At 62.1% G+C, this 83,466-nt stretch carries 71 protein-coding genes, 1 other RNA gene and 1 riboswitch; of the genes, 35 read left to right on the top strand and 37 right to left on the bottom strand.

Annotation, left to right across the window (positions count from 1 at the left end):
* The 9 genes from AC07O2_RS15370 to AC07O2_RS15330 all read right to left on the bottom strand — a co-directional run.
* The coding region (locus tag AC07O2_RS15370; RefSeq protein ID WP_495076616.1) for a beta strand repeat-containing protein at positions 1-3,635 on the bottom strand (3,635 nt) is incomplete at its 3' end.
* A 252-nt stretch (positions 3,636-3,887) separates the two neighbouring features.
* Positions 3,888-4,199: a winged helix-turn-helix transcriptional regulator gene (locus tag AC07O2_RS15365; RefSeq protein ID WP_490590074.1), complete on the bottom strand. Its 312-nt coding sequence runs from the start codon at positions 4,197-4,199 to the stop codon at positions 3,888-3,890.
* Positions 4,200-4,363: 164 nt separating this feature from the next.
* Positions 4,364-4,831, bottom strand: coding sequence for a MarR family winged helix-turn-helix transcriptional regulator (locus AC07O2_RS15360; RefSeq protein ID WP_495076615.1), 468 nt, complete (start codon positions 4,829-4,831; stop codon positions 4,364-4,366).
* A gap of 49 nt (positions 4,832-4,880) precedes the next feature.
* The gene (locus AC07O2_RS15355; protein ID WP_495076614.1) at positions 4,881-6,578 is read right to left on the bottom strand and encodes a tannase/feruloyl esterase family alpha/beta hydrolase; all 1,698 of its coding nucleotides are present in this window, start codon (positions 6,576-6,578) and stop codon (positions 4,881-4,883) included.
* Between the two features lie 203 nt (positions 6,579-6,781).
* The gene (locus AC07O2_RS15350) at positions 6,782-7,897 is read right to left on the bottom strand and encodes a porin (protein WP_495076613.1); all 1,116 of its coding nucleotides are present in this window, start codon (positions 7,895-7,897) and stop codon (positions 6,782-6,784) included.
* Positions 7,898-7,994: 97 nt separating this feature from the next.
* Entirely contained in the window at positions 7,995-8,732 is a 738-nt protein-coding gene (locus tag AC07O2_RS15345; RefSeq protein WP_495076612.1) for an ABC transporter ATP-binding protein, read from the bottom strand.
* Positions 8,729-10,546 (bottom strand): branched-chain amino acid ABC transporter ATP-binding protein/permease, encoded by a 1,818-nt coding sequence (locus AC07O2_RS15340; protein WP_495076611.1) that lies wholly within the window; start codon positions 10,544-10,546, stop codon positions 8,729-8,731. Before AC07O2_RS15340 ends, AC07O2_RS15345 begins: the two co-directional genes overlap by 4 nt.
* Before the next feature lie 17 nt (positions 10,547-10,563).
* Positions 10,564-11,610 carry a branched-chain amino acid ABC transporter permease gene (locus AC07O2_RS15335; protein ID WP_495076610.1) on the bottom strand — a complete coding sequence of 349 codons (1,047 nt, stop codon included), beginning with the start codon at positions 11,608-11,610 and terminating at the stop codon, positions 10,564-10,566.
* Between the two features lie 39 nt (positions 11,611-11,649).
* A complete protein-coding gene (locus tag AC07O2_RS15330) occupies positions 11,650-12,792 on the bottom strand; it encodes an ABC transporter substrate-binding protein (RefSeq protein ID WP_495076609.1) in 1,143 nt (380 codons plus the stop codon).
* A gap of 202 nt (positions 12,793-12,994) precedes the next feature.
* Between AC07O2_RS15330 and AC07O2_RS15325 the strand changes: the two genes are divergently transcribed.
* From AC07O2_RS15325 to AC07O2_RS15305, 5 genes are all read left to right on the top strand, one after another.
* Complete coding sequence (locus AC07O2_RS15325) at positions 12,995-13,318, top strand: nucleotide pyrophosphohydrolase (RefSeq protein WP_495076608.1); 324 nt, start codon at positions 12,995-12,997, stop codon at positions 13,316-13,318.
* Between the two features lie 123 nt (positions 13,319-13,441).
* Positions 13,442-14,563, top strand: a complete 1,122-nt coding sequence (locus tag AC07O2_RS15320) for a saccharopine dehydrogenase family protein (RefSeq protein ID WP_495076607.1) — start codon at positions 13,442-13,444, stop codon at positions 14,561-14,563.
* On the top strand, positions 14,553-15,080 hold the full coding sequence (locus AC07O2_RS15315; RefSeq protein WP_495076606.1) for an SRPBCC family protein: 528 nt from the start codon (positions 14,553-14,555) through the stop codon (positions 15,078-15,080). The genes AC07O2_RS15320 and AC07O2_RS15315 overlap by 11 nt, the downstream gene beginning before the upstream one ends.
* Entirely contained in the window at positions 15,077-15,448 is a 372-nt protein-coding gene (locus AC07O2_RS15310) for a DoxX-like family protein (RefSeq protein WP_495076605.1), read from the top strand. Before AC07O2_RS15315 ends, AC07O2_RS15310 begins: the two co-directional genes overlap by 4 nt.
* Positions 15,445-15,918, top strand: a complete 474-nt coding sequence (locus AC07O2_RS15305; RefSeq protein WP_495076604.1) for a DUF2269 family protein — start codon at positions 15,445-15,447, stop codon at positions 15,916-15,918. Before AC07O2_RS15310 ends, AC07O2_RS15305 begins: the two co-directional genes overlap by 4 nt.
* 133 nt (positions 15,919-16,051) lie before the next feature.
* Here the strand turns inward: AC07O2_RS15305 and AC07O2_RS15300 are convergent, their stop codons facing one another.
* The 5 genes from AC07O2_RS15300 to AC07O2_RS15280 all read right to left on the bottom strand — a co-directional run bounded on the left by AC07O2_RS15300 (position 16,052) and on the right by AC07O2_RS15280 (position 21,554).
* On the bottom strand, positions 16,052-17,689 hold the full coding sequence (locus tag AC07O2_RS15300; RefSeq protein ID WP_495076603.1) for a methyl-accepting chemotaxis protein: 1,638 nt from the start codon (positions 17,687-17,689) through the stop codon (positions 16,052-16,054).
* 102 nt (positions 17,690-17,791) lie between these two features.
* Entirely contained in the window at positions 17,792-19,144 is a 1,353-nt protein-coding gene (locus AC07O2_RS15295; RefSeq protein WP_495076602.1) for a TRAP transporter large permease, read from the bottom strand.
* A 2-nt stretch (positions 19,145-19,146) separates the two neighbouring features.
* Positions 19,147-19,629: a TRAP transporter small permease gene (locus AC07O2_RS15290; protein WP_495076601.1), complete on the bottom strand. Its 483-nt coding sequence runs from the start codon at positions 19,627-19,629 to the stop codon at positions 19,147-19,149.
* A 57-nt stretch (positions 19,630-19,686) separates the two neighbouring features.
* Positions 19,687-20,673: a TRAP transporter substrate-binding protein gene (locus AC07O2_RS15285; protein WP_495076600.1), complete on the bottom strand. Its 987-nt coding sequence runs from the start codon at positions 20,671-20,673 to the stop codon at positions 19,687-19,689.
* A gap of 98 nt (positions 20,674-20,771) precedes the next feature.
* On the bottom strand, positions 20,772-21,554 hold the full coding sequence (locus tag AC07O2_RS15280) for a FadR/GntR family transcriptional regulator (protein WP_495076599.1): 783 nt from the start codon (positions 21,552-21,554) through the stop codon (positions 20,772-20,774).
* Between the two features lie 169 nt (positions 21,555-21,723).
* Here AC07O2_RS15280 and AC07O2_RS15275 point away from each other — a divergent pair, with 169 nt between their 5' ends.
* The 5 genes from AC07O2_RS15275 to AC07O2_RS15255 all read left to right on the top strand — a co-directional run bounded on the left by AC07O2_RS15275 (position 21,724) and on the right by AC07O2_RS15255 (position 26,835).
* On the top strand, positions 21,724-22,533 hold the full coding sequence (locus tag AC07O2_RS15275; RefSeq protein ID WP_495076598.1) for an NAD-dependent epimerase/dehydratase family protein: 810 nt from the start codon (positions 21,724-21,726) through the stop codon (positions 22,531-22,533).
* Positions 22,530-23,408 carry an SMP-30/gluconolactonase/LRE family protein gene (locus tag AC07O2_RS15270; protein ID WP_495076597.1) on the top strand — a complete coding sequence of 293 codons (879 nt, stop codon included), beginning with the start codon at positions 22,530-22,532 and terminating at the stop codon, positions 23,406-23,408. Before AC07O2_RS15275 ends, AC07O2_RS15270 begins: the two co-directional genes overlap by 4 nt.
* 108 nt (positions 23,409-23,516) lie before the next feature.
* A complete protein-coding gene (gene kdgD / locus AC07O2_RS15265) occupies positions 23,517-24,428 on the top strand; it encodes a 5-dehydro-4-deoxyglucarate dehydratase (RefSeq protein ID WP_495076596.1) in 912 nt (303 codons plus the stop codon).
* Between the two features lie 6 nt (positions 24,429-24,434).
* Positions 24,435-25,874, top strand: a complete 1,440-nt coding sequence (locus tag AC07O2_RS15260; RefSeq protein ID WP_495076595.1) for an aldehyde dehydrogenase family protein — start codon at positions 24,435-24,437, stop codon at positions 25,872-25,874.
* A 40-nt stretch (positions 25,875-25,914) separates the two neighbouring features.
* Positions 25,915-26,835 (top strand): sugar kinase, encoded by a 921-nt coding sequence (locus tag AC07O2_RS15255; RefSeq protein ID WP_495076594.1) that lies wholly within the window; start codon positions 25,915-25,917, stop codon positions 26,833-26,835.
* A gap of 41 nt (positions 26,836-26,876) precedes the next feature.
* Here the strand turns inward: AC07O2_RS15255 and AC07O2_RS15250 are convergent, their stop codons facing one another.
* From AC07O2_RS15250 to AC07O2_RS15230, 5 genes are all read right to left on the bottom strand, one after another.
* Positions 26,877-27,260, bottom strand: a complete 384-nt coding sequence (locus AC07O2_RS15250; RefSeq protein WP_495076593.1) for a RidA family protein — start codon at positions 27,258-27,260, stop codon at positions 26,877-26,879.
* A 15-nt stretch (positions 27,261-27,275) separates the two neighbouring features.
* Positions 27,276-28,379, bottom strand: a complete 1,104-nt coding sequence (locus AC07O2_RS15245) for an NAD(P)/FAD-dependent oxidoreductase (protein ID WP_495076592.1) — start codon at positions 28,377-28,379, stop codon at positions 27,276-27,278.
* 405 nt (positions 28,380-28,784) lie between these two features.
* Positions 28,785-29,327, bottom strand: a complete 543-nt coding sequence (locus tag AC07O2_RS15240; RefSeq protein ID WP_495076591.1) for a PEP-CTERM sorting domain-containing protein — start codon at positions 29,325-29,327, stop codon at positions 28,785-28,787.
* Positions 29,328-29,636: 309 nt separating this feature from the next.
* Entirely contained in the window at positions 29,637-30,836 is a 1,200-nt protein-coding gene (locus AC07O2_RS15235; RefSeq protein WP_495076590.1) for an MFS transporter, read from the bottom strand.
* Between the two features lie 93 nt (positions 30,837-30,929).
* Complete coding sequence (locus tag AC07O2_RS15230) at positions 30,930-31,454, bottom strand: FKBP-type peptidyl-prolyl cis-trans isomerase (protein ID WP_495076589.1); 525 nt, start codon at positions 31,452-31,454, stop codon at positions 30,930-30,932.
* Positions 31,455-31,508: 54 nt separating this feature from the next.
* Here AC07O2_RS15230 and AC07O2_RS15225 point away from each other — a divergent pair, with 54 nt between their 5' ends.
* Entirely contained in the window at positions 31,509-32,627 is a 1,119-nt protein-coding gene (locus AC07O2_RS15225; protein WP_495076588.1) for a JmjC domain-containing protein, read from the top strand.
* A gap of 6 nt (positions 32,628-32,633) precedes the next feature.
* Complete coding sequence (locus AC07O2_RS15220) at positions 32,634-33,143, top strand: hypothetical protein (RefSeq protein ID WP_495076587.1); 510 nt, start codon at positions 32,634-32,636, stop codon at positions 33,141-33,143.
* 92 nt (positions 33,144-33,235) lie between these two features.
* Here AC07O2_RS15220 and AC07O2_RS15215 read toward each other — a convergent pair whose 3' ends face one another.
* The 8 genes from AC07O2_RS15215 to AC07O2_RS15180 form a co-directional block, all read right to left on the bottom strand.
* Complete coding sequence (locus AC07O2_RS15215) at positions 33,236-33,481, bottom strand: hypothetical protein (RefSeq protein ID WP_495076586.1); 246 nt, start codon at positions 33,479-33,481, stop codon at positions 33,236-33,238.
* A 133-nt stretch (positions 33,482-33,614) separates the two neighbouring features.
* Complete coding sequence (locus AC07O2_RS15210) at positions 33,615-34,562, bottom strand: cation diffusion facilitator family transporter (protein WP_495076585.1); 948 nt, start codon at positions 34,560-34,562, stop codon at positions 33,615-33,617.
* A 24-nt stretch (positions 34,563-34,586) separates the two neighbouring features.
* Positions 34,587-35,162: a TMEM165/GDT1 family protein gene (locus AC07O2_RS15205; RefSeq protein WP_495076584.1), complete on the bottom strand. Its 576-nt coding sequence runs from the start codon at positions 35,160-35,162 to the stop codon at positions 34,587-34,589.
* Between the two features lie 5 nt (positions 35,163-35,167).
* A riboswitch (yybP-ykoY riboswitch) is annotated at positions 35,168-35,342 on the bottom strand.
* A gap of 29 nt (positions 35,343-35,371) precedes the next feature.
* On the bottom strand, positions 35,372-36,148 hold the full coding sequence (locus AC07O2_RS15200) for an MBL fold metallo-hydrolase (protein ID WP_495076583.1): 777 nt from the start codon (positions 36,146-36,148) through the stop codon (positions 35,372-35,374).
* Positions 36,149-36,168: 20 nt separating this feature from the next.
* A complete protein-coding gene (bamC, locus tag AC07O2_RS15195) occupies positions 36,169-37,248 on the bottom strand; it encodes an NlpB/DapX family lipoprotein (protein ID WP_495076582.1) in 1,080 nt (359 codons plus the stop codon).
* A gap of 91 nt (positions 37,249-37,339) precedes the next feature.
* Positions 37,340-38,221 (bottom strand): 4-hydroxy-tetrahydrodipicolinate synthase, encoded by an 882-nt coding sequence (gene dapA, locus AC07O2_RS15190; RefSeq protein ID WP_495076581.1) that lies wholly within the window; start codon positions 38,219-38,221, stop codon positions 37,340-37,342.
* A gap of 145 nt (positions 38,222-38,366) precedes the next feature.
* Positions 38,367-38,492, bottom strand: coding sequence for a hypothetical protein (locus tag AC07O2_RS15185; protein WP_495076580.1), 126 nt, complete (start codon positions 38,490-38,492; stop codon positions 38,367-38,369).
* Positions 38,493-38,495: 3 nt separating this feature from the next.
* Complete coding sequence (locus AC07O2_RS15180; protein ID WP_495076579.1) at positions 38,496-39,719, bottom strand: MFS transporter; 1,224 nt, start codon at positions 39,717-39,719, stop codon at positions 38,496-38,498.
* 89 nt (positions 39,720-39,808) lie between these two features.
* On the opposite strand from AC07O2_RS15180, the gene AC07O2_RS15175 reads away from it, so the two are divergent.
* The 4 genes from AC07O2_RS15175 (at position 39,809) to AC07O2_RS15160 (ending at position 46,988) form a co-directional block, all read left to right on the top strand.
* Complete coding sequence (locus AC07O2_RS15175) at positions 39,809-41,785, top strand: DNA topoisomerase IV subunit B (RefSeq protein WP_495076578.1); 1,977 nt, start codon at positions 39,809-39,811, stop codon at positions 41,783-41,785.
* A gap of 49 nt (positions 41,786-41,834) precedes the next feature.
* A complete protein-coding gene (locus AC07O2_RS15170; RefSeq protein WP_495076577.1) occupies positions 41,835-42,599 on the top strand; it encodes a lytic transglycosylase domain-containing protein in 765 nt (254 codons plus the stop codon).
* Between the two features lie 173 nt (positions 42,600-42,772).
* Positions 42,773-45,115: a DNA topoisomerase IV subunit A gene (parC, locus tag AC07O2_RS15165; RefSeq protein WP_495076725.1), complete on the top strand. Its 2,343-nt coding sequence runs from the start codon at positions 42,773-42,775 to the stop codon at positions 45,113-45,115.
* 94 nt (positions 45,116-45,209) lie between these two features.
* Entirely contained in the window at positions 45,210-46,988 is a 1,779-nt protein-coding gene (locus AC07O2_RS15160) for a methyl-accepting chemotaxis protein (protein WP_495076576.1), read from the top strand.
* Positions 46,989-47,000: 12 nt separating this feature from the next.
* Here AC07O2_RS15160 and AC07O2_RS15155 read toward each other — a convergent pair whose 3' ends face one another.
* From AC07O2_RS15155 to AC07O2_RS15140, 4 genes are all read right to left on the bottom strand, one after another.
* Positions 47,001-47,459 (bottom strand): RidA family protein, encoded by a 459-nt coding sequence (locus AC07O2_RS15155; protein WP_495076575.1) that lies wholly within the window; start codon positions 47,457-47,459, stop codon positions 47,001-47,003.
* 90 nt (positions 47,460-47,549) lie between these two features.
* Complete coding sequence (locus tag AC07O2_RS15150) at positions 47,550-48,563, bottom strand: transglutaminase family protein (protein ID WP_495076724.1); 1,014 nt, start codon at positions 48,561-48,563, stop codon at positions 47,550-47,552.
* A gap of 59 nt (positions 48,564-48,622) precedes the next feature.
* Entirely contained in the window at positions 48,623-51,208 is a 2,586-nt protein-coding gene (locus AC07O2_RS15145; RefSeq protein WP_495076574.1) for a circularly permuted type 2 ATP-grasp protein, read from the bottom strand.
* A gap of 132 nt (positions 51,209-51,340) precedes the next feature.
* Complete coding sequence (locus AC07O2_RS15140; RefSeq protein WP_495076573.1) at positions 51,341-54,916, bottom strand: transglutaminase family protein; 3,576 nt, start codon at positions 54,914-54,916, stop codon at positions 51,341-51,343.
* A gap of 117 nt (positions 54,917-55,033) precedes the next feature.
* Between AC07O2_RS15140 and AC07O2_RS15135 the strand changes: the two genes are divergently transcribed.
* The 4 genes from AC07O2_RS15135 (at position 55,034) to AC07O2_RS15120 (ending at position 63,436) form a co-directional block, all read left to right on the top strand.
* Positions 55,034-57,508 (top strand): DNA internalization-related competence protein ComEC/Rec2, encoded by a 2,475-nt coding sequence (locus AC07O2_RS15135; RefSeq protein ID WP_495076572.1) that lies wholly within the window; start codon positions 55,034-55,036, stop codon positions 57,506-57,508.
* Positions 57,509-57,635: 127 nt separating this feature from the next.
* Positions 57,636-59,141 carry a circularly permuted type 2 ATP-grasp protein gene (locus AC07O2_RS15130; RefSeq protein ID WP_495076571.1) on the top strand — a complete coding sequence of 502 codons (1,506 nt, stop codon included), beginning with the start codon at positions 57,636-57,638 and terminating at the stop codon, positions 59,139-59,141.
* A 32-nt stretch (positions 59,142-59,173) separates the two neighbouring features.
* Entirely contained in the window at positions 59,174-60,133 is a 960-nt protein-coding gene (locus AC07O2_RS15125; RefSeq protein ID WP_495076570.1) for an alpha-E domain-containing protein, read from the top strand.
* 96 nt (positions 60,134-60,229) lie between these two features.
* Entirely contained in the window at positions 60,230-63,436 is a 3,207-nt protein-coding gene (locus AC07O2_RS15120; protein ID WP_495076569.1) for a bifunctional diguanylate cyclase/phosphodiesterase, read from the top strand.
* A gap of 33 nt (positions 63,437-63,469) precedes the next feature.
* Here the strand turns inward: AC07O2_RS15120 and AC07O2_RS15115 are convergent, their stop codons facing one another.
* Positions 63,470-64,072 (bottom strand): TIGR00645 family protein, encoded by a 603-nt coding sequence (locus tag AC07O2_RS15115; RefSeq protein WP_495076568.1) that lies wholly within the window; start codon positions 64,070-64,072, stop codon positions 63,470-63,472.
* A 150-nt stretch (positions 64,073-64,222) separates the two neighbouring features.
* Between AC07O2_RS15115 and acs the strand changes: the two genes are divergently transcribed.
* Complete coding sequence (gene acs / locus AC07O2_RS15110; protein ID WP_495076567.1) at positions 64,223-66,220, top strand: acetate--CoA ligase; 1,998 nt, start codon at positions 64,223-64,225, stop codon at positions 66,218-66,220.
* A gap of 116 nt (positions 66,221-66,336) precedes the next feature.
* Here the strand turns inward: acs and AC07O2_RS15105 are convergent, their stop codons facing one another.
* Positions 66,337-66,657, bottom strand: a complete 321-nt coding sequence (locus tag AC07O2_RS15105) for a c-type cytochrome (RefSeq protein WP_495076566.1) — start codon at positions 66,655-66,657, stop codon at positions 66,337-66,339.
* A gap of 85 nt (positions 66,658-66,742) precedes the next feature.
* On the opposite strand from AC07O2_RS15105, the gene AC07O2_RS15100 reads away from it, so the two are divergent.
* Positions 66,743-66,985, top strand: a complete 243-nt coding sequence (locus tag AC07O2_RS15100; RefSeq protein ID WP_495076565.1) for a TIGR04438 family Trp-rich protein — start codon at positions 66,743-66,745, stop codon at positions 66,983-66,985.
* Between the two features lie 66 nt (positions 66,986-67,051).
* Here AC07O2_RS15100 and ilvD read toward each other — a convergent pair whose 3' ends face one another.
* A complete protein-coding gene (ilvD, locus tag AC07O2_RS15095; protein WP_495076564.1) occupies positions 67,052-68,746 on the bottom strand; it encodes a dihydroxy-acid dehydratase in 1,695 nt (564 codons plus the stop codon).
* 106 nt (positions 68,747-68,852) lie between these two features.
* On the opposite strand from ilvD, the gene AC07O2_RS15090 reads away from it, so the two are divergent.
* The 4 genes from AC07O2_RS15090 (at position 68,853) to AC07O2_RS15075 (ending at position 74,676) form a co-directional block, all read left to right on the top strand.
* Positions 68,853-69,755, top strand: coding sequence for a LysR family transcriptional regulator (locus AC07O2_RS15090; RefSeq protein WP_495076563.1), 903 nt, complete (start codon positions 68,853-68,855; stop codon positions 69,753-69,755).
* Positions 69,756-69,882: 127 nt separating this feature from the next.
* Positions 69,883-70,695 carry a prolipoprotein diacylglyceryl transferase gene (lgt, locus tag AC07O2_RS15085; protein WP_495076562.1) on the top strand — a complete coding sequence of 271 codons (813 nt, stop codon included), beginning with the start codon at positions 69,883-69,885 and terminating at the stop codon, positions 70,693-70,695.
* 247 nt (positions 70,696-70,942) lie between these two features.
* Positions 70,943-72,256, top strand: a complete 1,314-nt coding sequence (locus AC07O2_RS15080; protein ID WP_495076561.1) for a cyclic di-GMP phosphodiesterase — start codon at positions 70,943-70,945, stop codon at positions 72,254-72,256.
* Positions 72,253-74,676, top strand: coding sequence for a sensor domain-containing protein (locus tag AC07O2_RS15075; protein ID WP_495076560.1), 2,424 nt, complete (start codon positions 72,253-72,255; stop codon positions 74,674-74,676). Before AC07O2_RS15080 ends, AC07O2_RS15075 begins: the two co-directional genes overlap by 4 nt.
* Before the next feature lie 19 nt (positions 74,677-74,695).
* Here AC07O2_RS15075 and ssrS read toward each other — a convergent pair.
* The 3 genes from ssrS to AC07O2_RS15060 form a co-directional block, all read right to left on the bottom strand.
* Positions 74,696-74,875: non-coding RNA, 6S RNA (gene ssrS / locus AC07O2_RS15070), on the bottom strand.
* 47 nt (positions 74,876-74,922) lie between these two features.
* Positions 74,923-75,243 (bottom strand): cell division protein ZapA, encoded by a 321-nt coding sequence (locus AC07O2_RS15065; protein ID WP_490593883.1) that lies wholly within the window; start codon positions 75,241-75,243, stop codon positions 74,923-74,925.
* Positions 75,240-75,485, bottom strand: a complete 246-nt coding sequence (locus AC07O2_RS15060) for a DUF904 domain-containing protein (protein WP_495076559.1) — start codon at positions 75,483-75,485, stop codon at positions 75,240-75,242. The genes AC07O2_RS15065 and AC07O2_RS15060 overlap by 4 nt, the downstream gene beginning before the upstream one ends.
* Before the next feature lie 171 nt (positions 75,486-75,656).
* Here AC07O2_RS15060 and cobU point away from each other — a divergent pair, with 171 nt between their 5' ends.
* From cobU to AC07O2_RS15015, 9 genes are all read left to right on the top strand, one after another.
* On the top strand, positions 75,657-76,238 hold the full coding sequence (gene cobU, locus AC07O2_RS15055; protein WP_495076558.1) for a bifunctional adenosylcobinamide kinase/adenosylcobinamide-phosphate guanylyltransferase: 582 nt from the start codon (positions 75,657-75,659) through the stop codon (positions 76,236-76,238).
* Positions 76,235-77,092: an ABC transporter substrate-binding protein gene (locus AC07O2_RS15050; protein ID WP_495076557.1), complete on the top strand. Its 858-nt coding sequence runs from the start codon at positions 76,235-76,237 to the stop codon at positions 77,090-77,092. Before cobU ends, AC07O2_RS15050 begins: the two co-directional genes overlap by 4 nt.
* Positions 77,089-78,084, top strand: coding sequence for a FecCD family ABC transporter permease (locus AC07O2_RS15045; protein WP_495076556.1), 996 nt, complete (start codon positions 77,089-77,091; stop codon positions 78,082-78,084). The genes AC07O2_RS15050 and AC07O2_RS15045 overlap by 4 nt, the downstream gene beginning before the upstream one ends.
* The gene (locus tag AC07O2_RS15040; RefSeq protein ID WP_495076555.1) at positions 78,081-78,860 is read left to right on the top strand and encodes an ABC transporter ATP-binding protein; all 780 of its coding nucleotides are present in this window, start codon (positions 78,081-78,083) and stop codon (positions 78,858-78,860) included. Before AC07O2_RS15045 ends, AC07O2_RS15040 begins: the two co-directional genes overlap by 4 nt.
* Before the next feature lie 5 nt (positions 78,861-78,865).
* Positions 78,866-79,537, top strand: a complete 672-nt coding sequence (bluB, locus tag AC07O2_RS15035; RefSeq protein ID WP_495076554.1) for a 5,6-dimethylbenzimidazole synthase — start codon at positions 78,866-78,868, stop codon at positions 79,535-79,537.
* 5 nt (positions 79,538-79,542) lie between these two features.
* Positions 79,543-79,971, top strand: a complete 429-nt coding sequence (locus tag AC07O2_RS15030; RefSeq protein WP_495076553.1) for a GNAT family acetyltransferase — start codon at positions 79,543-79,545, stop codon at positions 79,969-79,971.
* Positions 79,972-79,997: 26 nt separating this feature from the next.
* Entirely contained in the window at positions 79,998-80,378 is a 381-nt protein-coding gene (locus tag AC07O2_RS15025) for a cupin domain-containing protein (protein WP_495076552.1), read from the top strand.
* 4 nt (positions 80,379-80,382) lie between these two features.
* On the top strand, positions 80,383-81,351 hold the full coding sequence (cbiB, locus tag AC07O2_RS15020; RefSeq protein ID WP_495076551.1) for an adenosylcobinamide-phosphate synthase CbiB: 969 nt from the start codon (positions 80,383-80,385) through the stop codon (positions 81,349-81,351).
* 123 nt (positions 81,352-81,474) lie between these two features.
* The gene (locus tag AC07O2_RS15015) at positions 81,475-82,434 is read left to right on the top strand and encodes an aminotransferase class I/II-fold pyridoxal phosphate-dependent enzyme (protein WP_495076550.1); all 960 of its coding nucleotides are present in this window, start codon (positions 81,475-81,477) and stop codon (positions 82,432-82,434) included.
* Positions 82,435-83,466: the final 1,032 nt, after the last annotated feature.

The following is an 83,466-nucleotide window of genomic DNA, read 5'->3' as shown; positions in this document are numbered from 1 at the left end:
CCACTGATGACACCGCTGAGCGTGCCGCCGCTGACGCTGGCGGTGGTGGTGCCGTCATAGGTCTTGGAGGCGGCGCCGGCGCCACTGACGCTGACGGTGGCCGGGGTGATGGACACGCTATGTCCTGTGGCGAAACTGGTTTGGTAGCCCAGTTGATCTGCCAGGGTGCCCTGACTAATGCTGTAGCTGCCGACGTTTTGCCCCGTGCTGCGTGCCAGGCTTCCTGTCAGGATTTGGCTGGCTGTGTCACCGTTGGCCTGGCCGGATATGGCATATCCCAGGCTGGGGTCTGTCGCAGCATTCTTGTCATAAACCTTGCTGGGATCGGTGGGTGTGATCGTGATCGTGGGTTGTTCACGGTACAGCACATAGGTTGTGCCATCGCCTACGGTGCTAGCACCCGGAGCATCGCCTGCCTGCTTGTTGTAGCGAAAGTTACCGCTACCCGCCGCGGCTTGTGTGGCCAGTGACCCGCCGAGACTTGTGGAGGCAAGCGAACCGCTGTAGACATAGATTTTTCTGCCGGAATCCACGGTGAGCGTGGCGTTGTTAATGACATCGCCACCTGTACTTGTACCACGTGCGGTACTGGAGCCCGCTGTCAGCGTCAGATTTCCATTGCTGACGGCGATGTTGCCGCTGGTGGTTAAATTTTGCGTGAGTGTGGTCAGTTGTGCTGCACCGGTGGAAGCAATGCCTGTTACGCCCAGTGCATTGCTGTCTACTACGGTCACTCCTGCGGCGTTGCTGGCCGAGAGCGTGTTGAAGTTATTGCCCGTGTTTGCCAAGTTGATGGCCGCGCCACCGCCATTCAGGGTGGTTGCTCCACTGACGGAGAGGGCGCCGGTTTGCGTGATGCCTGGTGCCGTCAGCGACAGTGCGCCAGCAATGCTGCTGGTTCCTAGCGTCAAGGCGGTACTGTTGACCAAGCTGGTGGCGCCAGCGCTCAACGAAACAGCGCCTGTGAATTTGTTGCTGGCATTGGTCAGGCTGATAGTGTTGCCGCCACCGGTGCTGGTGATGCTGGTGGTGCCTCCGACATTGGAGAAAACACCGGCACTAGAAGCCGCATCATCTGAAATGGCGCCGGCGGTGGACGTGATGGCTAGGTTGCCAGGAGTGCTGATGAAGCCCTTGTTCCAGACGGAATTGTGGGTGGAAGTTTCTGCAGTCTGGGAAACCAGGTTGACAGGCGCCGCGGTCAAAAAAGCCAGGGTTGCATTGCCCCCCACATAGAAGCCGGTATATCCATTGACGGAATCTAGCGCGGCTGCATTGATGTTGACTGAGCTGGTCACCGGTGCGGAGATAGAGACGGTGCTATTGGCCGTACCGGAGCCCCACAAGCCGTCGCCACCGGCGTTGGAGCCGGTGAGGTTGATGGCGCCCGTGGTAGATGTGATGTTGATTTTTCCGGCCAACTTCAGGGCTGCATTGCTGTTGCTGGTAGTGCCAACTTGGCCCACGGTGGTGTTGATACCCGAGATAGCCACCGTGCCCCCGGTGATATTGATCGCCGTGCTGGTGTTGCCCGCAAAATTAACGGTAGACAACTGGTTTCTATAAGTGGTCGATACCGGGTTAGAGGCATTACCCGTGATGGTTACGGCACCCGTGGTGGAAATGGAGTCTCCGGCACTAATTTCCACGCCGCCGCCGGCCCAGGTGCTTACAGCACCGGTCGCAGTGCCCGTCAGTGTGATGCTCCCGCCTGAGGTGCTCTGCAAGGTATTGCTGCCCGTCAGCTTGACTGCAGTATTGTTTGTGCTCATAAGCGAGGCGCCATTGCCATTGACGCCCGTAATGGTGCCGGTGCCGCCACTGGTGCCCTGGATCAAAATAGCTCCGCTGGCAGTAGTCAGGGTGGCGGAGTTCATGACCACTCCCTGTGAATTACCGTTGCTGGGCATGGTGCCCACGATGCTGATGGTGCCACTGCCACTGGTGGTCAAGGCGCCGTTTAAATATTGCAGGGCCGAGGCAGTGCCGTTTTGTGCGCCACTGGCAGTCAGGCTGATGTTGCCGCCATTGGCTGTTACATCGAGGTACTGTAGTTTTAGCCCATTGTTGGCGGCGGCCGTGCTCGTGGCGTTCGCCGTCATGGATACATTCAGTGTGCCACTGGTGCTGCTGATGCTGCGGTGTGCCCCCGAGGTGCCATTGCTGGTAATGCGGCCATCGGCAATCAGTGTCAAGGTGGAGGCTGAGCCAGCACTTTTTACAATGTTTCCGTTGATGGCGATATTGCCTTCTTGGGCTCCTCCTGCGGCGGTAGTCGTGATGGTCACGTTGCCGCCGCTGTTGAGTATGGTCTGGATATTGGTGGTGTTGACTGTCGAACCCGATGCTGAGGGAGCCCAGACATTGCTGCTGAAGGCACCACCCGTTTGCGCGGCACTGGATATGGTGACGTTGTAGGGGTCCAGCAACCACAATCCGCCTTGGCCTTGCGCGGCAGAAACATCGACTGCAATGCCGTTGGTATCCAGTGCGTGCCCGGAGGTTTCGATGGCACCTCCGTTGCCGCTTTGCGTGCCACCCATAGCCCGGATGTTGCCATAGACGTTGGCCACATCGGTGCCCCATACGACCACTTTGCCGCCATCGCCAGCCAGTGTCGCGCTGGCGTCGATACTGGCTGTGGGGGCCATATAGGTTGCGTTGGTGTTGGGTTCGGGGCCTCGTCCTTGCTGATTGCCACCAACCAGCACCGTACCACCGCCCGCCGGGCCGCTGGCGTTAATGTGCGCGTCATCAAACAGGCCAACTTTTTGCCCCAGCACCTTCACCGTACCGCCACTATCGCCGGAGTTCTGGCCGCTTGCGTCCAAGGTGCCACTGACGTGCGTGGTGGTTCCCTCGTCGCCCAGAAGCTCGATGCTGCCGTTGCGATGTGATACGGTCCTGGCCTGGATGATGCCGCTGTGGTTGATGACGGCGTTGTTCAATCCTTCAAGCCCCTTGGCCGTCAGTACTACCCGGCCTCCGTCGGCCAAAACCATGCCGCCGTTGTCTACCAGGGCTTGAGCGGCACCCTGGGTGAGAACATAGCCAAGAGGGCTGCCGTCAACCAGTTTCAGATTGACGCCGTTGGCGGCCGCCAGCAGCACGTCGCCTTGTGGTGCGTTGATCTGCCCCGTGTTCGTGACACTTGGAGCAATCAGCGCAACCTTGCCACCTGCAGGCACGGTGATGGCTCCGCGGTTCACCACGCCTGCCGTACTGTTGCCAGCCAGGTTGTACAAACCGGCTTCAAAGTCGGCATTACTGATATTCAAGGTGCTGGCGACCAGTCCCCCGACGTTGACTTGCGCACCAGCCCCGATAAGTACGCCATTCGGGTTCAGAATGAACACGTTCCCATTGGCTATCAGGCTACCCAGAATACTGGTTGATTCCTTGCCGGTAACGCGGTTTAGTGCAATGGCCTGGGCATTGGGTTGTATGAAACGTACGGTTTCATTGGCCCGAATGCCAAAGCTGGACCAGTCGATTGCCAGGCGTTGGCTGCCTTGGCTGATCGTAGTGTTGAGGCCAGCTTGGCTGATGCTGCCAGTGCCGGAGGTTATATTGCCGCCCGCCGGTTCGGCCTGGCCAGGGTCATGGAAGAGCAGGGTTGTGAGCAGAGCCGCCAACCCTTGGCAATGCGTCTTGCCAAAGAGCCTACCCGACTTTACTGGCTGTGCTCGGGCTTCCGTTGATGGAAAACGGTTCGGAGCATCGGGGGCTAAAGGATGATCTACGAGTGCCCAAAACTGAGAAAACGGTTGCTGTTGCATGATGGTGTCATCCTTGCCTCTACTCCCTGTTTATCTTGCCAATATTTGGGCTATCAATTTTTGACATGGGTCACTTGCCTACTCACAAGTGACTAAAAAGCGCTCGTTCTATTTGACTTTTTTCGCCTGGGCGACAGACCATTTGCCGGCAAAGGCTTGCAGGTCGCTGAGGCGTTTGAGCAGGTCGGCACCGGTGGGGGTGACGCTGTAGCCATCGGAGCCATGGGTCAGCAGGTCGGCTTCGCGCAGCTCTTTCAGGCGGGTGTTCAGGGTGTTGGGGGTGACGCCGCCGACGCTGTCCTGCAGCAGGCGGAATGTCTGGGCGTGGCCGTCGCGCAGAGCCCACAGCACGCGAATGGCGTAGCGGGACTCCAGCAGGGCCAGCAGTTGGTGGACGGCGACGTTTTCTTTGGAACTCATATGGTGTTCTCCTCGGGACAATGTGCGGTGGGAAGTCTGGCGGGCCTGGGGGCGCACGCCCAGGCGGCGCCACGACTATAACGCAAAAAACCTATTTTGCTACTAGTTTAATAGCATTGTAAGCAGGAAGTGTCTGCACTGTTCCCCAAAATGGGGCGAGGGAATTAGCGGCGGTAGATTTTCTGCAACAGGCGTATTAGCGTTTTGCGCTCGGTTGCTGTCAGGTGGGAGGTGGCTTCGATTTCCAGCTGGCCCACCTCGGATTCGACTTGTGTGGCCAGTTCAGCGCCGCTGTCGGTGACATGCAAACCCATAGCGCGGCCGTCCATGGGGTGGGGTTTGCGCTCGATCAAACCGCGCTTTTCTATGGTGTTGAGCATGCCCACAAGGTTGGGTGGCAGGATGTCCAGCACGCTGGAGAGCTGGCGCGAGGTGATGCCGGGGTTGTGCGCCACCAGCAGCAGTATGGACAGGTCCACGATTCGCAGATCATGGCTGGCGATGTGCTCGCGGATGATGTCCACGATGAAGAGCGAAGCCCGCCGGGCGTTGTAGCCCACCAAACCCTCCAGCGAGCTGGTGTCTATGCTGTGGACGGCCTGTGGGGGAGTGCGCTGGCTGGTTACGGTCATGGCACTATTTTGCCACCCGCTCCGGGCATGCCCGGAGCGGGTGCGGTCCTTATTTGCAGCTGAAGCTGGCGGCGTTTTCTATGTCTCCGGTGCCGTTGTAGGTGGCAACTTTGGGATAGACGCACAGCGGCCGGCTGCGGCTGGCGGACCAACTGCTGGGCACGTCGGCATTGACTGCGACGGCATTGCCGGCGCCGCGCGCATTGGCGACCACGCTGTCGGGCGCCTGGCCTTTTTCCACCCAGTTGACCAGCGGGGTAAGCATGTCAAACTGGTCGGTGGCGGGGCCGCCCGAGCAGTGGTTCATGCCGGGCACGCGGTAGAAGCGTGCGAAGCTGGCAGCGTTACCGCCGTTGGCGGCGCGCAGCGATTCATACCAGGTGGTGGTGTCGTCGCTGGAGAAGATGGGGTCGCTGGTACCGTGGTAGACCATCATCTTGGCGCCGCGGTCGCGCAGCTTGGACAGATTGCTGGGGTTCACCGGCTGCATAAACGAGAGTGCGCTTTCGGTATAGGTGGCATTGGTCGCGCCGACACGGGACAGCATCGTGTCCACATTGCCGGTGAGTGCGAATGCGGGCCCATTGAAGGTGGCCGCGTCTTCCGGCGGTGTGGGCCATATCAGGCCTGCACCGCCGGAGTCCAGCACCAGGGGGGCGGTGAATTTCCAGAACGCATATCCGCTGGTGCCCAAGCCTGCATCAAACGGAAAGCTGGAATAGATGCGTGCGCCGCTGCTGGTGGTGGCGCCCGAAAACAGTTTGGACACCACGGTCTTTTGTGCGGCCGACAGGCAGGTCCCGTCGCGGCTGCCGCTGCAGGTGGGCACATCGGTGTTCAGATTGAAGGCGGCCTGGCAGGCTGTGGTGTTTTGGACCAGGCCGTCAGTCACACCATCCAGGGCATCGCATTTCGCCAGCACAGCGTTGGAGACCACGGCCCGCTCAGCAGTGGTGAAGGCGGTAGACAGGTCAGAGCTGCTGGTCGCCACCGTGGCATAGGCTTGTGCGCCGGCGATGTTGGCGATGGCCGCCAGCGGCAGGCGGAAGCCTGGGTCGCCAACCAGGTAGCCGTCGTATTCCTCGGGTTCGCGCGTGGCGGCCACCATGGTGTGGCGCCCGCCGTTGGAGCAGCCGCCGAAGTAGGAGCGGTCCGGCCCCTTGCCGTAGGCGGTCTTGATGGCGCTCTTGGCCATGGGCGTGAGCGTGGCGGCGGCCTGATAGCCGTAGTCCAGCCGGGCCTGCGGGTCGATACCGAAATTCGCTCCGAGTGCGGCGGCATGGCCGGCGTCAGAGCTGATCACCGCAAAGCCCATGGCCAGTGCGTTGGTCATGCCTGAACCACCGTTGACGCCGCCGGTGGCCGTCAGCACATTGCCGTCGATGCCGCCATTGGCCTGGTAGAAGAAGCGGCCGTTCCAGGCGTTGGGCAGGCGCATCTCGAAGCCGATGGCGTAGCTGTTGCCGTCCACGGCGCTGACGCGCTGGTTCATCTTGCCGGTGATCTGGCAGTGCGCGGGTACGGGTGTGCCGGCCACCGTCAATGTGCCGGCGGCGATGGCGTTGGCAGCGGTGATGGTGGTGTTGGCAAAACTGATCTTGCTGGCCAGGTCGGTGCAGGACAGCAGCGAGGCCGGCGTGGCGGCGGAGAGCTGCGGCAAGCCGCCGTCCGAGCCGCCGCAGGCCCCTAGCAGCGCGGCGGGCAGGGCCGACATCGCCAGCAAGCGGATGTGCATTCGTGTTCTCATGGCTTCGTCTCCAGGGTTGAGGTACACAGGCGCCCGCAGCATGCCCTCAACCATGGTGTTGCGTGCTGCAGGTTTGGGTAAGTTTGCTATCTAAGTGATAGCTGCTGGCGCAGGTTTCGTATGCGCTGGATGCTTGTTTTTCTAAATTTCTACGGCAGGCGCTGGCACCCTGGAAAGATGCTCAGCGCTGCAGGGCAGGGATGTTAGAAAGCGTGCCGAACGCCGAAGCTGACACCGTTTTGCGAGCCGCTAGCGGCGGGGTTGCTGCCCGGTGCACCACCGCTGACCGACACCGCAGCCAGCGTGTCGTTGCTGATATGCCCCACCTGGGTATAGACCGCCGTGCGCTTGGACAAGGCGTACACCAGCCGTGCGGACAACAGGGTGGAGTTGCCGTTGTCAAAGTTCTTGTAGCGCAGGCTGGCCCACTGGCCGTCCAGCGTCAGCGCAGGGGTCAGAGGGTAAGAGGCGCCGATGTACCACAGGTCGCTCTTGGGCTTGGTGGTGCTGCCTTCGTTGTTGCGGCGCATCACTCCGCCGCCGATCTTGGCACCCATGACTTTGACGTAAGCGGCAGCCAGTGTGCGGCTGTCGCTGGTGCTGCTGCTGTTCAGGCCACCAAACACCACGTCCGTGCTGCTGGCTGGAGTGCGGCCGTTCAGAGTGTCGTAGGTCAGCGTGGCGCCCCAGTCGGCGGTGTCGTACTTGGCGGTGGCTGACCACTGGCGGCAGGCCTGGGCGTCGGTGCCGCTTTCACCGGCGCAGTTGGTGCCGGCCGGGCTGGGGCCGGCGTTCACGGTGTCGCGGCCCAGGCTGTACTCAGCGCCCAGGGTCAGGCCGCTGAAGGTGCCGCGGTAGGCGATGGAGTTGTCGGCGCGGGAGTTGGGGATGTAGCTGTCCAGCGAACCCAGTGCATACAGCGCAGGTCCGATCACGTCGGAGTCCTGGATGGACCAGAACAGGGTGGAGTATTGGCGGCCCAATGTCACGCTACCCCAAGACCCGGCCAGCCCCAGGTTGGCCTGGCGGCCAAACAAGCGACCGCCCTGGCCGGATGCGCCGGTGTCGGGGGCAAAGCCCATTTCCAGTGTGAACTGGGCCTTCAGACCATCCCCCAGGTCTTCGGTGCCGCGAAAGCCCAAACGGGAGGGCAGCGAACTGGTGTTGCTGGGCATGCGGGTGATGCCGCCCACGGCGTTGACGTTGCTGACATGTTCCACGCCCACATCGATCAGGCCGTAAAGGTTGACGCTTTGCGCGTGGACGGAGCCGGCTGCTGCCAGCGCGGCGAGGGTGATGATGTGCGATGTCTTTTTCATGGTTTGTCTCCTTGAGGTGGGGGTGAGGGGGAAGCGGTGTACTTGCTATATTTTTAATAGCTTTTTGCGCAGTATTTATCTGCGATGTAAGCCTTTTTTATGGTGGTTGTTTGCGGGCGGCGCCCAGGTAGGTGTCAATCACCCTTGGGTCCCGGGCCAGGTCGGCGGCGCGGCCTTGCAGGCTGACGTCGCCCATCTCCAGCACGTAGCCGTGGTCGGCAGCTTCCAGGGCGGCGCGGGCGTTTTGCTCGACCAGCAGAATCGTCACGCCGGTCTGGCGCAGGGTGTGGATGATCTTGAAGATCTCGCGCACCACCAGCGGTGCCAGGCCCAGGCTGGGCTCGTCCAGCATCAGTAGGGTGGGGCGCGACATCATGGCGCGGCCCACGGCCAGCATCTGGCGTTCACCACCAGACAAGGTGCCGGCCAGCTGCAGGCGCCGGTCCTTCAGGCGCGGAAACAGGGCGTAGACCACATCCAACTGGTCGCGCCAGGCCTTGTTGCGCAGGCGCAGCTGGCGGAAGGCGCCCAGCACCAGGTTGTCTTCCACGGGCATGCTGCTGAACAGCTCGCGCTTTTCCGGCACCAGGGCCATGCCCAGCATGACGCGGTCTTCCAGCGACAGCTTGTGCAGCGGCTGGCCCTGGAATTCCATTGCGCCCTGGGACGGCAGGATGCCCATCACCGCATTCAGCAGCGTGGACTTGCCGGCGCCGTTGGGGCCGATGACGGTGATGACGCTGCCGGCGGCCGCCTGCAGCGACACGCCGTGCAGTACTTCGGCCTTGCCGTAGCCGGCGCGCAGGCCGGAGATGGAGAGCAGGGGTTGGCTCATGCTGAGACCTCCTCGGGTTGCGGTGCGGGGACTGCGGTGTCTTCGTCGGTGCCCAGGTAGGCGGCACGCACAGCGGGGCTGGCCTGCACCTGGGCGGGTGTGCCTTCCATCAGGTGGGTGCCGAACTCCATCACCACGATGTGGTCGCAGACGTCCATCACCAGGTCCATGTCGTGCTCGACCAGCAAGATGGCCATGCCCTCGGCACGCAACTGGCGCAGCACCGCACCCAGGGCCAGCTTTTCCTTGTGGCGCAGGCCGGCGGCGGGCTCGTCCAGCAGCAGCAGGGCCGGGTCGCTGCACAGGGCGCGGGCAATTTCCAGCAGGCGCTGCGGGCCCATGGCCAGGTTGCCGGCCAGCTCGTGCAGTTGGGCACCCATGCCCACGCGCTGCAACTGGTGTGCGGCCTCGCGCAACAGGCGTTGCTCTTCATGGCGGTCCAGGCGCAGCATGGAAGACAGCGCGCCTTTACCGCCGCGCAGATGGGCGCCCAGGGCCACGTTTTCCAGCACCGTCATTTCCGGGATCATCTTCACGTGCTGGAAGGTGCGCGAGATGCCGCGCTGGGCGATCTGGCGTGAGGGCAGGCCGCTGACCACCTGGCCGCGGAAGCGCACTTCGCCGGATGTCAGGCCCAGCACGCCGGTGATCAGGTTGAATGTGGTGGACTTGCCCGCGCCGTTGGGGCCGATCAGCCCGCTGATCTGCCCGGCCCGGATGCTGAAGCTGATGTCGTTCACCGCCGTCAGGCCGCCGAACTGTTTGCGGATGGCGCGTACGTCCAGCACCAGACTATTCGCTTCGGGCTTGCTGCGTGCGGGCAGCGGGGTGGCCTGGGTCCAGTCTTCGGTCCGGGGTGGGTTGGGCAGCCAGCGCGCCACCAGCGACCACAGGCCATCGGGCAGATACTTCAGCACCAGCACCAGCACGATGCCGAACACGATGGTTTCAAAGTTGCCGCTGGCGCCGATCAGCTTGGGCAGCAGCACCTGCAGCTGGTCTTCCAGCAGCTTGGTCAGCAGGGCCCCGGTGAGTGCGCCCCAGATCTGGCCCACGCCGCCCAGCACGGCCATGAACAGGTATTCAATGCCCATCTTCAGGCCGAAGGGCGAGGGGTTCACCGTGCGCTGGAAGTGCGCGAACAGCCAGCCCGATACGCTGGCAAACAGCGCGGCAATGGTGAAGATGCCGATCTTGAAGCGCAGGGTATTGATGCCCATGGCCTCGGCCATCAGTGCGCCGGTGCGCAGCGAGCGTATGGCCCGGCCGGTACGCGAGTCCAGCAGGTTGATGAGTGCAAAAGCGCCCAGCAAGACCAGCACCCAGGTCAGCACAAAGAAGGGTTTGCCGCCGCCCAGGTCCCAGCCGAACAGGGTGATGCCGGGCACGCCCAGCAGGCCGTCGTACTTGCCCAGCGCGTCCAGGTTGCCCATCAGGTAGTAGAGCGACAGGCCCCAGGCAATGGTGGCCAGCGGCAGGTAGTGGCCCGACATGCGCAGCGTCAGCACACCCAACAGCATGGCGCTGGTGCCGGTGATGGTCAGGCCGATGAAGACGGTGAGCCAGGGCGACAGGCCGTATTGGGTGCACAGGTAGGCGCTGGTGTAGGCGCCTACGCCCACAAATGCCGCCTGGCCGAAGGAGGTCAGGCCGCCAATGCCGGTCAGCAGCACCAGGCCCAGCACCACCAGGCTGTAGAGCCCAATGTAGTTCAGTTGGGTGACCCAGAAGTCGGGCAGGGGCAGGCAGGCGAGCAGGCCCACGGCGGCCAGCAGCACCAGGCGCAGTACGGTATTGTTCAATGGGGTTTTCATCGTATGCAGCCTGCGTATCAGTGGTCGTGGTCGTGGTCGGCGTGGCCGTTGGCGAGCGAGCGCCACAGCAGCACCGGCAAGATGAGGGTGAACACGATTACTTCCTTGAAGGCGCTGGCCCAGAACGAGGAGAAGGCCTCGACGATGCCGACAAACAGCGCGCCGATGGCCGCTGCCGGGTAGCTGGCCAGCCCGCCGATCACCGCGGCCACAAAGCCCTTGAGGCCGATCAGAAAACCGGAGTCATAAAAGATGGTGGTGGTCGGGCCAATCAGCAAGCCGGACAGCGCGCCTATCAGCGCGGCCATGGCTAGCGTGAGGCTGCCCGCGGTGTGGGTGGAGATGCCCACCAGGCGCGCGCCCAGCCGGTTGATGGCGGTGGCGCGCAGGGCCTTGCCATACAGCGTGCGCTCAAAGAATAGCCACAGCAGCACGATCAGCGCCAAGGAGGCCGTGCAGATGATGATGGCCTGGCCGTTTAGGTTGACGGCGCCCAGCTGGAAGCGCTGGTCCCAGAACGTGGGGTTGCGAAAGCCCTCGGCACCGAAGAACAGCAGGCCCAGGCCGGTCATCGCAAAGTGCACGCCTACCGAGACGATCAGCAGCACCAGGGTACTGGCATCGGCCAGCGACTGGTAGACCACGCGGTACATCAGCGGGCCAAAGGCTGTCACGATGCAGACGCTCAGTGCGGCCTGTACCAGCAGCGGAAACTGGCGTGGCGCGGCCCAGGCGGTGACGGCGGCAATCGCTACCGGAATGGCCAGGGTGCGCAGCAGGGCCAGGACCGCGGCACCGGGCTGGCGCAGGCGCTGCCAGGCGCCCCAGGCGTTCATCAGCGCGGCCACGCTGGCCAGAATCACCAGCAGCCAGACGGTGCCGGGAATGGCGCCGGTCTGCAATATGGCCAGGGTGAGTGCGCCATAGGCGACGAATTCACCCTGCGGGATGAAGATGACGCGCGTGACGGCGAACACCAGCACGATGGCCAGGCCGAGCAGGGCGTAGATCGCACCGTTGGTGATGCCGTCCAACAGCAGGACGCTGGCAATCGAAAAATCCATGGAAAGTCCTAGAGAAATAGAGTGCGACAGGCGTCAGCCTTACTCGACCTTCCAGTCGCCGTTGACCACTTTCACGATCACACCGGTTTCATTGGTGTAGCCCCAGTGGTCGTCCTTGGTCCAGTTCATTACGCCTTGCGACAGCGGCGTGCGGCCCATGGTCTCCAGCGCGTCGCGCAGCGCAGAGCGGAATTCCTTGGTGCCGGGCTTGGCCTTCTTCAGCGCCATGGGGATGATTTTTTCCAGGATGATCTCGGCATCAAAGGAGTGCGCGGCAAACTGGTTGCGGCTGCCCGGGCCGTAGCTCTTCTCGTACTTCTGCACGTAGTCCAGCGCCAGCTTTTTGGAGGGGTTGCTGTCGGGCAGTTGTTCGGGTGCGATCACCGGGCCGGAGACCACGTAGGCGCCGTCGATGTCCTTGCCGCCCACGCGCATCAGGTCGCGGGTGGCGGCTGCGTGGGTTTGGTAGATCTTGCCCTTGTAGCCGCGCTCGACTACCGCCTTTTGCGGCATGGCGGCGCCGCTGCCGGAAGCGGCGATCAGGATCGCATCGGGCTGGGTGGACACCAGCTTCAGCGCCTGTGCGGTGGCGCCCGTGTCGGTGCGCGCAAAGCGCTCGGATGCAATCACCTTGATGCCGGCCTTCTCGGCCACGGCGGTGAACTCCTTGAGCCAGCTCTCGCCGTAGGAGTCGGTGTAGCCCAGGAAGCCCACGGTTTTCACGCCCTGCTTCTTCATGTGCTCGACCACGGCATAGGACATCACGGCCGTGGACTGCGGCAGGCGGAAGCTCCAGAAGTCTTTGCCGGGCTGCAGCGGGGTGGGGGAGGCCACCAGCTGCGGCGTTTCCGTCTCAAATGCCACGCCCGCGACCGCGATGCCCACCGGGGTGGCGGCCGAGCCGATCAGCAGGTCTACCTTGTCGTCCGACACCAGGCGGCGGGCGTTCTTCACACCGTTGGTGGGGTCGGTCGCGTCGTCGAGCACGATGACGTTCAGCTTCTCGCCGGCGATGGTTTGTGGCCACAGCTTCATTTCGTTGGCCATGGGAATGCCCAGGCCCGAGGCGGGGCCAGTCAGAGGCAACACCACGCCAATGGTGACGTCGGCCAGCGCCAGGCCGGATGCCATGGATGCCGCCAATGCAATGGCTGTGAGGGTGGATGTCTTGGTGCGCTGCATGGTTTGTCTCCTGTTGTGGATGGGGGATGCCGGCCGTCTTGCAAGACGTGGCTCTCCTTGATTTGTCTTAACTATAGTTATTAAAAATAACTATAACAAGGAGAAAAATGGGTTTGTATTAGGGGCTTTCCCTGATTGCCGGCATGGGCGTGGCGCAGCGTATGGGCTCCAGCTGCAGTCCTGCTACACGCCACAATCGGGCATGCCCAATGACATTTCATCCCTCACACAGGCTCTGCGCGACTTTGCTGCCGCGCGCAATTGGGAGCCATTCCATTCACCCAAAAACCTGGCTGCCGCCCTCAGCGTGGAGGCTGCCGAGCTGCTGGAGCATTTCCAGTGGCTGACCGAGGCGCAAAGCCGCGAGTTGGCTGGCGACAAGAAAGCCGAAGTGGCGGCCGAAGCGGCCGATGTGCTGCTGTACCTGCTGCAGCTGTGCGACAAGCTGGACATCGACCTGCTGGACGCCGCCCGGCGCAAGATGCTGGTCAACGCGGTGAAGTACCCCGTGCCAGCGGCGCGCTGAGGTCTGCTATTGAATGCATAGCTGCTCGCGCTTACTCAATTTGCGCTACGGCCTGATTCAATGCTTGTCTCGGGGATCTGATAATGGTCGCCGGGTGGGTACTTTTCTACAAGGATTGCGGCGTTGAAAACACTGGTGCTGGGTGGTTATGGGAATTTTGGCGCGCGTATTTGCCGGGCTTTAGCGGGTGACGCCGCGATACAGCTGTGCATAGGCGGCCGTGACCTGCAGCGGGCCCAGGCTTTGGCGCAGACATTGGGCCATGGCGTGCAGGCGGTTGCCGTGGACCATTCGGCACCGGATTTTTCCCAGACCCTACGCCGTATGGGGGTGGAGTTGCTGATCCATACCGCTGGGCCGTTTCAACAACAGGATTACGCCGTAGCCCAGGCTGCCGCTGAGGCGGGAGCGCATTACCTGGACCTGGCCGATGGCCGTCGTTTCGTGTGTGATTTTCCGGCTGCGTTGCAGGCCCGTTTTGTGGCTGCCGAGCGCGTGGCGGTGTCGGGCGCCAGCACGGTGCCGGCTTTGTCGTCTGCCGTCGTGGAGCACCTGTGCCAGGGTTGGCAGCGCATAGATACAGTGGATATATGTATTGCCCCGGCGCAAACGGCCCCCCGGGGCAAGGCCACCTTGGCCGGGGTGTTGAGTTACTGCGGGGCACCCATTTCTGTCTGGATGGAGGGGCGGTGGACGTCTTTGCTCGGCTGGGCGCAGCCTGCACTGGTGCAGTTTGCCCGCTTGCGCCCCCGTCTGGGCGCCCTGTGCGACATTCCCGATCTGGAGCTGTTTCCCGCCCGGTACCAGGTGACCCAGCGCGTCATGTTCCGCGCTGCATTGGAGCTGCGGTGGACCCAGCAGTTTTTCGCGCTGCTGGCGGCGTTGCGGGCACGTGGACTGCTGCCTGCGCCGGACCGCCTGGCGGGCGTGCTGAACCGGACTGCCAGATGGTTTGATTTTTTGGGAACCGCCCTGGGCGGCATGGTGGTGCGGGTGCAGGGCCTGGATGCTGCCGGTCAGCCCGCCCATCGGGCCTGGCATATTGCGGCCGACCATGACCATGGACCGGAAATTCCCTGCATGGCTGCCATCTTGCTGGCCCGCCGATGGGCCCGAGGCGGGCTGCCGGCTGCGGGTGCATTGCCTTGCATGGGCTTGCTGGATCTGGCGGAGTTTTCGCCCGAGTTCGCGCGCTGGGGCATGGTGACCGACGTGCTGGATGAGGGCAGCGCACATGGCGCATGAAAAGTTGGAGTTTCCTATGCCTGCCTGCGCAGAGGTGGTGTTTGATGCGTTCCACTATTACCAATGGCGTGCCCGCTGGGACTCCTTGGTCAGTGACACCCGGGTCGTCGGTGGAGCACCATGCCCTAGCCAGGGTGCTGTGACGGAGAACACCGGTGCGGGCATGTTGCGTAGCCTGTCCATGCGCACCCAGTTTGTTTCCTATGACAGGCCGAGGCTCGCCGCTGCGAAGATGTTGGGGCATGCATTTCCGTTTACGCAGTGGGCGGCTTCCATGCGACACCGCTCCACTGGGCTGAATACGTCCGTGCTGGTCTATACCTACACATTCGAGGTGGGCCCAGCGGTTTTGCGGCCATTTTTGAGCCCTGTCGTTGCTTGGGTATTCGCCCGGCAAACGCAGCGACGCTTTGCCAGGTTGCACGCATTTCTGGTGCGGCACGCTGATGAGGTGCTGCGCTGGCAGGAGGAGGCGGGCAGGGCGAGCAGCCTATCTATGAAGGGCCAGGCCAGATGACACTTTCCCGGAGTGATCTTGTCTTGCTGCGTTACAGCCTGGTGTTTGTCTGGCTCGCCACGGCGCTGGTGAGTGTGTGGGAGCTGCGGGGGCAAAGTCTGGGTTTGCTGGCCGTGGCGGGCATATACAACCCGCTTGTGGCCCAGGGGCTGGTCTGGGCCGGGGCGGGTGCGGACCTGGTACTGGCGGTGGCCATGTGCTGTAAGCCTGGTCGTGTCACGTACGGGGCGGCACTCCTACTTATGGCCGTCATGACCCTGGTGGCCACGGTGCTGGATGCATCGCTGTGGCTACATCCGCTAGGGCCTCTGACGAAGAACGTACCGATTGCGGCTGTGTTGTGGGTATTGGCGAAGGCGCGGATATGAGTTGGTATTTGACGATCAAGTGGCTGCACATCCTGTCCAGCGTGGTGCTGGTGGGTACCGGCTTTGGCTCGGCTTTCTATTTCTTTTGCGTCAACCGTACGCGCAACCTGGCGGCGCAGGCCGAGGTGGCGAAGCTGGTCGTGCGGGCCGACTGGTGGTTCACAACGCCCACGGTCGTGGTCCAGCCTGCCACCGGTTTGTGGATGGCCCACTTGGCTGGGTGGCCATTGACCACGCCCTGGCTTGCCTTGTCCTTGGCTTTGTTTGTGTTGGCGGGCCTGTGCTGGCTGCCCGTTGTGTGGCTGCAGATTCGGATGGCTAGCCTTGCGGACCAAGCCGTACGTGAAGGGAGCAGCCTGCCGGTGATCTACTGGCGTTACGCCCGCTGGTGGGAGGCCTTGGGCTACCCGGCATTTCTGGCGATGCTGGGTGTTTTTTATTTGATGGTGGCCAAGCCCGCATGGGAGTAGTAGGAACAACGCGGTGCCAGCAGCACGTCGAGACTTGCTATTGAAAAAATAGCTGCTAGCGCAGGTGTTAATTGCGCTAGAGCCTATTTTCTATAGAAATCTGCAGCGGGGCCAGGCTGCACCGTAGGGCCGCTCAGGACAGGCGCAGTGGGGCCTTGCCTGCCAGGGCTTGCGGGGCGGTGTGGGCTGCCGACGTTGCCAGCTTGAAGGTATCCACTACCTGTGTCAGCTGGGTGGCCTGGGTTGTCAGGCTCTGGGCGGCTGCAGCGGACTGTTCTACCAGCGCAGCATTTTGCTGGGTCATCTGGTCGAGCTCGACTACCGCCGCGCTGACCAGGTCGATGCGCTCGGACTGCTCGGACGAGGTGGACGTGATTTCCCCGATGATGTGCGACACCCGCTGCACCGAACCGACGATTTCGGTCATGGTTTTGCCGGCGTTATCGACCAGACGCGAGCCTGCGTCCACGCGGTCCACGCTGGCCGCGATCAGGCCCTTGATCTCCTTGGCGGCGTCGGCGCTGCGTCCGGCCAGGTTGCGTACTTCGCTGGCCACCACGGCAAAGCCGCGGCCTTGCTCGCCTGCGCGGGCGGCTTCCACGGCGGCGTTCAGGGCCAGGATGTTGGTCTGGAAGGCGATGCCGTCAATCACGCCGATGATGTCGGCAATCTTTTTGGAGCTGCTGTTGATCTCGTCCATGGTGCTGACGACCTGGGCCACGACCTGCCCACCGCGTGCCGCGACTTCGGCGGCCGATGTCGCCAACTGGTTGGCCTGGCGGGCGGAGTCGGCGGACTGCCGGACGATGCCGGTCAGCTCCTCCATGGAGGCGGCGGTCTGCTGCAGATTGCTGGCAGTGTGCTCGGTGCGCTGGCTCAGGTCCTGGTTGCCGTGGGCGATTTCCACCGCCGCGGTACTGATGTTCTGCGTGGTGTCGCGCAGATGGGCCACGGTGCTGGCCCAGCGGCTGCGCATGCTCTCCAGACGGCGTAGCAGCTGGCCGGTTTCGTCCTGGCTGCTGGATTCGATAGCGTGCGACAGGTCGCCCTCGGCCATGCGGTCGGCCTCTTCCACGGCGTGGCGCAGTGGCAGCTTGACGGAGCGGGTTATGAACCAGGCGGCACCGATGCCAAAGCTGATGGCCAGGCAGGCCACTATCAGCAGCACCTGGATGCCGCTTGTGGCTTGCTGCACCACGTCCGCCTGGTTGTCTGAGATTTGCTGCGCGGCGTTCTGCTGGAGTGCGTCTATGGAGTGCAGCCAGGTGTCCTGCGATGCGCTCCAGGCCTCCAGATTGGTACGCAGCTCCAGGCGGATGAGTACCGCAATGTCTTGCACGGCGCTGGCCGAGCCGGCTTTCTCAATTGCCGACAGGAAGATGGTGGATGCATCCTTGCGCGCCGCCTCCAGGCTGGTGAGCTGCTTCTTCTCTTCGTCGGTATCGGCCCGCTGGGCCAATTGCTTGGACTGCTTGTCATAGCTGTCGTAGGCGCCGGCCAGGCGTTTGTATTCTTTTTCCAGGTCTTCTGGTGTGGTCAGGATCGCCAGATTGCGCATGGACATGGCGGTCTGGTTGACTTGCTGACGCATCTGGTCCACCAGCGCCACCTTGGGGCTGAGCACTTCGCTGATGGTGGCTACGCGGTGTCGCGTGTTCTGCATGCTGACCAGCGAGACAGCGGTAATGATGGCCAGCAAGCCCACCATGACGCCAAAGCCGATGGACAGTCTGCGGGAAATGGTGGCGTTGCCGATGAAGGAGAGTTGCATAGTCGTTTAAAAAGGAGATGCAAGCCGGTGTTCGCCCGGCTTGCAAGGCGAGGTGGCACTGCCCGGCACAAAAAAAAGGGGCTGCGCTGCAGCCCCAAGAATCTAGAACACCGGGTGGCCGGTAATGATCGACGGTAGCCAGGTGGAGAACGATGGCACATAGGTCACCAGGTTGATGGCTATCCATATCGCCAGGTAGTAGGGCCAGGCGGTTTTGGTTGCCTCACCAATCGATATATTGCCTATGGCACACCCCACGAATTGAACCGTACCTACCGGCGGGTGGACCAGGCCGAGCGCGCAATTCAGCAACAGCATCATGCCGAACTGCACCGGGCCCACACCCATCTGGATCGCCAGCGGTAGGAACAGCGGCGTGGTGATCAGGATGTGCGCCGCCATGTCCAGGAAGATGCCCAGAAAGATCTGGATGATGTTGATGTACAGCAGCATCAGCCAAGGCGTGGTGGTGGCGTGCAGCAGGGCCGCCTCGATCGCATCTGGAATTTCCAGGTAGGCCATTTGCCAGCGCAACATGTTGGACACACCGATCAGCAGCAGGATCACACCCGTGGTTTTGGACGCCTTCTTCAGCGACTTGATCAGCTTTTCCTTGCTCATGGTGCGGTAGATCGCCGACGTCAGCAGCAGCGAATAGGCCACGGCAATCGCCGCTGCCTCGGTGGCGGTGGTGACGCCGCCCATCACGCAGCCCAGAATCACCACGATCACCATCAGGCCCGGGATGGCCGCGATGAAGGTGGTCAGCACCGCATACCAGCCAGGGAATTTCTCCAGCATGGACGAGCCGTCAGCCCGCTTGGGGAAGCCGTTCTTGTTGGCCTGCCAGTAGGCGGCGATCAGCATGCAGACCATGATCCAGAACACCGGAATCAGCCCGGCAAACATCAGGTCGCCAATGGACACGCCGCGGATGGGGTGGCCGTCGATCATGCCGCTGGCAGCCTGGGCCGCAAACGCATAGATGATCATGTTGTGCGAGGTAGGCATCAGCGCACCGGTCAGCGATGCGTGGGTGGTCACGTTCACCGCGTAGTCGGCGCTATAGCCTTCACGCTTCATGATCGGGATCATCACGCCGCCCATGGCCGAGGTGTCGGCGATGGGAGAGCCCGAGACACCGCCAAACAGCGTGCTGGCCATCACGTTGGCCAGGCCCAGCCCGCCCTTCATGTGGCCGACCAGGCTGCGTGCGAAGTTCAGGATCTTGTCGGCAATGCCGCCGTGCAGCATCAGCTCGCCAGAGAAGATGAAGAACGGAATCGCCAGGAACGAGAACACGTTCATGCCAGAGACCATCATCTGCATGGCGGTAGCCAGGGGCAGGCCCTCTACCGCAAAGGTGGCCAAGCAGCTCAGACCGATCGCAAAAGCGACAGGCACGCCCAGCACGAGGAAGAGCACGAAGCTCAGGGAGAGTACAGCGAGTTCCATATTCAGACGGTGGTTTTCTTCAGGAACAGCGCCAGCAGGTGCTTGACTGAAAACAGGACGATGAGGACACCAGCAATCACCGGGGGCAAATAGCGGAAGGCTTCGGAAATGCCCAACGTGGGAATGGTGTCGTGCCGGGTGGATGTAGCCATGTGTTCGCAACCCCACAGCAGTACTAAGGCAAATGTGATGGTTAGCAGCTCGACCAGCACGTGGCATACGAACTGCCCCTTGGCGGGCAGCAACTTGACGGCTGAGTCCAGGCCGATATGGCCGACATCATGCACGCCCGCAGCGGCGCCGAACATGGCGACGGAGATGACCAGCAGCAGGGCGACCTGTTCCACATACGGAGGCGCGTCGTTGAATGCGTAGCGCATCACGACGCCGTAGATGACCACCAGGCCCAGTGCGGCCAGGCAGACACTGGCCAGGCGCAGCACCCAGTTGGACAGGTGCGCGTTGATTGAGTTGAATAATTCCATGGTGCGGCTTTGGCACGGCTTTGCCGCCGCGCCCAGGAGCGCGGCGGCAGAAGCGATTTACTTGACGTTGACGATCTCTTGCACCAGAGCCTTCAGCTCAGGCGTGCCGGCGAACTTGTCCCAGATGGGCTTTTCCACGTCCACAAAGCTCTTCTTGTCGATCTCGGTGGCGGGCACGATCTTGGCGCCGCTCTTCAGCACGGCTGCACGGGCTTCTTTTTCCTTGGCATCCCACAGGCCTACATAGTAAGGAACGGAGGCCTTGGCGGCTTTGCGCAGCGCGGCTTGTTCGGCGGGAGTCAAGGTGTCCCATATCTTCTTGGAGAACACCACGATTTCAGGCGTCATGACGTGCATGGTTTCAGAGAAAATCGGCGCCGATTCGAAATGCTTGGTCTCTTCGTACGAAGGCAGGTTGTTTTCTGCTGCGTCCACCAGGCCGGTTTTCAGGCCGGTGTAGACCTCGGCAAAAGGCATGGGGGTGGGGGAGGCACCCATGGCGTTCACCATGGCCACCATCAGGTCCGAGGGTTGCACGCGGATCTTGATACCCTTCATGTCGGCCACGCTCTTGATGGGCTTCTTGGCGTAGATGGAGCGCTGGCCGCTTTCATACATGGCCAGGCCGATAAAGCCGGCTTTTTCAAACGAGGCCAGGATTTTGTCGCCCTGGGCGCCGTAGATGGCCTTGCGGAAATGCTCCACGTCACGGAACAGGAAGGGCAGGGATGGCACCATGGATTCGGGCACGATGCCGTTGAAGGTGGTCAGGCTAACGCGCACCATGTCGATGGCGCCGATCTTGACCTGTTCCACGGTGTCTTTCTCAGAGCCCAGCGCGCTGTCGCTGAATACCTTGATGTTGTCCTTGCCGCCGGTGTCCTTGCTCAGCTCTTCGCCCATGAACTTCACCGCCATATTGGTGGGGAATTCCTTGGCGTGCACATCGGCCGAGCGGAAGTTGCGGGCCGAAGCCTGGCCGCTGACGACGCAGAAAGCGGCTGCGGCGATCAGGCTGAGAATTTTGCGATGGTTTGTCTTCATGGATTTTCCTGGTTGAGGCTTTGGATGGCTAATTGATCAGTCATCCTACAACTCAAACCGTAAAAGTAACAAAGGGTAAACCCGAATTGTGCCCTACCTTAGTCCTTGGGGGCGTCCTGCGGCTGGCTTTTGCGCAACCTTTCACGGCTGTTCGACAAGTGGGTGCGCATGGCCGCGCGGGCGGAGTCGCTGTCCTGATCGCGTATGGCGTGGTAGATGCTCTCGTGCTCGCCATGGACCTTTTGCAGGTAGGCCAGGCGGCCCTCGGGCACGTTTTGCAGTGTATTGATACGGGTGCGCGGGATGATCATGGTGCCCAAGTAGGTCATCAGATCGGCAAAATGCTGGTTGCCCGTGGCACGGGCCACCTCCATATGGAACTGGAAGTCGGCCGGCACGGCGTCCGAGTCCTGCGGAATGGCGTTCTTGAAGTTCTGCAGCGCGGTTTCCAGCTGGGTCAGATTGGTTTGCGTGCGGCGCTGGGCTGCCAGGCCGGCGGCCTCGGTTTCCAGGCTGATGCGCAGCTCCAGCAGGGCGATCACGTCGGCCACGGTGGCAAAGTCTTCGGGCGCAATCTTGAAGTTGCGTGTGTCGGGCGGCTCGATCACGAAGGTGCCTATGCCGTGCCGTGTTTCCACCAGGCCCGAGGCTTGCAGCTTGGACAGGGCCTCGCGCACCACGGTGCGGCTGACATCAAAGCGGGCCATCAGCTCGACCTCGGTGGGCAGCTTTTCGCCCGGAGGCAGCTGGCCTTGGCGGATGGTGGCGGCCAGCGTGTCTACGATTTCAGTGACCAGGCCCCGTGGACGTCGAGCGCGGGGAATGGAGGCTGCCGGTGTTTCGCTGTTGTTGTAAGTGCCGGTGTGGGTGGCGGAGGCCATAAAAAAATCCTTGACACGGAGAGAGTAGGTTATGAGAATCTATGTTGTCAGACAACGTACGACTGATGTGTGGAGCTGCTGGCCCACTGTATAGCAAAGCCTTTGGCAAAGTCCAGCAATAGACGCCAAAGAACACCAAACTGGTGTTTACACGGAGATCGGGACAAACATGGTCATCAAAGTGCACGAAAAAATCCTGCTCACAGGCGCCGCTGGCGGCCTGGGCAAGGTACTGCGCGAAAGCCTGAAACAAAACTGCACCACTCTGCGTCTATCCGACGTGGTGGACTTCGGCCCCGCGGCCGCGGGCGAGGAAATCATGCTCGCCGACCTGGCCGACGCCGCCGCGGTAGACGCCATGGTGCAGGGCGTGGAAGCGATTGTGCACATGGGTGGCAAGTCGCTGGACGGCCCGTTCGGCCCCATCATGCAGGCCAACATCCTGGGCGCCTACAACCTATACGAGGCGGCTCGTAAATTCGGCGTGAAGCGGGTGGTGTTTGCCAGCTCCAACCACGTCACCGGCTTTTACCGCCAGGACGAAACCATTACCGCCGATGCACCCGCCCGACCGGACGGCAACTACGGCCTGAGCAAAGCCTTTGGTGAAGACCTGGCGCGCTACTACTTTGACCGCTACGGCATCGAGACCGCTTGCGTGCGCATAGGCTCGTCGTTTGCCGAACCCAAGGACCGCCGCATGCTGGCGACCTGGCTGAGCTTCAACGACCTGCACCGCCTGGTCACCGCCTGCCTTACCACGCCAGCGCTGGGCTTCACCATCATCTTCGGTATGTCCAACAACCCGGTCACCTGGTGGGACAACTCCCGCGCCCGCCATGTCGGCTATATGCCGCAGGACAGCTCGGAGGTGTTCCGCGAGGCCGTATATGCGCGGACCCCGCCGCCGGATTTCAACGACCCTGCAGCCTTGCACCAGGGCGGCGCCTTTGTGCGCATGGGCCCGTACGAAAAATGAGTACGGCACACGCCATCGCCAGCACCCGCGACCGCGTGGGCGAATGCCCGGTGTGGTCGGTGGCCGAGCAGGCCCTGTACTGGGTGGACATCGAAGGCCGCCAGATCCGCCGCTGGACTGCCGCTACCGAGCAGGTTCAGAGCTGGACCCTGCCAGAGCGCGTGGGCTGCATCGCCCTGGCCGCCGCCGGTGGCGTGGTGGCCGCGATGGAAACCGGCATTTACGTCGTGCAGCTGGATAAGGCAGAGCCCAGCTTGCGCTGCCTGGCCAGCATCAGCCACCCCGCACCCGGCATGCGCTTCAACGACGGGCGCTGCGATACCCAGGGCCGCTTCTGGGTCAGCACCATGGTGATGGACATGGGCCTGGCTTCGCCGCGGGGTGCCATCTACTGCCTGGACGGCAAGGGCCTGAGCACTGCGCGGATGGACGGCTTCATCACTCCGAACGGCATGGCTTTCAGTGCGGATGGCCGCACCGGCTATGTGTCCGATTCGCACCCCAGCGTGCAGAAGATCTGGCGCTTTGCGCTGGACGCCGACGGCATGCCCGGCCCGCGCGAGTTGTTTGTCGACATGCAGCCCCTGCCGGGTCGCCCCGACGGCGCTGCGCTGGACGTGGAAGGCCACTACTGGATCTGCGCCAACGACGCCGGCCTGGTGCACCGTTTCGACCCGCAAGGCCGCTTGGTGGCATCGCTGGAGGTGCCGGTGGCCAAGCCCTCGATGTGCGCCTTTGGCGGGCCAGACCTGGATGTGCTGTATGTGGCCTCCATCCAGCCCGGCAATGTAGACCCCGCGAATCCAGGTTTGAACGGCGCCGTGTTCGCGCTCAAACCCGGTGTGCGCGGCCTGCCAGAGCCGCTTTTTGTATAGCAAAAACTGCTGGATAAAACATGCCTCCGCCGCAGATGAATCCAGCGCCAGGTGCTATCTAAAAAATAGCAATTTTTTTGTAAACCCTTTTTCCACTGAGACATAACCATGACACCCCAAGACCTCAAAACCATCATGGGCTCCGGCCTGCTGTCCTTCCCCATCACCGACTTCGACGAGCAGGGCGAATTCCGCCCCAAGACCTATATCGAGCGTCTGGAATGGTTGGCACCCTACGGCGCCAGCGCGCTGTTCGCAGCGGGTGGCACGGGTGAATACTTCTCGCTGGCCGGTGCCGAGTACAGCCAGGTCATCAAGACTGCGGTGGACACCTGCCGTGGCAAGGTGCCGATCATTGCCGGCGCCGGTGGCCCAACCCGCATGGCTATCGCCCATGCACAAGAAGCCGAGCGCCTGGGCGCCCACGGCATTCTGCTGCTGCCGCACTACCTGACCGAAGCCGGCCAGGAAGGCCTGATCGAGCATGTGGCGCAGGTCTGCAACAGCGTGAAGTTCGGCGTCATCGTCTACAACCGCGACCGTACCAAGCTGACCCCCGCATCGCTGCGCATCCTGGCTGACCGTTGCCCGAACCTGATTGGCTTCAAGGATGGTGTGGGCAACATCGAAACCATGTCCTCCATCTTCATGGCCATGGGCGACCGCTTTGCCTACCTGGGTGGCTTGCCGACCGCTGAGGTTTATGCAGCGGCCTACAAGGCGCTGGGCACGCCGGTGTACTCGTCGGCCGTGTTCAACTTCATCCCCAAGACCGCGATGGAGTTCTACCACGCGGTGGCCGCTGACGACATGGCCACGCAGCACCGCCTGTTGAAGGAGTTCTTCATGCCTTACCTGGGCATTCGCAACCGTGTCGAAGGTTACGGCGTAAGCATCATCAAGGCCGGCGCCAAGATCGTCGGCCACGACGGCGGCCCCGTGCGCGCTCCATTGAGTGACTTGAAGCCTTCCGAGGTGGAAGAGCTGGCCGCGTTGATCAAGAAGCTGGGCCCACAGTAAACCGCCATGACCCAAAAACACGACAACTACATCAATGGCGCCTGGGTCGCAGGTGCGACCTATGCCGCCAACGTCAACCCGTCCAACCTGGGCGATGTGATTGGCGAATACACCCAGGCCGACGCGGCCCAGCTGGACGCAGCCGTGCAGGCGGCCCAGGCCGCTTTCCCCGCCTGGTCCACCGGCAACATCCAGGCCCGTGCCGATGCGCTGGACAAGATCGGCACCGAAATCCTGGCCCGCCGCGAAGAGTTGGGCACGCTGCTGGCCCGTGAAGAAGGCAAGACCAAGGTTGAAGGCATTGGCGAAGCCACCCGCGCCGGCAATATCTTCAAGTTCTTTGCGGGCGAATGCCTGCGCCTGACCGGTGAGACCGTGCCCTCGGTGCGCAGCGGCGTGGGCGTGGAAATCACCCGCGAACCGCTGGGCGTGATCGGCCTGATCACCCCCTGGAACTTCCCCATCGCCATTCCCGCCTGGAAGATTGCCCCGGCCCTGGCCTACGGCAACTGCGTGGTGCTCAAGCCTGCCGACCTGGTGCCCGGTTGCGCCTGGGCGCTGGCCGAGATCATCAGCCGCAGCGGCATTCCTGCCGGCGTGTTCAACCTGGTGATGGGCCGTGGCTCCGTCATTGGCGACCCGCTGGTGAACCACCCCGGTGTGTCGGCCATCAGCTTCACCGGCTCGCAAGGCGTGGGCGCCCGCATCGCCCAGCAGTGCGCGCTGAACCTGAAGAAGGTGCAGTTGGAAATGGGCGGCAAGAACCCGCAGGTCATTCTGGACGACGCCGACCTGGCCCAGGCCGTGGAGCTGAGCGTGCAAAGCGCGTTCTTCAGCACCGGCCAGCGCTGCACGGCCTCCAGCCGCCTGATCGTGACCGAAGGCATTTATCCGCAGTTTGTAGCCGCCATGCAGGCCCGTATGGCCAAGCTGAAGATTGGCGACGCCCTGGCTGCCGGTATCGACATTGGCCCGGTGTCTTCGCTGTCGCAGTTGCAGCAAGACCTGGACTATGTGTCCATCGGCCAGGCAGAAGGTGCGCGGCTGCTGGCCGGTGGTGAACGTCTGCAGCGCGATACCGAAGGCTTTTTCATGGCCCCGGCGCTACTGACCGACACCACGGCGGCGATGCGCATCAACCGCGAAGAAGTGTTCGGCCCGGTGGCCAGCATCATCCGCGTGAAGGGCTATGAAGAGGCATTGGCCGAGGCGAACAACACGCCATTCGGCCTGGCCGCTGGCATCGCCACCACCAGCCTGAAATACGCCACGCACTTCAAGCGTCACAGCCAGGCTGGCATGGTGATGGTGAACCTGCCGACCGCGGGTGTGGACTACCACGTGCCGTTTGGGGGGCGCAAGGGTTCCAGCTTCGGCTCACGCGAGCAGGGCCGTTATGCGCAGGAATTCTTCACCACGGTAAAGACCGCCTACACTTTCGCCTAAGATTTCGCCTGAGAAAAAGGGCGACAACAAGGGCGACACAATGCACAAGGTAGTACTGTTTGGTGAATGCATGCTGGAACTGCAAGGCGAGGCCTTTGGCAGCATGCACCAGGGTTTTGGCGGCGACACGCTGAATACCGCCGTCTACCTTGCGCGTTGTGCGACGGGATTGCAGGTCTGCTACGCCACCGCGCTGGGGGATGACGGCCTGAGCGCCGGCATGCTGCAGCGCTGGCAGGCCGAGCGGCTGGATGTGTCGCTGGTGCAGCGCCTACCGGGCCGAATGCCCGGGCTCTACCTGATCCAGGTGGATGCCCAGGGCGAGCGCAGCTTCAGCTACTGGCGCGATAACAGTGCGGCCAAGGCCTATTTCGACGCCGCCATCACGCCGCTGGAGGCCGAGGCGGACAGCCTGGATGCCTTCTACATCAGCGGCATCAGCCTGGCCATCCTGCCGCCTGCTGGGCGGGAGCGCCTGTTTGCGCTGATGGGCCGCCTGCGCGCACGCGGCGCCACGGTGGTATTCGACAACAACTACCGGCCGCGCCTATGGGCCAGCCGTGAAGAAGCCTTGGCAAACTTTGACCGGGCCTATGCTCTGGCCAGCATCGCCCTGATCACTGCCGACGATGAGCAGGCCTTGCGTAATCTGCCCACGCTGCAGGCGGCGGTAGACACTGCCCAGGCACTGTCTTGTGCCGAGGTGGTGGTCAAGCGAGGTCGCGATGCAACCCTGGTACGCAGCGCATCAGGCGTGCTGGAGGTGCCAACCGAGCGGGTCGATAAGGTGGTGGACACCACGGCTGCAGGGGATTCATTTGCTGCCGGCTACTTGGCCGTGCGCCTGCAGGGCGGTAGTATGGCTGACGCGGCACGCCACGGTAACCGCCTCGCGGGCCGGGTCATACAGCACCGCGGCGCGCTGATTCCGCAGGACGTGATGACCGACCTGGTGCTATAGAAATAGTAGCTGCTTGCGCAGGTATTACCTGCGCTCGCGGCCTATTTCGCTTTTAAAGCGGTGACTTCGATTTCTATCTTCATGCGTGGGTCCAGCAGGCCCGCCGCAATCACCATGGCCGCCGGCTTGGCCCGGCCCAGGTAGCGCCGCAGCACCGGCCAGCAGGGCTCGAAGTTGGCCCCGTTGGGCAGCACGTAGTTCACCCGTACGACATCGTCCAGGCTGGCGCCGGCCTGTTCCAGCGCTGCCTGGATGTTTTTTAGGCACTGCTCGGCCTGCGCCACCACGTCGTCCGAGATGGTCATGCTGGCGTAGTCAAAGCCGGTGGTACCGGAGACAAACACCCAGTCGCCATGCACCACGGCGCGTGAATAACCGATCTGTTCTTCAAAAGGTGAGCCGGAGCTGATGAGTTTGCGTTGCATGGTGAGAGAGTTCGTTTAGTGGATCAGAATGTTAGACACGGTCAGACCAATCGCCAGGCAGCTGGTCAAGCCTGGAGACTCTATACCGAACAGGTTGACCAGGCCCGGCACGCCATGTGTCGCCGGTCCTTGGATCAAAAAGTCCCGGACCGCTTCAAACGGCGCGTGGATCTTCGGACGTATGCCTGCGTAGCCGGGCTGCAGCGCGCCATCGGCCAGGCCGGGCCAGTACTTGCGTACCTCGGCGTAAAAGGCCGCGCCGCGCGCCGGGTCTACCAGCAGGTCGTTTGGGTCGTCCACCCACTGCACATCGGGGCCGAACCTGGCCTGGCCGCCCAGGTCCAGCGTCAGGTGCACGCCCAGACCTGCAGCCTGCGGGGCGGGGTAGACCAGGTGCCGGAACGGCGCGCGCGCATTCAGCGTGAAGTAGTTGCCCTTGGCGTAATAGCTGGGCGGCACGTGCCGCGCATCCAGTCCTGTGCAGTGCCGGGCCAGCGACTGGGCTTGCAGGCCGGCGGCGTTGACCACGCTGCGGGCCTGTAAGCGCGTGCCGTCTTTTGCTTCCAAAATAAGAGCGCCTTGCGTAGATTCCATCTGCGCCAGCGGCGTATTCAATGCCACAAGCCCGCCCGCGTGCTCCAGGTCGGCCTGCAGCGCCAGCATCAGCCCATGGCTGTCCACAATGCCGGTGCTGGGCGAGAGCAGGGCGCCCGCGCATTCCAGCTGCGGCTCCAGCGCCAGGGCGGCGGCGCGGTCCAGCAGCACTAGGTCGTCCACGCCATTGGCCAGGCCTTGGGTACGAATGCTGTGCAGGAGTGCCATTTGCGTGGTGTCTGTGGCGACGATGAGTTTGCCGCAGCGCCGGTGGTCAATGCCTCGCTCGGCGCAGTAGGCGTACAGCAGTTGTTTGCCTTGCACGCAAAGCTGCGCTTTGAGTGAACCGGTAGCGTAGTAAATGCCGGCGTGGACGACTTCGCTGTTGCGTGAACTGGTGCCGGTGCCAATGGCGGATTCTGCCTCCAGTATCAAGACCTCACGCCTCTGTAAGGCCAGGGCCCGCGCTACCGCCAGGCCGACCACGCCGGCTCCGATGACGACCACATCGACTTGTTCTAGCATCCTGAAACTCTATCAGGCATACGCTTTGATGGCTGTTCAGCTGAATGCAAACAGCGAAAGAGATCTCGTCACCATAGCCGAACTTTGGCGTATGGCTTGGTCAAATAGGCGTTTGAAGCTCAATCAGAACTGGATTTTATTTCCGAGAAGACTCGGTTTGCATTTGCTGCTGGGCGCAGTTTGTCATTGCATTCCTGTGTCCAGTGATGCCGACAACGACTTTCGTGCCGTTAGTAGCGTGTTGTACTCAGCGCCGTGCGTTGTGTGGCATTGCGCGTATTTTTCTTCACGGCCAGCTGACGAACCTGATAATCCAAAGATGGATTTTCTGTGCAAAAAATTATGGAAAGGCATGTACTCAAGAAAATAGAACCCGCCAGGGTGGGCTCTATTTCTTCAGTGGGATCAGTTCTGTTTGCGTTTGCTGGCGGCGATAAGGCCAACGAGGCCCAGTCCGAATAGAGCCAGCGAATTTGGCTCAGGGACGGTATTTGCAACAACGCCATTAATTTGGGTTTGGACACCCTGGGCATCGGTAAAAGTCGCGTATGGAGAGGCTTCAATTCCTCCCTCTGTGGCCGCGAAGAGCAGTGAAAACTGACCATCCTCCGCGTAGAGGAAACTGCTTATTGGGCCACTCACGCTAACAAGAAAGCCATTGTCACTCCAGGAGCCGAAGAGGTAACTCGCTCCCATTCCGCCTAGCTTGTCAAACAGAGTGATAGTTCCATCATCCGCTGAAAATTGTGAATTGCAAAAGCTAATCTCTTCAACCACCGAACATATTTCGATGCCTGTTTGAATGCTCAAGGACACCGCGTTGGATGGTTCCGAAAAGTTGAACACTACCGGTGTGCCGGTATTGACGGGGATTGACCATGCTGGGGTTGCCAAAGCTGTGGCCGCCGTTGCAACAACTGAGATGAGTGCGCGCTTCAAATTGACCATTTAACAGTTTCAAAAATTAAACGGCATGTAAAGCAAACTACAGGCCAGTGTATGAATTCAAGGACTTACATCACAAGCAAATCCTTCTTGTAAAGAATTTCGACAAATTGGAAAGGGGTTTTGGTGTCCGCTATCTGACTAAAAAAATGTTCGACGATGACATTGCAGATGCGAACAGGTGTTTAGAGAGCAGCATGAAAGGTGTGCGGGCAAAGAGGGAGAAGCGGTATCCGGCCTTGTCGGATCTACCGATTCTTCTTGTTCGACTCTGCGTGGGGAAGCCACGCACAGCATGCAAGCTTCTTGGTGTTACTGAAGCGTGTCGCGCTGGGCCAGGCCCGGGAACAGGCGCAGCCACAGGGCCGCCACCACCAGCGTGCCTATGCCGCCCAGCACCACCGAGCCCACCGGGCCTAGCAGCGCGGCTGTGGCGCCGGACTCGAACTCGCCCAGCTGGTTGGACGCACCGATGAACACCGAATTCACAGCGCTGACCCGGCCCCGCATTTCGTTGGGCGTTTCCAGCTGCACCAGGGTTTGGCGCACCACCACGCTGACCATGTCGGCACTGCCGGAAATGCCCAGTACCACCAGCGACAGCAGCAGGCTGGTAGACGCACCGAACACCACCATGCACAGCCCGTACACGCCCACGGCCAGCAGCAGGGTGCGGCCCACACGGCGCTGCAGCGGCCAGCGGGTGAGGGCGATGGACATGGTCAAGGCACCCACGGCCGGAGCGGCGCGCAGCAGGCCCAGGCCCCAGGGCCCGGTGTGCAGAATATCCTTGGCAAACATGGGCAGCAGCGCGGTGGCACCGCCCAGCAGCACGGCAAACAGGTCCAGTGACACGGCGCCTAGAATCGGCTTGTGTTCCCAGATGAAGTGCACACCGGCCAGCACACTTTTCAGCGTCATGGGCTCGCGCGGCGGCGGTACATGGTCGTAGCGCAGGCCGTTGAGCAGCAGCACGCTGATACCGAACAGCAGCACACCCGCTGCATAGACCGCACTGGCCCCGGCCAGAAAGATGGCCCCACCCAGTGCTGGGCCGCCTATGGTGGCCGCCTGGTTACCAGCTGAGCTGAGTGCCATGGCACGCGGCAGCAGGGCTGGCGGCACCAACAAGGGTGTCAAGGCCTGCTGTGCCGGCATCTGGAAGGCCCGCGCCGCACCCAGCAGTAGTGACACGAACAACAGCCAGCTGCGGCTGACCCATTCTTCATGCGTGACCAACAGCAGTGACAAGGCCACCAGGGCCTGCACAGCTACGCAGCAGGCCACGATGCGACCCCGGTGCACCCGGTCGGCCACATGGCCGGCCAGCAGTGACAGCAGCAGGGCGGGCAGAAACTGCAGCAGCCCCACCAGGCCCAGGTCCCAGGCGCTGCCGGTTAGGTCGTACATCTGCCAGCCCACGGCCAACATCAGGATCTGGCTGCCCAAGGTGCCGAAGATGCGGGCAATCCAGAGCCGGACGAAGGCGCGGTGTTGGAACAAGTCGGGCAATGGGGGCCTTCGTGCGGGCAAGAATAGGTGCTATTGAATTGAGAGCTGCTGGCGCAGCTATTACCTGCGCTGGCAGTCGATTTTCTTTAAACCCTAGTGCAGGGTCTCGCCGTCGGGTGCGCCGGGCGTGATATTGAAAAAGCTGGCGCCTGTGCTGCCACGGCCGATTTCTTCCTCGGTCGCTTCGCGCACGTCTTCCACCCGCAGTTTCAGGCGCAGGGCAATGCCGGACAGCGGATGGTTGCCGTCCAGCACCACATGCTCGGGGTAGATTTCGGACACGGTGTACAGCACGTCCTGCGGGATGTCGGGGCTGGTGCCTTTGGGCAGTGCCGTGCCTTCGAAGACCATGCCTTCTTCCAGTTCGCTGGGGAACAGATTGCGTGCTTCCAGGAAGAGCAACTGGTCGTTGAAGTCGCCAAAAGCGTCTTCAGGCTCCAGCTGCAGCTCGACCACGGAGCCCGGCGCCAGGCCGATCAGCGCTTCCTCGATCTTCTTCAGCAGGTCGGAGCCACCGACCAAAAATTCGACGGGTTCGTCCAGGACGTCCAGCTCTTCGCCCAGGGTGTCTTTCAGCGTCCAGGTCAGGGCTGCGACGCATTGTTGTGTGATTTCCATAGGAGAATTGTCGCAGTTTAGGCACCCGTCCTGACCACGCACACAAGGAAAACCATGGACGTTACCCAGATTCTGCCCCTGCTCGGTGGCATCAGCCCGCAGCAGTTTATGCAGCGCTACTGGCAGAAAAAACCTTTGTTGATCCGCCAGGCCATCCCCGGCTTTCAGGCTTTGCTGGACCGCAGTGCGCTGTTTGCGCTGGCCGAGCAGGAGGAAGTCGAGTCGCGCCTGGTAACCCAGGACAAGGGCCAATGGAAGATGAAAACCGGTCCGTTCCAGCGCCGCGCCTTGCCAGCCCTGAAGACCCCGGGCTGGAGCCTGCTGGTGCAGGGCGTGGACACCCATGCCGCCACCGTGCATGCGCTGCTGCAGCAGTTCCGCTTTGTGCCTGATGTGCGCCTGGATGACCTGATGATCAGCTACGCCACCGACGGCGGCGGTGTCGGCCCGCACTTTGACAGCTACGATGTGTTTTTGCTGCAAGCCCACGGCCAACGCCGCTGGCGCATCGGCCGGCAAAAGGATTTGACGCTGGTGGAGGGCGCGCCGCTGAAGATACTGGCCGAATTCACGCACGAGCAGGAGTTTGTGCTCGAGCCGGGCGACATGCTCTACCTGCCGCCGCGTTATGCGCATGACGGCGTTGCCGTGGGCGAGTGCATGACCTATTCCATCGGTTTCCGGGCTCCCAGTCGCGGTGAGCTGGCGCGCGAGCTGCTGCAGCGTATGGCCGAGGAGGCCGATGACGTTGTGGGCGAGGCCTTGTACGGCGATGCCGGCCAGCCTGCGACCGAGAATCCGGGTGCCATTCCGGCATCTTTACAAGACTTTGCACAGTCCGCTTTGACGGCTTTGCTGGACGATCCGCAGGCCTTGCAATGCGCTTTGGGCGAGGTTTTGACCGAGCCCAAAGCCAACGTCTGGTTCGATCCGCAAGAGCTTTCCGGGCCGCTGGAAAACGTTGTGTTGGACCCGCGCACCCGCATGGTCTACGACGCCCACCACATCTTCATCAACGGTGAAAGCTACCGCGCCTCGGGCAAGGATGCGACCCTGATGCGCCGCCTGTCCGACCAGCGTCGGCTGGATGCCAAAACCCTGGCCAAAGCCAGCACCGACGCGTACTCGCTGCTGGTGTCGTGGTGCGAATCGGGCTGGGTGCACACGGACTGAGGTCGTATGGACACGCTGCCTGAACCTGTTTTACCGCAGCGCCCCCAGGGGCGTTTTCTGGGGCGCGTGGCCTTCCAGCAACTGGTGCGTGACGCCTTTGCCTGTGCTGCGCACGAGGGCTGGCGCGAGATTTTCATCTCCGACAGCAACTTTGAGGACTGGCCTCTGGGCGAGCGCGCTGTCTGCACGGCATTGCAGTCCTGGGCCCGCTCGGGGCGGCGTTTCACCATGCTGGCCCAGAATTTTGACGAAGTGGTGCGCCGCCATGCGCGCTTTGTGGAGTGGCGCGTGACCTGGTCGCACTTGGTGGAGTGCAGGGCCTGGCGCAGTGCCGATTCGTTGGAGTTGCCCAGCGCGCTGTACAGCCCGGAATGGATGATGCGCCGCCTGGACCCGCTGCATTGCAGTGGTTTGAGCACGGAGGATGCCGCGAGCCGCATCCAGTTGCATCAGACCCTGGATGCGAGTTGGCATAAAGGCAGCCCGGCGTTTGCGTCGTCGGTGCTGGGTTTGTGATCTGGACTGTTGGTTTTTCCGCTAAGGGTATTTAGGCATTGCGAAAGAAAAAGCTTATAATTTAAGGCTGAGTTGAAAGAGCTCGAGTGCTTTCACTCGGTCGCACCGACATACTGTATGTGCTGACGATTTCCGGAAATTGTTTTCCCATCTAAGGAATTTTCTAATGAACAAGTCTTATGTACTCGCAGCTCTGATGGCTGCTGCTGCTCTGGCCGCTTGCGGTAAAAAAGAAGAGCCAGCTCCTGCTCCCGCACCTGCTGTTGAAGCACCTGCTCCTGCTCCTGCTCCCGCACCTGCTGCTGACGCATCTGCTCCTGCACCTGCTGCTGACGCATCTGCACCTGCTGCTGACGCTGCTGCTGCAGCCGCTGCTGCTGCTGCCAGCGCTGCTTCGAAGTAATTCATTACTCGAAACATTAAAAGCCACCGCAAGGTGGCTTTTTTTTGCCTGTTTGATGCCCGGTGGGCTTAGGTCTTGGCAGCCAGGTGGTCCAGGTCGGGTTTGTCTGCCGGGTCCACATGGGTCATCAGGTTCAGCACCCGGTGGCGTAGCATCACGCGGCGCCGGGCCTCTACCGCAATGTCATGCCCCTGTTCGACCGTGATGTCGGCATGCACCACGATATGGGCGTCGGCCACGATCATGTCGCCCATACGCCGAGTCTTGATGTCATGCACGCCCACCACGCCCGGGGTTTGCTCAATGGTTTCGCGGATGGCGACCACCTCCTGCTCATCTGCGGCCCGGTCCATCAGGTCGTGCAGTGCGGCCCAGCCAAAGGTCCAGCCCATACGGCCCACCATGAAGCCCACAATCAGGGCTGCAATTGGGTCCAGCAAAGGGTAGCCCAATAGATTGCCCACAATGCCCAGGCCCACTACCAGGGAGGACGCCGCGTCCGACCGCGCATGCCAGGCATTGGCTACCAGCATGCTGGATTTGACCGACTTAGCAATCCGCAGCATGTAGCGAAACAGAAGTTCTTTGGCCACCAGTGCGCCCAAAGCGACCCACAGGGCCACCATGTGTACGCTGGCGATGCTGCTGGGTTGCTCCAGCTTCACTGCAGCATTCCACACCATGCCTACACCCACGACCAGCAGCAACAGGCCCAACGCCAAGGAGGCGCCGGTTTCAAAACGCTGGTGGCCATATGGGTGCTCCTTGTCCGGGCCTTTGTGGCTATGTCGGTTGGCCAGCAGCACAGCAAAGTCCGCGACCAGATCGGACAGCGAATGCACACCATCGGCAATCAAACCCTGAGACTTCGAGAACACGCCGATGACAATTTGTGTGCCGCTCAAAACCAGGTTGACGACGACGCTGACCCAGGTGCTTCTGGAAGCCACCGCAGCCTTGATTGCCAGGTCGGCCGGTGTTTCTTCGGTGTTGTCGGTCAGCAGGGATGTATCCATCAAGGCTCCATTTTTATGGCTTTACTAGAAGCCGAGTCCAGCGCCGGCGCCCATCAATGTGGCGATGCCGATGAGGGCGAAAAGGACTGCAGCAATGCGGTGTACCAGCTTGCTTGGAATGCGCTGCGCCAATTTGTCGCCCAGCAAGACTGCGGGCACGTCTGCGAGCATCATGCCCAGTGTTGTTCCTGCGACCACGCTGAAAAAGCTATGGTACTTGGCCGCCAAGGCAATTGTGGCGAACTGGGTTTTGTCACCCATTTCTGCCAGAAAAAAAGTTACCAGGGTGGTGCCAAAAATACCGAAACGCAGCAGCTTGGCGTCATCATCGTCGAGTTTGTCGGGTATCAGCGTCCAGGCTGCCATGCCGATAAAGCTTACGCCCAGTATCCAGCGCAGGATTTCCGGGCTGACGATGGAGGTAAGCCATGAGCCCACTGCTCCCGCAAATGCGTGGTTGGCGATGGTGGCGGCCAAAATGCCACCAATGATGGGCCAGGGCTTGCGAAACTTTGCGGCCAGCAAAAAGGCCAGGAGCTGGGTTTTGTCGCCGATTTCGGATAGTGCGACGATGCCTGTGGATACGAGAAATGCTTCCATGGGTGGGTTTTCCTTGGCCAGATGCGAGACGAATGACCACTCCACCCCCTGGCCGAACCGGGACGGTATGGTCAAAGGTCTTGCCAAGATTGAACCGCTTACGCCATGGTTGATGGGCAACCAAGTATGTTGACGTAAGCCCCATGCGCTGATGAGAGGCTACTCCCCAATGAAGCTGTGATGATAGCCGATGAATGTGGCAGTTCTGCCTACACCGCTACCCAATCCGCGCCCTGTGTTGCATCGGCCACACCGATCTGCAGGGTGTCGCAGCCGCAGGCTTGCGTCAGCGCGGCCAGAGCCAGGCTTGGATGGTTGTTCTTCTCGCTCAGGTGGGCGGCCACCACCTGGCGCAGGCCGCCCGAGATGAGGCATTGTGCAATCGCCGCTGCTGCATGGTTGGCCAGGTGGCCATACAGACCTCCCACGCGCCGTTTGAGGAAGGTGGGGTAGCGCGATGCTTCCAGCAGATCCGGGTCGTGGTTGCATTCCAGCAGCATGGCCTGGCAGCCCATCAGCTGCTCCAGCACATGGGGTGTGGCGTGGCCCAGGTCGGTCAAGATGCCCAGCTGTTTGTCGCCATGCACGCAGCGCAGCTGCAGCGGTTCGCGCGCATCGTGCGGGACCGTGAAGGGGTGTAGTTGCAAGCTGCCCAGATCGATCGGGCTCAGGTCGCGTGCGATATGCAGCAGGCCATCAAAGTCGGGCGTGCCTATGGCGGCCAGAGTGCCTTGGCTCATCCAGATGGGAATGCGGTGCTGCACGGCCCATTGCCGTGCACAGCCGACGTGATCACCGTGCTCGTGGGTGATGAAGATGGCATCGATGTGCCCGGGCTGTACACCAGCCAGGGCCAGCCGCTGGTCGAGCTGGCGGGTGCCAAAACCGCAATCGACCAGCACGCGCGTGGTGTGCGTGCCGGTCTTGGCTTCTACCAGGGTTCCATTGCCTGTGCTGCCACTGCCCAGGCTTTTGAAGCGCAGCAAGCGGAGCTAGCCGGTTGGGCTTATTTCAGATCGTCCGCAATGATCTTGATGATGCGCTGGGCATTGGCCGAGGTTTCCGGTGCGCCTTCGGCATTGAGTACCGCTACGGTGGTGGACTCGCCCGCGCTGCGCACGGAGATGCGGTATTTCAGCGGCTGTGCCGTGGTGTCCTTGCTGAACAGCTTGCTGAAGAAACCGGGCTCCTTCTTGCTTGCGTTCGGCTCGACATAGCGAACGAAATACACGCCCTGGCTGCGGTCGCGGTCTTCTACGGTGAAGCCGGTGCGGTCCAGTGTCAGGCCGACACGGCGCCAGGCGCGGTCAAAACCATCGTCCAGTTGCACTACGGGCTGGCTGCCCTGTGTGGACACGCGGGCGCCGGCTTTGCTGGCTTCGGCCTGCATCACGGCCTTGACCTGCTCAGACGGAGCGCCCAGGCGCAGCATCAGGCGGCGCAGAAACTCGACTTCCAGCTCGGGATCGGTTGGGCGGGGCTCCCAGATGGTCTGGTCTTTGGACTGGCTGGTATAGACCTCCACCATGCCGCGGTGGCTGATGTAGATCTCGGTACCGCCGGTGGCTGTGCGTTCCAGGCGGGTGCGGAACTTGTCGCGTTCGCCGGTGGAGTACAGCGAGTCAAATACCTTGCCAATGGTGCTGCGGATGATGTCCTGCGGCAGCTTGGCGCGGTTTTCGGCCCAGTCGGTTTCCATGATGCCCAGGCTGGCCTGGTCTTCGGTCAATACAAAGCCGTTTTGCTGCCAGAAGTCACGCACGGGGCCCCACAGCTGGTCGGCCGGGCGGTTGATCACCAGCCAACGCTGTGTGCCCGAGCGCTCGATGCGAATGTCGCCCAGCGAAGAGGCGGCAGTAGGTGCGGCAGAAGCGACCTGGCCGACCTTGTAGTTGCTGGCGGTCACGGCACTGCCCGGTACCACATATTTGGAGTCGCGGGTAAGTTGCGACAGGTCGGGCGGGACTTCGAGCGAAGGGCCTGCCTTGGAGGCGCTCTTGTAGTCGATCTTGTCGCTTTCCAGTACGCTGCAGGCTCCCAGGGCCAGTGTCAGTCCCAGCAATCCAACTTTTGCAATATGGTTCACGTGTCGTTCCTAAAAGGGTGAGGGCTTATGCCGCAATGGGTGGCCGGGCGGGATGCCCAGGGCTTTGTTACGGCAGGTGTCGCGGAATGGTTTAGATCAGGCCGCCGTTGCGCAGTGCGTCCTGCACTGTGGCGTGCAGATGGGGCGATAGCGGAGTCATGGGCAGGCGCATGGTGGCGCCGCACAAGCCCATATGGGCCATGGCCCATTTCACGGGGATTGGGTTGGCTTCCACAAACAGGTTTTTATGCACAGGCATGAGCTTGCGCTGGATTTCCATGGCGCCGCGTGCATCGCCCGCCATGGCAGCTACGCACAGCTGGTGCATCAGGCGTGGGGCCACATTGGCTGTGACGCTGACGTTGCCCTGGCCACCGCACAGCATCAGGGCCACAGCGGTAGGGTCGTCTCCCGAGTAGATGGCAAAGCCGGCTGGCACGTCGCGGATCAGCCATTGGGCACGTTCGATGTTGCCGGTGGCCTCCTTGATGCCGACGATGCCGGGCACCTGCGCCAGACGCAGCACGGTATCGTGCAGCATGTCGGCAACACTGCGGCCGGGTACGTTGTACAGCACCATGGGCAGGTCCACCGCTTCGGCGATGGCCTTGAAGTGCTGGTACTGGCCTTCTTGCGTAGGCTTGTTGTAGTAGGGCACGACCTGCAACTGGCAGTCAGCGCCCACGCCCTTGGCGAAGCGGGCCAGTTCAATGGCTTCGGCGGTGGAGTTGGCACCGCAGCCGGCCATGATGGGGACGCGGCCCTTGGACTGCTCCACCGAGACGCGGATGATCTCGCAGTGCTCTTCGACGTTGACTGTAGGCGATTCGCCCGTGGTACCAACCACGCCTATGCAGTCGGTGCCTTCGGCGATGTGCCAGTCGATCAGCTTGCGCAGGGTGGGGTAGTCCACGCTGCCGTCCTCATGCATCGGGGTCACGAGTGCCACGATGCTGCCAGTAATGGGTGTCATGTCCGCAGTCTCAAACGGGAAAATGGCCATTCTAACTAGAGCGTGTAACGGGTTTGTGCTCGGTGGCGGGGGTGAAAAATACTGCTTTGCTACGAAATATATAGCTTCTCGCGCAGGTATTGCCTGCGCTAAAGGCCAATTTCATTCAAAAGCAGGCCCATAGCTGATTGGCCATGTCTACCAGGAACTCAGGCCGGGTGTACAGCATGAACACGCCGGCCAGCACGGCCAGCGCAGCGCACCAGGCCAGTGGTTTGGTGCTGCGGCGCATCCGTCAGGCCCCTTGTACTGCGCCTGCGGCACGGCGTATGGGCGCCTCCTTTACAGGCAGATTCACCAGCCCGGCAAATACGCCCAGCGCAATCGCGATGTACCAGACCAGGTCATAGTTGCCATTGCGGTCGTAGATATAGCCACCCAGCCAGACGCCCATGAAGGAGCCGATCTGGTGGCTTAGAAACACAAAACCGCTGAGCATGGACATGTGCTGGATGCCGAAAATCTGCGCCAGCGCTGCATTCGTGGGTGGCACGGTGGACAGCCACAGAACGCCCATGGTGGCTGCAAACAGGTACACGCTCATGGGCGTCAGCGGCGCCAGCAGGAACAGGCTGATGACCACCGCACGCGCAAAGTAGATGAAGGCCAGGATGTTCTTTTTCTGCATGCGCTGGCCCAGCGTTCCCGCCAAGTAGGTGCCAAACACATTGAATAAGCCGATCAAGGCCAATGCGTAGCTGGCCACCTGGGGTGACAAACCTTTGTCGCGCAGATAGCTGGGCATGTGCACGCCAATGAACACCACCTGGAAGCCGCAGACAAAATAGCCGGCCATCAGCAGCTGGAAGCTGGGGTACTTGAAGGCTTCTTTCAGGGCCTGGGCAATTGTCTGCTCCCGGTGCGCCGGCTGGCCTGTACCAAAACCGGGTTCCCGCAGGCCCCAGGCCAGCGGCATGATCAGCAGCGCCGCGCAGCCCAGTATCACCAAGGCCTGTTGCCAGCCAAACTGGCTGATCAGCAGGCCTTCGGTGGGCACCATCAGGAATTGGCCGAACGAGCCGGCGGCGGCGGCGATGCCCATGGCCCAGGAGCGCTTGTCGGCCGGAACATTGCGGCCAATGATGCCGTAAACCACGGCGTAGGTTGTGCCAGCCTGCGCCATGCCGATCAGTACGCCAGTACTGACCATGAACTGCAGCGGCGTTGCCGCGTAGGCCATGCCGAGCAGACCCAGTGCGTACAGCAGCGCGCCGACCAACATCACCCGGAAGGCACCAAACTTGTCCGCCAGCATGCCGGCGAAGACGCCGCTGATGCCCCAGGCCAGATTCTGGATGGCGATGGCGAAGGCAAACGTTTCGCGGGTCCAGCCCTGGGCCTGGGTAATGGGCTGCAGCCACAGGCCAAAACCGTGGCGTATGCCCATGGACAGGGTGACGATGGTGCCGCCGTACAGCAGCAATTGGGTGATGGATAAAGAAGGGGGCGTGCGGTTCATTCCAGTACTGTAGCCAATTTGCCGGAGTGTGAAGCCTGGGCTGTTGTTACATCCAGTATTTGTGGCGATGAACCACTACAATCCGCCGCATGGCAACCCAAACTTCTGCAACCCCTGCATATTCTGAAAGCTCGATCCGCGTACTCAAGGGCCTGGAGCCCGTTAAGCAGCGGCCGGGCATGTATACCCGTACCGACAACCCCTTGCACGTAATCCAGGAAGTACTGGACAACGCGGCCGATGAGGCGTTGGCAGGCCACGGCAAGCGTATCCGCGTCACTCTTTTTATTGATGGCTCTGTGGGCATCGAAGATGACGGACGTGGTATTCCGTTCGGTATGCACCCGGAAGAAAAAGCGCCGGTCATCGAGCTGGTGTTCACCCGCCTGCATGCGGGCGGCAAGTTCGACAAGGGCAAAGGAGGCGCTTACAGCTTCTCCGGTGGCCTGCACGGCGTGGGCGTGAGTGTGACCAACGCCCTGGCGCTGCGGCTGGAGGCTACCTCCCACCGCGACGGCTCGGTGGCCAAGCTTGTCTTCGCAGATGGCGACGTGGTCGAGCCGCTACAGGTGCGCAAGGCCGAGTCCGGCGACCGCAAGTCCGGCACCAGCGTACGCGTCTGGCCGGATGCCAAATACTTCGAGTCCGTGGCCCTGCCCATGGCCGAATTGACCCACTTGTTGCGCAGCAAGGCGGTGTTGATGCCCGGCGTCACCGTGACCCTGACGGTCGAGAAAACCAAGGACGTGCAAACCTGGTCCTACAAGGGTGGCCTGCGCGACTACCTAACCCAGACGCTGAATGGCGAGCTGGTGATTCCCATGTTTGAAGGCGAGGGCTTTGCTGACAACGGCCATGAAATTTTCGCCGAAGGCGAAGGCGCCCAGTGGTGCGTGGCCTTTACCGAAGACGGCGCGCCGGTGCGTGAAAGCTACGTCAACCTGATCCCCACCACCGTGGGTGGCACGCATGAGCTGGGCTTGCGTGATGGCCTGTTCAATGCGGTGAAGAGCTTTATCGAGCTGCATTCCCTGTTGCCCAAGGGTGTGAAGCTGCTGCCCGAAGACGTGTTCGCCCGCGCCAGCTTTGTGCTCAGCGCCAAGGTGCTGGACCCGCAGTTTCAGGGCCAGATCAAGGAACGCCTGAACTCGCGCGACGCAGTGCGCCTGGTGTCCAGCTTTGTGCGTCCGGCGCTGGAGTTGTGGCTGAACCAGCATGTGGAATACGGCAAGAAATTGGCGGAGCTGGCCATCAAGGCCGCCCAGTACCGGCAAAAAGCCAGCCAGAAGGTTGAGAAGCGCAAGGGCTCCGGCGTGGCCGTGCTGCCCGGCAAGCTGACCGACTGTGAAAGCCGCGACCTGGCGCAGAACGAGGTCTTCCTGGTCGAGGGCGACTCCGCTGGCGGCAGCGCCAAGATGGGCCGCAACAAGGAAAGCCAGGCGATTTTGCCGCTGCGTGGCAAGGTGCTGAACACCTGGGAGGTGGAGCGCGACCGGCTGTTTGCCAACACTGAAATCCACGACATCTCGGTTGCTATCGGCGTCGATCCGCATGGCCCGAACGATACACCCGACCTGAGTGGCCTGCGTTACGGCAAGATCTGCATCCTGAGCGATGCGGACGTGGACGGCTCGCATATCCAGGTGCTGCTGTTGACCCTGTTCTTCCGCCATTTCCCCAAGCTGATCGAGTCTGGCAACGTGTATGTGGCGCGTCCGCCGCTGTTCCGTGTGGATGCGCCGGCGCGCGGCAAAAAGCCGGCGTCCAAGGCCTATGCGCTGGACGAGGGCGAGCTGACGGCGATTCTGGACAAGCTGCGCAAGGAAGGCGTACGCGAAGGTGCCTGGAGCATCAGCCGCTTCAAAGGCCTGGGCGAGATGAATGCCGAGCAGCTGTGGGACACCACGCTGAACCCGGATACCCGGCGCCTGTTGCCGGTGCAGCTGGGGAGTGTTAACTTCGAGCAGACTGAAAACCTGATCACCAAGCTCATGGGTAAAGGCGAGGCCGGTTCACGGCGCGAACTCATGGAGCTGCACGGTGATGCGGTTGAAATCGACGTCTGATGAAACCATGAATACTTTTGGCATCTACCGCAGATTCTGCTTAGGTCTAATGCTACTCTTTTTGCAGCAGATGGCGCATGCGGATGTGTGGGGCTATATCGACCCCCAGGGTGTGGCGCATTTCTCGACCCAGCGGGAGGATGAGCGTTACGAGCTGTTCTTCCAGGGCGATGAAAGTTTTGACACCACCCAGGGTTTGCAGCCGCTCACCAGCGCGGCCCAGCCGGCACCCGGCGTTCCATCCAAGTTGTTGGCGTTTTTTGATATTTCTCCCAGCTACAAGCTGGTGAAACACCATTTGCAAGAGGCCGCCAACAAGCTCAGCATCGACTACGAGTTGCTGCAGGCGTTGATCGTCACCGAATCCGGTTTCAGCAGCACGGCCGTGTCGCCCAAGGGCGCCGTGGGCCTGATGCAGATCATGCCGGCCACGGCCGAGCGCTATGGCCTGGTGGGTGACCCCAAAAACAGCATTGAGCAAAAGCTGACCGACCCGAAGACGAATATCCGTATCGGTGCCCGCTACTTGAGCGATCTGATCCGAATGTTTCCCGGCCAGCTGGATTTGGCCGTGGCCTCGTACAACGCCGGTGAGGGCGCGGTACAGAAGGCTGGCAACCGGATTCCCAATTTCAAGGAAACCCAGGCCTACGTCAAAAACGTGCTGCAGCTCTACACCAGCCTGAAGCCCGCGGCCGCGACGGCCCAGCGCCGCCAACCGACGCGCGTGCGCATGGAGCTGGCCGGCGGGGCGTCTGGCCGCGGCAATATGCCGCCCAGTGCAGACGCCCCATTGCTGCGCGTGGCTCCCTGAATTCCCGCTAGGCCTGCTTGTGCCGCCCGGTGGCGGGCGGCCCTGTCTTTTTATTTCTTTTCTGCTTTGAAGTTTGTGCTTTGACCATGACCGACCAACCTGAATTGGACCTGCCGCAAGACCCGCCTCAACAGCCACCCCAGCAACCGCCAGAAGAGCCCGCGCTGATCGTGATGGACGATGGCGGCCAAAGCCTGGCTGGCTACGCCCAGCGTGCCTATCTGGAATACGCGCTCAGCGTGGTCAAGGGCCGGGCCATACCCGATGTGACCGACGGCCAGAAGCCGGTGCAGCGTCGTATTTTGTACGCGATGTCGCGCATGGGCCTGGGCTTTGGCGGGCCGAACGGTGCCACTGGTGCCAAGCCCGTCAAGAGTGCGCGAGTCGTGGGCGATGTGCTGGGTAAGTACCACCCGCACGGAGACCAGGCTGCCTATGACGCCATGGTGCGCATGGCGCAAGACTTCAGCCAGCGCTATCCGCTGATCGACGGCCAGGGTAACTTCGGTTCGCGCGATGGCGATGGCGCAGCGGCCATGCGCTACACCGAGGCCCGTTTGTCCCGCATCACGACGCTGTTGCTGGACGAGCTCGATGAAGGTACGGTTGACTTCGTGCCCAATTACGACGGCTCCTTTGAAGAGCCCAAGCAATTGCCAGCCCGTCTGCCGTTCAACTTGCTGAATGGTGCCAGCGGCATTGCCGTGGGCCTGGCGACCGAAATCCCCAGCCACAACCTGCGCGAAGTAGCCGATGCCTGCGTGGCCCTGATCAAGACGCCGCAGCTCAGCGAAGAGGAGCTGTTTGCCCTCGTGCCTGGCCCCGACTATCCCGGTGGCGGCCAGATCATCAGCAGCAGCGCCGATATTGCGGACGCTTACCGCACCGGCCGTGGCTCGCTCAAGGTGCGCGCCCGGTGGAAGATCGAAGAGCTGGCGCGCGGCCAGTGGCAGCTGGTGGTGCATGAGCTGCCACCCGGCGTCAGCACCCAGCGCGTGCTGGAAGAAATTGAAGAACTCACCAACCCGCGTATCAAGGCTGGCAAAAAGGCCCTGAGCCTGGAGCAGACCCAGCTGAAGGCCTCGGTGCTGTCGGTGCTGGACGTGGTGCGCGACGAGTCGAACAAGGAAGCTGCCGTACGCCTGGTGTTTGAGCCCAAGACCAGCCGTATCGAGCAGCAGGAGCTGATCACTGCGCTGCTGGCGCATACCAGCCTGGAAACCTCTGCGCCGGTTAACCTGACCATGATTGGCCTGGATGGGCGGCCCATGCAGAAGTCGTTGCGCCAGATGCTGCAGGAGTGGATCACATTCCGCCAGACCACGCTGCAGCGCCGTTCGCGCTTCCGTTTGGACAAGGTGCTGGCTCGCATCCACATCCTCGAAGGCCGGCACATGGTGCTGCTGAATATCGATGAAGTGATTGCCATCATCCGCACGGCAGACGAGCCCAAGGCGGCCTTGATCGCGCGTTTCAATCTCAGCGACATCCAGGCCGAAGACATTCTGGAAATCCGCCTGCGCCAACTGGCCCGGCTGGAAGCCATCAAGATCGAGCAGGAGCTGAAGAACCTGCGCGAAGAACAGGCCAAGCTGGAGGAGTTGCTGGCCAACCCCACCGTGCTGCGCCGCCTGATGGTCAAGGAGATCGAGGCCGATGCCAAACTGTTCGCCGATGCACGCCGTACCCTGATCCAAACCGAAAAGCGTGCCGTGGTCGAGGTCAAGGTGGTGGACGAACCCGTCACCGTGGTGGTCTCGCAAAAAGGTTGGGTCCGTGCCCAAAAGGGCTGGGCCAAGGACCGGGCCGCTGGAGCGGCGGCCGAGTACAGCTTCAAGTCGGGCGATGCGCTGTACGGCACTTTCGAGTGCCGTAGTGTCGATACTTTGCTGGTGTTCGGCACGGCCAAGGACAAGGTCGGTCGGGTCTACACCGTGCCGGTCGCCTCGCTGCCGGGTGCACGGGGTGATGGCCAGCCCGTGACCACGCTGATCGAGCTGGAGCCTGGTACCCAGGTGGCGCATTATTTTGCCGGCCCGGCTGCTGCTTGCCTGCTGCTGTCCAGCTCTGGCGGCTACGGCTTTCTGGCTACGGTGGAGGACATGCTGTCGCGCCAAAAAGGTGGCAAGGCCTTCATCACCGTGGGTGAGGGCGAGACGGTGTGTGCACCGTCGCACGCCAGCGGTGGTGGCGGTGGCCAGCCAGTGCTGCCGGCAACCCATGTGGCCTGCGCATCGGTGGGTGGGCGTATTCTGACCTTCGAGATCACAGAGTTGAAGAATCAACCCAAGGGCGGACGTGGTCTGATGATGATCGATCTGGAAGACAAGGACAGCCTGGCCGGCGCCGTGGCTTACACGCGCAGCATCCGCATCGATGGTGTGGGGCGTGGGGCCAAACCGCGTTCTGAAACCCTGGAAATCCGTAGCCTGAACAATGCCCGTGCGGTGCGTGGGCGCAAGGGCAAATTAGCGGATCTGGGGTTCAAGCCGAGTGCTGTATTAAGGTTGGAATAGAGTATGTAACCGGGGCAATACCGGCTTCATGTTTTCGGGGGATGTCTGTCACAATTCGCGAAAGATGGAATGCACTCATTACAAGGAGCACAGCATGAAATTCAGCAATTTGCGAGTGGCGGCCAAACTCTGGTTGGCGGTGGGGGTTGTCGTAGTTCTCGTGCTGATGTTGGTTGGGCTGCTTGGGTTTCGTTCCGCGAAATTGGCGATTGAAGGGGCAACGGCGCAGCGGGGTATGGAGCTGCGTGTGGTGCGTTCTACCCAGTGGGCCGGTTTGACGGCGCTGAATGCGGTGCGGGCCGAGGCCGGCTTGATGAGTTCGGATGCTTCGGTCAGCGAGGCGTTTAAGGAGCCGACTGCGGCGACCAGTAGCCAAATTACCGAGATCCAAAAAGAGATCACGGCCATGGAGTTGTCGCCTGAGGACAAGGCTCAGCTGGACAAAATTGCGGCCAACCGCAAACTTGTGCTGGATTCGCGGGCGCGGGCATTGCAGCTCAAAAAAGATGGCAAAACCGACGAGGCCCAAGCTTTGCTGAAAGGCGAGGTGAAGACCGCAGTTGTCAATTATTTGAGCGAACAGCGCAAATTCGTGGAAATGCAGGAGCAAGCCCAGGCCCGATTGGAGGTGGAAACCAATGCGCAGCGGGCAATGCTGTTCCAGGTTGTCTGTGTGGGGCTGGCGCTGTTGGTGCTGGGATTGTTGGGCGGTGCATACTGGTTGATCAATAGCATCCGGCAGTTGCTGGAGCAGGCTAATTTTGTGGCGGCTCGTATTGCCGAAGGTGATCTCAGTACAGAGATTGATTCGACCCGCCAGGATGAGTTTGGCGATCTGCTGCGGTCTTTGCGCGCAATGAGCCAGTCACTGGGACTAATGGTGCACCAGGTTCGTCAGAGCACGGACAACATTGCGACCGTCAGCGCTGAAATCGCCAGTGGCAACAATGATCTGGCTGCCCGCACCGAGCAGACAGCCAGCAATCTGCAGCAGACAGCTGCGTCCATGGACCACTTGACCAATACTGTGCGTCAGAGTGCCGACAGCGCACACCAAGCCAGTACCTTGGCTGCGAATGCTTCCAGCGTGGCGCAAAAGGGGGGTGAAGTTGTCAAGCAGGTGGTGGTGACGATGGAGGACATCAATGCCAGTAGCAAGAAGATTGCGGACATCATCGGCGTCATTGATGGCATTGCCTTTCAAACCAATATTCTGGCGTTGAATGCGGCTGTGGAAGCGGCCCGTGCGGGCGAGCAGGGCCGTGGTTTTGCGGTCGTGGCCAGTGAAGTGCGCGGCCTAGCGCAACGCAGCGCCCAAGCCGCCAAAGAGATCAAGAACTTGATTGATAGTTCTGTGGAGAAGGTGGAGTCGGGCGCACGACTGGTGGCGCAGGCTGGCAGTACCATGACTGACATCGTGCAGTCGGTCAAGCGTGTGACCGATATCGTGGGCGAGATCACCTCGGCGGCCAACGAGCAAAGTTCGGGCATCGGTGAAATCAACCAAGCCGTGGTGACGTTGGATCAAATGACCCAGCAAAATTCAGCCTTGGTGGAAGAAAGCGCGGCTGCGGCCAGCAGTATGCGGGAACAGGCGGCGCAGTTGGCATCCGCCGTGGCGGTGTTCAAAGTGCCCCCATCTATCCAGGGTCAGTCCACGCTGTCCCGGCATGCTGCACCGGCCAAAGCCGCTGTTGCCACTGGCCACAGTACCAAGCCCGCAGCCAAATTGGCCACCCAAAAACCTGTTGCAACTGCGGCAGCGAAGAAGGTGGCCAGCCCTCCAGCACGGACCTTGGCTGCGCCCAAGGCAGCTGCCGCAAGTCGGCCCAGCGCCTCAGCGGGTGGCGAAGGCGACTGGGAGACTTTTTAAGCCGAGTTTGGGTTACGCGACTTCCGCAACCAGTTCGATCTCTACGCAAGCACCCAAGGGGATTTGCGCCACGCCAAAAGCGCTGCGTGCATGCGCGCCTTTCACCGGGCCGAACACTGTGCCCAGCAATTCACTGGCACCGTTGGTCACCAGGTGCTGCTCCGTGAAGTCAGCGGTGGAGTTCACCAGGGACATGACTTTGACGATGCGGGTGATCTTGTTCAGATCGCCGACTGCAGCGTGCAGCGTGCCCAGCAGGTCAACCGCCGCAGCGCGGGCGGCCGCTTGGCCTTCGGCAGTGCTGATGTTCTTGCCGAGTTGTCCCACCCAGACCTTGCCATCCTGCTTGGCCAGATGGCCGCTCAGGAACACCAGATTGCCGGTTTGTACAAAGGGTACATAGGCTGCTGCCGGCGTAGAAACGGGGGGCAGGGTGATGTTGAGTTCTTTGAGCTTGGCGTAAATGTCCATGGTGCTTCCTTATGATGAAAAATGGTTGTAGCGCAGGTTTTATCTGCGCAGGCAGCTATCTATTTGATAGTAAGTGGGCGCAGATTCGGTTCAGGATTGCCATTGCGTGGGCGAGGGCAACCAGCTGCTGCTTTGGGATTGGCTTTGCGATGCGCCGCCGTCTGTTTGGCCTGAACCGGTCTGCCCCTGGCGTTGGGTCAGGTGGGCATAGGATACCGGTGCGGCTTCCAGTGGCATCACGGTGACGGCGACGCGCAAGGTGTGGCTGGCGCCGCCATGGATGACGCCGCGCATCGGTGACACGTCGGAATAGTCACGGCCTGTGGCCAGGGTCACATAGTCTTCACCCGGCATGCGGTTGTTGGTGGGGTCGAAGTCACACCAGCCCTGGTCACCCACAATGTCGGGCACATAGACGGATGCCCAGGCGTGGGAGGCGTCACTGCCAATCAGCCGGGGTTGGCCTGGTGCCGGGTGCGTCAGTAGGTAGCCGCTCACATAGCGCGCCGGTAAGCCCATGGCACGGCAGCAGGCCACCATGATGTGGGCAAAGTCCTGGCATACGCCTTGGCGTAGCGCTAGTGCCTCTACTGCGGGTGTATTGACCTCGGTGCTTTCGGATGAATACGTGAAGTCGGTATAGATGCGCTCCATCAGGTCCTGTGCCGCTACCAGCAGGGGTACTCCAGGAGCGAAGCTGGGGCGTGCATAGGCCGCGAAATCGTCATGGCGCGGCACATAGGGGGACGCAAACACGAATTCTGCTGCCGGATTGAAGCGGCTGCCGGCTTGGTAGCGAAAGCGCTCGCGCACCTGTTCCCAGGGCACGCCGCTCTGAGCCCAGGCGGGCTCGCGGGTGTTGACCACGCTGCGGGCGATCACGCACAGTTTTTCATGGGCGGCCTGCAGCGAGAAGAACGAGCACAGATTGCCGTACACATCCAAAGACTGGGTCAGCTGGCTGGGCGTGGGGCTGATTTCCAACGTATGGCTCAGTAGCTGCTGGTGGGCACTGCTGGGCGGGCGCAAATGCGCTACATGCTGGGCCGTTTCAACTGCCGGATGGTAGGTGTAGCTGGTTTCGTGGGTGATTTCCAAGCGCATCTTGGTGGCCTTTTCAATGGGTTGCGCCGTGCGCGGCCTGGCGGGCATGCGGGTGCAACTCAGGCTCCCAGGCTTCGCTTGGCGTCCCGCGAGTGGGTGAAGTAGGTGGCGCTGATTTCATCCGAGGTGTCATAGGCACATTGTGCACATTGCGTCAGCAGCCGTATCAGGTGGCTGTAGTGCCCCTGGGCGTCCACGCTGCACAGCTTGGCCAGATCCCAGTCGGCCGGTGCCACCACCTTTTGGGCCATGGGGCTGAGCTCATTCGGCGCGCTGCCAGCCAGCTTGGCCAGGCGACCACGCAGGGTCTGGGCGACCCAGGCCAGCGAGCGGGGGTTATCGCGGTCCAGCACCAGCAGGTCCAGCAGGGCCACGACTTCGCGGCTTTGCTGGTACTGCGAATGGAAGGTGATGCTGCTGTCAAACAGTGACACCATGGCTTCAAAGCCGCCGGTGTTGGCCACGGATCCGGTTTTGAAGCCACGTGCCAAAGCGCTGGACAAAAAGCCCAGACGTTCGATATGGCGGCCAATGCTTAGCAGGCGCCAGCCATCATCGCGCGTCATGCGATCGGTTTGGGCGCCGGTCATGGCGGCCAGATGGGTGCTGGTGGCTTCAAGTACCTGCAAGGCTTCGATTGGAGAAAAGTCGCCGCCACGGCCATTGCGGGCGCAGCGGCTGAAGAACTTCTCCTCGGCGCGCAGGATGACGTTCCAGTGCTCTTGCGACAGTCGTTCACGCAGCGTGGCGGCCGTGTTCTTGATGGCCCGCAGGTTGTAGCCCACGCTGTGCGCGGCATTGGGGTCGGCCAGTGCGGCGATCAGTGAGCGTTCAAACACCCGCCGAGCCTGCAGCGGAGAGGGTACAGCGGCCAGCACCAGGCCATGCTGTACCGACATCTCATGCAGCCAGGACAGGAAGGGTGTGGCCGTTTGGTCCTCGCCCCCCAGGCCTTCCAACGTGACGCGTGCCAGGCGTAAGGTGTTTTCGGTACGCTCGGCATAGCGTCCCAGCCAGAACAGGTTTTCAGCGGCGCGGCTGGTGACGCGGTGGCTGCGCCGGGTCACGGCCTCGGGTGACAGGCTGGTATGCAGCAGCGTGGTACGGTCCACTTCGCCCTGGGCCTTGACCCATACGTCGGCGCTGCTGCCACCGCGCTGCATGGAGGCCACACTGTCGCCAGCATTCACCATGCGCGCCAGGCCGCCAGGCAGTACGCGCCAGGACTGCGGACCATCCGACACAGCAAATACGCGCAGCATCGTGGAGCGCGGCGCAATGCGTGCCGGTTGGCCGGGCTGGGTACTCCAGGTGGGCATTTGCGACAGCGGCATATAGCCTTGCACTGTGTATTCGTCACCCTGGCGCAGGATGCGGCCGGCCCATTCGTCCAGTTCGCGGCGCGACAGGGATTTGCCCAGCACGGCGTCAAACGAGCGGCGGCTGGCAGCACCCTGGTAGGTTGGCTTGATCACGCAGTTGCCGAGTTCGGGCAGGGCGGCTTCCATGGCGGCGCGCTCGCCACACCACCAGGTCGGCAGGGCCGGCAGTTGCAGGTCTTCGCCCAGCAAGTGGCGCGACAGGGCCGGCAGAAAACCCAGCAAAGCGGGGGATTCAAGGAAGGCCGAACCGGGCGGGTTGGCCATCAGCACATTGCCCGCGCGTATGACTTGCAGCAGCCCGGGGACGCCCAGGCGGGAGTCAGGCCGCAGCTCCAGCGGGTCCAGAAACTGGTCGTCCAGGCGTTTTAGCAGTCCGTGCACGGGCTCCAGGCCCTTGAGGGTCTTGAGGTACAGGCGCTGGTCGCGCACCGTGAGGTCGCTGCCTTCTACCAACGTCAGACCCAGGTAGCGTGCCAGGTAGGCGTGCTCGAAATAGGTTTCGTTGTAGGGGCCGGGGGTGAGGAGGGCGATATGGGCGTCCTTGCCTGCCGGGCTCATGCGCTTGAGACCATCCACCAAGGCCTGGTAGGTAGCGGCCAGCCGCTGGATGTGCATGGACTCGAAGGCTTGCGGGAACAGGCGCGAGATGGACAGCCGGTTTTCCAGTAGATAGCCCAGTCCCGAAGGGGCTTGCGTGCGCTGCGATACCACCCACCAGTTGCCGTCGGGGCCGCGCGCCAGGTCAAAGGCTGCCACGTGCAGATGGGTGCTGCCCAGGGGCTGCACGCCATGCATGGAGCGTAGATAGCCAGGGTGGCCTTGCACCAGGTCGGGCGGCAACAAGCCTTGCGCCAGCAGTTGCTGGGGGCCGTAGATATCGGCCAACACACGGTCCAGTACGCGCACACGTTGCAGCACGCCGGTTTCGATTTGCTGCCAGCTTTCCGGGGTGACGATCAGCGGGAACAGGTCCAGCGACCAGGGCCGCTGTGGGTTCTCCGGGTCGGCATAAACGTTGTAGGTGACGCCGTTGTCGTGGATCTGGCGCCGCAACTGTTCGGTGCGCCGGTTCAGGTCGGCAAAGCCGCTGGAGCCCAGGTGTTCAAAGAAATGGTTCCACTCGGGTACCAGGGGCGCGCGCTCGGCGGCGGACTTGTGCGGACTGGCGTCGGATGCCCTGGCTTGGCCGCGTAACTCATCAAAATGCCCTAGGGCTGCGCTGCGCGCAAGCACAGACGCCAGGGCTCGTGGGTCCTGCGACATGGGCATTTGAAATAGGGGGGTGTTCTGATTTTCCACAATTCACCCAATTGTCACACCAGATGAGGGGGCAAACGCCGCAGGCGGATGCCCCCGTGCATAAACATATGCCACCCGTTACGGGCGGCGGGTGGATCAGCGACGCAGATCCAGGGTGAATGGGAACTCGCGGCTGCCGGGCACGTTGATGGTGGCCGGGGGGACGCGCATTTCGCCAGGGGTATGGCCCATGCGTGTGAAGCGCGATAAACGGCGGCTTTCTGCGGTATTCGCATTGACCGGGAAGTTCTCGTAGTTCACACCGCCTGGATGGGTCACGAAGTACTGGCAGCCACCTACCGAGTGCTTCATCCAGGTGTCCACGATGTCGAAGGTCAGCGGCGCATGGATGCCGATGGTCGGATGCAGGGCCGATGGCGGGTTCCAGGCGCGGTAGCGCACGCCCGATACATATTCGCCCACGGTGCCCGTGGGTTGCAGCGGCACGGCATGGCCATTGCAGGTGACCACGTAGCGGCTTTGGTTGAAGCCGGTCACGCGCACTTCCATGCGCTCCAGGGACGAATCCACATAGCGGGCGGTGCCGCTGGACGTGCTTTCTTCGCCCAGCACATGCCAGGGCTCCAGCGCATTGCGAAGCGTTAGCGTCATGCCATGGGTCTGGATGTCGCCCACCAGCGGGAAGCGGAATTCGAGGTGCGGCGCGAACCAGCTTTTGTCGAACGCGTAGCCGGCCATGTTCATCTCGTCGATGACGTCGTTGAAGTCCATCTCGATGAAGGTTGGCAGCATGAAGCGGTCGTGCAGCTCGGTACCCCAGCGCGTGGCGGGCGCCTTGTACGGTTCGTTCCAGAACCGGGCCACCAGAGCGCGCAGCAGCAACTGTTGGGCAATGCTCATGCGGGCATGGGGTGGCATCTCGAACGCGCGGAACTCCAGCAGGCCCAGGCGGCCCGTGGCGCTGTCGGGCGAGTACATCTTGTCGATGGAGAACTCGCTGCGGTGGGTGTTGCCGGTGGCGTCGATCAGGATGTTGCGCAGTGTGCGGTCCACGATCCATGGCGGCATGTCTTGGCCATATTTTTCACGGTTCTTGGCGACTTGCTCGACCGCGATCTCCAGCTCGTAGAGCTGGTCGTTGCGGGCCTCGTCCACGCGTGGCGACTGGCTGGTCGGGCCGACAAACATGCCGCTGAACAGATAGCTCAGCGACGGATGGTTGTGCCAGTAGACCAGCAGGCTGGTCAGCAGCTCGGGCCGGCGCAGGAACGGGCTTTCCGCCGGGGTGGCGCCACCCATGACGAAGTGGTTGCCGCCGCCGGTGCCCACGTGGCGGCCATCGGTCATGAACTTCTCGGCGCTCAGACGCGATTCAAATGCGGCGTTGTACAGAAATTCGGTGTTGTAGACCAACTCGCCCCAGGAGGTGACCGGGTGTACGTTGACCTCGATCACGCCAGGGTCGGGTGTCACGGCCAGCAGCTTCAGGCGCGGGTCACGCGGAGGTGGGTAGCCTTCGAGGACCAGCTTGACGCCGAGTTGCTCGGCCGTGTTTTCCACGGCGGACAGCAGTTCAATGTAGTCCTCCAGCAGCTCCAGTGGCGGCATGAAGACGTAGATCACGCCGGACTTGGTACCCACGGCTTCGGCCTTGGGGCCGCTGGCGCGGCGCGGGTCGCGTACTTCCACGCACAGCGCGGTACGTCCTACCCAGTATGCAGACTCGTTGCGTGCCGGCACGCGGTTGAAGTCGGCGGGTTCGGTTTGCCCGGGGCGGGACGCGTTCGCCAACGGGGGCACTGCGCCGAGTGCGCTGGCCGAGCCGTCCTGGCGTTGCCGCGCGGCTTCGGGCTGCGGCGTACCACCGGCCTGGTAGGGCATGCTGGCACGTTCGGTCAGGGTGGGCACCTGGGTCGGACGCAGCGGGCCGCCTACGGCGGTGGCGCTGCTGGTGAAGCCTGCTGCGCGCGCCGCAGCCCGGTTGGCGTAGCGGGCGTAAATGCTGCTGGATTCGGGCAGACCGGGGCGTGGAATCGACGGGTCCTGCTCGATCATGTAGGGGAACTCGGCCTCGCTGACCCATGGCAAGGAGTCCAGCGGCAGGCGGAAGCCCATGGGCGAATCGCCGGGCATCAGGTACATGCGCTCGTCGCGCAGGAACCAGGGGCCGGTGGTCCACACCGGGCCGGCCAGGCGTGGGCCGTCGGCGGGGCGCACGGGCAGCACATAGCCGATCACCGAGTCCAGCTTTTGCTCGAAAACACGGCGCAGGCGGGCGCGTTCCATCTCGTCGCTGAGCTTGGAGTTGAACGGGTCTACGTTGACAGGCAGGCGGCGCTCGCGCCACAGGTAGTACCACACGTCTTCGTAGGCGGGCAGGATGAACTTGGTGGTGATGCCCAGGTTTTCGGCCAGACGTTGGGTGAACCGCTGTGCGTCTTCGCTGGTGTAGTTGGAGGCTTGGCGCTCATCGGCAAACAGGGCGGGGTTGCGCCACACGGGTTGGCCGTCGGCGCGCCAGAAGATATTCAACGCCCAGCGTGGCAGTTGCTCGCCTGGGTACCACTTGCCCTGGCCAAAGTGCAGAAAACCGCCCTGGCCGTATTCGTCGCGCAGCTTTTGCACCAGCTCGGTGGCGAAGCCGCGCTTCGTGGGGCCCAGGGCATCGGTATTCCATTCGGCGGCGTCTCGGTCGTTCACGGCGACAAAGGTGGGCTCGCCGCCCATGGTCAGGCGCACATCGCCGGCGACCAGGTCCTGGTCCACTTTTTCACCCAGGGCCAGCACCTCGGCCCATTGCTCGTCGGTATAGGGCTTGGTGACGCGTGGCGATTCATACAGGCGCGTGACCTGCATGTGGTGTTCGAATTCGACCTCGGCCTTGTCCACGCCGCCTTCAATCGGCGCGGCGCTGGAGGGCTGGGGCGTGCAGGCCAGGGGGATGTGGCCTTCGCCTGCAAACAGGCCTGAGGTGGCGTCCAGGCCGACCCAGCCGGCACCGGGCAGGAAGACTTCGCACCAGGCGTGCAGGTCGGTGAAATCCACTGTCGTGCCGCTGGGGCCGTCCAGGGCTTTCACGTCGGGGGTCAGCTGGATCAGGTAGCCAGATACGAAGCGTGCCGCCAGGCCGCAATGGCGCAGCAACTGCACCAGCAGCCAGCCGGAGTCGCGGCAGGAGCCGCTGGCTTTCTCCAGGGTTTCTTCCGGCGTTTGCACACCGGGCTCCATGCGGATCAGGTATTTGATGTCGTGCTGGACCTGTTGGTTGATGGAGACCAGAAAGTCATTGGTCGGCTGCTTCTCCAGATTCAGCTTGTCCAGATAGGCTTGCACCAGCGGCGTGACAGGCTCGGTTGCCAGATAGGGAGAGAGTTCTTCCTTTAGACCGTCCTTGTACTTGAAGGGAAAGTGCTGGGCCTCGGGCTCCAGGAAGTAGTCGAAGGGGTTGTACACCGCCATTTCGACCACCAGGTCCACGGTGACCTTGAATTCGGTGGTTTTCTCGGGGAACACCAGGCGGGCCTGGTAGTTGGCGAACGGGTCCTGCTGCCAGTTCACGAAATGGTTGGCGGGTTCGATTTTCAGCGAGTAAGAGATGACATTGCTGCGGCAATGGGGGGCAGGGCGCAGACGGATGACTTGGGGGCCGAGGTTGACCGGGCGGTCGTACTTATAGTGCGTAACGTGGTTCAGTGCGGCGTGGATCGACATGTATGTGTCTCTTGGTAGCTGGAAAGTTCTGGCCAGACAACGTCTTGGCCTGCCCGCATACTAGCAAGTCCTGAGCCACGAGAATGTGTAGATACTGTGGCAGTTCAACATAACTCTATGCAAAACCCATGGCCGTCTGAGATTAAACGCGTGGTGCTGGTGGCTCCTGGCTTGGCAGGCTGGGTGGCGGGTACGGCACTGCAGCTCGGGCAGGCGCAGCTGTGGTCTTGGCAGGTTTATGTGTTGATCATGCTGCTAGCGCTTGTTTTGATTGCATGTGTAGCTATCAAAAGAATAGCCTTCGCAGCGCCTTGGATGCATGGGATGGCCCGATGGGCCTTGGCTTTTCTGGGTGTCTTGCTGCTGGCCTTCGGGTTGTGTGGCCTGCGCTGCTCGGCCTTTGTCCAAACCGCGCTTGACCCCACGCTGGAGGGGCGAGACATCACGGTGGTCGGGATGGTGGCGCAGATGCCACAGCGTACCGAGTCGGGCCTGCGTTTTCGGCTGGAAGTGGAGTCCGCCCGCATGGGCAATGTGCCGGTTGCCGTGCCGCCGCGCATCGACCTGTCCTGGTATGACGGCGTGCTGGCTTTCGGCGCGGGTGGCAGCGCCACGCAATGGGAGCTGCAGCGCCAGCTGCCAGACCTGCGCGCCGCCCAACGCTGGCAGATGACACTGCGCTTGAAGGCGCCGCACGGCGGGCGCAATCCCCATGGATTCGACTTTGAGCTTTGGTTGTGGGAGCAGGGCGTGCAGGCCACCGGCTATGTGCGTGCCGGCCCCAACGATGTAGCGCCTCAGCTGCTGGACAGCACTTGGTGGCACCCGGTAGAGCGGGCGCGCCAGGCCGTGCGCGACGCCATTTATTTGCATGTGGCGGACCGCCATTTGGCCGGCGTGATTGCGGCCCTGGTGGTGGGCGACCAGGGTGCCATCGAACGAACGGATTGGGATATGTTCAGAGCCGCTGGCGTAGCCCATTTGATGTCCATCTCCGGGCTTCACGTGACCATGTTTGCCTGGCTGGCTGCGGGCTTGGTGGGTTGGCTGTGGCGGCGTAGCGATGTGCTGGGCTGGCGCGCCGGCCTGTGGCTGCCGGTGCCGCAGGTGGCTTTGGTGGGTGGGTTGATGTTGGCGCTGGTCTACGCGGTATTCAGTGGCTGGGGCGTGCCCTCGCAGCGCACGGTATGGATGCTGGCGACGGTGGGCGTATTGCGCCTGAGCGGCCGCAGCTGGCCCTGGCCCTCCGTGTGGCTGCTGGCTTGTGCGGTGGTGGTGGCGATTGATCCCTGGGCCTTGCTGCAGGCGGGGTTCTGGCTGAGTTTCGTCGCGGTGGCCGTGCTGTTTGCTACAGATTTGGGAGCTGCTGGCGCAGGTGATACCAGCGCTGGAGGCCGATTCCGCTCCATGTTGCGTGAGCAGTGGACGATTACGCTGGCACTCACGCCCTTGACGCTGCTGCTGTTCCAGCAGGTCTCGGTGGTGGGCTTGCTGGCCAATCTGCTGGCCATTCCCTGGGTGACGCTGGTGGTCACGCCCTTGTGCATGCTGGGGGTGCTGCTGCCGCCGGTGTGGCAGCTGGCAGCCGGCAGCATCGATGGCCTGGGCTGGGTTTTGCAGTATCTGGTGCAGCTACCATTTGCTACGGTTTCGGTAGCTTCTCCCGCACTGTGGATGGGCGCTGCAGGCGTTTTGGGTGGTGTGGTGCTGGTGTTGCCGGTACCCTGGAGTGTGCGTGCGCTGGGTTTGCCCATGTTGTTGCCGGTGCTGTTGTGGCAGTCGCCGCGTCCGCCTGAAGGTCAATTTGAATTGCTGGCGGCCGATATCGGCCAGGGCAATGCCGTGCTGGTGCGCACGGCCCACCACAGCCTGCTATACGACACGGGCCCGCGCTGGGGCCAGGACAGCGATGCCGGTCAGCGGGTGCTGCTGCCTTTGCTGCGCGCCATGGCCGAGACGCTGGACACGGTGGTGGTCAGCCACCGCGACAGCGACCACAGTGGCGGCGCGGCCTCGGTGCTGGGGCTGCAGCCGCAGGCGGAGCTGCTGAGCTCCATTGAATCCGGCCACCCTTTGCAAACGCTGCGCTCGGTCACGCGCTGTGCCGCCGGGCAGGGTTGGGACTGGGATGGCGTGCGGTTTGACGTACTGCATCCCCTGGCGGGCGACTACGCCGGCCCCGCAAAACCGAATGCGCTGAGCTGCGTGCTACGCGTATCGAACGGCGCACATACCGCCCTGCTGGTGGCCGATATCGAGCAACCCCAGGAGGCGCGTTTGGTGGGTGGGGCGGACACCCTGCGGGCCGATGTGCTGCTGGTGCCCCACCACGGCAGCAAGACTTCCAGCAGCCCGGCGTTTCTGGACGCGGTGCGACCCCGTTTTGCGCTGGTGCAAGCGGGTTACCGCAACCGCTTTGGCCACCCCGCACCGCCAGTACTGGCGCGCTACCAGGAGCGCGGCATCCAGGTGGTGGACAGCAGCCACTGTGGGGCGGCCACCTGGCAGTCGGTGGCGCCGCAGCGCGTGGTCTGCGATCGGCAGCAAGCGCCGCACTATTGGCAGCACCAGTTGGCGGATGGAGCGCTCTGAAATGTCGTTACGATGGATGCGGCGAACATAGGTCCCAGCGTTGTGCGCTTAATTTGTGCGAGTTGCGCATTTACACATCAACATGGCTCGTTACTTGCTATTCTTTGGTTTCAGGAGATGAAAACTTATGCAGAAATTTGACGAAATGTATACAGCGCTACCGTATGAGTTTTTCTCTAAGGGAAAGCAGATCCGGGATCACTACAAGATCTATGACGCATGGCTGGCCAAGCAGCCGGGCGACATGATGGCCAAGCGGCGTGAAGAGGCCGAGATGATCTTTCGCCGCGTCGGTATCACCTTTGCCGTGTACGGTGCCAAGGACGAGGACGGCTCGGGCACCGAGCGCCTGATCCCGTTTGACCTCATCCCCCGCATCATCCCTGCCCACGAGTGGGGCAGCATGGAAAAAGGCCTGGTGCAACGCGTCACCGCCTTGAACCGCTTCATCCACGACGTCTACCACGACCAGGAAATTCTGAAGGCCGGCATCATCCCGCGCGAGCAGGTGGTGAACAACGCCCAGTTCCGCCCCGAGATGATGGGCGTGGACGTGCCGAACAACATCTACTCGCACATCTCCGGCGTGGACATCGTGCGCGCCCCCGATGCCCAGGGCAACGGTGAGTACTACGTGCTGGAAGACAATCTGCGCGTGCCCAGCGGTGTGAGCTACATGCTGGAAGACCGCAAGATGATGATGCGCCTCTTCCCCGACCTCTTCAGCAGCCACCGCGTGGCACCGGTGGCCCATTACCCCGACCTGCTGCTAGAGACCTTGCGTGCTTCGGCACCCGCCGCCACGGCCGACCCGACGGTGGTGGTGTTGACCCCCGGCATGTACAACAGCGCCTACTTCGAGCATGCTTTCCTGGCGCAGCAAATGGGTATCGAGCTGGTCGAAGGCCAGGACCTGTTCGTCAAGGACAACTTCTGCTACATGCGCACCACACGTGGCCCGAAGCGGGTGGACGTGATCTACCGCCGCGTGGACGACGACTTCCTGGACCCGCAGGTCTTCCGCCCCACCTCCACCCTGGGTTGTGACGGCCTGATGGCCGCCTACCGTGCCGGCAACGTGACCATCTGCAACGGCGTGGGTACTGGCGTGGCAGACGACAAGTCCATCTATCCCTATGTGCCCAAGATGATCGAGTTCTACCTGGGTGAAAAGCCCATCCTGAACAACGTGCCCACCTTCATGTGCCGCAACAAGGACGACCTGGCCTACACCCTGGCCAACCTGAAAGACCTGGTGGTCAAGGAGGTGCATGGCGCCGGCGGCTACGGCATGTTGGTGGGGCCGGCATCGACCAAGGCCGAGATTGAGGAGTTCCGTGCCGCGCTGCTGGCCAACCCTAGCGGCTATATCGCCCAGCCCACGCTCAGCCTGTCGAGCTGCCCGACCTTTGTGGAGTCTGGCATTGCGCCGCGCCACATCGATTTGCGGCCGTTTGTGCTGTCTGCCAAGGAAGTACAGATGGTGCCCGGCGGTTTGACCCGCGTGGCCCTGAAAGATGGCTCGCTGGTGGTGAACTCGTCCCAGGGCGGCGGTACCAAAGACACCTGGATTCTGGAGGACGACTCCGTACCCGCGACCGTGCCTGCCGTGCACAGCCAATCCCAATCCTAGACACGTAGACACACAGAACAAGGAACGACCTCATGCTGTCACGCACCGCTGACCATTTATTCTGGATGTCCCGTTACACCGAGCGCGCGGAGAACACAGCGCGCATGTTGGATATCAACTACCAAACGGCCCTGCTGCCCCAGTCCAACGCAGTGGCCCAGGTGGGGCTGCAAGGCCTGTTGTCCATCAGCGAACTGCTGCACCCCTACACCGAAAAGCATGGTGCCATCACCTCGCAGTCGGTGATGGAGTTCATGGTGAAGGACGAAGAAAACCCATCCTCCATCATCTCCTGCCTGCGCGCGGCGCGTGAGAATGCCCGTGCGGTGCGTGGCACCCTGACCACCGAGGTCTGGGAGACGCTGAACACCACCTGGTTGGAAGTCAACCGCATGCTGAAGTCCGGCGAGTTTGAAAACGACCCGGCGCAGTTTTTCGAATGGGTCAAGTTCCGCTCGCATCTGTCGCGCGGCGTGACCCTGGGCACCATGCTGCAGGACGAGGCATTTCACTTCCTGCGCTTGGGTACATTCCTGGAGCGGGCCGACAACACTGCGCGCCTGGTGGATGTCAAGTTCCATGCGGTGCAAAGCGACTTCTTTGGCACTGCCAATGAGAAGGACCAGGAGTACGACTTCTACCACTGGAGCGCTATTTTGCGTAGCGTCTCGGGTTTCGAGGTGTACCGCAAGGTGTACCGCGATGTGATCAAGCCAGAGCGTGTCGCCGAGCTGCTGATTCTGCGCGCCGACATGCCGCGTTCGCTGCACGGCAGCTTGAACGAGGTGCTGAACAACCTGCTGCTGGTGTCCAGCGACCCGGGCAGCGAGACGCTGCGCCGCGCCGGCAAACTGCGTGCCGATTTGCAGTTTGCCCGTATCGATGAAATCCTGGCCACCGGCTTGCATGCTTTCCTGACCCAGTTCCTGGACCGGGTGAATGAGCTGGGCGCGTACATCAGCCGAGAGTTTTTGGTTCCTACCGCCAACTGAGCGGCGGAGAGCTGGCATCTTACTTAGCTCTACTGGAAAGGATTGCCCACCGGGGCAGTTCTTTCCACGTCTTGATTCCGGAGCCCGCCTAACGCCATGGCGTTGACCAACACGTTCACCCGTTGGCTAGGGCGCTTGAGCGTGGGGCGCAAACTTACGCTGATTTACCTGCTGGACCTGACCGCGGTCATTTATGTGTCCGGCATCCTGATCCACGAAAAATACCTGTCCATTGATTTCACCCGCAAGGAGATCAGAGGCACTGCGTACAGCGTGGCGGTACGAGATGTATTGATGTTGCCCTTTCTGCCATCGCAGAGCGGGCAGAGTGACATTGCGTTGCAACGCTTTCAGCAATTGCGCGAAAGCCTGGACGAAGAGCTGAAAACCGCCCAGGCCAGCCAGGAATTCATTTCCGCCTGGCGTATCGCCGCCCGAGTAGACGAGGTGGAGCGCCAAAATGCCTTGAAAGGCATGGTGCGGCAAGGCCGCGAGCTGCTCACCACGGTGGGCAACCAGTCGAATTTGATTCTGGACCCGGACCTGGATAGCTACTACGCCATGTCCCTGGTGGTGCTGCGCTTTCCCGAGTTGCTGGAGGTGCTGAACGACACCGTACGCATACTTCCCAAGGCACCTGCAGCAGACAAAATTCCGTCGGGCGTGACAGACCGGCGCACCGAGCTGTTGATATTGGCTGGCCGACTGGATGCCGTGGCCTTGGGTATTCGTTCCGACTACAACCAGGCATTTGCCGCAGGCACACCGGTGCAGCGCGCAGCGCTGGAGAATGGACGCAAGCTGCTGGAGCAAAGGCTGGGCGCATTTTTGACTGCCGTGCAGGAGCTGGCCGATGGCAACTCTGATCCCCAGATACTTGCGCAGTTGGGCATCCATTACACCGAGACGCTGGATGCGATGAGCACGGCCTGGGCGAGCACGGCAACCGATTTGGACCGCCTGCTGCATGACCGCGTGGATATGCTGTTCAGTCGCATGTGGCTGGACCTGGGCACGGCACTGCTGCTGTTGTCCTGCATTCTCAGCCTTGTGTATGCGGTGGCCCGGCAGATCTCGCGGCCGCTGAAGCAACTGGCTTTGGTGGCTGATGCCGTGCGCCAGACCGGCGACCACACGCGGCGCGCTGTGTGGCACAGCCGGGATGAAATAGGCCAATTGGTCACCGCTTTCAATGGCATGCTGGCGCAGCTGGACGAACAGCGCATGGTGCAGCAGGAGACGGCGGCCCGTACCCGTGCAGCCCAGGCGCAGCAGGCTTTGGTGGAGGCTATCCCGATCGCCCTTGTGGTGACTGCCGTACCCGACCACGAGGTACTGCATGCCAATGCACCGGCCCAGCTGTGGCTAGGGGGCCGCACCCGTGACCCCTGGGTAACAGGTCTGGAGCATGGCGTGCGTGCGCGGTTTTTTCAGCACCTGTCCGACCAGGGTAAGGTGGATGAATTCGAGGTGCGCTGGCAGGGTGCTGCCGAGCCGTCCTGGGCCGTGTTGTCAGCGCGTCGCTTGCAGTTTCAAGGGCGGGATGCGGTGCTGACGGCGTTTACCCCCGTCAATGTGCTGAAGGTGATGGAGAAGCGCCTGGAGCTGTGGGCCAAGGTGTTCGAGGCCTCGTCGGAGGGCATCATCATCATGGATCCCAAGCAAAAAATACTCAGTGTGAACCGCGCGTTTTGCCGCAGCACCTCTTACGATTTTTATGAGGTGATTGGTGAGCACTTTGGGTTTTTGATCGAAGGGCCACAGGCCGCAACCTTGGGGCAGCACCTGGATGGCTTTTTGCAGGAGCGTGATGCCTGGCAAGGCGAGGTGAATTTTCTCAAGCGTTCGGGCGAGACTTATCCGGCCTGGCTGATGGTGTCGGCCGTACGGGACGGCTCGCGTCTGGGGGCAGTGTCTCAGTACATCGGCATATCCGTAGACATCACCGACCGCAAGCGTACCGAAGCCCGGGTGCAGTATCTGGCGCAGCACGACGTATTGACGGAGTTGCCCAACCGCGCCCTGTGCGTGCTGAGGTTGGAAGAAGCCCTGCAAGCAGCGCGGCGCGACGGCGATCGCGTCGCAGTGCTATTCATTGATCTGGACCGCTTCAAGATCATCAACGACACCTTGGGCCACCATATTGGCGATGGCGTGCTGCGGTCCGTGGCCAGCAGGCTGACACGGGTGGTGCGGGCTGGCGATACGGTCAGCCGGCTGGGTGGCGATGAATATGTGATCGTATTGCGCGGTATTGTCGAACGTAGTGAGGTGCAAGAAATGGTCGAACAGCGGCTGATACCGCTGATTCGGCAGACACACCATGTGGAGGGCAATGCCTTGCATGTGTCTTGCAGTGTGGGTGTGGCGCTGTACCCTGAAGACGGTATGGATCTGGATGAACTGATGCGGCGGGCCGATGCCGCCATGTATGTGGCCAAGAATGCAGGGCGCGATATGCTGCGCTTCTACGAGCCCGAGATCGAACAATTGGCCCAGCACCGGCTGGTATTGGAGCAGCACTTGCGCCAGGCGTTGGCATTGGGCGAGTTCAGCCTGCAGTACCAGCCCAAGGTGAATGCCAATACCCTGGACGTTGTGGGTGTGGAGGCTTTGCTGCGCTGGGACAACCCGGAGCTGGGGGCTGTGCCATCCGCCAGTTTTATTTCCTTGGCCGAAGAGACAGGCCTGATCCGCCCGATCGGAGTCTGGGTGCTGCAACAGGCTTGTTCGCAGTTGGCACGCTGGCACGGGCAGGGACTGAGCAGCCTCAGTGTGTCGGTCAATTTGTCTGCACTGCAGTTGGCCGACGGCGATCTTGCCGAGCAGGTGCGCCATTGTCTGCGGCAGCACGGTGTCATGCCTGCGGCGCTGGAAATCGAGATCACGGAGTCCGTACTGATGGGCAACACCAACCTGGCTGAGGAGCAGCTGGTGGCGCTCAAGGCTTTGGGCATTCAGCTATCGATCGATGACTTTGGGACGGGCTATTCCAGTCTGGCGTACCTCAAGCGTTTTGCGATTGACAAGCTGAAAATAGACCAGTCTTTTGTGCGCGACATGTTGACCGATCCGACCGACCTGGCGATTGTTCGCGCCATCATTGCCTTGGGCCATACCCTGGGCCTGAAGGTGGTGGCGGAAGGGGTGGAGGGGGAGCAGGTGGCCGGTCAATTGAGGGCCTTGGCTTGTGACGAACTGCAGGGCTACTATTTTGCGCGTCCTATGGCGGCTGAGGAGCTTGCGAAGTGGTTGATTGAGCGTAAGCGAGGGGCCGAGCGGCGGCGCAGTCTTCTTGTGTGAGCCCGCCCTCGGCGATCGTCAATACGCTTGGACTTAATGTCGAGCGTTGTGGGTGGCCGTCAGCAGCTTGTCGGTGTAGGCGATGGCCAGCGCGCTGAGTAGAAATACGGCGTGGATGATGGTCTGCCACATCAGAACTTTTACCTCGTAATTTGCCGCGTTGATAAAAGTGCGCAGCAAATGTATCGATGAAATACCGATGATGGCGGTCGCCAGCTTGACCTTCAGCACCGAGGCGTTCACATGGCTAAGCCATTCTGGCTGGTCAGGGTGGCCGTCCAGGTTCATGCGGCTGACAAAGGTTTCGTAGCCCCCCACAATGACCATGATCAGCAGGTTGGAGATCATCACGACATCGATGAGCGCCAGAACGACCAGCATGATGATGGTTTCATTCAACGCGGTCGGAACGGTCGTGTTTTTGTAGCCTACGCTGGCAATGAGGATCTGTAGTGCGTCCTGGTCGCCCAAAGTGGCCTGTATCAGATGCATTAACTCCATCAAAAAATGCACCACGTACACCGCTTGTGCGGCAATCAGGCCGAGGTAGAGCGGCAGCTGTAGCCAGCGGCTGGCAAAAATAAAGCTGGGTAAGGGGCCGAGCGGAGCGTTTTTAGAGGAAGTGGGTTCGGACATATGTGCGCAGAATATTGGTAACTTTACGGCTGGATTGTAGGATTGGGGATACTGTCGATCATTGCCTACTTTGCATGTCAGCGGCGTGTAAGAGCCAAGATTCACATTACCGCCCAGTACATACCAACTACACCCTGAGGAGACAAATCCATGACCAGTTCCAGCTCTGCGATCGAATCCGTGTTGATCGAGAACCGTGTATTCCCCCCTAGCGACGCAATGGTGCAGTCGGCCCGTATTTCAGGTATGGCCGGCTATAACGCTTTGTGTGCCGAAGCCGAGCAGGACTTCGAAGGCTTCTGGAGCCGCTTGGCGCGTGAAAACCTGCAATGGAGCAAGCCGTTTACCCAGACGCTGGATGAGTCCAACGCACCGTTCTACCAGTGGTTTGCCGATGGCGAATTGAACGCGTCGGCCAATTGCCTGGACAAGCACATAGGTACGCCCACCGAAAACAAAACCGCGGTGATTTTCGAGGCGGATGACGGCAAGGTGACGCACACCAGCTACAAGGAGCTGCTGGCGCGTGTCAGCCAGTTCGCGAATGCGCTGAAGGCCGAAGGCGTTCAAAAAGGCGACCGGGTGCTGATCTACATGCCCATGACGCTGGAAGGCGTGATCGCCATGCAAGCCTGCGCCCGCATTGGCGCGACCCACAGCGTGGTGTTTGGTGGCTTTTCGGCCAAGGCCTTGAACGAACGCATCATCGACGCGGGTGCCGTGGCGGTCATCACCGCCAACTACCAGATGCGCGGCGGCAAGGAACTGCCGCTCAAGGCCATCGTGGATGAGGGTCTGGCTCAGGGCGGTTGCGAGTCGGTGAAATCTATCCTGGTGTACGAGCGTACCCCCACGGCCTGCAATATGGTGGCCGGGCGCGACAAGACCTTTGCCCAGGCAATTGCTGGCCAGAGCAGCGATTGCCCGCCCGTGACGGTGGGGGCTGAACACCCGCTGTTCATCCTCTACACCTCGGGCTCCACCGGCAAACCCAAAGGCGTGCAGCACAGTACCGGCGGCTACTTGCTGTGGGCCAAGCTGACCATGGACTGGACCTTCGACCTGCGTTCTGATGACGTGTTCTGGTGCACCGCCGACATTGGCTGGATCACCGGCCACACCTATGTGGCCTACGGCCCGCTGGCGGCGGGCGCCACGCAGATCATTTTTGAAGGCATTCCCACCTACCCGAATGCGGGCCGCTTCTGGCAGATGATCGAGCGCCACAAGTGCAGCATTTTCTACACCGCGCCTACGGCCATCCGCTCGCTGATCAAGGCGGCTGAATCCGATCCCGCCGTGCACCCGGACCGCTCCAACCTGGACAGCCTGCGTATCCTCGGCTCGGTCGGCGAGCCCATCAACCCCGAGGCCTGGATGTGGTACTACAAGAACGTGGGCCACGAGCGTTGCCCAATTGTGGATACCTTCTGGCAGACCGAAACCGGTGGTCACATGATGTCGCCCATGCCCGGCGCCACACCGTTGGTGCCTGGTAGTTGCACCTTGCCTTTGCCCGGCATCATGGCTGCCATCGTGGACGAGGTGGGCAATGACATTCCCAACGGCACGGGTGGCCTGCTGGTGGTCAAACGCCCCTGGCCCAGCATGATCCGCACCATCTGGAACGACCCGGAGCGTTACAAGAAGAGTTATTTTCCCGAGGAAATGGGCGGCAAGATCTACCTGGCCGGTGATGGCGCCGTGCGCAGTGCAGACCGTGGCTACTTCCGCATCACCGGCCGTATTGACGACGTGCTCAACGTGTCCGGCCACCGCATGGGCACGATGGAGATTGAGTCAGCCCTGGTGTCGCATACCTCCCTGGTGGCCGAAGCCGCCGTGGTGGGTCGCCCGGATGATCTGACCGGGGAAGCCATCTGTGCCTTCGTGGTGCTCAAGCGCGGCTGCCCGACGGGTGATGAAGCCAAGCAGATCGCCAACGAGCTGCGCGCCTGGGTGGGCAAGGAAATTGGCCCCATCGCCAAGCCCAAGGACATCCGCTTCGGCGACAACCTGCCCAAGACCCGCAGCGGCAAAATCATGCGCCGTCTGCTGCGCAACCTGGCCAAGGGCGAAGCGGTCACGCAAGACACGTCGACGCTGGAGAACCCGGCGATCCTGGGGCAGCTGGGGCAAACCTATTAATTGGTGTTGCTATATTTTATATAGCTGCTGGCGCAGGTAGTATCTGCGCTAGAGGCCTAAAATGCTTGAAAGCCCGCGCACATGCCGCGGGCTTTTTTTATGGCGGAACCGTTGCCTTATTTCAGCGTCAGCACCCAGGCTGCCAGTTTTTTGGCATCGGCCTCGCTGACGCGCTCATTCGCCGGCATGGGTAGTGGGCCCCAGTTGCAACTGCCAGATGGGCACACGCTGCCTTTGCGGATGGTGTTGGCCAGGCGGTCGGCGGCGGTCTTGTCGGTCTGGTATTTGGCGGCTATGTCTTTGAATGCTGGCCCTACCTTTTTTCTGTCGACGGAGTGGCAGCCCAGGCAGTTCTGGGAGGTGGCCAGCGCCAGGTCTGCCAGGGCCGGGCTGGTCACGCTGCTGACCAGCATCAAACTGAGTAGTGTGCGCAGCATTGTCTGGTGTGGTGTTGGAGTAAAGTGCTTGGTGGAAATTGTAGGCAAGGTCGATTGCGGCATATGCCCGTACCAGGAGGCGAAAATGTTGTTCTTATTCATCGGGGTAGTGACCCTGGTCATGAAGTATATGGAGTGGGCTCCGGTGGCAGGCTGGGACTGGTGGGTCGTACTGTCGCCGTTTGCCCTGGCCGCTCTGTGGTGGGCATGGTCCGATGCCAGTGGCCGTACCAAGCGCAAGGTCATGGAGCGCGAAGACAAGCGCAAGCAGGCGCGTATCGACAAGCACCGTGACGCCATGGGCCTGCCGCCCAAGCGGCCTCGCTGAATCTGTCCGCGCAAGTAAAAAAGCCCAAGGCCGTGCGGCCTTGGGCTTTTTTATGGGGGCCGGTTTTTAGTACGCGTCCAACACCGCACCCTTGCTGGCGCTGGATGCATTGAAGGCGAACTTGGCCTGCACGCCACGGGTGTAGCGCGGCGCGGGCGGGGTCCAGCCTTCGCGGCGCTTGGCGATCTCGGCCTCGGGCACGTTCAGCTCCAGGATCAGCTTGTGCGCATCGATGGTGATGGAGTCACCCTCCTGCACAAAGGCGATGGTGCCGCCTGCAGCCGCTTCCGGTGCCACATGGCCGACCACCATGCCCCAGGTGCCGCCGGAGAAACGGCCGTCGGTGATTAGGCCCACGCTTTCACCCAGGCCGGCACCAATCAGTGCACCCGTGGGGGCCAGCATCTCGGGCATGCCCGGACCGCCCTTGGGGCCCAGGTAACGCAGCACCATCACGTCGCCAGCCACGATCTTGCCGGCCAGAATGGCCGCCAGTGCGGACTGTTCGTCGTCGAACACGCGCGCCGGGCCGGTGATGACCGGGTTCTTCAGGCCGGTGATCTTGGCCACGGCACCTTCGGGCGACAGGTTGCCCTTCAGGATGGCCAAGTGGCCTTCTGCGTACATGGGCTTGTCGATCGGGCGGATCACGTCCTGGTCGGCGCGTGGCACATCAGGCACATCCTTCAGCACTTCGGCAATGGTCTGGCCGCTGATGGTGATGCAGTCGCCGTGCAGCAGGCCGGCGGCCAGCAGCGTTTTCATCACTTGTGGGATGCCACCGGCCTGGTGCAGGTCTACCGCCAGGTACTTGCCGCTGGGCTTCAGGTCGCAGATGACGGGCACTTTCTTGCGCATGCGCTCGAAGTCGTCAATGCTCCATTCGACACCGGCCGCATGCGCGATGGCCAGGAAGTGCAGCACCGCATTGGTCGAGCCGCCGGTGGCCATGATCACGGCCACGGCGTTCTCGATGGCCTTCTTGGTCACGATGTCGCGTGGCTTCAGATCCTTCTTGATGGCCTCGATCAGCACCTTGGCCGACTCCTTGGCCGAATTCATCTTCTCGTCGTGCGGATTGGCCATGGTGGACGAGTAGGGCAGGGAGATGCCCAGTGCTTCAAACGCGCTGGACATGGTGTTGGCCGTGTACATGCCGCCGCAGGAGCCGGTGCCGGGGATGGCGCGTTTTTCGATTTCCAGCAGGTCTTCGTCGCTCATATTGCCGGCAGCGTTCTGGCCCACGGCTTCGAATACGCTGACGATGTTCAGGTCTTGGCCCTTGTAGCGGCCTGGCAGGATGGTGCCACCGTACACATAGATGGCGGGCACATTGGCGCGCAGCATGCCCATCAGACCGCCGGGCATGTTCTTGTCGCAACCACCGACCACCACCACGCCATCCATCCACTGACCGCCCACGCAGGTTTCGATGCAGTCGCTGATGACTTCGCGGCTGACCAGCGAGTACTTCATGCCTTCCGTACCCATGGCCATGCCGTCGGAAATGGTCGGGGTGCCGAAGACTTGTGCGTTACCGCCGGCTTCTTCAATACCCGCGATGGCCGCATCGGCCAGCTTTTGCAGACCGGAGTTGCACGGCGTGATGGTGCTGTGGCCGTTGGCGACGCCGACCATAGGCTTCTTGAAGTCACCTTCTTCGTAGCCCATGGCGTAGTACATGGAGCGGTTGGGCGCGCGCGACTTGCCTTCGGTGATGTTCTTGGAGCGGGGGTTGAGGATGATGGGTTTGGTTTCCATGGTGTCTCTTTTCAGCGTGGGGAGGTGTTTTTTGCAGCGCTGAGTATGCTACGGGTGAAAACCAGGGTCCAATCTATTTTTAGATGCCTATTAATATGCTGTACATATGAATACGATTGAACTACGCCTGTGGAACCAGTTCGCCGTGCTGGCTGAGGAGCTGCACTTTGGCCGCGCAGCGCAGCGCCTGTTCATGACCCAGCCACCGCTGACCCAGGCCATTGCGCAGCTGGAGAAACGGCTTGCAGTGCGCTTGTTTGACCGCACCAAACGCAGCGTGCAACTGACGGCTACCGGCCGTGCCTTGCTGCCCGAGGTGCTGGATCTGCTGGCCCGTGCCCAGGCTTTGCCTGAGCACGCGCGGGCGGCGGCGGCGGGCGAGCTGGGGCGCTTGCGACTGGCTTTTGTGTCCACGGTGGGCTTTGCCTTGCTGCCGCAATGGGTGCGCGGCTTCCGGGCGCTGTACCCCAAGGTGCAGATGGAGCTGGTCGAGGCCACGGGCGATGTGCAGCTGGAGGCGTTTGCGCGTGGCGAGCTGGATGCGGGCTTCATGCTGCACGCGCCCGGCTTTGTACCGCCTGGCCTGGCGCGCCAGGTAGTCAGCCGCGAGGCGCTGGTGCTGGCCCTGCCCGAGCAGCATGCCCTGGCCGCCCAACCCCGCCTGGCAATGGCCGACGTGCTGGACCAGCCGCTGGTGATCTTCCCGCGCCGTATCGTGCCGTCTTTATATGACGCGATCTTTGGCGTGTACCACGCCGCCGGGCGCCTGCCCGAGGTGGCCCAGGAGGCGATACAGATGCAGACCATTGTGAACCTGGTGTCTGCCGGCCTGGGCCTGGCCTGGGTGCCGCAGAGCGTGACCCAGTTCCAGCGGCCGGGGGTGGTGTACCGGGCGCTGGCCGATGCGGTTGGTGTGCCGGGCTGCGAAACCAGTCTGGTCTGGGCGGAGCAGGGGGCCGGCCCGTCGCTTGAGCGGTTTGTGGAGTTTGTGGGGCAGGGTGCTGTTTAGGGCAGCTATATCTTTGATAGCTGCTTGCGCAGTTGTTATCTGCGCCAGAGGCATATTTGCCATGTAATTTCAAACCGGGCTCCTGGCTTTACCGGCCGGCAACATGGCTGCATGCAAAATAGCCGCCATGCTGATCCACCCCCAAATCAACCCCATCGCCCTGCAACTCGGGCCCCTGGCTGTCCATTGGTATGGACTGACCTATCTGGCCGCGTTTGCCTTGTTCATGTTTTTGGGCACGCGCCGCTTACGGCATCCGCCCTTTGTCCATATCCAGGGTCCTGGTGCCTGGGCCAGCAAGGACGTGGAGGACATTCTGTTTCTGGGCGTGATGGGCGTGGTGCTGGGCGGGCGCATTGGCTACTGCCTGTTTTACAAGCCTGACTTTTACTTGAGCCACCCGCTGGAGATTTTGTACGTCTGGCAGGGCGGCATGTCCTTCCACGGTGGCCTGCTGGGCGTGATTGCGTCCATGGTCTGGTTTGCCCATTCGCGCAAACGGCCGTTTTGGCAGGTGGCTGACTTTGTGGCGCCTTGCGTCCCCACCGGCCTGGCCGCGGGCCGGGTGGGTAATTTCATCAATGGTGAACTCTGGGGGCGGCTGAGTTCACCCGATCTGCCCTGGGGCATGGTGTTCCGCGACGGCGGCCCGCTGCCACGCCATCCCTCGCAGGTCTACCAGTTCCTGATGGAGGGCCTGCTGCTGTTCATTCTGCTGTGGTTGTATGCGCGCAAGGAGCGTGCGCAGGGCCAGGTGGCGGCCGCCTTCCTGTTTGGCTACGGGGTGTTCCGTTTCATTGCAGAGTTTTTCCGCGAGCCAGATGCTTTCCTGGGCTTACTCTCTCTGGGTATGAGCATGGGCCAATGGTTGTGCGTGCCGATGATCTTGGGCGGTGCCGGCGCATGGTGGTGGCTGGGGCGCCGGCGTAGGACGGATTAAGACGGCCTTTACCGCTTATTTTCGTTACATATTTTGCTATTTAATTGGTAGCATTCGTTAGAGTTTTTTGGACGCTGTGGTGCTGTTCCTAGGGTTCTGCTCTATGAATTTGCGCAAATCCGCAACCGATAACAGGGGGGGCGAGGGGATGTCGGTTTCAAGGAACTATTTCACGCCTGGTAACAAAATGTCACCCCAAGGCTGCATAATTAAACGATGCCACTTTTAGCTGTAGCCACATAAGACCATGGGAGAACGCGTCGCCAAATGGATTGATGTCGCGCAGCTGCGCCACGGCATGTTTATCCAGCTGGAGCTAGGCTGGATGGACCACCCCTTTCCCAAGGGTAGTTTCAAGATTACTTCGGACGACCAGATCAAGACGATTCTTTCCTTGGGTCTGAGCCGCGTTCGTTATTTCCCCGACCAGAGCGACGAGGTTTCCGAGGTGCCTGATGGGCCTCAGCATGAGCCTGTGTCCGATCCGTCGGGGCTTTTTAAGCCGGAACATGAGCCGGTAGCCCCGCTGCACTCAAGTGGGCAAGACCGTGTACGAGATCTGCGTCGTGAGCGTCTGGAGGCACAGCGGCGCAGCCTGGCCTTGTGCGAACGGCGGTTTGGCGAGGCCACGCAACAATACCGGCGTTTGACCGAGCAGGTCGCCCAGCGGCCTGTACAGCTGCATGACGAAAGCCGGGCGCTGGTGGGGCGCTGTGTGCAGGACTTGCTGGCCGAGAGCGAGTCTGCCATCCGCCTGTTGTCCGAGGCCATGGGCGAACGCAGTGCCGTGCACCCCGTAAATGTGATGGTGATTTCCATGCTGCTGGGCAAAGCACTGGGCCTGCCGTCTGCAGCGCTGGCCGACCTGGGCCTGGCCGGGCTGCTGCACGATCTTGGCAAGATCCAGATGCCTGATCGCCTGCGCTCCGCAGATCCGGGGTTTTCAGCGTCCGAACTGCAGGCCTACCAGGAGCATGTGGACCTGAGCCTGGTATTGGCGCGGCGCATGGGGGCATCGGAGGATGTTTTGCGCGCCATGTCGCAACACCACGAACTGGCCGACGGCAGCGGTTTTCCATCGGGCCTGGTGGGCGCAAACATGTCGGACATGGGCAAGATACTGGCCCTGGTCAACCGCTATGACAATCTGTGCAACCCGCCCCGGCTGGTGAATGCGCTGACCCCGCACGAGGCCTTGTCCCTGATTTTTGCGCAGATGAAGTCGCGTTTCGACGCGGTCACCCTGGGCGCTTTTGTGCGCATGATGGGTGTGTATCCACCGGGTTCGGTGGTGCAGCTGGTGAACGACGGCTATGCCATGGTGGTGTCCGTCAATTCCAGCCGGCCGCTTAAACCCAGTGTGATTGTTTTTGATGCCAGTGTGCCGCGCGACGAAGCGCTGATCGTCAATCTGGAACATGCGCCCGAGATGGGCATTCGCCGCAGCCTGAAGCCGTCGCAGCTGCCGCGCGCGGTGCAGGACTATCTGTCTCCGCGTCAGCGGGTAGCGTACTACTTCGAGCAGATGCCCCATTACGAGAGGCCAGGTAGCGACACATGACGGCTTCCGTGTTGGGGACGCTGATCGAGGGCTTGCCAGAAGCCGTGTGGATTGTGTCGGGTGCAAATTACGCCGTGATGGAAGTCAACGTCGCCGCGCTGGATTTGCTGGGCATGTTGCGGCAACAGGTGGTAGGCCAGCAGGTCACGGTGTTCCTGGCGGCGCTGGAAGATGTTTTTTTCTGGAGCGAATTAGAGCAGGGTGGTTCACAGCGCATACGCTCTGAAACCACGTTGCGCTGCGGCAATGGCAACAGCCGATCGGTGGAGCGCTCTGTCAACCCGGTGCTGTTGCCGGATGGCAGCTCTGTCTACGTGGTGGGACTGCGTGATCTGGGGCCGCTGCGCCAGGTTGAGGGCCAGCTGGAACTGGTGCTGGCCGAGATGCAAGCCACGCTGGAGTCCACGGTGGACGGCATATTGGCCTGCAACCTGAATGGCGTGGTCACAGTGTGCAACCAGCGCTTTTCGGAGTTGTGGGCTGCGCCACACGCGCTTTTACAGGGGCGCAATAGCCAGGCCTTGTACGAGCATATGTCAGAGTCCGTGCACAACGCCGCGGTATACCGCCGGCGCATGGAGCACATTGTTGCGACACCGCTCTACCAGGGAACAGACATCGTCTTGCTGCGCAACGGCCGCGTACTGGAGCGCGTGACCCGGCCGCAAATGAGCCAGGGCCGAGCCATCGGGCGGGTGTATTCGTTTCGCGATATCACCGATCGCGTCGAGTCCGAGGCCAAGCTGCAGCTGGCGGGCAAGGTCTTCGAGGCCAGCCTGGACGCGATTTTCATCGCCGATACGCAGCACCATGTGGTGGCCATCAATCCTGTGTGCATGCGCCTGAGCCGCTGCCTGGAATCGCAACTGTTGGGCCGCTACATTCCGGACCTGTTTCGGGATACCAGCGGCACTGCCTTGTTCTCGCGCATCCAGGGCGGCTGGCAGCGTGACGGCCACTGGGATGGCGAGGCCCTGCATACCCGGGGTGATGACAGCGTCTGTACCGTTCATCTGTCCTGGATTGCCGTGCGTGACGCCCAGGGGCAGATCGTGCAGAGCATAGGTTTCTTCAAGGACTTGACTGAAAAGAAGGCCAACCACCAGCGCATCGAGCAGCTGGCCTACACGGATGTGCTGACCGGCTTGCCAAACCGTCTGATGCTGTCTCAGCGGGTCGACTTTGCGTTGCGCCTGGCGGAGCGCGATGGAGGCGAATTCGCCATCCTCATTCTGGACCTGGACCGCTTCAAGAACATCAATGACTCCTTGGGCCATTTGTTTGGCGATCGGGTGCTGGTTGAGGTCGGACGCCGCATGGCGGCTTGCCTGCGCCAGGTCGATACGCTGTGCCGTCTGGGCGGGGACGAGTTCGTCATGTACCTGCACCAGGCCGATTCGGAAGGCGCCAAGATGGTGGCCGAGCGGGTACTGGAAAGCATGACCGAACCCTTCCATATGGACGACATGGACTTTTCGGTGGGTTGTAGCATCGGCGTGGCCATGTACCCCTCCGATGGGCAAAACCTGGACGACATGATCAAGGCGGCAGACACCGCCATGAACCGCGCCAAAGAGCGCGGGCGCGGCCATTTCCGTTTCTACCAACCGCAGATGAATGTGGCCCTGCTGTCGCGCATGAAGATGGAGCACCGCCTGCGCCTGGCGCTGGATGCTGGCCATCTGCAGCTGTACTACCAGCCCCAGGTCAACCTGGGCGATGGCGAGGTGCTGGGGGTGGAGGCCCTGATACGCTGGTTCGACCCCGAGTTGGGCCAGGTGTCGCCGGCTCACTTCATTCCGTTGGCCGAAGAGTCTGGCTACATCACCACGATTGGCTCCTGGGTATTGACTGAGGCCGTGCGCCAGGCTGCGGTCTGGCAACGCGCGGGAACGGCGCGCACTGTATCGGTGAATGTCTCGGCTTTGCAGTTCCAGCAGGCCGATTTTGTGGAGCGGGTGGCCGGTGTTTTGCACCAATTTGGGCTGGACCCTCGGCTGCTGGACCTGGAGCTTACCGAGTCCATTTTGGTGCAGGACGCGGAAGAGGCTTTTGCGCGTCTGCAGGCGCTAGCTGCGCTGGGCGTGGTGCTGTCGATTGACGATTTCGGCACCGGCTATTCCAGCCTGGCGTATCTGAAGAAGTTTCCCATCCACAAACTCAAGATCGACCGTTCGTTCATCCGCGGGCTGCCGTCGGACGAAAGCGATCTGGCTATCGTCAGCGCCATCATCCAGATGGGCCGTGCGCTTAAGCTCACCATCATCGCGGAGGGTGTGGAAACCATAGCCCAGCGCCAGGTACTGCAGGGCTTGCGTTGTGAGCAGTACCAGGGGTTTTTGTATTCGGCGGCGGTGCCGAGTGGCGATCTCGACAGCGTGATCGACGATGCGGTCGGAAGGTTTGCCGAGGCCCGCTGAAAGGGGCGACGCAGGGTAGAGGGTGTCTGCGAATGTCACCGGACCGGCATCCTGAACCGGGGTTCAGGTGGGCTAGGTCACCCTGAAGTTGGGTTCATCTAACGCGAGATGATCACGCTCCCCAGGGGATATTCCAGGCCCGGGCTCATAGAGCATTGGTTCAAGGAAATATAAAGCCCGGCATACATCGCAGACAACCCGATTCTAGGCGATTCAGCGCAGCGCCAACGTACCGGAAGTAAAGTTCTAGAGCAATTGCCCGTCGTCGCCCAGGGCCAGGTCGAGCTTGGTGATGAGGGCTGCCAGCGCGGGGTCGCCGTCCTCTGCGGCTTCGGCGCGGGGGCTGAGCGGTGCGGCGGCCGGGTTGTTGCGGTCGGACAGGTCGAACGCCAGGTTCAGCGCGGCCAGCACGGCAATGCGGTCGCGTGCCTTGATCTTGCCACCATCGCGGATGGCGCACATGGCTGTGTCCACCATCTTCACCGCATCCAGCAAACGGGCTTCACCGTCCTCGGGGCAACCCAGGCGGTAACTTTGGCCCAGGATCTGTACTTCCACTTGCTTCATGGCTGGTCCTTGCGGGGGGCTGCGCGCACGGCCGGCGGGCTGCTGATTTCTGGCAGGCGTTCCAGCAGGGCGTCGATGCGGGCACGCGCTGCGCCCAGGCGGGACTTCAGCGAGTCGCGTTCCTGGGCCAGGCTGTTGACCTGTTCGGTCAGCAATTGGTTGGTGCGTTGCAGCTCGCGGTAACGCAGCAGCAGGCGCTCGGTGCGTTCAGCAATGTGTTCAATTTGGGTGGGGGAGGCCATAAGCTCTGTGATTGTAGTGGTGCGCCGTGGCGTCGTAAAATCGTGGACTCGCTACGCATAGCATGGTTTACACGCCGTAGCTCAGCGGCTTGCAACAGCGGGCCTGCCTGAGCGGACGCCCCGCATCGATTTCTCCACCATCCCTATCCACGCAAGTGCTTATCCAGGACCATGCCCGTCCACACCTTTCGCAGTGAACTCATACTCGGCGGCCAGAAAAGTGGCAAGTCGCGCCGGGCCGAACAAATGGCCGCCGACTGGCTGGCCGCATCGCCCGCACACCGCGCTGTCTTCATCGCCACCGCCCAGCCCTGGGACGACGAAATGCGTGTGCGCATTGCCCGCCACCAAAGCGACCGGGCCGAGCGCGTGCCCGGCATGGCCACGGTGGAGGAGCCGCTGCGCCTGGGCGAGGCCATAGCCCAGCACAGCCGAGCCGATACCCTGGTAGTGGTGGACTGCCTGACGCTCTGGTTGACGAACTTGCTGATGCCGCCAGACTTTGAAGAAAAAAGGCCTGCAGCGCAGGAAGTACCAGCGCCAGTAGCTATATTTTTGGAAGTAATCACGCAGGCACCCGGCCCGCTGATATTGGTGGGCAACGAGATCGGCCTGGGCGTCATCCCCCTGGGGCGCGAGGTGCGCGTCTTCGTGGATGCGTTGGGCAGTCTGAACCAGCAGGTGGCGCAGCGCTGCCAGCGGGTCACCTTGATGGCCGCTGGTTTGCCCCTGAGCCTGAAGGACGCTGCTTGAAGCTGCCCTATCTGTTTCTGTGGCTGCTGCTATGCCAGGCCCTGCCTGCCCAGGCGCTGCAGCTCACCGATGACCGAGGCACGCTGGTGCAGTTCAGCCAGGCGCCGCAGCGCATCGTCAGCCTGCTGCCGTCCTTGACCGAAAGCATTTGTGCGCTGGACCAGTGCCAGCGCCTGGTGGGTGTGGACCGCTATTCCAACTACCCGGCCAGCGTGCGCGGTTTGCCGCAGGTGGGCGGCGGGCTGGACCCGAATATCGAGGCCATCGTCGCCCTGCGGCCTGACGTGGTGGTGCTGGCCACCGCCTCGCGCGCCAGTGCGCGGCTGGAGGCGCTGGGCCTGAAAGTGGTGGCGCTGGAGCCTAAAACCTCGGCCGATGTGCGCCGCGTGCTGGACAAGCTGGGCCAGTTGCTGGACGTGCCCGACGCCGCCCGCATCTGGCGCAACATCGATGCCGGCGTGGCCGCTGCTGCGCAGTCGCTGCCGGCGCGGGTCAAAAACACGCGGGTGTATTTCGAGGTGAATGCCGCGCCCTATGCCGCCGGCACCGCGTCATTCATCGGTGAAACTATGGCCCGCTTAGGCGCACAGAACGTGGTGCCCGCCGCGCTGGGCCCATTCCCCAAGCTGAACCCCGAATTTGTGGTGCGCGCCAACCCGGACCTGATCATGGTCGGCGACCGCAATACGCTGAACATGGCGCAGCGCCCCGGCTGGGCTGGCATACGCGCCATCCGTGAAAAGCGTGTTTGCGTTTTCACGCCCGAGCAGTCGGATACCCTGGTGCGCCCCGGCCCGCGCATGGCCGAGGCGGCGCGCACCATGGCCGCCTGCCTGCAGGACAAAGCTCCGTGAACCCACGCAAAGCCTGGCCCACAGCTGCGGTGTTGCTGCTGTTGTCCGTTGTCTTGTTGCTGGTCGGCGCCAGCATTGGCAGTACCGGTCTGGACAGCCTGCTGGCCGCACGCCATGACCCCGTGGCGCTGCAAATCTTGTGGGATATCCGCCTGCCGCGCACCCTGGGTGCCTGGCTGGCAGGGGCCTTGTTTGCACTGGCTGGTGCGGTGGCGCAGGGCCTGTTCCGCAATCCGCTGGCCGACCCGTATCTGCTGGGCAGCGCGTCCGGCGCGTCGCTGGCGATTGCCGTGGCCCTGGCGCTGCTGGGCGTGTCACCGGCCGCTACCGTTTGGCTGGTGCGCCTGGGGTTGACCGGGGCGGCGTTCGCCGGCGCGGTGGGCGGCGTGCTGCTGACCCTGGTGCTGGCGCGTGGTGTGCAGCACACGCTGCGCCTGCTGCTGGCCGGCGTGATCGTCGGCGTGGTGCTGGGCGCCGCCAAAGACCTGGTGCTGCAGGCCGTGCCCGAGATTTTGAGCGCCAGCGTGGGCTTCAACCTGGGCACCACCGGCTTCATAGGCTGGAGCGCGTGCCTACTGATGGCCGGCGTGTGGGCGCTGTGCCTGCTGGTGGCCTGGATGTTGGCGCCGGTATTGGACGGCCTGAGCCTGGGCGAGGTCACCGCGCGCAGCCTGGGCCTGCCGCTGTCGCAGATGCGGGCCGCGCTGATTGCGGTGCTGGCGCTGGCCACTGGCACGGCCGTGGCGCAGAGCGGCATGATCGCCTTCGTCGGCCTGGTGGCTCCGCACCTGGCGCGCTCGCTGGTGCCGACCACGCACGGCCGTTGGATGGTTTTGTCCAGCCTGACCGGCGGCGTATTGCTGATGGCGGCCGACATCCTGGCGCGCTGGCTGACTGCTCCGCAAGAACTACCGGTGGGCGTGTTGACGGCCGCACTGGGCGGCTGCTATCTGCTCTGGCGCATGCACAAGCGCACGGTGGGTGTGCTATGAAAAAAATAGCTGTCCGCGCAATTGGAATCTGCGCCAGCCTGGGAAATGTGCCTGTGCTGCATGGTATCGACCTGGCGTTGGGCGCAGGTCGCTGGACCAGCATCGTCGGCCCCAACGGTGCGGGCAAATCCACCTTGCTGAAGGTGCTGGCCGGCTTGTTGCCCTGCACCGGCAGCGTCGAGCTGCTGGGCCAGCCCTTGGCCGCCTTGTCGGGCCGTCAGCGCGCACAGCAGCTGGCCTGGCTAGGGCAGGGCGAAAGTGGTGAGGGCAGCGCAGATGATTTGACGGTGTGGGACGTGGCCATGCTGGGCCGCCTGCCGCACCAGCCTTGGCTGGCCGCACCCAGCGCCGCCGACCATGCCGCCGTAGAGCAAGCCCTGCGCGCCACCCAGGCCTGGGACTGGCGCGCCCGCAACCTGGGCCAGTTGTCCGGCGGCGAGCGCCAGCGTGTGCTGCTGGCGCGGGCCTTGGCGGTGCAGGCCCCCGTGCTATTGATGGACGAGCCCCTGGCCAACCTGGACCCTCCTCACCAGACCGATTGGTTGCTGCTGGTGCGTGCGCTGCTGGCGCGCGGCCACACCGTGGTCAGCGTGCTGCACGAGGTGTCCATGGCCTTGCAGGCCGACGACATGCTGGTGCTGGCCCAGGGCCGGGTGCTGCACCAGGGCGCTTGTGGCGATGCGGCCACACAGCGCGCGTTGGAGCAGGTGTTTGACCAACGAATCACCGTACAGCGCATAGCCAACCAGTGGGTTGCGCTACCAAAATTAGAGTAAACAGAATGAACGACCACGCCTTCAGCGCGCCCGAGCGCCAAGCCGTCTACCGCGCCATCTACGAGCGGCGCGACATGCGCCATTTCAACGGCGGCGAGGTCGAGCCCGAGCTGCTGCGTCGCCTCTTGCTGGCCGCACACCACGGCCCCAGCGTGGGCTTCATGCAGCCCTGGCGCTTCATCCGCGTCTCGGCGCCGGCGCTGCGCCAGCAGCTGCACGCCGTGGTGGAGGTGGAGCGCGTCCGCACCGCCCAGGCCATGGGCGAGCGCGAGGACGACTTCATGCGCCTCAAGGTGCAGGGCCTGCTGGACGCTGCCGAGCTGCTGGCCGTGGTGCTGCCCGATGGGCGCGAAAAGCACATCTTCGGCCGCCGTACCCTGCCGCAGATGGACCTGGCCTCCACCTCCTGCGCCATCCAGAACCTGTGGCTGGCGGCGCGCGCCGAGGGCCTGGGCATGGGCTGGGTGTCGATCTTCGACCCGCTCACCGTGGCCGAGGTGCTGGGCCTGCCCGCAGGTGCCGAGCCGGTGGGCCTGCTGTGCCTGGGGCCGGTGGCCCAGTTCTACGATCGGCCCATGCTGGAGGAAGAAAACTGGGCCCGCCGCGAAGCCCTGGCCGACCTGGTGTTCGACGACCAGTGGGGCCAGGCATCCACCTTGTTCGCAGAGGGAAAATAGCCTTTATGCAGATCCGTAGCTACCAAACCTCCGACGCAGCCACCGTGGTCGCCCTGTGGCAGGCCTGCGGCCTGACCCGCCCCTGGAACGACCCCTACAAAGACATTGCCCGCAAGTTGCAGGTGCAGCCCGAGCTGTTTCTGGTGGGCGAGCTGGACGGTCAACTGATCGCCACGGCCATGGCCGGCTACGACGGCCACCGTGGCTGGGTCAACTACTTGGCCGTGGCGCCTAGCCACCAGCGCCGCGGCTATGCGGCCCAATTGATGCAGCACATCGAGCAACAGCTGCTGGCGCTGGGCTGCCCCAAGCTGAACATGCAGGTACGCACCAGCAACAGCGCCGTGCTGGCCTTTTACCGCCGCCTGGGCTACGCGCAGGACGAGGCCGTGAGCCTGGGCAAGCGCCTGATACCCGACGGCCCGGCGCAGTGAGCGCGCTGAACAAACCAAGGATTTCCATGACACCCATCAGTTCCCCCGCCGACATCGCCGCATCGCTGACCGAACATTGGTCGCCCCGCGTGATCGCCGAGCTGGACGACTCGTACATCAAGGTCGCCAAGGTGCTGGGCTCCTTGGCCTGGCACAGCCATGAACATGAGGACGAGCTGTTCATGGTGCTCAAAGGCCATCTGCGCATCGAGCTGGAAACCGGCGTGGTCGATCTGTGCCAGGGCGAGATGTATGTCGTGCCCAAAGGCACGCGGCACAACCCGGTAGCGGAGGAGGAATGCCACATCATGCTGATCGAGCGCAAATCGACCCTGCACACCGGCGATGTGGCCACCGACAAGACGCGTTCGCTCGCCGACCAGTTGCGGCCGCTGGCCCGTGCTTGAAAGCATGCTGCTGATTGCTCTTGTACTGCTGATAGCCCTGGTGGTGGACTGGCGCCTGGGCGAGCCGCCTAGCTGGTGCCACCCGGTGGTGTGGATGGGCAATGCCCTGGGTTGGGCTGGGCGCCGCGTGGCGCCGTTGGACGGTCCGGTGCCGGCACCCGACCCCGATTACAAGTCCTTTTGGCTGGGAGCGCTCGTTTGGTGTACGGGGGCTGCTATGGTTTGCATAGCAGCTGTGGCGGCGCAAAAAGGCCTGTTGTGGCTGCCGCAGCACTTTCACAGCCTGTGGGCCACGGCCCTGGCCGTGCTGCTGCTGGGCCTGCTGCTCAAGCCGCTGCTGGCCTGGGCCATGCTGTACAGCGAGGTGCAGGCGGTGGAAGACGCCTTGGCCCAGTCCCTGGACGCAGGCAGGGAACGGCTGTCCTGGCTGGTCAGCCGCGACGTGACGCAGCTCAGCGAAAGCGAGGTGCGTGAAAGCGCCATCGAGTCGCTGGCCGAGAACCTGAACGACTCGGTCGTCGCCCCTATCTTCTGGTTCCTGCTGCTGGGCCTGCCCGGCGCGGCGCTGTACCGCTTCGCCAACACCGCCGACGCCATGTGGGGCTACCGTGGCGTGCGCAATGGCCAGGTGTGGGAATGGGCCGGCAAATGGGCGGCCTGGGTCGATGACGTGCTGAGCTGGCTGCCCGCACGCGTTACCGCCGTGCTGTTGCTACTGGTCTCCGGCGGCCGCGGTTGGCGCGCGCTGGTCACGCAGGCGGCCTACACGCCGTCGCCCAACAGCGGCTGGCCCATGGCCGCCATGGCCTTGGCACTGGATGTGCGGCTGGGCAAGCCGGGCGTGTACGTGTTGCATCCCACGGGCCGCGTACCGGGCGCAACCGATATGTACCGCGCCGGAATCCATGCGCGCAATGCGCTGCTGGCGCTGGTGTTGATTACGCTGTTAGCTCTGTTTTTTATAGCGCGGTGAGTGACTGCGCGCAGCGGCAGGTGGCATGTCCAACGCCTGTCACAGGATTGCCCTACACTTTCCAGCCTTATGCCGTGTTGGAGCATGTGCTTCCAGCGCAAGCAGCTATATATTGAATAGCACATGAGCTCTTTTTTCACCCATGGCGGCCCAGATGCGCTGGGCGTGCCGCGCTGGGATTTCTCGACCAATAGCAACGCCTGCGGCCCGTGCCCGCACGCCTTGGCCGACTTGCAGCAGGCCGACGCTACGCGCTATCCGGACCCGCACTACACGGCCCTGAAAGAGCAACTGGCAGCCTTTCACGGCGTGGGCACGCAGCGCGTCGTGCTGGCAGGCAGTGCTAGCGAGTTCATCCACCGTATCAGCGCTGTGCATCAGCGCCAGCGCGTGTACCTGCCGAAGCATCATTACGGCGACTATCTGCAAGCCGCCCAGGCCTGGGGGCTGACCCAGTCCGATGCGCAGCAAGCCCAGTTGCTGTGGACCTGCGAGCCATCCAGCCCCTTAGGCCAGGCCCACCCCGGTCTGGCGGAATTGGTGGACGGCTTGCGGCCCGACCAGCAGCTGGTGCTGGACTGCGCCTACGCCCCGCTGCGCCTCGACGGCGCTCCCAGTCTGGATGCCGACCGGCGTGACCGGGTCTGGCAGATGTGGACGCCCAACAAGGCCCTGGGCCTGACGGGTATACGCGCGGCGTATGTGATTGCACCGTTGGGGGCAGATGTGCAGACCGTGTCCATGCTGTGCCCGTCCTGGCCGGTGGGCGCGCACGGCGTGGCCATGCTGCAAGCCTGGTGCCGCCCGGCTAGCCAGCAGTGGCTGGCGCAGAGCCTGGTAAAGCTGCGGGCCTGGAAGGCCCGGCAGATTATTCTGTGTCGTACCCTTGGCTGGGAATGCCTGCCCAGCAGCGCGAACTTCTTTTGTACCCGGCCCAGCGGGGACGATTTACCGCTGCGCCTGCAGCGTTTGCGCGCGCGTGGCATCAAGCTGCGGGACGCGGCATCTTTTGGCTTGCCGGGTTATGTCCGCCTGGGGGTGTTGCCGCCGTTGGGGCAGGATGCGTTGGCGGCGCCGGGGTAGGGGTGGGCGGAGCGGCAGTCTTTGGGGCTGCGGCATAGATGAACCCGGCTACTAGGAAACTCAGGAAGAGTAGTGCTTGTAGAAGAGCAAACATGCCCTGCCATTGCAGCGCCTTAATGACAGGCAGGTACCCGACTTGTGGATTGTTCAGGTGCTTTTTGAGTTGTCGAGTTACAAGCCAGGCAACCCAACGAGGAAATGGAATGAAGTACTCGCGGAGCACTCGCTCAAGGCGAATACCTGTCTCCAGCGTAATACCCCATATGCCCGCACTCTCCTCAATCTTCTTCTCTTCGTCTTGGTGCCTTGCAAGATGCTCAGTAAAAGTTTTGCGAACCGCTGCTCCTGTTTCTATTTGGATCTCGCACCGTAGGGCGTATAGCCTCGAAATCAGGCCAAAAAGGCAAGAGACGCAAAGGAGCGCACCGCAAGTAAGGTACCCGACTTGAGTGATGAAAGGTAGTAGCTTGTCAGCGTTTGTGATGAAGAATGCTGCGACGGTAGCAGTACCGACTAGGAGCCACGTTGAAAACTCAGCGATTGGTTTGCTTGCTTTGAAGCTAGCCTCGAACATAGAAGACACGATCGCGTTTTCAGCGTTTTGACGCGCGAGACGGTTCCACTCGAGGAGAGGTGCTGTTCTGGGATCGGCGGTCATTTAAATCTAACGAATGAAAGGAGCTTCCCCATCCCAAGCCAATTGCATCTCTTGGGGTTGCAGTGATCGGCCACAAAATGCCACGATGGAGAGGCCCAGCTTTTCATCAAAGTACTCGCTTGAATGGAGGAAGTTCGTGGCCATCGTAACCGTAGGCATCGCTCTGGCAAGGAGCGTTTTTGTCGGCACAGTGTGAAAACTGCGTGCATAGTCGATTTGTCGCGTGCCGAAGTCTTGCGCGCTGACTCGCCTAATCGTTATGGGTGCCTGCTTTGCTCGGACAGGCTATGCGGCTCTCGGCCGGGATGTGCGCCCGGCGGCGCAGTAACTTTTCTTTTGCGCAAAAGAAAAGTCACCAAAAGAAAGGCGCCCCC

The sequence above is a fragment of the Rhodoferax sp. GW821-FHT10B06 genome (assembly GCF_059415605.1).
The sequence above is the reverse complement of the archived record's forward strand: the minus strand, read 5'-3'. Positions and strand labels throughout refer to the sequence as shown.

What these genes read in the sequence shown, in the direction of transcription:
- AC07O2_RS15185 (WP_495076580.1), bottom strand. Translation starts at nt 38,492, where the DNA reads ATGCGCCGCAGCACCAAACCACTGGCCTGGTGCGCTGCGCTGGCCGTG.
- cobU (WP_495076558.1), top strand. Translation starts at nt 75,657, where the DNA reads ATGCCCGTCCACACCTTTCGCAGTGAACTCATACTCGGCGGCCAGAAA.
- AC07O2_RS15160 (WP_495076576.1), top strand. Translation starts at nt 45,210, where the DNA reads ATGAAATTCAGCAATTTGCGAGTGGCGGCCAAACTCTGGTTGGCGGTG.
- AC07O2_RS15295 (WP_495076602.1), bottom strand. Translation starts at nt 19,144, where the DNA reads ATGGAACTCGCTGTACTCTCCCTGAGCTTCGTGCTCTTCCTCGTGCTG.
- AC07O2_RS15270 (WP_495076597.1), top strand. Translation starts at nt 22,530, where the DNA reads ATGAGTACGGCACACGCCATCGCCAGCACCCGCGACCGCGTGGGCGAA.
- lgt (WP_495076562.1), top strand. Translation starts at nt 69,883, where the DNA reads ATGCTGATCCACCCCCAAATCAACCCCATCGCCCTGCAACTCGGGCCC.
- AC07O2_RS15345 (WP_495076612.1), bottom strand. Translation starts at nt 8,732, where the DNA reads ATGAGCCAACCCCTGCTCTCCATCTCCGGCCTGCGCGCCGGCTACGGC.
- AC07O2_RS15240 (WP_495076591.1), bottom strand. Translation starts at nt 29,327, where the DNA reads ATGGTCAATTTGAAGCGCGCACTCATCTCAGTTGTTGCAACGGCGGCC.
- AC07O2_RS15065 (WP_490593883.1), bottom strand. Translation starts at nt 75,243, where the DNA reads ATGAAGCAAGTGGAAGTACAGATCCTGGGCCAAAGTTACCGCCTGGGT.
- parC (WP_495076725.1), top strand. Translation starts at nt 42,773, where the DNA reads ATGGACGATGGCGGCCAAAGCCTGGCTGGCTACGCCCAGCGTGCCTAT.
- AC07O2_RS15025 (WP_495076552.1), top strand. Translation starts at nt 79,998, where the DNA reads ATGACACCCATCAGTTCCCCCGCCGACATCGCCGCATCGCTGACCGAA.
- ilvD (WP_495076564.1), bottom strand. Translation starts at nt 68,746, where the DNA reads ATGGAAACCAAACCCATCATCCTCAACCCCCGCTCCAAGAACATCACC.
- AC07O2_RS15125 (WP_495076570.1), top strand. Translation starts at nt 59,174, where the DNA reads ATGCTGTCACGCACCGCTGACCATTTATTCTGGATGTCCCGTTACACC.
- AC07O2_RS15105 (WP_495076566.1), bottom strand. Translation starts at nt 66,657, where the DNA reads ATGCTGCGCACACTACTCAGTTTGATGCTGGTCAGCAGCGTGACCAGC.
- AC07O2_RS15260 (WP_495076595.1), top strand. Translation starts at nt 24,435, where the DNA reads ATGACCCAAAAACACGACAACTACATCAATGGCGCCTGGGTCGCAGGT.
- AC07O2_RS15245 (WP_495076592.1), bottom strand. Translation starts at nt 28,379, where the DNA reads ATGCTAGAACAAGTCGATGTGGTCGTCATCGGAGCCGGCGTGGTCGGC.
- AC07O2_RS15315 (WP_495076606.1), top strand. Translation starts at nt 14,553, where the DNA reads ATGGCGCATGAAAAGTTGGAGTTTCCTATGCCTGCCTGCGCAGAGGTG.
- AC07O2_RS15015 (WP_495076550.1), top strand. Translation starts at nt 81,475, where the DNA reads ATGAGCTCTTTTTTCACCCATGGCGGCCCAGATGCGCTGGGCGTGCCG.
- AC07O2_RS15040 (WP_495076555.1), top strand. Translation starts at nt 78,081, where the DNA reads ATGAAAAAAATAGCTGTCCGCGCAATTGGAATCTGCGCCAGCCTGGGA.
- AC07O2_RS15060 (WP_495076559.1), bottom strand. Translation starts at nt 75,485, where the DNA reads ATGGCCTCCCCCACCCAAATTGAACACATTGCTGAACGCACCGAGCGC.
- AC07O2_RS15075 (WP_495076560.1), top strand. Translation starts at nt 72,253, where the DNA reads ATGACGGCTTCCGTGTTGGGGACGCTGATCGAGGGCTTGCCAGAAGCC.
- AC07O2_RS15120 (WP_495076569.1), top strand. Translation starts at nt 60,230, where the DNA reads ATGGCGTTGACCAACACGTTCACCCGTTGGCTAGGGCGCTTGAGCGTG.
- AC07O2_RS15360 (WP_495076615.1), bottom strand. Translation starts at nt 4,831, where the DNA reads ATGACCGTAACCAGCCAGCGCACTCCCCCACAGGCCGTCCACAGCATA.
- AC07O2_RS15090 (WP_495076563.1), top strand. Translation starts at nt 68,853, where the DNA reads ATGAATACGATTGAACTACGCCTGTGGAACCAGTTCGCCGTGCTGGCT.
- AC07O2_RS15180 (WP_495076579.1), bottom strand. Translation starts at nt 39,719, where the DNA reads ATGAACCGCACGCCCCCTTCTTTATCCATCACCCAATTGCTGCTGTAC.
- AC07O2_RS15175 (WP_495076578.1), top strand. Translation starts at nt 39,809, where the DNA reads ATGGCAACCCAAACTTCTGCAACCCCTGCATATTCTGAAAGCTCGATC.
- AC07O2_RS15325 (WP_495076608.1), top strand. Translation starts at nt 12,995, where the DNA reads ATGCCCAATGACATTTCATCCCTCACACAGGCTCTGCGCGACTTTGCT.
- AC07O2_RS15140 (WP_495076573.1), bottom strand. Translation starts at nt 54,916, where the DNA reads ATGTCGATCCACGCCGCACTGAACCACGTTACGCACTATAAGTACGAC.
- AC07O2_RS15080 (WP_495076561.1), top strand. Translation starts at nt 70,943, where the DNA reads ATGGGAGAACGCGTCGCCAAATGGATTGATGTCGCGCAGCTGCGCCAC.
- AC07O2_RS15280 (WP_495076599.1), bottom strand. Translation starts at nt 21,554, where the DNA reads ATGGCCTCCGCCACCCACACCGGCACTTACAACAACAGCGAAACACCG.
- AC07O2_RS15150 (WP_495076724.1), bottom strand. Translation starts at nt 48,563, where the DNA reads ATGCGCTTGGAAATCACCCACGAAACCAGCTACACCTACCATCCGGCA.
- AC07O2_RS15220 (WP_495076587.1), top strand. Translation starts at nt 32,634, where the DNA reads ATGGACACGCTGCCTGAACCTGTTTTACCGCAGCGCCCCCAGGGGCGT.
- kdgD (WP_495076596.1), top strand. Translation starts at nt 23,517, where the DNA reads ATGACACCCCAAGACCTCAAAACCATCATGGGCTCCGGCCTGCTGTCC.
- AC07O2_RS15250 (WP_495076593.1), bottom strand. Translation starts at nt 27,260, where the DNA reads ATGCAACGCAAACTCATCAGCTCCGGCTCACCTTTTGAAGAACAGATC.
- AC07O2_RS15145 (WP_495076574.1), bottom strand. Translation starts at nt 51,208, where the DNA reads ATGTCGCAGGACCCACGAGCCCTGGCGTCTGTGCTTGCGCGCAGCGCA.
- AC07O2_RS15350 (WP_495076613.1), bottom strand. Translation starts at nt 7,897, where the DNA reads ATGAAAAAGACATCGCACATCATCACCCTCGCCGCGCTGGCAGCAGCC.
- AC07O2_RS15115 (WP_495076568.1), bottom strand. Translation starts at nt 64,072, where the DNA reads ATGTCCGAACCCACTTCCTCTAAAAACGCTCCGCTCGGCCCCTTACCC.
- AC07O2_RS15355 (WP_495076614.1), bottom strand. Translation starts at nt 6,578, where the DNA reads ATGAGAACACGAATGCACATCCGCTTGCTGGCGATGTCGGCCCTGCCC.
- AC07O2_RS15210 (WP_495076585.1), bottom strand. Translation starts at nt 34,562, where the DNA reads ATGGATACATCCCTGCTGACCGACAACACCGAAGAAACACCGGCCGAC.
- bluB (WP_495076554.1), top strand. Translation starts at nt 78,866, where the DNA reads ATGAACGACCACGCCTTCAGCGCGCCCGAGCGCCAAGCCGTCTACCGC.
- AC07O2_RS15030 (WP_495076553.1), top strand. Translation starts at nt 79,543, where the DNA reads ATGCAGATCCGTAGCTACCAAACCTCCGACGCAGCCACCGTGGTCGCC.
- AC07O2_RS15100 (WP_495076565.1), top strand. Translation starts at nt 66,743, where the DNA reads ATGTTGTTCTTATTCATCGGGGTAGTGACCCTGGTCATGAAGTATATG.
- cbiB (WP_495076551.1), top strand. Translation starts at nt 80,383, where the DNA reads ATGCTGCTGATTGCTCTTGTACTGCTGATAGCCCTGGTGGTGGACTGG.
- AC07O2_RS15170 (WP_495076577.1), top strand. Translation starts at nt 41,835, where the DNA reads ATGCTACTCTTTTTGCAGCAGATGGCGCATGCGGATGTGTGGGGCTAT.
- AC07O2_RS15130 (WP_495076571.1), top strand. Translation starts at nt 57,636, where the DNA reads ATGCAGAAATTTGACGAAATGTATACAGCGCTACCGTATGAGTTTTTC.
- AC07O2_RS15225 (WP_495076588.1), top strand. Translation starts at nt 31,509, where the DNA reads ATGGACGTTACCCAGATTCTGCCCCTGCTCGGTGGCATCAGCCCGCAG.
- AC07O2_RS15230 (WP_495076589.1), bottom strand. Translation starts at nt 31,454, where the DNA reads ATGGAAATCACACAACAATGCGTCGCAGCCCTGACCTGGACGCTGAAA.
- AC07O2_RS15135 (WP_495076572.1), top strand. Translation starts at nt 55,034, where the DNA reads ATGCAAAACCCATGGCCGTCTGAGATTAAACGCGTGGTGCTGGTGGCT.
- AC07O2_RS15305 (WP_495076604.1), top strand. Translation starts at nt 15,445, where the DNA reads ATGAGTTGGTATTTGACGATCAAGTGGCTGCACATCCTGTCCAGCGTG.
- acs (WP_495076567.1), top strand. Translation starts at nt 64,223, where the DNA reads ATGACCAGTTCCAGCTCTGCGATCGAATCCGTGTTGATCGAGAACCGT.
- AC07O2_RS15335 (WP_495076610.1), bottom strand. Translation starts at nt 11,610, where the DNA reads ATGGATTTTTCGATTGCCAGCGTCCTGCTGTTGGACGGCATCACCAAC.
- AC07O2_RS15290 (WP_495076601.1), bottom strand. Translation starts at nt 19,629, where the DNA reads ATGGAATTATTCAACTCAATCAACGCGCACCTGTCCAACTGGGTGCTG.
- AC07O2_RS15285 (WP_495076600.1), bottom strand. Translation starts at nt 20,673, where the DNA reads ATGAAGACAAACCATCGCAAAATTCTCAGCCTGATCGCCGCAGCCGCT.
- AC07O2_RS15215 (WP_495076586.1), bottom strand. Translation starts at nt 33,481, where the DNA reads ATGCGTCAGCAGCAGGTGCAGGAGCAGATGCGTCAGCAGCAGGTGCGG.
- AC07O2_RS15205 (WP_495076584.1), bottom strand. Translation starts at nt 35,162, where the DNA reads ATGGAAGCATTTCTCGTATCCACAGGCATCGTCGCACTATCCGAAATC.
- AC07O2_RS15365 (WP_490590074.1), bottom strand. Translation starts at nt 4,199, where the DNA reads ATGAGTTCCAAAGAAAACGTCGCCGTCCACCAACTGCTGGCCCTGCTG.
- AC07O2_RS15275 (WP_495076598.1), top strand. Translation starts at nt 21,724, where the DNA reads ATGGTCATCAAAGTGCACGAAAAAATCCTGCTCACAGGCGCCGCTGGC.
- AC07O2_RS15255 (WP_495076594.1), top strand. Translation starts at nt 25,915, where the DNA reads ATGCACAAGGTAGTACTGTTTGGTGAATGCATGCTGGAACTGCAAGGC.
- AC07O2_RS15330 (WP_495076609.1), bottom strand. Translation starts at nt 12,792, where the DNA reads ATGCAGCGCACCAAGACATCCACCCTCACAGCCATTGCATTGGCGGCA.
- AC07O2_RS15310 (WP_495076605.1), top strand. Translation starts at nt 15,077, where the DNA reads ATGACACTTTCCCGGAGTGATCTTGTCTTGCTGCGTTACAGCCTGGTG.
- AC07O2_RS15155 (WP_495076575.1), bottom strand. Translation starts at nt 47,459, where the DNA reads ATGGACATTTACGCCAAGCTCAAAGAACTCAACATCACCCTGCCCCCC.
- dapA (WP_495076581.1), bottom strand. Translation starts at nt 38,221, where the DNA reads ATGACACCCATTACTGGCAGCATCGTGGCACTCGTGACCCCGATGCAT.
- AC07O2_RS15300 (WP_495076603.1), bottom strand. Translation starts at nt 17,689, where the DNA reads ATGCAACTCTCCTTCATCGGCAACGCCACCATTTCCCGCAGACTGTCC.
- AC07O2_RS15340 (WP_495076611.1), bottom strand. Translation starts at nt 10,546, where the DNA reads ATGAAAACCCCATTGAACAATACCGTACTGCGCCTGGTGCTGCTGGCC.